General features: G+C 65.1%; 73 protein-coding genes, 3 tRNA genes and 2 pseudogenes. 40 read left to right on the top strand and 38 right to left on the bottom strand.

The window, feature by feature from the left end; translation table 11 throughout:
• The 3 genes from B7Y49_RS02000 to B7Y49_RS02010 all read right to left on the bottom strand — a co-directional run.
• Positions 1–815, bottom strand: an 815-nt coding sequence (locus tag B7Y49_RS02000; RefSeq protein WP_374125892.1) for a TolC family protein, incomplete at its 3' end; no start/stop codon positions are given.
• Positions 816–869: 54 nt separating this feature from the next.
• Complete coding sequence (locus tag B7Y49_RS02005; protein ID WP_374125893.1) at positions 870–1,163, bottom strand: hypothetical protein; 294 nt, start codon at positions 1,161–1,163, stop codon at positions 870–872.
• 95 nt (positions 1,164–1,258) lie between these two features.
• Positions 1,259–2,584: an MFS transporter gene (locus B7Y49_RS02010; protein ID WP_374125894.1), complete on the bottom strand. Its 1,326-nt coding sequence runs from the start codon at positions 2,582–2,584 to the stop codon at positions 1,259–1,261.
• 90 nt (positions 2,585–2,674) lie between these two features.
• On the opposite strand from B7Y49_RS02010, the gene B7Y49_RS02015 reads away from it, so the two are divergent.
• From B7Y49_RS02015 to B7Y49_RS02045, 7 genes are all read left to right on the top strand, one after another.
• Positions 2,675–2,944 carry a metal-sensing transcriptional repressor gene (locus B7Y49_RS02015; protein ID WP_374125895.1) on the top strand — a complete coding sequence of 90 codons (270 nt, stop codon included), beginning with the start codon at positions 2,675–2,677 and terminating at the stop codon, positions 2,942–2,944.
• A gap of 641 nt (positions 2,945–3,585) precedes the next feature.
• A complete protein-coding gene (locus B7Y49_RS02020) occupies positions 3,586–5,286 on the top strand; it encodes a recombinase family protein (RefSeq protein WP_374125896.1) in 1,701 nt (566 codons plus the stop codon).
• A gap of 155 nt (positions 5,287–5,441) precedes the next feature.
• Positions 5,442–6,626 (top strand): cysteine desulfurase family protein, encoded by a 1,185-nt coding sequence (locus B7Y49_RS02025; RefSeq protein ID WP_374125897.1) that lies wholly within the window; start codon positions 5,442–5,444, stop codon positions 6,624–6,626.
• A gap of 45 nt (positions 6,627–6,671) precedes the next feature.
• The gene (locus B7Y49_RS02030) at positions 6,672–7,589 is read left to right on the top strand and encodes a DUF4007 family protein (protein WP_374125898.1); all 918 of its coding nucleotides are present in this window, start codon (positions 6,672–6,674) and stop codon (positions 7,587–7,589) included.
• Positions 7,586–10,879 (top strand): hypothetical protein, encoded by a 3,294-nt coding sequence (locus B7Y49_RS02035; protein WP_374125899.1) that lies wholly within the window; start codon positions 7,586–7,588, stop codon positions 10,877–10,879. Before B7Y49_RS02030 ends, B7Y49_RS02035 begins: the two co-directional genes overlap by 4 nt.
• Entirely contained in the window at positions 10,876–11,718 is an 843-nt protein-coding gene (locus B7Y49_RS02040; protein ID WP_374125900.1) for a phosphoadenosine phosphosulfate reductase family protein, read from the top strand. The genes B7Y49_RS02035 and B7Y49_RS02040 overlap by 4 nt, the downstream gene beginning before the upstream one ends.
• Positions 11,715–11,909: a hypothetical protein gene (locus B7Y49_RS02045; RefSeq protein WP_374125964.1), complete on the top strand. Its 195-nt coding sequence runs from the start codon at positions 11,715–11,717 to the stop codon at positions 11,907–11,909. The genes B7Y49_RS02040 and B7Y49_RS02045 overlap by 4 nt, the downstream gene beginning before the upstream one ends.
• On the opposite strand, the gene B7Y49_RS02050 is transcribed toward B7Y49_RS02045, so the two are convergent.
• Positions 11,823–12,107 carry a DUF1810 family protein gene (locus B7Y49_RS02050; protein WP_374125901.1) on the bottom strand — a complete coding sequence of 95 codons (285 nt, stop codon included), beginning with the start codon at positions 12,105–12,107 and terminating at the stop codon, positions 11,823–11,825. The two genes, B7Y49_RS02045 and B7Y49_RS02050, sit on opposite strands and share 87 nt — an antisense overlap.
• A gap of 391 nt (positions 12,108–12,498) precedes the next feature.
• Between B7Y49_RS02050 and B7Y49_RS02055 the strand changes: the two genes are divergently transcribed.
• The 5 genes from B7Y49_RS02055 (at position 12,499) to B7Y49_RS02075 (ending at position 18,652) form a co-directional block, all read left to right on the top strand.
• Positions 12,499–12,669, top strand: a complete 171-nt coding sequence (locus B7Y49_RS02055; protein WP_374125902.1) for a hypothetical protein — start codon at positions 12,499–12,501, stop codon at positions 12,667–12,669.
• A gap of 4 nt (positions 12,670–12,673) precedes the next feature.
• Positions 12,674–14,692: an AAA family ATPase gene (locus B7Y49_RS02060; protein ID WP_374125903.1), complete on the top strand. Its 2,019-nt coding sequence runs from the start codon at positions 12,674–12,676 to the stop codon at positions 14,690–14,692.
• Position 14,693: 1 nt separating this feature from the next.
• Complete coding sequence (locus B7Y49_RS02065; RefSeq protein ID WP_374125904.1) at positions 14,694–15,179, top strand: DNA phosphorothioation-associated protein 4; 486 nt, start codon at positions 14,694–14,696, stop codon at positions 15,177–15,179.
• A 1-nt stretch (position 15,180) separates the two neighbouring features.
• A complete protein-coding gene (locus B7Y49_RS02070; RefSeq protein WP_374125905.1) occupies positions 15,181–17,331 on the top strand; it encodes a DEAD/DEAH box helicase family protein in 2,151 nt (716 codons plus the stop codon).
• Positions 17,332–17,620: 289 nt separating this feature from the next.
• A complete protein-coding gene (locus B7Y49_RS02075) occupies positions 17,621–18,652 on the top strand; it encodes a hypothetical protein (RefSeq protein ID WP_374125906.1) in 1,032 nt (343 codons plus the stop codon).
• A gap of 15 nt (positions 18,653–18,667) precedes the next feature.
• Here the strand turns inward: B7Y49_RS02075 and B7Y49_RS02080 are convergent, their stop codons facing one another.
• The 3 genes from B7Y49_RS02080 to B7Y49_RS02090 all read right to left on the bottom strand — a co-directional run bounded on the left by B7Y49_RS02080 (position 18,668) and on the right by B7Y49_RS02090 (position 20,537).
• Positions 18,668–19,840, bottom strand: coding sequence for a PD-(D/E)XK nuclease family protein (locus B7Y49_RS02080; protein ID WP_374125907.1), 1,173 nt, complete (start codon positions 19,838–19,840; stop codon positions 18,668–18,670).
• Positions 19,837–20,124: a helix-turn-helix domain-containing protein gene (locus B7Y49_RS02085; protein WP_374125908.1), complete on the bottom strand. Its 288-nt coding sequence runs from the start codon at positions 20,122–20,124 to the stop codon at positions 19,837–19,839. The genes B7Y49_RS02080 and B7Y49_RS02085 overlap by 4 nt, the downstream gene beginning before the upstream one ends.
• 83 nt (positions 20,125–20,207) lie before the next feature.
• Positions 20,208–20,537 carry a DUF6471 domain-containing protein gene (locus tag B7Y49_RS02090; protein ID WP_374125909.1) on the bottom strand — a complete coding sequence of 110 codons (330 nt, stop codon included), beginning with the start codon at positions 20,535–20,537 and terminating at the stop codon, positions 20,208–20,210.
• A 254-nt stretch (positions 20,538–20,791) separates the two neighbouring features.
• Between B7Y49_RS02090 and B7Y49_RS02095 the strand changes: the two genes are divergently transcribed.
• On the top strand, positions 20,792–25,066 hold the full coding sequence (locus B7Y49_RS02095) for a hypothetical protein (RefSeq protein ID WP_374125910.1): 4,275 nt from the start codon (positions 20,792–20,794) through the stop codon (positions 25,064–25,066).
• Positions 25,067–25,619: 553 nt separating this feature from the next.
• On the opposite strand, the gene B7Y49_RS02100 is transcribed toward B7Y49_RS02095, so the two are convergent.
• The 4 genes from B7Y49_RS02100 to B7Y49_RS02115 form a co-directional block, all read right to left on the bottom strand.
• Positions 25,620–27,341 (bottom strand): hypothetical protein, encoded by a 1,722-nt coding sequence (locus B7Y49_RS02100; RefSeq protein ID WP_374125911.1) that lies wholly within the window; start codon positions 27,339–27,341, stop codon positions 25,620–25,622.
• Between the two features lie 250 nt (positions 27,342–27,591).
• Positions 27,592–29,286 (bottom strand): hypothetical protein, encoded by a 1,695-nt coding sequence (locus B7Y49_RS02105; protein ID WP_374125912.1) that lies wholly within the window; start codon positions 29,284–29,286, stop codon positions 27,592–27,594.
• On the bottom strand, positions 29,271–29,681 hold the full coding sequence (locus B7Y49_RS02110) for an antitoxin Xre/MbcA/ParS toxin-binding domain-containing protein (RefSeq protein WP_374125913.1): 411 nt from the start codon (positions 29,679–29,681) through the stop codon (positions 29,271–29,273). The genes B7Y49_RS02105 and B7Y49_RS02110 overlap by 16 nt, the downstream gene beginning before the upstream one ends.
• Complete coding sequence (locus B7Y49_RS02115; RefSeq protein ID WP_374125914.1) at positions 29,678–30,208, bottom strand: hypothetical protein; 531 nt, start codon at positions 30,206–30,208, stop codon at positions 29,678–29,680. The genes B7Y49_RS02110 and B7Y49_RS02115 overlap by 4 nt, the downstream gene beginning before the upstream one ends.
• Before the next feature lie 373 nt (positions 30,209–30,581).
• Between B7Y49_RS02115 and B7Y49_RS02120 the strand changes: the two genes are divergently transcribed.
• Together B7Y49_RS02120 and B7Y49_RS02125 are read left to right on the top strand one after the other, a co-directional pair.
• Positions 30,582–31,634: a DUF262 domain-containing protein gene (locus tag B7Y49_RS02120; protein WP_374125915.1), complete on the top strand. Its 1,053-nt coding sequence runs from the start codon at positions 30,582–30,584 to the stop codon at positions 31,632–31,634.
• Positions 31,634–32,497: an SIR2 family protein gene (locus B7Y49_RS02125; protein WP_374125916.1), complete on the top strand. Its 864-nt coding sequence runs from the start codon at positions 31,634–31,636 to the stop codon at positions 32,495–32,497. Before B7Y49_RS02120 ends, B7Y49_RS02125 begins: the two co-directional genes overlap by 1 nt.
• 12 nt (positions 32,498–32,509) lie before the next feature.
• Here B7Y49_RS02125 and B7Y49_RS02130 read toward each other — a convergent pair whose 3' ends face one another.
• From B7Y49_RS02130 to B7Y49_RS02150, 5 genes are read right to left on the bottom strand one after another with little or no spacing between them, the layout of a single operon-like run.
• Entirely contained in the window at positions 32,510–32,707 is a 198-nt protein-coding gene (locus tag B7Y49_RS02130) for a hypothetical protein (RefSeq protein WP_374125917.1), read from the bottom strand.
• 10 nt (positions 32,708–32,717) lie between these two features.
• Positions 32,718–32,915, bottom strand: coding sequence for a hypothetical protein (locus B7Y49_RS02135; RefSeq protein WP_374125918.1), 198 nt, complete (start codon positions 32,913–32,915; stop codon positions 32,718–32,720).
• 14 nt (positions 32,916–32,929) lie between these two features.
• Positions 32,930–33,199, bottom strand: a complete 270-nt coding sequence (locus B7Y49_RS02140; protein ID WP_374125919.1) for a DUF1883 domain-containing protein — start codon at positions 33,197–33,199, stop codon at positions 32,930–32,932.
• 11 nt (positions 33,200–33,210) lie between these two features.
• Positions 33,211–33,465: a hypothetical protein gene (locus B7Y49_RS02145; RefSeq protein WP_374125920.1), complete on the bottom strand. Its 255-nt coding sequence runs from the start codon at positions 33,463–33,465 to the stop codon at positions 33,211–33,213.
• Between the two features lie 49 nt (positions 33,466–33,514).
• Entirely contained in the window at positions 33,515–36,850 is a 3,336-nt protein-coding gene (locus B7Y49_RS02150; RefSeq protein ID WP_374125921.1) for a TM0106 family RecB-like putative nuclease, read from the bottom strand.
• A 61-nt stretch (positions 36,851–36,911) separates the two neighbouring features.
• On the opposite strand from B7Y49_RS02150, the gene B7Y49_RS02155 reads away from it, so the two are divergent.
• Positions 36,912–37,901 carry a YafY family protein gene (locus B7Y49_RS02155; RefSeq protein ID WP_374125922.1) on the top strand — a complete coding sequence of 330 codons (990 nt, stop codon included), beginning with the start codon at positions 36,912–36,914 and terminating at the stop codon, positions 37,899–37,901.
• A gap of 311 nt (positions 37,902–38,212) precedes the next feature.
• Here the strand turns inward: B7Y49_RS02155 and B7Y49_RS02160 are convergent, their stop codons facing one another.
• The gene (locus B7Y49_RS02160; protein WP_374125923.1) at positions 38,213–38,737 is read right to left on the bottom strand and encodes a hypothetical protein; all 525 of its coding nucleotides are present in this window, start codon (positions 38,735–38,737) and stop codon (positions 38,213–38,215) included.
• 127 nt (positions 38,738–38,864) lie between these two features.
• Complete coding sequence (locus B7Y49_RS02165) at positions 38,865–39,668, bottom strand: SAM-dependent methyltransferase (RefSeq protein ID WP_374125924.1); 804 nt, start codon at positions 39,666–39,668, stop codon at positions 38,865–38,867.
• A 217-nt stretch (positions 39,669–39,885) separates the two neighbouring features.
• On the opposite strand from B7Y49_RS02165, the pseudogene B7Y49_RS02170 reads away from it, so the two are divergent.
• Positions 39,886–40,764 (top strand): annotated as a pseudogene (locus B7Y49_RS02170) (YifB family Mg chelatase-like AAA ATPase); the annotation flags it as partial.
• A gap of 44 nt (positions 40,765–40,808) precedes the next feature.
• Here B7Y49_RS02170 and B7Y49_RS02175 read toward each other — a convergent pair.
• Positions 40,809–41,270 (bottom strand): GreA/GreB family elongation factor, encoded by a 462-nt coding sequence (locus B7Y49_RS02175; RefSeq protein ID WP_374125925.1) that lies wholly within the window; start codon positions 41,268–41,270, stop codon positions 40,809–40,811.
• A gap of 103 nt (positions 41,271–41,373) precedes the next feature.
• Here B7Y49_RS02175 and B7Y49_RS02180 point away from each other — a divergent pair.
• A tRNA-Leu gene (locus tag B7Y49_RS02180) sits at positions 41,374–41,458 on the top strand.
• 21 nt (positions 41,459–41,479) lie between these two features.
• On the opposite strand, the gene B7Y49_RS02185 is transcribed toward B7Y49_RS02180, so the two are convergent.
• From B7Y49_RS02185 to B7Y49_RS02205, 5 genes and pseudogenes are all read right to left on the bottom strand, one after another.
• Positions 41,480–42,832, bottom strand: a complete 1,353-nt coding sequence (locus B7Y49_RS02185) for a HAMP domain-containing sensor histidine kinase (protein WP_374125926.1) — start codon at positions 42,830–42,832, stop codon at positions 41,480–41,482.
• Between the two features lie 16 nt (positions 42,833–42,848).
• Positions 42,849–43,568 (bottom strand): response regulator, encoded by a 720-nt coding sequence (locus B7Y49_RS02190; RefSeq protein ID WP_374125927.1) that lies wholly within the window; start codon positions 43,566–43,568, stop codon positions 42,849–42,851.
• 128 nt (positions 43,569–43,696) lie between these two features.
• On the bottom strand, positions 43,697–44,359 hold the full coding sequence (locus B7Y49_RS02195) for an EF-hand domain-containing protein (protein WP_374125928.1): 663 nt from the start codon (positions 44,357–44,359) through the stop codon (positions 43,697–43,699).
• A gap of 126 nt (positions 44,360–44,485) precedes the next feature.
• Positions 44,486–45,259: pseudogene (locus tag B7Y49_RS02200) on the bottom strand (acyl-CoA thioesterase).
• On the bottom strand, positions 45,256–46,785 hold the full coding sequence (locus tag B7Y49_RS02205; RefSeq protein WP_374125929.1) for a class I adenylate-forming enzyme family protein: 1,530 nt from the start codon (positions 46,783–46,785) through the stop codon (positions 45,256–45,258). Before B7Y49_RS02205 ends, B7Y49_RS02200 begins: the two are co-directional and overlap by 4 nt.
• Before the next feature lie 104 nt (positions 46,786–46,889).
• On the opposite strand from B7Y49_RS02205, the gene B7Y49_RS02210 reads away from it, so the two are divergent.
• Both B7Y49_RS02210 and B7Y49_RS02215 read left to right on the top strand, forming a co-directional pair.
• Complete coding sequence (locus B7Y49_RS02210; RefSeq protein ID WP_374125930.1) at positions 46,890–47,504, top strand: glutathione S-transferase family protein; 615 nt, start codon at positions 46,890–46,892, stop codon at positions 47,502–47,504.
• A 4-nt stretch (positions 47,505–47,508) separates the two neighbouring features.
• Positions 47,509–48,306: an SDR family NAD(P)-dependent oxidoreductase gene (locus B7Y49_RS02215; RefSeq protein WP_374125931.1), complete on the top strand. Its 798-nt coding sequence runs from the start codon at positions 47,509–47,511 to the stop codon at positions 48,304–48,306.
• Between the two features lie 109 nt (positions 48,307–48,415).
• Here the strand turns inward: B7Y49_RS02215 and B7Y49_RS02220 are convergent, their stop codons facing one another.
• Both B7Y49_RS02220 and B7Y49_RS02225 read right to left on the bottom strand, forming a co-directional pair.
• Positions 48,416–49,621: a TCR/Tet family MFS transporter gene (locus B7Y49_RS02220; RefSeq protein ID WP_374125932.1), complete on the bottom strand. Its 1,206-nt coding sequence runs from the start codon at positions 49,619–49,621 to the stop codon at positions 48,416–48,418.
• A gap of 102 nt (positions 49,622–49,723) precedes the next feature.
• Complete coding sequence (locus B7Y49_RS02225; protein WP_374125933.1) at positions 49,724–50,389, bottom strand: peroxiredoxin-like family protein; 666 nt, start codon at positions 50,387–50,389, stop codon at positions 49,724–49,726.
• A gap of 108 nt (positions 50,390–50,497) precedes the next feature.
• On the opposite strand from B7Y49_RS02225, the gene B7Y49_RS02230 reads away from it, so the two are divergent.
• The 5 genes from B7Y49_RS02230 to B7Y49_RS02250 all read left to right on the top strand — a co-directional run bounded on the left by B7Y49_RS02230 (position 50,498) and on the right by B7Y49_RS02250 (position 58,579).
• Positions 50,498–51,397 (top strand): LysR family transcriptional regulator, encoded by a 900-nt coding sequence (locus B7Y49_RS02230; RefSeq protein ID WP_374125934.1) that lies wholly within the window; start codon positions 50,498–50,500, stop codon positions 51,395–51,397.
• A gap of 79 nt (positions 51,398–51,476) precedes the next feature.
• Positions 51,477–52,694, top strand: a complete 1,218-nt coding sequence (locus B7Y49_RS02235) for an acyl-CoA dehydrogenase family protein (protein ID WP_374125935.1) — start codon at positions 51,477–51,479, stop codon at positions 52,692–52,694.
• Positions 52,695–52,822: 128 nt separating this feature from the next.
• On the top strand, positions 52,823–53,890 hold the full coding sequence (locus tag B7Y49_RS02240; RefSeq protein WP_374125936.1) for an acyl-CoA dehydrogenase family protein: 1,068 nt from the start codon (positions 52,823–52,825) through the stop codon (positions 53,888–53,890).
• Positions 53,891–54,162: 272 nt separating this feature from the next.
• The gene (locus B7Y49_RS02245; RefSeq protein WP_374125937.1) at positions 54,163–57,183 is read left to right on the top strand and encodes a TonB-dependent receptor domain-containing protein; all 3,021 of its coding nucleotides are present in this window, start codon (positions 54,163–54,165) and stop codon (positions 57,181–57,183) included.
• 88 nt (positions 57,184–57,271) lie between these two features.
• Positions 57,272–58,579 carry an MFS transporter gene (locus B7Y49_RS02250; protein WP_374125938.1) on the top strand — a complete coding sequence of 436 codons (1,308 nt, stop codon included), beginning with the start codon at positions 57,272–57,274 and terminating at the stop codon, positions 58,577–58,579.
• Here the strand turns inward: B7Y49_RS02250 and B7Y49_RS02255 are convergent.
• Together B7Y49_RS02255 and yaaA are read right to left on the bottom strand one after the other, a co-directional pair.
• On the bottom strand, positions 58,576–59,271 hold the full coding sequence (locus B7Y49_RS02255) for an SDR family NAD(P)-dependent oxidoreductase (RefSeq protein WP_374125939.1): 696 nt from the start codon (positions 59,269–59,271) through the stop codon (positions 58,576–58,578). The genes B7Y49_RS02250 and B7Y49_RS02255 overlap by 4 nt on opposite strands.
• Positions 59,268–60,023: a YaaA family protein gene (gene yaaA, locus B7Y49_RS02260; protein ID WP_374125940.1), complete on the bottom strand. Its 756-nt coding sequence runs from the start codon at positions 60,021–60,023 to the stop codon at positions 59,268–59,270. Before yaaA ends, B7Y49_RS02255 begins: the two co-directional genes overlap by 4 nt.
• Positions 60,024–60,228: 205 nt before the next feature.
• Between yaaA and B7Y49_RS02265 the strand changes: the two genes are divergently transcribed.
• Positions 60,229–61,545 (top strand): hypothetical protein, encoded by a 1,317-nt coding sequence (locus tag B7Y49_RS02265; RefSeq protein ID WP_374125941.1) that lies wholly within the window; start codon positions 60,229–60,231, stop codon positions 61,543–61,545.
• Between the two features lie 104 nt (positions 61,546–61,649).
• Here the strand turns inward: B7Y49_RS02265 and B7Y49_RS02270 are convergent, their stop codons facing one another.
• On the bottom strand, positions 61,650–62,120 hold the full coding sequence (locus tag B7Y49_RS02270; protein ID WP_374125942.1) for an Lrp/AsnC family transcriptional regulator: 471 nt from the start codon (positions 62,118–62,120) through the stop codon (positions 61,650–61,652).
• A 229-nt stretch (positions 62,121–62,349) separates the two neighbouring features.
• Between B7Y49_RS02270 and B7Y49_RS02275 the strand changes: the two genes are divergently transcribed.
• The 5 genes from B7Y49_RS02275 (at position 62,350) to B7Y49_RS02295 (ending at position 67,316) form a co-directional block, all read left to right on the top strand.
• On the top strand, positions 62,350–64,998 hold the full coding sequence (locus B7Y49_RS02275; RefSeq protein WP_374125943.1) for a sensor histidine kinase: 2,649 nt from the start codon (positions 62,350–62,352) through the stop codon (positions 64,996–64,998).
• A gap of 35 nt (positions 64,999–65,033) precedes the next feature.
• Complete coding sequence (locus B7Y49_RS02280) at positions 65,034–66,029, top strand: polysaccharide deacetylase family protein (RefSeq protein ID WP_374125944.1); 996 nt, start codon at positions 65,034–65,036, stop codon at positions 66,027–66,029.
• Positions 66,030–66,072: 43 nt separating this feature from the next.
• Positions 66,073–66,148: transfer RNA gene (locus tag B7Y49_RS02285), tRNA-Ile, on the top strand.
• A gap of 80 nt (positions 66,149–66,228) precedes the next feature.
• A tRNA-Pro gene (locus tag B7Y49_RS02290) sits at positions 66,229–66,305 on the top strand.
• A 54-nt stretch (positions 66,306–66,359) separates the two neighbouring features.
• Positions 66,360–67,316 carry a tartrate-resistant acid phosphatase type 5 family protein gene (locus tag B7Y49_RS02295; protein ID WP_374125945.1) on the top strand — a complete coding sequence of 319 codons (957 nt, stop codon included), beginning with the start codon at positions 66,360–66,362 and terminating at the stop codon, positions 67,314–67,316.
• Between the two features lie 6 nt (positions 67,317–67,322).
• On the opposite strand, the gene B7Y49_RS02300 is transcribed toward B7Y49_RS02295, so the two are convergent.
• A complete protein-coding gene (locus tag B7Y49_RS02300; protein WP_374125946.1) occupies positions 67,323–67,652 on the bottom strand; it encodes a DUF6481 family protein in 330 nt (109 codons plus the stop codon).
• Positions 67,653–67,735: 83 nt separating this feature from the next.
• Here B7Y49_RS02300 and B7Y49_RS02305 point away from each other — a divergent pair, with 83 nt between their 5' ends.
• Positions 67,736–68,155 (top strand): thioesterase family protein, encoded by a 420-nt coding sequence (locus B7Y49_RS02305; protein WP_374125947.1) that lies wholly within the window; start codon positions 67,736–67,738, stop codon positions 68,153–68,155.
• 74 nt (positions 68,156–68,229) lie between these two features.
• On the opposite strand, the gene B7Y49_RS02310 is transcribed toward B7Y49_RS02305, so the two are convergent.
• Positions 68,230–68,520, bottom strand: coding sequence for a hypothetical protein (locus B7Y49_RS02310; protein WP_374125948.1), 291 nt, complete (start codon positions 68,518–68,520; stop codon positions 68,230–68,232).
• A 158-nt stretch (positions 68,521–68,678) separates the two neighbouring features.
• Positions 68,679–70,079 carry a M20/M25/M40 family metallo-hydrolase gene (locus B7Y49_RS02315; protein WP_374125949.1) on the bottom strand — a complete coding sequence of 467 codons (1,401 nt, stop codon included), beginning with the start codon at positions 70,077–70,079 and terminating at the stop codon, positions 68,679–68,681.
• Positions 70,080–70,193: 114 nt separating this feature from the next.
• Here B7Y49_RS02315 and ettA point away from each other — a divergent pair, with 114 nt between their 5' ends.
• A complete protein-coding gene (gene ettA, locus B7Y49_RS02320) occupies positions 70,194–71,873 on the top strand; it encodes an ABC transporter ATP-binding protein (RefSeq protein WP_374125950.1) in 1,680 nt (559 codons plus the stop codon).
• Between the two features lie 17 nt (positions 71,874–71,890).
• Here the strand turns inward: ettA and B7Y49_RS02325 are convergent, their stop codons facing one another.
• Complete coding sequence (locus B7Y49_RS02325; RefSeq protein WP_374125951.1) at positions 71,891–72,277, bottom strand: hypothetical protein; 387 nt, start codon at positions 72,275–72,277, stop codon at positions 71,891–71,893.
• 120 nt (positions 72,278–72,397) lie between these two features.
• Positions 72,398–72,961 carry a Uma2 family endonuclease gene (locus B7Y49_RS02330; protein ID WP_374125952.1) on the bottom strand — a complete coding sequence of 188 codons (564 nt, stop codon included), beginning with the start codon at positions 72,959–72,961 and terminating at the stop codon, positions 72,398–72,400.
• Positions 72,962–73,050: 89 nt separating this feature from the next.
• Between B7Y49_RS02330 and B7Y49_RS02335 the strand changes: the two genes are divergently transcribed.
• The gene (locus B7Y49_RS02335) at positions 73,051–74,076 is read left to right on the top strand and encodes a hypothetical protein (protein WP_374125953.1); all 1,026 of its coding nucleotides are present in this window, start codon (positions 73,051–73,053) and stop codon (positions 74,074–74,076) included.
• Here B7Y49_RS02335 and B7Y49_RS02340 read toward each other — a convergent pair.
• The 3 genes from B7Y49_RS02340 to B7Y49_RS02350 all read right to left on the bottom strand — a co-directional run bounded on the left by B7Y49_RS02340 (position 74,066) and on the right by B7Y49_RS02350 (position 75,604).
• Complete coding sequence (locus B7Y49_RS02340) at positions 74,066–74,335, bottom strand: acylphosphatase (protein ID WP_374125954.1); 270 nt, start codon at positions 74,333–74,335, stop codon at positions 74,066–74,068. The two genes, B7Y49_RS02335 and B7Y49_RS02340, sit on opposite strands and share 11 nt — an antisense overlap.
• A 131-nt stretch (positions 74,336–74,466) precedes the next feature.
• Positions 74,467–74,952: a transcription elongation factor GreB gene (gene greB, locus B7Y49_RS02345; RefSeq protein WP_374125955.1), complete on the bottom strand. Its 486-nt coding sequence runs from the start codon at positions 74,950–74,952 to the stop codon at positions 74,467–74,469.
• Positions 74,953–74,956: 4 nt separating this feature from the next.
• A complete protein-coding gene (locus tag B7Y49_RS02350) occupies positions 74,957–75,604 on the bottom strand; it encodes a TetR/AcrR family transcriptional regulator (RefSeq protein ID WP_374125956.1) in 648 nt (215 codons plus the stop codon).
• Positions 75,605–75,718: 114 nt separating this feature from the next.
• Between B7Y49_RS02350 and B7Y49_RS02355 the strand changes: the two genes are divergently transcribed.
• Complete coding sequence (locus B7Y49_RS02355; RefSeq protein ID WP_374125957.1) at positions 75,719–76,282, top strand: nuclear transport factor 2 family protein; 564 nt, start codon at positions 75,719–75,721, stop codon at positions 76,280–76,282.
• A 1-nt stretch (position 76,283) separates the two neighbouring features.
• The gene (locus tag B7Y49_RS02360) at positions 76,284–76,550 is read left to right on the top strand and encodes a hypothetical protein (protein WP_374125958.1); all 267 of its coding nucleotides are present in this window, start codon (positions 76,284–76,286) and stop codon (positions 76,548–76,550) included.
• A gap of 17 nt (positions 76,551–76,567) precedes the next feature.
• Here the strand turns inward: B7Y49_RS02360 and B7Y49_RS02365 are convergent, their stop codons facing one another.
• Positions 76,568–78,562 (bottom strand): lytic transglycosylase domain-containing protein, encoded by a 1,995-nt coding sequence (locus B7Y49_RS02365; protein WP_374125959.1) that lies wholly within the window; start codon positions 78,560–78,562, stop codon positions 76,568–76,570.
• Positions 78,563–78,656: 94 nt separating this feature from the next.
• On the opposite strand from B7Y49_RS02365, the gene dapA reads away from it, so the two are divergent.
• The 4 genes from dapA to B7Y49_RS02385 all read left to right on the top strand — a co-directional run bounded on the left by dapA (position 78,657) and on the right by B7Y49_RS02385 (position 83,534).
• Positions 78,657–79,538, top strand: a complete 882-nt coding sequence (gene dapA, locus B7Y49_RS02370) for a 4-hydroxy-tetrahydrodipicolinate synthase (protein WP_374125960.1) — start codon at positions 78,657–78,659, stop codon at positions 79,536–79,538.
• Positions 79,539–80,148: 610 nt separating this feature from the next.
• Positions 80,149–80,757: a glyoxalase superfamily protein gene (locus tag B7Y49_RS02375; RefSeq protein WP_374125961.1), complete on the top strand. Its 609-nt coding sequence runs from the start codon at positions 80,149–80,151 to the stop codon at positions 80,755–80,757.
• Between the two features lie 146 nt (positions 80,758–80,903).
• Entirely contained in the window at positions 80,904–81,386 is a 483-nt protein-coding gene (gene smpB / locus B7Y49_RS02380) for an SsrA-binding protein (protein ID WP_374125962.1), read from the top strand.
• A 90-nt stretch (positions 81,387–81,476) separates the two neighbouring features.
• Positions 81,477–83,534, top strand: a complete 2,058-nt coding sequence (locus B7Y49_RS02385) for a M13 family metallopeptidase (RefSeq protein WP_374125963.1) — start codon at positions 81,477–81,479, stop codon at positions 83,532–83,534.
• The last annotated feature ends 88 nt before the right edge of the window (positions 83,535–83,622 follow it).

Here is an 83,622-nt window from a genome sequence, read left to right on the forward strand (position 1 = left end):
ATGTCCGGCATGGCACGCTTGCGCTCCGACGCTGCACGTTTTGCAGCAGCCTCCCGATCGGCCAGCGCGGCGAGATAGCCGGTGGTTCGGAGCGGATCGGCCGGGCCGTAAGCGACGCGTGACGGCGGCGGATCTAGCAACGAGTCCGAAACACTGGTGAAGGGGGTCTCCACCCCGGCCAGCGCGGATAATCGGGCGAGTGCCGCCGTGCGCGCCGCCCGCGTGCTTTCCAGCACGGCGCGCGCGGCATTGAGTTCGGTTTCCGCTTGCAGCGCGCGGAGGCGGGCTTCCTTGCCTGCCTCGACCAGAGCCCTAGCAAGTTTAAGGTCGGCTTGGCCCTCTTCGACTTCGTCCTCGGCAATCGTGATGCGCCGATCGGCGAGTTCGACGGCGGCATAGGCCCGCGCAAGATCATAGGCAAAAGCGACGCGACCTTGCAGTCCTCGCGCCCGCGCCGCCGTCACCCCGGCTTCGCCAGCGGCAATGCGCGCAGATCGTTTGCCGCCCAGCTCGAACGGCTGGCTATATTGCAGCGTCGTCTCGGTCCGGTCGAACCCTGCATAGGGCGACGACCCCGCAAAGTTCTCAGCATAGACGCTCACCGACGGATTGGGGCGTGCGTGCGCCTGGTCCGACAGGCCCGTCGCACGATCGACGTCGGCGCTCAGTTCTTGGATGCGAGGCGACTGCTCGGCTTGCTTGAGCAACAGAGCGAAAGGTGGCGCGGGGTCTGCCCACGCCGGACCCGCCAGCGTCATGCTCGCGAGTCCGCCGAGCAGCGCCGCAAGGCGCCGTCGGCTGATAAAGCCGGTCATAGAGATGTGATCCTTGCACGAGTTGGACTCGGGCGCGCCTCGCGCGCGGCAGGATCAGACCTTTGGTGGTCTTAGTAACGAGGTCGGGTCGATACCCGCTTTCAGAGATGAGTGCGGCACAGACCAGTTCTTCGCGAATGACGCCTCATAGATCGGCGCGACCGCCGCATTAGGTACTGCCAAGGTCTGCCCGACCATGTGCGCTGCAAGGTGGACGGCACTGTCGGGGTCGCTCGAATCCTGTTCCCCATGATCGTGTGCGATCGAAACGGCGTGGATCGCATCGTCGTCGTGAATGCTGGCATTGTGCCATGTCGATACGGCACTCATCGTCATCAGCGCGATCAAGGCGAGAAGGAACCCCCAAGGGGCGGATCGAGGTCGGACGATTGCCACTCCAAGCATTGTATGCGGAGTGCTGAGCTGCGGCAAGGTAAGCGCGCTCATGCCTTGGGCCAATCCGGGTGCCGCTTGTCGATCACAAAGGCATGATCGCCGCGTTCATGCTCTTTCAGGTGGGGGTCGTCAGCCGACAGGTCACCATGATCGTGCGCGACGACGTCGGGATCGTTCGCAGGCCACAGCCGGACCGCAGCCAGCGTGCCCACAGCAGCGATGGCCGCCATTGCGCCAAACGCTGCCGCCATGCCGACCCGCGCGCCGAGCTGCCCGACCAAGGGGTAAGCGATGAGCCAGCAGACGTGACTGAGCGCGAACTGCGCCGCGAACAGAGCAGGGCGATCGTCGGCATTGGCCGATCGGCGCAATAGCCGCCCCGCGGGCGTAACGCTTGCCGAATAAGCGAGGCCCATAACGATCCACCCGGCGATCAGCATGTACCAATAGCTGTCGGCTCTTCCCATGGTCACAGTGAGCAGCGCCATCGTGGCAAGTGTTAGCGTCAGAAGAGCAGCAGCGATCAGCATCACGGTGCGGTCCGCGACCCGATCTAGGATGCGCGGCAATGTTAGCGCCGCCGTGATCGAGCCCGCGCCGAACGCCGCCATCGTCAGCGCGACGTCGCGTTGGCTTAGGCCGAGCCCGCGCACGATCACCACCGTGTTGACAATCACCATCGCGCTCGCCGCTGCCGCCGCAAGCGTGAGTGCGAGCAGGCCGCGCAGGCGTGGTGTCTTCAGATAGATGCGCGTCCCTCGCGTTGTCTTGTCGTAGATGCCGCCCGCGTCCTCGACCGGTTTGGCGCGCGGCAAGGTGGTCGACACTACCAATAGTGCCGAAGCGACGAAGCCGATCGCGGTCCCGGCGAACAGCCAGTGGAAGCTGATGACCGTGAGCAACGCCGCCGCGAGGATCGGGCTGGTCAGGCTTTCCATGTCATAGGCGAGCCGCGACAGCGACAGCGCCCGCGTATAGTCGCGCTCTTCGGGCAGCACGTCAGGGATGGTCGCCTGAAATGTCGGCGTAAAAGCCGCCGACGCCGACTGCAGCACGAAGATCAGGACATAGACCTCCCAGACCTGCGTAACGAACGGCAGGCAAAGCGCAACGGCGGCACGGATCACGTCCATCGCGACGAGCAGTGCGCGCCGGGGCACCTTGTTGACGAAGGCTCCAGCGATCGGCGCGACACCGACATAGGCGATCATCTTGATCGCGAGCGCGGTGCCCAGCACAGCGCCCGCGTCGCCGCCCGCGATGTCATAGGCCAGCAGGCCAAGCGCGACCGTCGCCAGCCCCGTCCCGATGAGCGCAATGATCTGCGCAAGGAATAGGTGGCGATAAGTGCGATTGGCGAGGACTGCGAGCATGGGCGCCCCTATCCCCTGATTCTGGTCGCCTGTCTATCCCCCATGGGGGATATGATGGACACGCCCGTCATGACGTGTCAGGAACTCAAAATGGCCCATACAGCGCACACCAGCCACCCCGCGATCGTCAAGCGCCTTAACCGGGCGACCGGCCACCTACGAAGCATCGTAACGATGATCGAGGAGCAGCGACCGTGCGTGGACATCGCCCAGCAGCTTCAGGCGGTCGAGAACGCGATCGCCAGCGCGAAGCGCGCGCTGATTAACGATCATATCGACCATTGCCTCGTCCACGCCGAGGATGGCGAAGGCCCGCAGCAGGCGATCGAGCAATTCCGCGCGATCTCGAAATATTGGTAGCGATAAGGGTCCGCATTCAACGCCTTTATGCTCAAAACTGGCTCCGACCGACGGCTGGGCTCGCCCGGCCGACGATGTGATGCGAGAAACTGCCGGACCCCTAGTTTCGGCGCAAACTGTCGTTCAACGATCGCGTACGGAATGGCGATTTTGTCCCAGGTGCGGACCTTGAACGAATTGTGGCCGCGTTCATGAATGAATGGCAAGTTTCAGGATCACCGATCGGCGCGTCGAATGGCGATAAGTGGGTCTTTCTGCGCAGAGAGTAAGGTCAGGGCAGGGGGCGAGGTCAGGCCATGCGTCTGAACAATTCAAAATAGGGTGTAGCTATATCGGACCTGCTGATGCGCGAACCGCCCTCGAGAAGAACAAGCGTGGTACATTCCTGCGCTTACCCGGCTAGCGCGGAAGAGCGAGCGGCGCATACGGGGCGGGGCACTGGCACGCAGGGTGGAAAACGGACCGGCCGCCTTTGGCGGCGCCGGACCGATAGCGAGCAGGCGTCTCGGAAGCGTGCGCGTCGGCTGCGCTCCGCTTGGACGGTTGCGACTGGCGGAAATGAACGTTTCGCAACGTAATGGGTACGTGCCAGGGCGCTGATGAGCTAAGGTAGTATCAAGCTACACTTGATAAGGTCGCGCGTGGACGTCGTCATTTACATCCGCTGGTCGAGCGCCGAGCAGGGCAAGGGCAGCAGCCTAGAGCGCCAGCGGGACGACTGCCGGCGCCACGCCGCGCTGAAGCGCTGGAACGTCGTCGCCGAGGTGGTCGACGATGGCGTCTCCGCCTTCAAGGGGCGGCACTCCGCCGTCGGGCAGCTGGGCCGGTTCGTCGCCGAAGTGGAAGCCGGCGCCTACCCCGACGGCATCGTTCTCCTGACGGAGAAGCTCGACCGCCTGTCGCGCGAGCACGCCAAGAAGGTTTTCCTGTGGATGTGCCACGTCACCGAGCTGGGCGTTGTCGTGGCGACCGTCGACGGGGACCGGCGCTACGAGCGATCCAACTTCGACATGGCGGCGATCATCGAGGTCATCGTCAAGGCGCAGTTGGCCAATGAGGAGTCTGAGAAGAAAGCCTCCCGGCTGTCCGCAGCATGGGCGGCGAAGCGCGGCCGTCTGGCGCGGGGCGAGAGTGTTGTCCTGACGCGCCGGGCACCCGCCTGGCTGGCAGTCGAGGGGACGCCGTCCAGGTTCGTGGTTATCCCTGAGCGGGGCGCCATCGTGCGGCGCATATTCGAGGAGACCGTCGCCGGCCTCGGTAAGCACCACATCGCGAGGAACCTAAACCGCGACGGGATCGCCCCCTTCGGTCGCGCCGATGGCTGGCACTCCTCCTACATCCAGAAGATCCTCACCAGCCCCGCGGTGCTGGGCGAGTTCCAGCCGGGCACGAAGCCGCGCGGCGAGGCCCGGCGCAAGGTCGGCGACGCGATCCCCGACTACTACCCGCGGATCGTCGACGCCGACGTCCACGCGAACGCGATGCGCAGCATGGCGGGACGGCAGCGGCGCGTCGCGGGGCGCGGCAGGCGGCTCGTGAACCTGTTTTCCGGCCTCGCGGTCTGCGGATCCTGCGGCGCCCGCATGACCTTCAGGGGAAAGGGCGCGAAGGTCCGGGCCGACGGCTCCGTCGTCAACGAGGACTACCTGATCTGCGACAGCTACCAGCGCGGGCTCGGCTGCCAGAGCGGCCACCACTACAACTACCCCCTCTGGGAGGGCGGCATCCTCGACGCGATCCTGTTCGACGCGATGGAGGACCGGCACTTCGCCTCGCCCGACGCGCTCCGGCCGCTTGAGATCGAGCTCGCCGACCGGGTCCGGAAGCGCACGGCCGACCGCGAGCGGGCCGAGACGGCGCTCAGACTGTTCGTCGAGACCAGTCGGCCTGAGGTCAAGGAGATGTGGAAGGCGCTAACCGAGGCGGTCGACGAGCACGACGCGGTCGTCGCCGACCTCCGCAAGCGGGTCAGGGAGGCGCGCGGCGCGGTGTCCGTCGAGGAGCACCGCCGCCGCATCTACGCACTGCGCGCCACCCTCGACGACGCAGACGAGGCGGTGAGATTCGAGACCCGGTCGCTGATCATGGAGGCCGCCCACGAGCTCGTCGAGCGCATCGAGTTCAAGGGGCCCCTCGGCGCCGAGCTCACCACGAGGTCCGGCGTCGTCATGGACCTCGCCCACGAGGACTGGGGAGGCACGCAGCGGGGCATCACCTGCGCGAAGTGGCCGGCCGAATACATCGCCGAGCTCACTGCCAGGGAGGAAGCGAGGCGGCCGGCTGACCCCGGCGACGCCGCACGGCTCCCACCCGCGCCGGCCCGCCGACCCAAGCCCCGGTGAGGACGCATCGCGAGAAGCCTGGCAGGAGCGACGACGGCTGGCAAAGCGGCGCGACGGGCGACGCCACCGGGCGGTCCTCGTCCGAGCCGCTAGGGAACGCCGGTGTCGACCCGCCACGCCTTCCCATCGGCGCGGCGCGCCACTACCCTGCGGCGATGTCTAGGACACCGACAGCAGGCGGGGCGCGACACGCGCCGTCCGCACACGCGCACGCGGGCGTCTACCTCGACGGATTCGCTACCACGGCGATCGCGCCGGAGGCGCGCACCGCGATGCTCGACGCGCTCGATCTTCCCGCCAACCCCTCCTCGGCTCATGCCCTCGGCGAGCGCGCCGCGAGGATCGTCGAGGCCGCCAAGGCCAACATCGCCGTGCTCGCAGGGTGCTCGCCGTCCGAACTCGTGATGACGTCGGGCGCGACCGAGGCGAACAACCTCGCTATCACCGGGTTGTCCGTGTACGCGCCCGCCGGTCGCCGGCGCGTCGTTGTGTCGGCGGTCGAGCACCGCGCGGTCCTCGAGCCGGCGGCGGCCCTCGCGGCAGCTGGGTTCGAGGTCGTCCACGCGGCGGTCGACGGGCGCGGGCTCATTGACCTGGACCGGCTGCCGGAGGCGATCGGCGACGACTGCTGGCTAGTGTCCGTCATGGCCGTCAACAACGAGACCGGCGTCGTGCAGCCGGTGGCGGACGTGGCACGGATCGCCCACGCGCGCGGCGCCCTCGTGCACACTGACGCGGCGCAGGCCCTCGGCAAGATGCCCGTCGACCTCGCGGGGTGGGACGTCGACTACGCGAGCCTGACGGGGCACAAGATGCACGGGCCGCCCGGCGTCGGCGCCCTATACGTCGCGGCGGGGGCGCCCCGGCCGCGGCCGCTCCTGCTCGGCGGTGGACAGCAGTCGGGGCTACGCGCCGGGACCGAGCCGACCGCCCTCATCGCCGGGTTCGGCGCCGCGGCCGCCGCCGCGCTGGACCGCGGTCCACGCGACGCCGCCTCGCGCGAGGCTACGCTCGACACGATCCTGGAAATATTGTCGGAACATCAGGTTAGATGGGAGCGCCTAACGGGCGACGCTCCGACAGTCAGCGGTGGCTGCGCGGTAGTCGTCGATGGCATCGACGCGGACGAACTGTGCCAAAGAGTGCAGAACGACGTCTATCTCTCGACTTCGTCCGCCTGCTCGTCCGGGCAGATAACACTGTCGCACGTCCTGCGCGCGATGGGCGTCTCGCCGGATCGGGGGCGTTCCACGATCCGGCTCATGACGGCGTCGTCGACGACGATGGCCGACGCCGAACGCGCAGGCGCGGCCTTGGTGCGGGCGATCCGGTTCGTATGAATTCCGGACTGGACGGATCGTCCAGCGCGCTGCTAGGCTGCCGCGATGAGGCAGGGACTCTTCGAGGATGGCGTCCGGCCGCAGTTCGCTGGGCATGAGACGTTCCCATTGCGCCTGCTGTGGCTGAAGAAGGCCCACGACGCCGTTGCAGCCGGCGCGCCCGCCGGAACATTCGCGGAACAGGAGGCGATAGCGACGTTCGGTGTGGGCCGCAACATGGCCGCCTCGATCCGGCACTGGGCGGTCGCCACGGGCTTTGTCGCGGAGAGCGACCGCGCGCTGCGACCGACACACCTCGGGCGCATGATCCTCGCCGATGGCGGCCTCGACCCCTACCTCGAGGCGCCGGCGACGACCTGGCTCGCGCACTGGAACGTGGCGTCCACGCCTGAGCTCACGACGACCGCCTACTTCGCCTTCAACGGACTGACCGCGATCGAGTTCGATCCCGATGGGCTGGTGACGGAGCTCGAATCGATCGCAGCGACGCGCGGCTGGCGCGCGACGCGGGGGACGCTCAAGCGCGACGTGGAGACCTTCCTGCGCAGCTACGTGCGGCGCCGCGGGCAGCACGGTGAGGACGCGGCGGAGCCGCTGCTCGCCGAACTCGGGCTCGTCCGCGAGGCCCGGCTGGGGGGCTGGTACGAGTTCGTTCGCGGACCCAAGCCGGGCCTGCCTGACGCCGTCTTCGCCTACGCGCTCGACGCGTTCTGGCGGCGCCACGGCGGCGCGTCACTGACGGCGGAGCAGGTGAGCTACGCGCCGGGGTCGCCGGGCCGCGTGTTCAAGCTCGACGAGGACAGCGTCGTGACGAGGCTCATGGCCCTGCCGCGGCTCACCGCCGGCGCCTGGGGCTGGACCGACACGGCCGGGCTCCGGCAGGTGCAGCGGATCTCCGAAATCGACGCTCTCGCGCTGGTACCGAAGGCCTACGGCCACGCCTCCGAGACGGCCGCGGCATGACGACGCTCGCCGACCGCGTCGCGATCGACCGCCGGTTCGCGCGGTCCGCCCGGATCGACACCGACCTGGGGGGCACGCCGCCCCTCGCGGGCTACGTCCTGCAGGCCAGCGTCGCCAAGGCGCTATCGACACTCGCGACCGCGCAGGCCGAAAGCCGGCAAGGCGCTTTTACCTGGACCGGTCCCTACGGCGGCGGCAAGTCCAGCGCCGCGCTTCTCGTCGCGAGCCTCGTCGGCGGCGCCGACGAGCAGCGCGGCGTCGCGCGCGAAATCGTCGGCGAGCCGCTGGACGCACTGTTCGCCGACGCCTTTCCGGCGGAACCCGAAAGATGGGGCATCGTGGCGGTCACCGGACACCGCACGGGGCTGCGCGATGCGATCGCCGAGGCCGCGACCGCCTCCTTCGGCTGGTCCGCGAAGGCCGCCGCCACCGCGGCCGGTAGCGACAAGGCGCTGATCGACGCAATCGCGGCCGAGGGCGCAAGCGACCGTGGCGGCGTCCTTGTGGTCCTCGACGAGCTCGGCAAGCTGCTCGAGCACGAGGCGGCGACCGGCGGGGACGCTCATCTCCTGCAGGACATCGCGGAGCGCGCCTCGCGAAGCGACGGCAGGCTCGTCGTCGTCGGCATCCTGCACCAGTCGTTCGAGCAGTATGCGGAGCGAGCCGACCGCGAGGCCCGCCGCGAGTGGGCCAAGGTGCAAGGCCGGTTCCACGACATCGCGTTCCTCGCGGGCGCCGACGAGACGGTCGCGCTGCTGGGGCGCGCGATCGCGTCCGAACCCCCGGCTTCGGCGGTCGAGCGCGCCGCGACCGCCGCCGAGGCCGTCGCGAAGCGGCGCCCTGCGGACGCGGCGGCGCTGGCGGCACTGCTGGCAGAGACGTGGCCGCTCAACCCCGTCACCGCGCTGCTGCTCGGCCCGGTGTCGCGGCAGCGTTTCGCCCAGAACGAGCGCAGCGTGTTCGGCTTCCTCGCGTCGGCCGAGCCCGCGGGTTTCCAGGAGTTCCTGTCGGGCGCGGCCGACGACGCGACCTACGACCCGGCACTGCTGTGGGACTACCTCGCCGCGAACTTCGGGATGGCGCTGGCGAGCGGGCCAGATGGGGCGCGGTTCAGCCTCGCGTTCGAGGCGGTCGAGCGGGCCGGCGCCCGGGGCGGCGCGATACACGTCGCGCTAACCAAGGCGGCCGCCGTCATCGAGTTCTTCCGGAACGGGTCCGGCGTCGCGCTCGCCGACGACTTCCTGGCGCTCTCGCTCCCTGCCGCCAGCGCGCGCGACCTCGCAGCTGCGGTTGCCGACCTGCTCGACTGGGCGGTGCTCATCCGCCAGCCACGCCTCGGCGGCTACGCGCTGTTCGCCGGCAGCGACTTCGACCTCGACGAGGCGATCGGGCGCGCGACCGCGCCGCTCTCCGCCGAGGAGCTCGCCGCCCTTCCGGATCGCGTCGGGCTGGGCACGGTCTCCGCCAAGAGGCACTACTTCGAGACGGGCACGCTGCGCAGCTTCCACGTCGCCATCGCGGTGGCGGGCGCCGACGCGGCGGACGACGCGATCGTGGAGCGTGTCGCCAGCTGCCCGGCCCGGGGCGGGGGCACGCTGCTGCTGCTGCTCGGCGATGGCGGGCTCAGCGAGTCGCAGCTCGACGGGCGCGCGCGCCGCATCGCCGCCGCGCTCGACGCGCGCGGCGCCATCGCCGCGGTCGGCACCACGCGCCGATCGTTCCACCTCCGGTCCGGCGCCGAGGAAATGCTCGCCATCGAGCGCGTGGTCCGCGACCACCCGCAGCTCGAGGGCGACCGCATCGCGCGGCGCGAGATCTCGGCCCGGATGTCGGCGGCGACCGAGGAGCTCCACCAGCTGCTCGACGAGGCGCTCGGCGACGCGAAGTGGCGGCTGTCGACCAGTCCGGGGACGTCGATGCGTGACCGGACCGCGGTCGTAGCCTCCGCGCTCGCCGCGGCGGGATACCCCGACGCGCCCGTCATCCGCAGCGAGCTGTTGCAGCGCGACCGGCCATCGTCGAGCGCCATGGCCGCGCTGCGCGAACTTTGCCGCGCGATGGTCGCCCACGGCGACTTGCCCGACCTAGGGATCGACGGGTTCCCGGCCGAGCGCGGCCTTTACCTCACGCTCCTCAAGCCCCTCGGCCTCCACACCGGGCTGGCCGACGGTACGTTCGCGTTCCGCGCTCCCCCGTCGGTCGGCGACGGCGCGTCGCTCAGGGCCGCCTGGAATGTGCTCCAGGAGCGCGATGGCACGCTGGCGGACGCTTTCGAGACGTGGCGCAAGCCGCCGTTCGGCATGAAGGCGGGCATCATGCCGGCGATGGCGCTCGCCTACCTGCTCGCGAACCGGTCGGACGTCGCCCTCTACGTCGACGACGTCTTCCAGTCCGAGATCGACGACCTGGTGGTGGACCGCCTGCTGCAGAAACCGGGAGCGCTGAGGATCAGGCGGCTCGACCGCTCGGTGCAGCAGACCGCCTTCCTCGCGGGCCTCGCCGACCAGCTGGGCCTTCCGGGCACCACGCCGGCGCTGCCCGTGGCGCAAGCGCTGTTCCGGCGCGTCGCCAAGCTCCCGCAATACGCCAAACGCACGTCCTCGCTCGAGGCAGGCGCCACGGCCATCCGCGACGCGGTCATGCGCTCGAACGATCCCGAGGCGCTGCTCTTCGACGCGCTGCCGGCGGCGATGGACGGGACCGCCAGCGGCGGCCCGCGAGTGCTGGCAGCCTTGGAGGCCTGCGAGGGCGCATACCCGCGCCTGCTCGATGCCGTACGCACCGCGCTGGCGCGCGCGCTCGGCACCGACTCCGGCGACTTCCACGGCGTCGCCGCCCGCGCGGAGACCATCCGCAACCTGACCAACGACTTCGCGTTCGAGGCCTTCTGCACCCGGGCCGCGGCGTTCGATGGCGGCGGCGGCGACGTCGAGGGGCTCGCGAGCCTACTCGTCCACAAGCCGGCGCACTCCTGGTCGGACCGCGACCGCGAGCAGGCGCTGCTCGAGCTCGCCCGGCTCGGACGCCGGTTCCGCGAGGCCGAGGCGCTGGCGACGGTGCGCGACCGGCGCTCGAGCACGGAGGCGCTGGCGCTCGTCGTAGGGGTCGATCCCCTCATGCCGCCCCTGCTCAGCACGTTCGAGCTCACCGAGAACGAGAAGACCGAGGCGACCGCGCTCGCCGAGGACCTGCTGGCGCGCCTGGCGGTGACCGGCCCGACCGCCCACATGCGGCTCGCGGCGCTCGCGCGGGCGGTCGCCAGCGTGGCCGGCGAGATGGAGGCGGCATGACGCGCGAGCGGCACATCCTGGGGGTGTCCGGCGGCCGCGACAGCGCGGCGCTCGCCGTACATATGCGCAACGCGCGGCCCGACCTTGAGCTCGAATACTTCTTCACCGACACGGGCAAGGAGCTGCCCGAGGTCTACGCCTTCCTCGACCGGCTCGAGGGCTTCCTCGGCCGGCCGATCCAGCGCCTCAACCCCGACCGCGGTTTCGACTTCTGGCTCGAGGAATATGGCAACTTCCTGCCGTCGCCGCGGACGCGCTGGTGCACGCGCCAGCTGAAGCTGAAGCCGCTGGAGCAGTGGCTCCGGGCGGACCTCGACGACGGCGTGACGGTCCACTCCTATGTGGCGATCCGGGCGGACGAGCCGACGCGCGAGGGCTACCAGTCGACGCACCCGAACATGCGGGTGCACCTGCCGCTGAGGGACGCCGGCATCGACAAGCGCGGCGTGGTCGAGCTGCTCGAGCAGGCCGACGTCGGCGAGCCGTCCTACTACGACTGGCGGTCACGGTCGGGCTGCACCTTCTGCTTCTTCCAGCAGAAGATCGAGTGGGTGCGGCTGTCGGAACGGCACCCGGACGCGTTCGCCGAGGCGGTCGGCTACGAGAAGACCGCGCTGCGCGATGGCTCGCCATTCACCTGGAGCCACGGGGAGAGCCTGCTGGAGCTGGTCGAGCCAGAGCGAGTCGAGCAAATCAAGGCCGACTACGAGCGGCGCCGCGAGCGGCTGATCCACAGGCGCCCCGCGAACCCGCTCGCCGACCCGGACGCGCCGGTCGACGTCGACGACGTCTACGGCATCGATGAGGCGAGCGGGAGCTGCGTCACTTGCCACAAATGACCGCAGACGGTGACCCGGTTACCGCAGGCGCGGCGGATCGCGCTCCTGCTCCTGCGCCGGCCGCGCCGCACCGCGCCTTGGTCCGGGTCGCGGCGATGCCCGTCTCACTGACATCGGCCTTCGCAGACTGGCGCAAGTCCGCCATGGACAAGCCCAGCCGCCTCGAGGAACCGGGTCGGCGACGACCGTAGCTTCATCGCATCCACCGGCCCGAACACGGCGCCAGGATCGGAGCTGGCAAGGTGCTGGAGGGCGCCGACGCATTTGCGGAGGCGCGCGCCGACGACCGGGTGCCCTAGACAGGAGTGCGCCTCGTCGAGCGATCCGATGGCGTAGCGCCGCGCCACCCCGCTACCACACAACCGGCGAGTTGCGGGAAGACGAACCACATTCAGTGCGTCCGCTTCGCCCGCGCCTGATCTCGGCCAGCGCCGTCCCGTATGCGCCCGACCGTGCTTCCACGAATCGGTGGAGGTCGAACCGTTCGGACATCCGGACAGGATAGGCTGCCAAAAGCCGCGCGGGCGATGCGTTCACGACTTGCAGCGCGCCCCAGCGGCGTCCACCTCCGATCCCGACCGCCCCGACGACGCTTCTCCTCAGCCCTTGGTACGTCGCGCGACGCGGACCGCGCCGCCTGCAACGCGCCATCGGATCGATCGCCTCCGGCAGCCGCATATGCATTCACAATGGATCAAAGAAGCTGGCGAAGTTGCACTTCCCGCATAGCCGCGGCTATGCTCGGCGGAGAGGCCGGCGGGACCGGCGGGCGGGGGCAAGATGGCGGAACTGGGGGATGGACTGCCCGACGAGCAGAAGCAGAACCGCGTGATCGCGGAGATCGTCGAGCTGCAGCGGGAATACTACTTCGAGAACCGCAGCAAGGAGACCGAGCGGCGGCGCCGGCTGCGCGACATCATCGAGCGGGCCACGCCCCTCTCGGGGCGCTGAGGCCGTGCTTCTCGAGGAGATCACGCTCAAGGACTTCCGCTGCTTCAACGGCGAGCACAACCTGGTGTTCTCGACGGACGAGGAGCGCAACGTCACGCTCATCCACGCGGAGAACGGCGTCGGCAAGACCACGCTGCTGAACGCGATGCTGTGGTGCTTCTACGGCACGACCACCGCGAAGTTCGAGCGCAAGTTCGACCTAGTCAACCATGACGCCGCCGCCGCGGGCCGCGACGTGTGCTTCGTCGAGGTCGTGTTCGAGCACGACGGGAACCGCTACCGCGCGCGACGCTACGGCGGGCGCGGCGTGCACGGCGACCGCATCTTCTCCGTAATGCGCATCGACGAAGGCCACAGCGGCTCGATCGACGCTCCCGACACTTTCATCAACACCGTCATCCCGAAGACGATGGCCGGCCACTTCCTGTTCGACGGCGAGCACGCCGAGGTCTTCCTCGGCGAGGAGAACCGGGCCGGCATCCGCCGCGCCGTCCAAGACATCCTCGGATGCAACCTCATCGACACGGCGATCGAGGACCTCGAGGAGGCGTCCGCGCACTACCGGCGGCAGATGCCGAAGGCGAAGGCGACCGCTACCACCGAGGCGCTGTCGAGGGCGATCGACGACCTGGGAACGCAGATCGTTGCCGCGAAGGCAGCACACGCGCAACTCAAGGACCAGACCGCGACGGTCGAACAGCAGATCGCCGACATCGACGGGAAGCTCCGCGACTCCTCCGCCGCAAAGGCGCTCCAGGAGAGCCGCGAGCGCGTCGAGCGCGAACGCGGCAAGGCGCTGAAGCGGGCGAACGATGCCCAGGACGAGGTCGTGCGGTGGCTCGGCGACAACGGCCGCTTCATCGTCTCGACCAGGATCACCGAGACGGTGATCGACGAGCTCGCGCTGCAAGACACCAAGGGCCGGCTACCGTCGCCGATCAACGAGGAGTTCGTGCAGGACCTCCTCGAGATGAAGATGTGCATCTGCGGAACCGAGCTCTGCGACGGCAGCGCCGAGCGCGAAAAGGTCGCGGGCCTCATGACGAAGGCTGCGAACCACGTGCTCCGGAGCAGGCTCAGCGGCGTGCGGTCGGTCCTCAGCCAGCTCAAGTCGAAGAGGCTCGAGGCGCCCGGCAAGCTGGACGCCGCCAACAAGCGTCTCGCCGAGGCGCGCGCCGAGGTGAGCACCGCCGAGGTCGAGCTGGGCGAGATCTCGGCGCGTCTGACCGGCATCGACTTCGGCGAGATCGCCGAGCGCGAGCGTCGGCGCAACGAGCTCAAGACCCAGCTCACTGGCATGAACCAGAAGATCGGCGCGATGGGGAACGGCATCTCCACGTCCGAGGCCTCGAAGGTTCAGAAGGAGCGCGATCTCCGGAAGCTGGTCGAGACCGACGACGAGGCGCGGATCTTCGTGCTGCGGCACGAGCTGTGCGAGGCGCTCAGAACACGGCTCGAGCAGGAGCTGCGCGAGGAGGAGGACGAGGCCCGCAACATGCTGCGGATGCAGATCGGCAAGGTGCTCGGCTCTACGACGCGCAAGCACTTCCGGCTCAGAATGACGGACGAATACGCCGTCTCGCTGGTGAACGAGGAGGGCACGCAGCTGCCCAAGTCGAGCGGCGAGAACCAGCTCCTCGGCCTCGCGTTCACGGCCGCCCTCGTCGAGTTCGCGCGGCTGCGCGAAAAGGCGGGCGACCACCGCCTGCTTCGCGGCACCGTCGCGCCGCTCGTGCTCGACTCGCCGTTCGGGCAGCTCGACGACAGCTACCGCCGCACCACGGGCGAGCACGTCCCGCGTATGGCGCGCCAGGTGGTGCTAATGGTCTCGGGCTCGCAAGCGACAGGCGGCGCGGTCGACGCGCTGATGGACCGGGTCGAGAAGGAGTACGTCCTAGTGAGGACCAACAAGGGCGCGGGACACACCGGCGCGGGGGAGACGCGGCAGTTCCGGGGCCGCGACTACGAGACCGCACTCTTCGACCAGCCTGCCGACGGCACGTTGATCGTGGAGGTATCCTGACATGGCGACCCGCCTCCCGAGCCTGCCGAACATCTTCCGTAGTCGCGTCTACGAGGACGTCGTGCAGAAACTAGCGTCGCTGCCGCTGCCCGATTCCGAGCGCAGGCTGTTTCCCACGATCCGCGAGGTGCTCTGCTTCGCCGCGCTGCTAGGCTTCTCCGAGGAAAGGCGCGTGCCGCTCGACCGGTCGCAGGGCGTCGAGGACATCTCCTACCAGCAGTTCGAGCGCGAGCCGGACGCCGAGTTCCTGGTCTACCTCATCGCGCTCGCCGCCGGGGACGGGCCGGACATGCTGCGCGAGGGCCGCGAGGCGGAGTGCGCCGCGATCTTCGAGGAGTACGCGAACGGCGGACTCGCGATCATCAAGGACCACCTGCTGCGCGCCGGCGGCGAATACCCCGATCGCGCGCTGATGGGCCTGCTGCGCGAGCGCGGCTACCTCGTCCCCGCCCAGGCCGAGCCCGACCTCGGCGCGATCAGCTTCTGACATGTTGCGGTCGGTGCCCGCCAAGGGCGTATACAAGTCCGACCGGGACAACATCCTCGAGGACTTCTACCTCCCGGCGCTGTCGGTCGCGACCTCATACGACCGCGCCGTGGGGTTCTTCTCGGGATCGACGCTGAGCTACGCCGCGCAGGCGCTCTCGGCCTTCGTCGCCAACGGCGGGACGATGCGCCTGATCGTCGGCGCGTTCGCCGACGCTCGCGACATCGAGGCTGTTCGCCGCGGCGAGGAGAGCCGCGCCCTGTGCGAACGGCTGGGCGAGGAGTTCCTTGCTAGCATCGACGAGGCGGGCGGCGAGCTGTTCGAGGAGCGTTTCCGGACGCTTGCGTGGCTCGTCGCGGAGCGGCGCCTCGACATCCGCGTCGCGCTCCGGCCGCGGGGGATGTACCACGACAAGATCGGCATCATCACCGACGCCACCGGCGACGCGTTCGTGTTCGCGGGCTCCGCCAACGAGAGCGCTCAGGCGCTGCTGCCGACGCACAACTACGAGTCGATCGACGTCTTCCCGACCTGGCGCCCCGAGCTTGAGGAATACTTCGCCGAGCACATCGACAGCTTCGCGCGGCTCTGGGAGAACCGGAGCCGCGGCACCGCGGTGATGGACGTCCCCACCGCGCTGAGCGAGCGGCTGCTCGAGGTGGCGGCGCGCACGGAGGCGCCCCCGGACCCCGCGCGAGAGGCCGCCATCGCCCGCCGGCTGGCCGCGCAGGAGGACGTTGAGGAGGAGCTGCGGCCGTCAGGCCCCCGACTGCCGACATCGATCGGTGGGTCGCCGTTCTCTATCCGACAGCACCAGCGCGACGCGCTCAACGCCTGGCGCGAGAAGGGCGGCTTCAACGGGATCCTCGACCTCGCCACGGGCGCGGGCAAGACCATCACCGCCTGCTACGCCATCGTGCAGATGGCGGGCGGGATCCCCGGCCTGACGGTGGTGATCGCCGTCCCGTACCAGAACCTCGCCGACCAGTGGTGCGACATCCTCGAGCTGTTCGGCATCGACCCCCTACGCTGCTACGTGTCGAAGGCGGACTGGGCCGAACGCCTCGACCGCACCATCCACGAGATCGAAATGGCTGCGCGCCCGTTCGCGGCGATCGTCGTGGTCAACCGGACGCTGAAGTCGCCCGAGTTCCAGGCCGCGATCGCGCGCGTGCCGGGCGACCGCCTGCTGTGGATCGGCGACGAGTGCCATCACCACGCATCCGAGAGCTTCAGAGGCTTCCTGCCCGAGCAGGCCCGCTACCGCATCGGCCTGTCGGCGACGCCCGAGCACTACCTCGACGCCGAGCGCAACGCTCGCCTCGCAGCCTATTACGGCGAGACCGTCTTCACCTACACGCTCGCGCAGGCGATCGATGACGGAGTCCTCACGCCCTACGACTACTTTCCGCACATCGTCGAGCTGACGGCCGACGAAGCCGACGAGTTCGTCGACCTCTCGAACGACATTGCCCGCGCGTTCGCCCGCGAGGCGTCGGCTGGCTCGAAGCCGAGCCTGGGACTGACCGCGCTGCTCATGAAGCGGGCGCGTGTCATCGCGTCGGCCGCCAACAAGATCCCAGCGCTCGCCGGGGCGCTCGATGGCGCGCGGCCACATCCGCACACGCTGTTCTACTGCGGCGACGGTACCGTTGAGGGCGACGCCGACGACGGCGACGGTCAGTTCTCCGGGCGGCAGATCGAGGTGGTCAGCCGACAGCTCGACTGCCTAGGCTGGCGGATATCGAGGTTCACGTCGCGCGAACCCCGGCGCGAGCGGGACGAGATACTCGCGAACTTCCGGATCGGGCTGATCGACGCGATGGTCGCGATCAAGTGCCTGGACGAGGGAATCGACGTGCCGGCGTGCGGCACGGCCTACATCCTCGCCAGCTCGCGCGACCCGCGCCAGTTCATACAGCGCCGCGGACGCATCCTGCGGCGGTCGCCAGGCAAGGACCACGCCACGATACACGACTTCGTGACCGTGCTTCCAGCCGGCCACGATGACGGCGAGGGCCACGCGCGCAAGCTCATCCAGTCGGAACTCCGGCGGGTCGCCGAGTTCAACGCCCTCGCGCGCAACGCCTCGCACGCCTATGATACGCTGCGGCCAGTGCTGACCGCCTACGACCTTGAGCACATCCTCTAGCACACGGCGACCTAAGCCCCGCCCGCGGCGGTGGCTCCGTCCGTATGGCGGATCGACGGGATGGGCGCACCGCGGCGGGCCCGCGCGCCGCGACCATCCCAGTCACTAATGCGCGATCGCGCGGAGACGCCCCAGGAACGGTCCAATCGTCGTGCACGGCAACGGTTTCTAAACTCTCGGCGTGTTCTCTGCTCCGACGGTGGCGTCGCATGATGGGAACGCAAGGGGGTGGATGATGAAGGAAGGGGAAAATTCCTTTTCGACATCCAGAAGCAAGGAGCTTGAGGAAATGGACAAGGCATTCGACACCGTGGCGGCCGGCGACTGGATGATCGCAGCGGTCCGCGCGGCCCTCGACGCATCGGGACGCAGCGACATAAACCTGGAGCGCGGCTGGCTCACGGTCACCGAGGGCGAAGACGACTACGTCGAGGCGGTGGTGCTGGTGCCGATCGGGCGCAACCTGTCGCTCCCGCTGAAGTCCCTGCACCGCAACGAGGCCCCGGCGGTGGTGTTCCAGCGGTTCGCCGAGGACCTGCTCAAGGCGCTGCCGAACGTGGAGAGGGCCCGCTGGAGCCTCCGCCGCTACGCCGCCGACACGCGCCGCGCGGCCGAGGCCGCGATCGCCGACGCGCGAGCCGAGGGTCTCGACGTCTCGCTCGAACGCATCGAGCTCCGGCCCACCTACGCGTGGCACATGACCGACCGCTCCTGGAAGGAGGCGGCGGACCATGTGCTCGCGCGCGTCCTGGTCAACGGCCTGAACCGCGACCTCAACCCGGACGTGATCGGGTTCGACGTCGGGCAACCGGGGGACGTGGCGGACGAGTTGGCCGGCGCGCTGAACCAACAGAAGGAAATTCAGGACAAGCGCGACGCGCTCGGGCGGCAGGGCGCCTCGGTCGCCGTAGACGTCGTCACGCTCAGCATCCTGTTCGAGTACGACCTCGGCTTCGAGACGATTAGCGAGGTCGTCCGCGTCGGGCACAAGACCGTCGAGGTGGCGATGCGCGATGGCTCGACCGGACACCTCCACATCGTGAGCAGCGAAGGCAAGGTCATCTGCAACTTCCACAGCCGTGCAGAGGGGGCATGGCGGTGGTGCATGGACCGTCTCGAGATCGCCGCCGATCCCGCGTGGGGCGTGGATGAGACGCTTGTCGGGCGCGACGTCGCCGAGCTCAGCGGCGACAAGCTGTTCGAGGGGCTGACGGTCGCTTCGACCCGCCGCGGCGTCGGCGGGGTGATCGCGCTAGAGATCGACGCGCCGACGCGGCTCTTCAACGCCGAGACCGGGCAGTTCCTGCGGCGGGCGGCATAGCGAAGCGCCCGGCGGCTAGGCGTGGACCGCGTCCCTGACCTCAGCGGCGCGTCGGACGAAACGCGCGGCGAGACCGTCCTCGGAGGCGTCGGCCGCCCACGCCCACAGGCCCGGCGCGTCGGCGGGCGCACGTCCGGTGGGATGCAGCGCGCCCACCCAGTCCCACCAGGCATACCACTCCACCAGCGGCTCGCCCGCGCCTACGCCGAACACCTCGACCATCCGCGCGACCAGCGCCGCGTGCGTCCGCTCGATCCTCGGCGTCTTGCGGCGCGCGCACAGCGACACCGAGACGTCGCGGAGGTAGGTGCCCTCCGCCTCCAGCACCATGTCGAAGTCCGCAAGGCCGATATCGAGACGGAGCATTCCGTGGCGGCTTCCCGTGAAGAGCGAGGCCTCGTCCTCGAGGGGCCTCAAGCCGCTGAGACCGCTCGCCCCGGCCAGCGACGAGACGCGTGCCCGGAAGTCGCGGCCGACGCGCTCAGCGAACTTATCGCGGGCCTCGATAATGGCAACCGCAGCCGCGACCTCCCCGGGAGTCACGGTCATCGCGTCCACTATATCCATCATCGCCTCCTCCCACATGCCGCCGTGGCGGATGTCCAGATCCTCCCGCATCGCCGCAAGCAACTCGCGGACTCGCCCCGCCGGCAGCGACGCCGCGCAGGCTCCCACCCAGTCCCTTACCTCGACGCCGAGCCGCACCGCGGTCGCGCCGCTCGCGCGCGTCACACCCTTCAGCGCGGCGTCGCTCCAGCCGCGCCCGACTAGGGCGACGACCCGTCCGGCACGACCATCGGCCGGTAGCGAACTCACGTACCGCTCGAGCTGCTCCTCGCCGAAGTCTGCGAACGGCTTGTTCTCGACGAGCAGGACGAACGAGGAATGGGTGACCTCAACGTCGATCCGGCCGATGATGGCGCCACCGACCCGGCGCGTCGCCTCGAGCTCGACGCGCGACCGCTCGAGCCGCACCGCATCCTCCATTCCGGCAAGCTGGAGGAAGGGTCGCAGGAAGCCTGGACCCTGTCCATGGTCCGCGCGCGGGTCGAGCATCCACGCGATCAGGCGGGACAAGTCCATCTCGTTGCGCACGAGCAGGCTCACCGGGTTGAACGGGGGCGCGACGGCTGCCTCGCCGGCGCGCGCCAGGAGCCGACGCACCTCGAAGTCCAGACCGGCGTTCAATCCTTTATGGCGGGCTTAGCCCGGGCGTTCGAGCGAGGCTTCGCCTCGAGCAGCTCCGGCTCCGCGGCGACGCCCTCGAACAGCGCGGACGGCGGGACGCCGAGGGCCAGCGCTAGGCGGCCGATCGTCTGGAGCGAGAGGTTCTGCCTCCCCGCCTCGGTCCTGACGATGTAGAAGGGATTGAGGCTCGCGCGCTCCGCGAGCTCCTCCTGGGACAGCCCCGCCGCCCTGCGCAACGTCCTTATGCGCTCCGCCACGCCGGCATAGAGTGTCAGCTCTCCCACGATTCGTATCGTGGGGGAGGCTGCCTGGCGAGTCCAGCTTCGCCTGTCCCTCCCGCCCGATCAGGCGAGGACGCCGCCGCCCATCAGTGCCGGCCACCGCCGCGGGCGTTCCGCGCGTGCCTGTCACCCCTCGCCAACCGCTGCGCACCGTGCTCGCCGGCCGCCTCGTCGCCCTCCGGAGTCCCGGGTGCTGGCGGCAGCTGGATCCAGTCGACGCCGAGCGCGGCCATCACCTGGAGGAAGAAGACGGCGCTGAACCGTCCGCGGCTGAGCTTCTTCCGGAAATTGGCCAGGGTCTCGATGACGCCGTGGTGGGCAAGCTCGGCGAGAAGGCTCTCCTGGCTCATCCCGCGCCGCATCAGCTCGGCCCGTATCAGGTTCTTTGCCTGCCGCTCCCACGCATCGTCGCCCAACCAAGCACTCCCCGACCGACGCGGCGTCACGCCGCACGGATGACTCGACAAACTTGAAATATACCCTTATATGGGTATTTCAGAGGATCAATATGACCTAGCGAACTATCTATAGCCGATCTTAGGGACAATCGCCAGCATTTCGTCGAACCGGCGGATTGCCATCGGCACGAACGACATCAACGAGCGCCGCGCGCACCATCCCGACCGCCATCGGGGTGAACGACGGCGCGCGCCCAGAGGATGAGCAGCGCATGCCGACGACGACTTCAGAACCGACCACCGGATCCAGCGCTATGAAGGCACCGAGGTCCGTCGGCGTCGACGATCGGATCCAACCGGATCTCTTCCCGAACAGCTCCGAACAGGAACCGCCCGGCATGATCGAAGATGGCTCGGAGGAAGGGATCGCGACCCTGGTCACCGGCGAACAGGGCGCGCTCCCGGACAGCGGAACGACCGGGTGCACGGGCGACCGCACCGGTCAGGTCCGCAAGGGGCAGGCGAAGGCGATGGCGCTTGCGCGGATCGCAACGCTGCGCGGACGGCTCGACGGGGGGGAGCTGAAGCTCCGACGCGGCATCCGTGGCGAGTTCGACCGGCAGCACGCCTGCAGGCTCGCCGGCATCTCGAGGACGACCCTAGCGAAGCACCTCGAGGTCAAGAACGCTCTGGAAGGCGCGGCCGAGGGCCGGACGCTCGACGATCCGCCTCCACGCGCCCCGTGCACCCGCAAGAGCGCCTCGCGGATGATGCAACGGCTCGCCAACCTCGATCGCCGCCTGCGCCTGGACATGCGGGCGCATGCCGGTCCCGATGGCCAGATCGCGCGGAAGACGCTCGCCCGCATGGCCGGGCTTCCCGATGGGTGGCAGGACGTTCGATCCGTGACGGCCGCGCTCGACCGGATGGCGGCGGAGCACGCGCCGCCCCCTGCCGCAGAGGTCGGCGAGGAGGCCGCGCTCGCGGCGCTCGACGCCTACGACATCCGCCTGCTCGTCGACCGCGGACGTGTGCCGTCGCTGTTCGGCCAGCCTTCCGCGGCGCTCGCCGAACCTGGGACCGGCGTGTCCGCGCACGAGATCTCCAGGTCGGACGCGCTCCAGGCGCGGTTCGTCGCCATCGCCCGCCGGCACGGCCTGCGCCAGCCGGCGTCGACGTGGAAGCGGGACACGGTCGTGACCGCCGCGATGCGCGAGCTTAGGGACGCGTTCGACACGCACGCGCTGCGCGGAACGGCCTTCCCGACGCTCCCGTCCGGCATGCTCGACCACCAGGCGCTGCTGGAGCAACTCGGGCTGAGCGGCGAGCTAGTGGTGCAGAACGCCGTCCGGACGCGCGCCTCCAGCCTCCACCGCGAGCTCCACGTCGCCAACGGCGGGACGAAGCTCGACGCGAACGAGTGCCTGCTGAACGACGTGACCGCCGTGGTCGACCGCTACGAGCTGCACGTGCTCGCCGGCGTGCAGGGCGTGCCCCGGGGCGCGTCCGGCGAGGTCGACCTGCCGTGCGTCGAGCACCTCTACCAGCTCACCGCAGGGACCATGAAGCGCTTCCCCGACCTCGCCCGACGGGTCCTGGCGATCGGGCCGCGCGGCGACGCCGTCCGCGTCGCGGACGCGCGCGCGCGCTTGCTCGAGACCATCGTCTCCGCTCTGGCGGGGCACGCTTCAAGCCTGGCGGCCGCCCGCCGGGGCGTCAGGGTCGACCACGGGAACCACGCGAGCCACGCCGCGCTCGAACGCGCGCTGTGCCTGCGCGCGGGCAGCATCGCCGCCTTCGAGGAGGCTCGGCGCGCGGTGGAGGACATGACGGCCGAACTCGGAAAGCAGCCCACGCGGCGCGAGCGGCACAACGACGAGCTCGATCCGCTGGTCGACGCCTACGTCCGGCACATCAACGAGCGCGGGTTCGGCTGGCCACGCCTGAGCGAGACGTCAGGCCACATGAGCGCGGCCGGCGTCGCCGCGGAGATCACGCAGTTGACGGGCAGACACGTCTCACCCGGCCGGATCGACAAGTACTGGATGGACCGGATCAGGGACCGCTGCCGCCCGATACCGCAGCTCGGCCCGGTCCATGTCCCCGCCACCGCCAAGGGCAGCCGAGACGGCAACGAGCGGTCGCTTGCCGTGCTCGGACGCTACCTCGCCTCCTGCAAGGAGGGTCTGCCGGGCGACCCGCTGCAGGAGGGGCACGTCGACCTGTCGGTCGTCGCCGAACGCACGCTCATCGACGTGCTGACCCTGACCAAGACGCCCGCCTACCTGGCCTGCATCGATGAGTGGCGGATCAGGCTCGGCATCAAGCCGTACGCGTCCGGCGCCATTGGCGTGTCGATCGAGGACCTGATCGCCGAGGGCCGGGAGCGACGGGCCAAGGACACCCGGAGCGCCCAACCCGGCCAGGCGGTCGCGAGGAGCGTGAGGGCGCTGCTCGACGCGATGGCGGCGGCCGGCCTGTCGCTCGCTGACGACGCGGGCGCGATCCCCGAACTGGCCGTCGGCGCACCCGTCGCCACGGTCGTCGGCTCCGAGCTCGGTCGCTGGCGCGAATACCTCGGCGAGATGCGGCGCGAACGCATGCTTGCGGATGGCTTGGCGCGGTCGCTCAAGATCATGCTGCGCGCAAGCGGGATGACGTGGAACGAACTCCAACACAGGATCGAGGAGCGCTCAAACCGGAAGCTCGGCACCGAGACCGTGAAGTCGTGGACGCTCGGCCTCCGGGAGCCGACATTCGCCCAGCAATTCGCGATCGACATCGCCGAGGAGGTCTTCGAGCTGACGCCGGGTTCGCTCACCCGCAAGATGTGCGCCGACTCGCGCGTTAGGGGGGTCTACGAGCTGGCGCCGGACGGCATCCCGATCCCGCGGGGCTACGACGCCCACCTGCCGATAGGATACGAGCGGCTGACCCGCGAGCAGCAGCGTTCGCTGCTGAACAACGTCGCCGACCGGGTCATCTCGCAGGACACTGTCTACGCGCGCCGGCAGCGCGTGCTGGTGCTCGACGAATACCGGCTCCGGCGAGAGGACTGGCCGAAGCACCTTAAGGAGGAATGGCGCGCCTACCGGCTCACGCGCCTGCCGAAGGACGTGATGGAGATAGGCGCCGACCTGGGCGACACGGACCAGGACGACAAAACGAAGCCTCTCGGCAGTGGAGGCGAGGACCGGCTGCTGAACGTGCTAGAGAGCTTCTTCGGCTTCCTGACACGGCCGCCGAAGATCAAGACGCCGCCGCCGAGCGTCAGCGAACTGACTCCGGAATGGCGCCGGGAGCATGCCGAGGCCGCAGCGCGCTCGGTCGGCTACACTCCCGAACCGGGCCTAGGAATCCTACCGAAGCATCTCAGCCTCGGATTGATCGCGGTCCGCGACCTGTATCGCGGCTGGGTGAAGTTCCGCGCCAACCGCTCCGGCGACGAGAGTTCCGAGACCCTGTTGGCGGTCAACCTGTTCCACAACTTCGTCAAGGAGGGCGGCTACGTCCGCAACCAAGGCGACATGCCGGCGCGGGTCAGGGCGATGCTGGCCTGGTGGGACAAGGAGCAGGACGGCGACGTCCGACGGACTTACAAATTGCGTGGCGTGGCCAGCGGGGCAAAGGGCTGGACCGCGCTCTGCGACCACGCCGGCGAGCTGTATGCGCTGCACTACGGCAAGCTGCTGGACCGGCGCGCCGCGCGCAACAACCAGCCGCGCCTCACCAAGCGGCGCGACCCGTTCGCGTCGGTTCGCAAGCTCCTCAAGTCCAAGCACCCGCTGCGATACTACCGCAAGGCCATCCAGAGGATGGTCAACGCGAAACCGACGCAGATCAGGCTCCGCCACACGTGGCTTCGCAACTGCGTCCTCGCCCTGATCCTGTTCCAGACGCTCCTGCGCGTGAAGAACCTCGCGAGGCTGACCTACCGGGCCGACGGCACTGGGCAGTTGCGCCGCGAGAACGGCAAGTGGGTCGTCCAGATCCACAAGGACAACTTCAAGAACAAGCACGGGAAGTACTTCATCGGCGGCGACTACTTCAGGATGACGCTACGCAACGAGGACGGGCTGTACGACCTCCTCGACCAGTATCTCGGTACCACGCGGGAGCACTTCCTGGGCGAGGCCGATGGCGCGTCCGGCGAAGACGCGGCGCTCGAGGCCGTGCCGGAGGAGGCGGTCTACTTCGACGACCTCGACGACTTCGACGATGGCGCCGCCGACGAGGACCGCTTCTTCCTTACGGAGGGCGGCACGCCCTTCACCGCGAGCCTCCTCGCGCACTGCTACTACAAAATGACGAAGCGCCACTTCGTCCACAACCGGCACCGCCGTCGCGGCATCCGCGGCTTCATGCCGCACGGACCGCACAGCGTGCGGCACGTCGGCGCCACGGCGGTGCTGAAGAAGGGAGGCAGCTACGCAGACGCCGGCCGCGTTATCCAGGATTCCGAGGAGACCGCACGGCGCGACTACGTCGAGTTCGGTCCCCAGGACAACGGCCAGCGTGCCGGACAGCTCCTGGCCGACTGCAGCTGACGCCGCATCACCGGACAATGGCTTCTGCAAACCGGCACTCCGTGCCGGTGGCCCGCCCCCGGGGCTGGCTCATGCCCTTGAAATCGAACACCGCATCCCGCGCGCTGCACGTTGGCGGACCCGCGTTTTCGCACGGATCTCGCGTCCGCAAAGTCCGAAATCCGGCGTTTTGTGCGTCAGAGACGGTAAGCTACTGTTATTTTGGCATTCGTGGTCAAAATATGCCGGTCTGCGCGCATAGCGGCGACGCGGTGCCTTGATAGAGCGAGACGGCCAGAATAATGCTGATCTGTAAAAAATACAGAAACTTACCAACACTAACCCCGCAAGCGACCTCTCGAAAATCTTGCGGAGGGCTTGCGGACGGCGTCACGCCTGGGCGCCGGCGCTGGGCCGCACCTAGGCGCCCGCCAATCGGATCGCACAGAGACCATCTGCATTGATGCAACGGGCGCCGTCGCCGGGCCACGGCTCATGGTCGTCTACGACCGTCGGTCAGTCCGGAAACGACGTTGGGCAGATCGCGCAAGCATCGGCTAGAGCGGTCTTGCGCTCACACGCGGCGGTCGCGTGCGCGCCCCATCGCCGCCAGCGCGGCGTCCGAACCCAGCGTCTGCGCAATGGAGAGGAGCGGCGTCCAGATCTCGCCATCGCGATCGACCGTGGCGGCCATCATCGTCGCATAGACGCCCTCGATGTCGGCGGCGCGCGACATCGCCAGCGCGTGAAGTTCATCACGAACGGCGAGCGCATCGACGTCGGCGTCCTCGGCCGCTGGGACGCCGATCGCGGACGTGATGCGCACGCATCTTGAGCCCAGGACGGGATCGACCCCGCGCGTGCAGGTGATCATGCGGGGACCGAAGAAATCGAACGTCTCGACCCTTCCTCCGGGAAGCGTGATCGGCTTGCGGGCGGTGGACGCGCGGTAGCCCACCTTGAGGCATTGGGCGAGCTCGCCGAACCCCGTGCCGCCCGCGCTAAGCCCCTCCGCGTCGTCGAGCACGACCAGGCCGCCGCACTCACGCGTCAGGCGGACCAGCGCCGCCGCCGAACCTTGGCCCATCGTGACAGCGTTGAAGGCGAGCGACGCGATAGCCGCCGCCAGCTCCGACTTGCCCGTGCCCCGCTCGCCCTCGATCAGCAGGATCGGCAGCGCTCCGAAGATGCGGAACATGTGGCTCATGACGACGAACGTTGCCGAGACCCAGACGTCGTCGGGGTCTGGCAGGGACACCCGCGACGCGATCAGGCGATGTACGTCCTCCATCACATCGCATGCCGGTCGCGCGCACGGGTCGCGGCCCTCTGTCCGCGCGGCGACGAACGACTGGATGCCCTCGAGGGACCAGGTCGGGTTCCGGCTCGGCTCCGGCAGCGAAGCGATGCGCGTGCCGTCGCTCAACGCATGGACGCGATAGGCGCTGGGTGTCCCTGCCGGCGCGGGGAGCGTCCTGGCATCCAGAACCGCCCCGTCGCTCCGGACGACCAGCGTCTGGTATGAATGCAGCAGGCGGGCGGCGCGATCACCCGCCACGCCAGCCTGACGACGCTCGACCCGGAAGGGGTAGAAGAGATGGCCTGCGGCGAAGCCCCCGTGAAGGGCCAGTGGATCGGCCGCGAAGTCGCCGGGTCGGTCCGACGTCGGGTACCGCGACGCGGCCAAGGCCGCACCGACCGGCCGCGACGTGTCGAGCATGGCGTCCACCCACCGGTCCAGCCGCGTCTCAGCATCGTCGTCCTGAGATTCCGCGATGGGCCGATCTACCGACTGCAGGACGGGGCGCCGGGCAATCGCGGCGATGCGGGTGCGCACCGCGGCCGCCACGTCCTCGGCGATGACGACCCGCGTCCACCGCCCCCAAAAGGCCGGGTCGTCCCAGTCCGCCGGCGTCACGTCGGGCTGGGACGAGGCCACCGCCGCAAGACCCAGTCCGCGCCGCTCGGCCGATGAGCGCACGCGAAAGACGTCGAGCGGCGACGCGAGCACTAGCAGGTCGCCCCGCTCGCCGTGGAGCACGGTGCGTGCGTGCCCAGGGCCCCAGGCCACCGGATGGTCAGGCGATGCCGTCAGACCGGGCAGGTTGAGGTACCCGTAGCGCCGGCGGCCGTCCGCCGCTCCTAAGGGATACGCGAGAACACCGTCCGACACGGTGCCGTCCGCGCGCATGTAGGGCTCCTTGATCCCCAGCTCGAGCGCCGCAACGAGCGAGGGGCTGATGCCGAGGTCGCCAAGCATCTCCAGCGCGGCGGCGTTGCGCGACAGGTTCGACATGAGGCGCCGTAAATTGGACCCGGCGTTCGACCTGGCCGCTTTCATGGCCCCACCTTCACAGCGAGGTCATTCGCGCATCGGTTTTCGCAATCAGACGCGGAGAGTAAAGATCCTGTAAAGTCATTGATATACAGCAAATATTCCCAGTCCACGGTCCGGTTTTGCGAAAACACACGTCTGAGCGCGCTCCGGGAGGGCACGCGACCGGACGCGAAGCAGCGGCGCGGCGCCGCGATGGCGGAGGAGGCGCTCATGCGTGGAACCTGCCGCCATCGTAGATCAGGTGCTGCCGCGCGCCATCGTGGTGCACGGCGACGTGCCCGATGGCCCAGGCCGTCACCGGTCCGCGCGCGTAGGCGAGATCCGGCTGGCACACGCCTGCGCTGCAGATGCCGCCGCGCGTGGTGGGGCGGTGGCTGTGGCCCAGCACCGCCCTAATCCCCAGGCCCTCGAAGAACTGCATGCTGCCCCGCTTGCCGTCCGCGGCCGCGTGGCCGTGGATGCCGCACTCGACGCCGGCGACCTCGAGTCCCTCGCCGGTGGCGAGGAAGCGCACGTCTGCGAGGCCGTCCGGCGACAGGGCGCGGAGCGTCCGCTCGAACACGCCATCGGTGCCGTGCCCCAGCGCCATGTGGCGATAGAGCGCGAGCGAGCACTCGAGGAAGAACTCGGCGTTGGCCGGATCAAGGCGGAAGTCGGCCTCGCGCAGCCAACGGGCCAGCGCCGCGTCGTGGTTGGACGGCACGACGACGCTTGCGCAACCATCGCGGCGCGTGAGGGCCAGGAAATCCGCCGTGGCGCGCAGTTCGTCCCTCACGTCGTCACGACCCTGAGTCATGAGCGCGAATCTCCGGTGCGGGTCGCGGGCGTCGTGATGGCTCCGGGCCGAGAAGTCGCAGACGTCGTGGAAGATCATGGTGGCTGGCCTGAGGCGGTCGACAAGCGATCGCCCGACGACCCGACCATCGGACCGGATCCCCCACGTCGCCATCGCCACGCCGGGGTCGAGATGGGCGTGGTGGACGTCGCCGAACACTATCGCGGCCACGCGATGGTCGGCCGCCACCACGCCCGCCGCCACATACACGTCGAGATCGTGGAAGGCGCCATCGCCCTCGGCGGTGGCGAGTACGTGCCTGCAGTGGGCGACGCCATCGCGCACCTCGACGACGACGGCTCCGAGACCATCGGCCTGATCGGCGCGCGACCGCGTCGCGGGGATGGTCGCCGCGCCCGTCGTCATCCGGATGCGGAGACCCTCCGACCGGAGCCGCGGCAGCGTCTCGAGCTGGATCGCGGCGTGCGGAACGATCGTCCACGCGGCGGAACGCGGCAGGGCCAGCGAGTCGAGCGGCCTCATGGATCGCGACGGAACCCTCACGTCCGCGGCGACGTCGACCAGGCCGCCGATGTCCACCCGTTCCGTCTCCGCCAGGGCGCGCAGCCGCGCATCGGCACCGCCGACGAGCCCGACGGCGCCCCTGCGGATGACGAGCAGCTCAGCGCCGCGCCAGTCGGCGAAGGCCTTGAGGTTGCCCCAGAACCCATTGTGGACCTCGGCGCCGGCGACGACCGTCGTCACGACGAAGCGGCGGCAGCTCGCCGTCGCTGGCAGCACGCGCCCGCGCGGAGCGGCGGACGGACCGCGTGGCGCGCCCCCGGCTGCGGCGCGCGCGTGTTTGGCCGGCCTCCCGCCGATCCCGGTCCTGAGGGTGCCGAACCTGGTCGCGACATCGCCCAGCATCATCTCGCGCAACGTCGGCGGGACGACGCCCTGGTCGCGCAGCCGGTTGCGCTCGTACTGCACCAGCGCCTCGCGGACGCGGATGGCCGAAACGCCGACCTCGCGCGCCACCACCGACATCGAGCCATGCCGCACGAACAGCTCATGGATCCGCGCCTGCTGCGCGGTGACGCAGCTCCCCCGCCTCAAGTCCGGGTCCACGCCACATCCGCGCCGGCCTGCGCGACCTCCTCACGCAGGGCGTCGCGCAGCTGCCGCAGGCCCGTGTCGACGCCGAGGATCACGGCGAGCGGGGCCCGGCGTCCAATCAGGCCGGGGTTCGGTCGGCGGAGCCACAGCGCGCATTCTGCGATTTCGCCGAGGAGCGCACGGAGGAGCCCGGCGACCTCGACGACGCGCCGCATGCGCGTCTCGACGTCGATCGAGGCGCCGCCGGTCCGCCGAAGGCGTGCGAAGGAATGGATTGGCAGCGCCAGCAGCGCCGCCGTCTCACAGGGCTTGAGTTCCCAGTCCAGGACGACCGCCTCGAAGCGTTCGAGCATTCCACGAAACTCGACGAGGTCGGCCGGCGCCGGGGCGATCCCGCGCGCGCTCACCGCGCCACCCCCCGAGCGAAGACCCGGCAAGGGATGGCGACGTCGATCGCGCGGACGCCGTCCACCATGGTCTCGCGAAACCGGCCGCCCATCGCCAAGACGAGGCGACGCGCCCCGTCGAGATGCAGCGACGGGCCGTCCCCCGACGCTCCGGCTGCGGCGATGACCACGACGTCCTCCTCGATGGACAGGCCGAGCGCGACCCCCGTGCAGCCGACGGGACCGGGGTCCACCGCGAAGCTGCCGATGATCTCGCTGGCGACGACCACCAGCCATCTCGCCGAGCGGCCCGAGACGGCGATGCGCTGGACGTGGGTGGTGACCTCCTCGAGATGCGGATGGACGTCGACGAGACCCCGAGCCAGCGACTCCAGCCTGTGGTCGATCTTGACCACACCCGGACCGCATCCCGCCAGCAGGTCCTGGACTGCGGCGTGCTGCATGAGGATCTCGGAAAGTCGTCCCAGCTCCGCCCCGGGCCGGGGCGCACGCGACGCGGCGAGCACGAGGTCCGCCGCGTCGGCCATTACCCTGGTCGAGCGCTCACCGAGGATCTCCGCCGCAACGGAGTCGATCCGCCACCCCCGACCGCGCGACCATCCGGTCTCGCCTCTTCCCTGCCTTGCCGTCATCGTTCCTTCCCTTCGGCGACACACATAAGGCAATAGAAACTTACTTACAAGTAAGTTTTTGTCACAGTTGATGACGATGAGTCGCCTCTGGCCAATGCGTGGTGCCGCCGCGCCCGCGGGGCGACCCGCAAAGGTATGACCGAAACGGGGAAATTCGGGCCCGAGGGGTGACTCCCGGCCGCGTATCGGCCAGACAGGGAGGTGCCGCGAAAGGCGGGGTGGCAGGCCGATCCGCCCGCCGGGTGGCCTGGAGGGGCGTCAGCGACGGATGAAGATCGAACAACGCAAGTGGCCCGTCAGCAGGCTGATCCAGCAAAAGGACGCCATCAACCTCAATCCGCGGTTCCAGCGCGGGGCGGCCTGGCAGCCGCCCAGGCAGGTGCTCCTGATAGATTCGGTCCTGCGCGGCATGGACATCCCGAAGATCTACCTCCGTCGGAACGCGGCCGGCTCCCCATATGACCATGACGCCGTTGACGGGCAGCAGCGGCTGCGCGCGATGTTCGAATTCAGGGCGGGCGACCTCGCGCTCGCCTTTACGGACCCGCTGCCGCCGATCGACGGGCACAACGTGCACGGCCTGACCTATGGTCAGCTCCACAAGGACCTCAGGGAACGCTTCGACGCCTTCGAAGTGGTCGTGTCGGAGATCATAGCCTCCACGCAGGACGAGATATCGAGCCTCTTCTCGCGGCTTCAAATGGGCGTCTCGCTAAATCCCGCGGAGCTCCGCAACGCGATGGGCGGCCCTCTCCAGCACACCATAAACGTGATCTCCGAGACGCACGAGTTCTTCGTCGATTCACGCATCTCCGGGTCGCGATACAAGAAGGCGGACTACGCGACGCTGCTGTTCGGGCTCGCAGCTAACGGCGACCGCGGCGACCTCAAGGCGCCGAACCTCAAGGCGCTGATCGCGTCCTATGGCCCTGACCGGGCACACGACATCCTCGAGATGGCGGCGGAGGTCGGCGACGCCCTCAACGTCCTCGCCGAGGTCAACGCCGCGATCGGCCGCAAGCTCACGCAGAAGTGGATCGTTGTCGACCTCGGCTGGCTCCTCATGGAGAGGCAGCGAGCCGGGCAGTCGACCGACGCGACCAAGCTCGCGGCAGCGTTTAATGCCTTCAGCGCGCGCCGGCTGGAATTCACCAGCAAGCCCGAGGTCCTCATCCGCGGCAGCCGGCGCGACGCGGCCCTCGACCGCCACCTCTACAACTACATCAACGCCTTCAGGCTGCAGCCCGCGCTCGCGCAGAACATCCGGGTGCGCGCCACGGCGCTGCGGGCGTTCCTCGTAGACATCTCCGGGAGGGCCTGATGGCATTCGACAGATCAGACATCCCCGAGCCGCTCGTCTCGGCCTACCGCGAAGGGCGCTGCGCGATGCTCGTCGGCGCGGGAGCCTCGGTCGGGGCCGGCCTGCCGACCTGGAAGGGCCTGCTCAAGCTGATGATCGCCGAAGGCGAGCGACTGCGGCTGGTGAAGGGCGAGCGGCTCGCCGAATACCAAGCGCTCATCGACGACAGCGGCAAGTTCCTGATGGTGGCGGGCGGCCTGAAGGAGGACTTGGGAAGCAACTTCGACGCGTTCATCGAGAAGACGTTCGTGAATCCCGCGATCGAGCCGACCGGCCTGCACGAGGCGATCGTTCGCGCCGGCCTGCTCAAGTTCGTCATCACGACGAACTACGACATCCTGCTCGAGCTCGCCTACCGGAAGGCAGGGACCTACTGGGTCAACGCCTGCACCTTCAATGACGCCGGCGAGATCCAGCGAAGGCTCTACAAGCGCGAGTTCTTCATCCTGAAGGCGCACGGCGACGCGTCGAAGGCGGGCAACGGCATCATCCTGACGGAGATCGACTACCGCGAGCTGCTCTACCGGCAGCGTGCATACCAGAGCCTGCTCGCGGCGATGTTCTCGATGTTCACAATCGTGTTTGTCGGCGCGTCGCTCGTCGACCCGGAGATCAAGCTGCTGCTCGGCTACCTCGCCGACGAGTTCGCGCCGACCACGGGGCCCAACCACTTTGCGCTCATGGCGCAGGAGGACATGACGAGCATCGAGGAAACCCGGTGGTTCAAGGACAGCAAGGTGCAGATCATCCCCATCAGCAAGGGCGACGACTATGCCGAGCTGACCGAATTCGTGACGGCGCTGCACGACCTCGGCACCGCCTAACGGCGGGGCGCGTCAGCCGATGCGTCGTACCCTGACCGCCTTCGACATGCCCTCGACGTGCATGTAGTGTCCATCGATTATCACGCGCGGCCGGTACTTGTACCGGTAGCGGTAATAATACTGCTGCTGACGCCAGACGGTGCCGTTCGCTAGCTTGACCACGGTGTCGCCTGTCCAACCGGTCCAGGCACCGTCCACTCGGGACTGCATGGCGCCCCTCCTAGTCCAGGCGCCGCACGCGGACCGCGCGGCTCATCCCGTCGATGTGCATCAGGTTGCCGGAGATCGTGACCTGCGGCCGGTATGAGTAGCGGTATTCATACACATACTCTTCCTGCCGCCACACCGAGCCATCGGTCAGCTTCACGATCGTGTCGCCGTCCCAGCCAGTCCATTCGTCCTCGACCTGCTTGCGCATTCATCCCTCCGGGCTCAGTTTCGGATCACGCGGACGCCGGAGCGGACGGTGCCGCTCAGCCCGTCCATGTCGATGGTCACGTGCCAGGGGCCCGACCGCGGCACCTCAAGCCGCACGGGCGACCGCTTCGCGAGGCCGCCGACGTAGCGGTGCCCGCGTCCCGCGCTGAAACCGTCGAGATTGGAACGGTCCATCAGGCGGACGTTGGCCGCGCTGCCGCTCAGCGTCACCTCCACGACGCTGCCGCCGGCGACGGTCCCGAGGTCGTAGTGCTTGAAATCCATCGCCCGCCTCCTCAGGCCGCGAGGCGCAGCGCCGGCGCGGACGCGGACGACGTCTCGAAGAACAGCACCTCGTCCTGCGTCAGGCGGAGCGGCTGGTCCGGCCGGACCGCCAGGCGCTCGCCCGCTCGCACCAGCCAGAGTTGCCGGTCGGCGGGCCGTTTCGCCCGGGAAAGCAGGGCCGCGGGGTCGACGATGTCGGCGTCGAACGCGAGCAGTTGCCCGTCGACGTCGACGATGTTGCGGATTCCGATATCCCAGCAGGCCATTTGCGAATCTCCGTCAGTTGCGATGACGGTACATTCGCACGCGTGCGTGTCAGAAGCTGTCACCCCCGTACTCCCGCAGCGTGCAAAGCGTATTGACCAGCGCCATCTCCTCCACGGTGCGGCACGGGGTCTCGAGCAGCAGGGGGCTGGCGAACACCATCGCCGCCGCCTGCGCGCGCGACACCGCCACGTTGATGCGGTTGAGCGAGAACAGAAACGCGATGTCGCGCGGCAGCTCCTCGCCGCTCGACGTCGTCATCGACACGAGGCAGATTGGCGCCTCCTGCCCCTGGAAGCGGTCGACCGTGCCGACGCGCACCGCCGGGGGCAGCGCGTCCCGCAGCGCGTTCACCTGCGCGTTGTAGGGCGCGACGACCAGCACGTCGGCGAGGCCGATCCGACGTTCGCGCCCATCGCGGTCGCGGTAGCTGGCGCCGACCAGCTCCGCCACACGCGCTGCCACCGCCGCGATCTCCTCGGGGCAGACCTGCGACCGGCCGACGTGCGCGACGGAACGCATACCGACGCCTATCAGGTCGACGCCGGCGGGCGACACCAGGGTCTGGCCGCCCGCCGCGTCGTCACTGCTTAGCCGGTCCTCGTAGACCGCTGTCGAGATGAAGCCGCAGACACGCGGGTGCATGCGGCGGCTGACCGGCATGAAGATCCCTCGGTCGGCCGGCACGACGCGGTGGCCATCGATGAGGTATTCGAGGCATGACCGGCCGCTGTCGCCCGGATGGCTGCCCTGGAGGGGCTGCGGCAGTTGCATCGGATCGCCGACGAGCACGATGTTGCGGGCGGATCGCGCTATGGCGAGGATGTTGGCGATAGACACCTGCCCGGCCTCATCGACGACGAGATAGTCGTAGGCCGCGTCGGCGTAGCGTGCGAAGTGCCACGCGGTCGCCCCGACGACGTCCGCCGACGCGATCTCGGGCGCGTCGTTGTCGGCCACGAAGACAATGCCGGGATGCGGCTCGTCGTCGCCATCGTCGGACGCCTTCTGCACCACGCGGCACCGGACACCCTCGGCACGCGCCCGGTCTGCCACCGCCCCGAGCAGGTTCCCGATCGCCTTGTGGCTGTTCGACGAGACCGCGACGCGCTTGCCGGCGCGGACGAGGTCCACGATCGACAGCGCGCTGACGTAGGTCTTGCCGGTGCCGGGCGGACCCTGGATTGCGAGCGTCGTGCCCGCCATCGCCGCGACCGCGAGGCTGGTCTCGGCCGGCAGGTCGCCCTCGCCCGGAACGACGCCGGCGGGGCGCGGACCGTCGACGAACACCGGCGGCGACCGCGTCAGCAGGTGCTCGACGGCGGGCAGGCGGCCCGAGCCTGCGATGATCTCGTTGGTCACGGCCGTAACCGCGTCCTTGAGCACGCTGTTGCGCAATGGCTGCGGCGGGAGGAGGTCGAGCCGGTCGGGCAGTTCGCCCTTCGCAGCCGACCGCCTCAACACCAGGGTGCCGGCGTCATGGTCGACCGACCGCAGGTTCACGTCCTCCGGCATCGCGGCTGGCTTGACGCACGGCGCCTTGCCGGCGCGCAGCTTGGTCTCCTGCGGTGGGAAGCGGTAGGTCCGCTCGAACGACTTCGCGGTCACCTTCACCGGCGCGCCCAACGCCTCCAGGCCCTGGATGCACTCGAGGTCGTCGAGCAGCTCCTCGCTCTCCTGCGCCAGGCGGTCGAAGATCGCCCACCACGCCGGCTTGTCCTCGCGCTTGTGGAACTGGCTGAGATCGAGAAGCAGGTCGGCGACCCGCCCGCCCAGACGATCGCCGACCGGCTGCAGGCGAGCGCGGAGCGCCGCCACCTCGCCGTCCTCGGCGTCGATGTTGGACATCGTACCGCTCTCCGGCACCGTGCCGAGCACGGGCCACGGCATCGCCGAGGGGCGGACGTCGCGCACGAGCCAGTCGCGCAGCAGCTGGGTCGAGACGCAGTCGGTGCGGTTGTAGGCATGGATCTCGTCTAGCAGGCGCTGCTCGCCGGTCGCACGCCACTCCTCGTAGAACACGACGCTGGTGGCGGCGGTCGCCACGTCCGCCGCGCGCTTTTCCATGTAGAAGGCTTCAAGGTCCTTGATCGAGTAGCCGCGCTCGGACGCGACCAGCCCGCCCGACACGACCTTGAACAGGTCGACAAACCGGCGCTCGCGCTGAAGCTGGTCCATCGCCGCCTCGCCGGTCCGATGCTGCGCCGTCAGGCGCCGTAGCGCCGCGATCTCGTAATTGGAGTAGTGGTAGACGTGGGCGCTGGGATAGCGGCGCATGCGGTCGACGAGGAACGCCAGCAGATCGGCGGCGGCGCGGCCCTCGCCGTCGCGCGTGTGCGCCCAGAAGGCACGGAACTCCCATACGCCGTTCTCGCGGAACCAGACGCCGTGCAGGTATTCGAGGCCGCCCGGGAAGTAGGGGTCGCCCTCGATGTCGTAGAAGACGTCACCATCGTCGGGCGCCGGCAGCAGCCCGAAGCCCTTGCCGGCCTCGGGATCGCGAAGCTCGAACGATGGCGCGCCGCCGGCCCGGCGCGCCGACTGCAGCCGCGCCTGAGCGACCAGCCTGCGCTGGGTCTCGGCCGCCATATTCGGCACGCGGTCGGCCCGCGCCGCGAGGCCTGCCACCGTGTCGACGCCAGCCGCCTCCAGCTTATGGCGCTGCGACCGGCTGATGCCGGCGACGAGCGCGAGGCTGTCCTCGGCCTCCCATCGCTCCCCGCACCGGTCGCCCCAGCGGCAGAGCGCGCACGCCGACACCGGTTCGGGACGCGTCCGGGGCCGCTCGACCAGGAAGGCCTCAAGTGTGCGGCGCGCGTGGCGCGCGTAGGACGACACGTCCGACAGGCGCACGGTGAAGCGGCTGCCGTCGCCGAGCTCCAGGTGCGCCGCCTCGGGCGCCGCGCCCTGAACCTTAGCGAGCAGGTCGCTGTAGAGGCAGAGCTGGAGGACGTGCTTCGGGTCGGGCTTGCGCTTCAGCTTGGTGTCGACGACCTCGTACGACCAGGCGCCGAGGCCGGAGGGCCGCTCGACCCGCTCGAGGAAGTCGCTGTATCCGCCCCACGCGCCATCGAGCAGCGCGCCCTGGAAGATGACGTTGGGGCCGTCCCGCATCGCCTCCAACGTGAGACGCACGGACTCTTCGAGTGGCAGACCGTCCTTCGGGATCTCGATGACGCGCCTGCCATCGGCCTTCAGCCTGCCGAGGAAGGCCAGCTCGTGCTCGTCGCCCTGACGCTGCAGCAGCTCGGCCTCGGCGCCGTCCTCACCCGGCTTCAGGTCGCCGACCTCGATCAGTCGCAGGTCGAGCGCGGTCGCGTGGCGGCACCCCTTGAACCGCATGAGGTCGCTGGCGGACAGCCTCAGGACATCGTCAATCTTGCGCAAACGCATTCCCCTTTCGTCCGACATAACACATAAGGGTGACAAAAGCTGTCGGGGTGATGCCATGTCGTTCGCCAAAGGTCAGGAACTGCTCAAGCTCGCGATGATGGCGACGGGCCGGACCGGAGTGTCGCTCGAAGACATTGTCGAGGAGTGGGGCTGCTCGCACCGCACCGCGCAGCGGATGACGGACGCGCTGCAGGCGGCGTTCCCGCAGACGGAGGCCGATGACGGCGAGGACCGCAAGCGCCGCTGGCGAATCCACGCGAAGGCGATCGCGCCGCTGCTGACGCCATCGGCGGAGGAACTCGCCGCGCTGGCGACGGCGATCGCCGAGCTCGAGGCTCAGCAGATGACCGCCGAGGCCGCGACGCTGCGCCAACTCCAGTCGAAGGTACGCGCGCTGCTGCCGCCGGGCGTCGGCACGCGGCTCGCGGTCGACGAGGAGGCGCTGCTCGAGGCGCTCGGGCACGCGGCCCGGCCCGGGCCCAAGCCCGCGATCGACAAGGGGGTCAACGCCGCCATCTCGGAGGCGCTCAAGGGGCCGTTCCTGCTCCGGATCACCTACCGCCGCAGGACACAGGACAAGCCCACGGAACGGGTGGTCGCGCCGTATGGCCTCCTGCTGGGTGTGCGCCGCTACCTCGTCGCGCGCGACACGTCCAAGAAGGCTGCCCGGCTCCAGCACTACCGCGTCGAGGAGATCCACTCGGCCGAGGTGTTGGAGGAGAGCTTCGAGATCGAGCCCGGCTTCAGCATCGTCGCGCACGCGGAGAAGGGCTTCGGCTCGTTCGAGAGCGCGGCCGAGCACGGCGACGTGGTCTGGCGGTTCACGCCCGACGCAGCGCCGCACGCGCGCCGGTTCGTATTCCACCCGACCCAGATCGTCGAGGACGAGCCGGACGGCTCGCTGCTCGTACGCTTCCGAGCGTCTGGCCACCTCGAGATGTGCTGGCACCTCTACTCTTGGGGTAGGGCGGTCGAGGTGCTCCAGCCCGCCGCGCTTCGGGAGATGGTGCACGGCCACCGGCGGCCCTTTGGCGTGCTGCCATGACGCCGGTCCCGAACGGCGGCCGAAGACCTTACCGACGCATCCCGGCGACGTTCAAGTCCGATCACCGCGTCGCGGTGCAGGTCTACTGACTGCCGGTCGTCGCCCGAGGACACGCGCATGTAGCCGACGAGCATACGGGAAACCTCTTATGAGTGGTTGTCGTGCGGTCCGCCGATCCGACAGGGTTCGCAGCACAGAATTGGGTTTAGCCGGACGGACCGGTCGAGCGGCGAGAGTGGGTCGGCGGAAAACAGGTGTTACCCGTCATGACCACCGTCACGCCGGTTGCGGTCGGACGGTGGCCGACAACGCTATTCGCGCCATATCTCGCCGCCATCGCTATAGCCCCAATGCTCCTCCGCCCAGGTCGGCAGGAGCGTGAGGATGAGCGCCGTACGGCCGTGGCGCTCGGCATTGCGCATGCGCCGGACGAGGGGATCCGACTTCAGGTAGAACGGGTCGTATTCATGCTCCACGAGGTGGGTGAGGCGGTAACGGTCGCGATCGAGCCCCAGGCAGACAACCTCGGGCAGCTGCCGGCCGAAAACGATCAGATCCGCCAAACCGTTGCCGTGCTCGCGATACCAGTAGCGCCGCCGCTTCACCTTCAGGAGCGTGTTGCCGGAGCCGGGGTGGAACTCGAGATAGGCGTCGTTGAGCTCGTCGCCGTGGTCTATCGGGTAATCTAGGGACTGACCCTGCAGCTGGAGTCGGCGGCCGCGGTCGTTATGATCTCGCTTGCGCGCGTTAAAGAGCGCGCGTGACACGTGCCCCGGATAGAGGCGGTGACGCGAGAGAAACACGCGGCATGCATGAGTGATCGGACCGACGCTCACGACAGGCTCCCGAACGCGGTCGGACCATGGCTACGGTGCGCCACAGTGCCAGCGCGGACGCGGTAGCGACCCGACGCTTGCCGGCATCGAGCATGCACGCCGGCGCAAGCCACTAAGCAGCTCCCAGTCATTCGACCAAAGCGTCCGACGACGGATAGCCGAACCGCTCGATCCATTCGGAATACAGCGAAACCAGCTCAGTCTTCGCTAGGCTGGGCTTGCCCGCGACGTTGTTCACGACGCTCTTGAAATCTAGACCCTTGATGATTTCCTCGACACCGGGACGGATGGCGTGGACGAAATAGTGCGCCTCGCTGCTCCGCCAGAGCTCCCGATGCACGCGACCGGCGCGCGCGCCGATCCGCTGCATCGCGAAATCTGCGCCCTCACGTGTCTTGAGCAAGATGAAGTCGGGATGGGTCTTCGGCTCGACTACACGGTCGCGCCTGACGGCGCGACGTACCCAGATCTGGATGACCGCCGGCACGTGAACCGGCTTGCCCCCGAAGACAAACGCGTCGTCCTCCACGTCCTCCTCGTGCAGGAGGTGGAAGTCGCCGTCGAGCTTATTCCGGACGGAAGCCTTCTTGAAGGAGCGCGGCAGGATGAAGGCTATGACCTGCGCCTGCGGCGCCGCGCGGTTGAAGAACGTGGACGCGAGTCCTCCGGAGAAGGGTGGGTTTCCGATGAACGCGACAGCCCGGTCGCCGCCGGCCCGGAACGTCAGGAAGTCCTTCTTCTCTATGCCCGAACCCCTCGGGAGGATGTCGATCCCACGGGTGCCAGGCGGCAGTTCTCTCAGGATGGAGCCCGATCCGGCGCTCGGTTCCACGATGCGCAGGCCGGAGAGGTCGACGTGCTCCCGTACCACCCGCACAAACCGTCGTGCGACGGGTTCGCTCGTGTCATACTGGTCGAAGCGCTTCGCCATCGCCCGGTCGAAGGCGGGCTTGGACGGTGTTCGGACGCGACCTTCTATGTAAGCGGGGCCGAGGGACGTGGAGGGTGCGACGATCATCGAAGGCACCACGAATGTTGAGGCATTGGGTGTTCCCGGCGTCCGACGGCGTCGCTGGATCAGGCGATGCGAACGTCACCGGCAGACCCCGGATCGACGACGATTCCGCCGATCGGGTGTAGCCATATCGGACCTGCTGATGGTCGGCCCGCCGGGATCGGGCAAATCGCTGATGGCATCGTGCCTGCCGGGGATTTTGCCTCCCTTGGATTCGGGAGAGGCGCTGGAGGTTTCCATGGTCGCCTCCGTTGCCGGCACGCTCCAGGGCGGGCGGCTGACGCGGCAACGGCCATACCGCGCGCCGCACCATTCGGCATCGATGGCGGCGCTCGTCGGCGGCGGGCTGAAAGTGAAGCCGGGCGAGGTGAGCCTCGCGCATCTCGGCGTGTTGTTTCTCGATGAGCTGCCCGAATTCCAGCGCGCCGTGCTCGATTCACTCCGCCAGCCGCTCGAGACGGGCACCGTCAGCGTCGCGCGGGCCAATGCGCACGTCACTTTTCCGGCGCGGGTCCAGCTGATCGCGGCGATGAACCCGTGCCGTTGCGGGCATCTCGGCGACGCAGCGCTGGCCTGTTCGCGCGCGCCGCGCTGCGCCGCCGATTATCAAGCCAAGGTATCGGGTCCTTTGCTCGACCGGATCGACCTGCACGTCGATGTCGCCGCCGTCAGCGCCGCCGATCTCGTCCTGCCGCCCCCCGCCGAGGGCTCAGCCGAAGTCGCCGCCCGTGTGGCCGCCGCCCGTGCGATCCAGTCCGCCCGCTATGCCGACAGCACCGCGCGCACTAATGCGGAGGCCGACGGTCCGATCCTCGATGCCGTCGCCACCCCCGACGAACCCGGTCGCAAGCTCCTCGCCCAGGCCGCCGAGGCAATGCGCCTATCCGCGCGGGGTTATACGCGGATTTTGCGGGTGGCGAGGACGATCGCCGATCTGGCCGGGAGCGAGGGGGTAGGGCGTATCCACGTGGCGGAAGCGCTCAGCTACCGACGGCAGGCACCGCGGAGTTAGGCCCGGGTAACGTGTCGCTGTACGGCGCGACGCTCTAGTGGTTATTAAGCCCCCTCAATCGCCATTATCTCGATTGCATCCGCCACCCCGCCAAAATCGAGCATCTCGCCCACTTCACCGCCGATCAGCGCGCGGGCGAGGGGGGCGGTGAACGGGATTTTGTCTGTCACTCCTTCGGCTTCGTCGCTGCCGACCAGCGTCACAACGCGTTCCGCACCGTTTAGCGTGAACCGCACCCGTGATCCGAACGCGACACGATCCTCTGGCGGTGGGGGGGCAAGTTGCGCGCTGGTTTTTCGCGTGATCCAGTACCGCCATTGCCGCTTGACATCCGCCAGCGCCGCCTCGTCAGTTTCGCTCGCGATCAGGGCTTCCACCGCCGCTAGCTTCGCCTCGATCAGCGTCAGGCCAGCCGCTGTCACCATATTGGGGCCGGGCGGGATTGGCAGCTCGAACTTGGGCTCGAGATGTTCCTCATCGCTCTCCCGGCGAAACGCGACGCTCATACTGGTTTGCTCATCTTGGTGGTATGGTCCCGAATGTCTGGGGGATGCAACGCCTGAGCAAAGTGTTGCGATCCCGTGCGGCTTGGGTTAGCGAACGCGGGTTGCGGGCGTGGTGGAACTGGTAGACGCGCCGGACTCAAAATCCGGTTCCGAAAGGAGTGTCGGTTCGATTCCGACCGCCCGCACCATCTTTTGCCAGCGTAGCGCGATTATCCCCTCTGCCGTGGCAGCGTGATCGTTGCGTCGAGCCCGCCGCCGGGGCGGTTGGTGAGCGTCACCTCTCCACCAGCCTCCCGCACAATCGCCCGCGCCAGCGCGAGCCCGAGCCCCGCGCCGCCAGTGTCGCGATTGCGCGATGTTTCCAGCCGGGTGAAGGCGTCGAACACGTCCTCGAGCTTTTCGACGGGAATGCCGGGCCCTTGATCGGCGACGGTGATCGCCACCTGATCCTTTCCGGGCACCACACGGACCTCCGCCGAGACGCCGTATTTCACCGCATTTTCGATCAGATTGCGGATCGCGCGGCGCATCAGCGAGGGGCGCAAGGGGAGGGTGACGCGATCGGCCTCGACAAAGCTCACCGGGCTGCCGATCGCGATGAAATCCTCGACGACCGCGTCGACCAGCGCGGTTAGGTCAACTTCGGTTCGCGCTTCGCTGGGGCGCCCGAGGCGTGCGAGCGAGAGGATGTCGTCGAGCGTGCGGTTCATCTCGTCGATCGTGTCGGCCATGCGCGCACGGTCGTCATCATCCTCGACCGATTCGATACGGACGCGGAGTGCCGCCAGCGGCGTGCGCAGATCATGCCCGATCGCGCCGAGCATCCGATCCTTCTCATCAAGCATCGCCGTCACGCGAAGGCGCAGCGCGTTGAAGGCCGCTATCACTGATCGCACGTCCTGGGGGCCTTGCTCGGCGAGCGGCGATTGCGCCTCGCCGGGTTTGAAGCGCCGGGTCGCGTTGGTGAGTGACTGGAGCGGCTGCGAAATCCGCCGCGCCCCCCACAGGACGGGCAGCAGCACTACGGCATAGAGAATAAGCGTCTGAGCGATCAGTTGCCACAGCAGTGGCCAGTCTGATCGCGGCCAGGGCGAACTCATCACCAGCCAGCCCCGCCCGGGTTGTTCGACCGCGATGATCAGCTCGGCGCCAAAGCGGGTATAGCGCTCGGCCCGCCTGCGGCCATAGCGTTCGATATGGTGACCGGAGGGCCTGAACGGACGGACATGCGATGCGATGCGGCCTACCGGTACTCCCGCATCGATCAGCGCAAGCCGCAAGGCCGCTTCGATGTCGGGCCGACCGTGGCGGCCGGGCGGAATCGGGTTCGCTGCAACAATCCGCACGCGTCCGCGGCGGATATCATCCGGCAGACTCATGCCTGGGCGCTGCTCGTTCATGTCGATGATGCGCGTCACCGCCGGGCCGACGATTTGCTGCAGCAAAATCTGCTGTCGCCCTTGATAGAGCATCGCAAAATTGATCGCCTGCGCCACGAACAGCGCAATCGCGACCAGCACCGCCAGCTGGCTCGACAGGCTCCGGGGCCAGAACCGGCTCATGCGGCGGGGGTCATGATCACAGCCGGGTCACTTCTGCTGCGAGCGTATATCCGCCGCCCCACACCGTCTTGATCAATTCCGGGTTTTTCGGATCGGCCTCGATCTTGCGGCGCAGGCGGCTCACCTGATTGTCGATCGCGCGATCGAACGCGGCGGCTTCGCGGCCCTGCGTCAAGTCGAGCAGCTGATCGCGGGTCAGCACCTGGCGAGGTCGGAGCACCAAAGCGAGCAGGAGGTTATACTCGCCGGTCGACAGCGCGACCGATACGCCGCTGCGATCGACCAGCGCTCGCTCGCCCGATTTGAGCACCCAGTCGGCAAAGGCGAACGATCCCGAATCAGGTGCATGCTGCCGGGCCCCGCCATTCGCGGCACGGCGCAGCACCACCTTGACGCGCGTGGCCAGCTCGCGCGGGGAAAAGGGCTTCACGACATAATCGTCCGCCCCCATTTCGAGCCCGACGATCCGGTCGGTCTCCTCGCTGCGTGCGGTCAGCAGGATCACCGGCGTGTCGCTGGTCTCGCGAATATGGCGGGTCAGGCTCAGGCCGTCTTCACCCGGCATCATGATATCCAGGATCACCAGATCGATCGCATAGGCCGCCAGCCGCGTGCGTGCCGCCGCAGCGACGCCCGCTTGCGTCACGCGAAAGCCTTGCTTCTGCAGGAATTGCGCGAGCGGCTCGCGGATCGAGCGCTCGTCGTCGACCAGCAGCAGATGGGGCGTTTCGGACATTGTCTCGGTGCTTAGCATAGCTTTGGTGATCGCAAAGCCGCTGCTCCAATCCCGCCGATGCGGGCATTGGAAGCAGCGGCAAGTTTTGCCGGGCGAGCGAGGAGGGGCAAACCCACCCGGCGACCGGGTTACTTCCCGGTAGGCGAGGGCTTTGGCGCAGGTGGGGGCGGGGGCATGGCGCCCGGGGCGGGTGCCCCCCGACGCTCCATCATCCGCTCCATCATGCGCTCCCGCATGGCATCGCGCATCGCCTGTTGCTCGGTCTGGTCGACCACGCCGTCCTTGTTGCGATCCATGCCGTCGAACGGACGATCGAATTCGGCGCGGGTGACCTTGCCGTCACCATCCGTATCGAGCCGGGCAATCATGCCACGAGGGCCGCCGGGACCGCCTGGACCACCCATTCGTTCAGGACCGCCAGGACCGTGATCCCAGCCGGGGCCGCCGGGGCCGCCCATGCCTTCGGGGTGTCCCGGACCGTGAGGGCCGCGACCCATGCCGGGGCCGCCCCATCGAGCCATGCGCTCACTATGGCGTTTGGCGCGGGCTGCCTGCATCTCTTCGCGGGTAATCTTGCCGTCCTTGTTTGCATCTACGCTGGCGAAACGCTTCGTCGCGGCGGCAATCGCTTCGGCCTGCGAAATGGCGCCATCATTATTCGTGTCGGCCGCCTTCATCATGCCACCGTGATGCCCCGGCATCTCCGGCGCCTGTCCGTTGACTGCCTGCGCCACCGCAACGCCGCCGATTGCGAACGCGATTGCGGCTGAACCAATGAGGAGTTTCTTCATTGCCAAATCCTTTGCCTGCCAGCGGCGGGATAACCGCTAGGCTTGGACTGGGTATCGTCACGATCTGTCGCGTGGTTATGTCAGCCCGACGGAAAACTGTCGCGAATTGTCGCAAACACGCGCTGGTTAGGCAAAGATCGCGACGCTCTGCATGCCTTCGGCCATCAATACGCCATCGGCATTCCATATCCGCATTGTCTGGCTGCTGCAGCCACCGCGTGCGTAATCGGATTTAGCGGAGAGCAGCCATCAGTCATCGGTGGTCGACGGCGTGGCGGTGAGCAAATTGACAATCCAGGTCAGCGAACTCACCGGCGGAAATCCACCCCCGAGCAAGCGCATGACGGCTGGCGGCAACGCGTCGGCCACCGCCATGATCTGCACCATTGGATCGAGCCCTTCAGTCACGCGCAGCCGCGCCCAGCGCAGCAGCTCGCCCTCGGCCAGCCCGTCCTTCAGATCGAGGAAGTTGAAATTGTGGATGAAAAATTCTTCCGGCCCGGTGAAAATCTTCGCGTCGGGCGCGGGCGGTGCACGCGTGACGGGCGCGCGTTGGTCGAAATCGAGCTTCGATACCTGATCGGCCATGAACACGAACGTCGCCCGAAATCCCAGACCGGCTTCCGATATGATGTCCGATTGGATGAAGGCCGCATTCCGCCCGCGCCGCAGCTTGGTTGCGGTGACGGTGATGTCACCTGCCAGCGGACCGATGAACGATACCTGTGCCGATCGCAGCGGCGGCAGATCTGGCTCGCAGGCTTGTGCCGCATGCAATGCGATCGCGCTCGACAGCCCGCCATAAGCGGTGCGCCCCTGCAGCCAGCCCTGCGGGATCGTCGCGGTAAAGCCCGTGTCGGTCGGCTTGGCAGCGGCTAGGATGTCGGCGAGCGGAGTCATACAGTTTCTTTCATCAACTGATCGCGCAATTCGCGCTTCAATACCTTGCCGATCGCGCTGCGCGGCAATTCACTGGCAATGTGGAGCGCGGCAAGACGCTGCGTTTTGCCCAGCCGTTCGTTGGTCCAGGCCATGATCGCGGCAGGATCGCTATCCTCACTGCGCGGTACGAAAAAGCCGACCGGGGTTTCGCCCCAGGCTTCGGACGGCATGCCGACTACCGTGCAGTCGGCGACACCTGGATGCTGCGCCAGCACGGCTTCCAGATCGCTTGGATAGATGTTGAACCCGCCCGAGATGATCAGGTCTTTTTTGCGGTCCATCAGGATCAGAAAGCCATCTTCATCGAAGCGCCCGACATCGCCGTGGCGGATATAGCGACGGCCCTGCGCATCGAACCATTCGGCGGCGCGCGTCGCTTCCGTGCGGCCATGATAGCCGGTCATCATGGCCGGGCTGCGGCCGACGACTTCGCCCATCTCGCCTCGCGGCACTTCGTTGCCGTCATCGTCGATCAGCCGAATGTCATGCCCGTCGACCGGCAAGCCGACGCTGTGGAGCTTCGTCGGGTGGGCATTGGCGACCAACATCGTCGTCCCGCCGCCTTCGGTCATCCCGTAATACTCTACCAGCAGCCCGGGCCAGCGCGCGAGCACATCGGCCTTCAGCGCGGCAGAAAAAGGTGCGCTGGTGCAGGTTTTCAAGCGGAAGGCCGACAGATCGAAACTGTCGAAATCGGGCACTGCCATGATCCGCTGATATTGCACGGGGACGAGCATCGCATGTGTGGCGCGGTGGCGTGCGGCAAGCTCCAGAAACCCGCGCGCGTCGAATTTCTTCATGATCACCGCGGTCCCGCCCCAGCCCAATGTCGGCAGGAAGGTGACAAGCGTGGTGTTGGAATAAAGCGGCGTCGCCAGCATCGTCACCGCATCGCCAAAGCCGGCACCCGAATTGCGGTGGATATGCGCCCAACGCATCGCATGGCTTTGCACGATGCCCTTGGGGGTGCCGGTGGTGCCCGATGAATAGATAACGTTGAACGGGTCTTCGGGAGTGATTGCGACAGGAACAGGCACGCTGCCCTCGGGTGCCAGCCACGCGGCGAAGCTGCCATCGTCGAAATCCACGATCTGCGCGGTGATCGCCTGCCCGCGCAGCAAGTCACGGGTCGATGCATCGACGAACACGATCAGCGCGGCGCTGTCGTTGATCATCGCCGCAATCGATTCTCCGGTGGCGGACGGGGAGAGTGGCGTCGCTGCGCACCCCGCGCGCAAAATGCCCAAGAAGGTCGCACCATAATCGATCGACGGTGTGGCGCAGATCGCCACGCATGTACGCTGCGGCACGCCGTCACGCTGCAGGGCGGCGGCGATCCGGTCCATCAGGCGATCGAGCGTCGCATAATCCATCGCTCCGTCGCCGGAAACCAGCGCATGTTTTGCCTCCCGTTCGCCGGCATGCGCGCGAATAAGCGCGGGCAAGGTGGCAAATTCGCTTGCAAGCATGGCTTCGGCGGTCACGCGTTTTTCCCCCTCCGCTGGCGCAGCGGATTTCCGGATGGCTAGGCGACGTCCACGCGAAATGCCATACGCGATCTTCGAAAAACAAAATCAAAGGGTCTTGCATGCTGTTTTATGATGCCGCCAATCCCGCTCCCAACCCCCGGCGCGTGCGCATTTTCCTGGCGGAAAAAGGCCTGAAAGTGCCGACCGAGCAATTGTCAATCGTGGCTGGCGATCACAAAAAGCCGGAATTTCTGGCGGTCAATCCGCTCGGGCAAATCCCTGCGCTGAAGCTTGATGATGGTGAGGTGATTACCGAAAGCCTGTCGATCTGCCGCTTTTTTGAAGCGCTCAACCCTGACCCGCCGATGTTCGGCAAAGGGCCCAAGGGAGTCGCTGAAGTCGATATGTGGGTGCGCCGCGTTGAGCTTCGGTTGATGGTGCCGGTCGGTATGGTCTGGATGCATACGCACCCCTTCACTGCGCGTGTGGTGGTGCCGCAGTATAAGGATTTCGGAGAGAGTAACCGCCCACGTGCGATCGCGGCGATGCGCTATTTCGATGAATCGCTTGCTGGACGCACTTGGATTGCGGGCAAGGATTATTCGATTGCCGACATCGCGCTGCTGACAACGATCGATTTTGCGATCTTCATTGGCATAGGTTTGTCTGATGATATGCCCAACCTGAAGGCATGGCACGAGCGCGCGAGCGCCCGCCCCAGCGCGCAGGCCTAACCCGATGGCTGACAGGATGCAGGGCGGCGTCGCGATCGTCACTGGCGGCGGCACGGGCATCGGCGCGGCGGTGGTCCGGCAACTTGCTGATCGCGGCGTCAAATGCGTCATCAACTACGCTACAAGCCGTGACGATGCCGAAGCGTTGGCAGCCGAGATTGGCAACGGATCGATCGCTGTCCAGGCCGATATCGTTGACGATGCCGCGTGCCGTTCGCTCGCCAAGGCCGCGGTGGATAACTTCGGTCGGATCGATTTCCTCGTCAATAATTCGGGGCGCACCAAATTTGCCAATCATGAGGATCTGGACGCGCTTGATGCCGAGGATTTCGTCGACATTTACCGGCTGAACACCGTCGCTGCGTTCCAGATGATCCGCGCCTGCGCGCCTGCGATGCGCGATGGGCCGATGAGCGCGGTCGTTAGCGTCGCCTCGGTCGCCGGGGTGTTCGGCATGGGATCATCGGTTGCCTATGCCTGTTCAAAGGGCGCGCTGATCACGATGACCAAGAGCCTCGCGCGCGTGCTGGCGCCTGCGATCCGGGTGAATGCCGTTGCACCCGGCTATGTCGGGACGGGCTGGTTCGAAAAGCGGCTCGGTGAGGAAGGCTTTACCAAACTCAACGCGCGCATCGCCGCCAGCGTGCCTATGGCAATGGCGACGATGGCCCCCGATGTCGCCGCGCCGATCGTGGCTCTGCTCGATCCGGCGATGCGCGCGGTGACGGGGGAATTGACGATGGTCGACGCGGGCGGGCATCTCGACGTCGCGCTGACCCGGCGGCCGGGGAAAGAAGGCTAGGGAATTTTTATTGGAGCGAGCAAACTGCCTCCGTTCACCCTGAGCGAAGTCGAAGGGCACGGGTGGCGCATGGGCTTCGACTTCGCTCAGCCCGAACGGGTGTGGGGACTTAATCAGGCTGAACCCGCCCCAGCACCTTCCACACCACAATCAGCAGCGCGAGCGCCGCGAGTATCCCCGCCAGCAGGAATGCCGCGCCTGGAAAACCCGCCTCAACGCCGTTGGCAAGCGCCTGCGTCAGCAGCAACGGCGCGATGATCGCGGCAACGCTGCCCATGCTGCCAATCCCGCCCTGTAGCGCGCCCTGGTGCGAGGCATCCGCCAGCCGCGAGAGCAGCCCGTTCATCGCCGGAAACACCAATGCCGAAAGCCCGCTGATCAGGAAGATCGCATAGGCCTGCCACCCCGCGGTGATCACGGTGTACGCAAGAAACGCTCCCATGCCGCTTGCCAGCCCGACCACGGCGCTGCGCCTTTCGCCCAGCCGAGTGATGATCGGCCCGGTCAGGAACATCTGCACGCTCGCCATCACCAGCCCGACAAAGGCGAGCGACCAGCCGATCGCCGCCGGATCCCAGCCGAAGCGGGCTGCAGACCAGAAGGACCAAGTCGCCGGATAGACATTGCTGGCGAGCAGCCAGAAGAACCAGGCGAGCAGCAACGGCCCGGCCTCACCGCTTTTGAACAGCGGGCGGAACGCGCCCACCACGTTGGCGGAGCGCCAATCGAATGGACGGCGGTTCTCGGCGCTCAGCGATTCGGGCATCAGGAAAATCATCGTCACGCCATTGACCAGACCCAGCGCGGCGGCAGCCATGAATGGCGCGCGAGGGCCGAGCCCCGAGAGCACGCCGCCAATCGCCGGACCGATGATGAAGCCGAGGCCGAACGCTGCACCGATATAGCCGAATACCTTGGCGCGTCCCTCCGGCGGGGTCACATCCGCCAGCACGGCGCTCGCCGGGCCATAAATCGCGCCCGCCACCCCGGCGATCGCGCGGCCAAGGAACAGCCATGCCAGCGTCGGCGCAAACGCCATCAGCGCGTAATCCGCGGCAAATGTCAGCATCGACGCGATTAGCACCGGCCGCCTGCCATAACGATCGCTCAAATTCCCGATGATCGGCCCGGCGAAGAACTGCGTCAGCGCGTAAACGCCCAGCAGATAGCCCGAAATGCGTGTCGCCTGATCGAGATCGACCTTGCCGAGATCGGTGATTAACTGCGGCAAGATGGGAATGACGATGCCGAATCCGATCGTGTCGATCAGTACGGCGGCCAGCACGATCGGGACGGCGCGATTGGCAAAATTCATTGATGGCTTTCCCAGGTAATGCCACCTCCATGCCCTTAAAACGCCGCCGGAGTCACGAATTGTGTTCCCGGCGGCGCGCTGGTCTTGGGTTGCGATTTCGTGTCAGGCTAGAGTGCGGAGGCGCAACCCTTCAAGGATAGCCAACATGTCCGCGGGATCTGGACGCCGGGTATAATCTGGATTGACCTCGGCATAAGCGATCACGCCGTCAGTGCCGATGACGTAGCGCGCGGGCATCGGCAGTGTGTAGCTGTCGTCGCCATTGGTGTCCGGCAGGTCGATCCCGAAGCCGGTGTAGAGCGCGATCAGATCATCCTGCAGGCGAAAGCGCAGGCCGAACGCGTCGGCGAGCGTGTTGCCGGCATCGCTCAGCACCGGGAAGCTCAGATGGTTGTCGCGCTGTGCCTTGCGGCTGCTCGGCGCGGCCTGCGGCGTTACCGCGATCAGGCTCGCGCCAGTGGCGCGCACCGCTTCGGCTGCTTCTTCAAGCGCTTGTAGCTCGATGTTGCAATAGGGGCACCAGACGCCGCGATAAAAGCTGAGCGCGATCGGGCCGGAGGCGAGCAGATCGGCCGAGCGGACGATCGTGCCGTCGGTGTCGGTCAGCGCGAAAGCGGGGGCGCGGTCGCCTGCCTTCAGCGCGCGATCGGCTTGGCCGGTGGCGATCAATTCGTCGGTGGTGCGGTGGATGATCGCGACCGCTTCCGCAGGGGCGATGTTGGTTTCGAAATTCTGCCGAAAAGCGTCGAGTTTGTCTTGCAGCGTCATGGCTTCAGTCCTTCGAGTGGATGCGCCCGATTGCGCATGCCACTTTTTCGGACATCCAGAGATTGAGCAGTAGTTATCCATTTGAACTATGATATATTCGCAATTCAAATGAATGATCGGCTCCAGGCACTCCGGCTTTTTCAGCGCGCCGCTCGGCTCGGCAGCTTTTCGCGCGCCGGGCGTGAACGTGGACTCTCTCAGCCATCGGCATCGCGGATCATCGCCGAACTGGAGCGGGCTATCGGTGCGACGCTGTTCATTCGTACCACGCGTGCCGTGACATTGACCGAGGCAGGCGCTGATTATCTTGCCCGGATCGAGCCGCTGATCGCGTCGCTCGACGAGGCCGATTATATCGTGCGGGGTACCGGAGAGTTGCGCGGGACGTTGCAGGTTGCGTTGTCGTCGAGCTTCGGCGTGCGAGAGGTTATTCCCCGTCTACCCGAGTTCATGGCGCGGCACCCGCTGCTTCGCATCAACCTGCAGATCAGCGACGAGCGGCAGAATTTGGTGATCGAAGGCGTCGACATCGCGCTTCGGCTTGGCGTGCTGAGCGATTCGAGTGCGATTGCGCGCAAGCTGGCAACGGCGCCTCGGCTGCTGGTCGCGGCCCCCATATATCTGGCGCGCGCTGGTATCCCGCAAACGCCGGCGGAACTCGCGAACCACGCGGTCATCATTGGCCCCGTTGCCAACCCGGAACAACGTTGGTCGTTCGTGCGCGACACCCGGCGATTGTCGGTGCGCGTCGACGGAAGGCTGTCGATAGCGGTTAATGAAGGCGCAATGGCAGCAGCGGTGGCGGGGCTGGGTATCGCGCGTACATCATCATGGGGGTGTCGCGCCGAACTGGCTGACGGTCGGTTGCGGCAAGTACTGGCGGATTGGCCGATGGATGCGGTCGATCTGCATGCTGTGTTTCCGGGCGGTCGCGCGGCTTCACCAGCTGCCCGGGCCTTGGCTAACTATCTTTCAGCAGCACTGGCGGGCTCAGGGATCCAACACTAGGCCCTTTGCACCCGGGGCCGATTTGTGCGATGGCCGCTCCATACCCGATATTCAGATTCGGTTTGCAAGGAGTGCATTCATGGCCACCGCCCCCGAACTCGACAATCCAGCGACCGCGTTGGACACCTTTCGCGCGGAAGTCCGCGCCTGGCTTGCGGAGAATTTTCCGGCCTCGTTAAAGGGCAAGGACAACAGCATGTCCGCGCTCGAAGGGCCGAGCAACCCGAGCGCCGATGAAACCGCCTGGGTAAAGGCGATGGGCGAAAAGGGTTGGGGCGTGCCGACCTGGCCAGCAGCCTATGGCGGCGGCGGGCTCGACAAGCATCAGGCGCGCGTACTCGCCGAGGAAATGGGCCGGGTCGGCGCATGGAACCCGATTGGCGGCATGGGCGTGATGATGTTCGGCCCGACCCTGCTAGAATATGGCAGCGAAGCGCAAAAGCTCGAGCATATTCCCGCGATCGCCAGGAACCAGGTCCGCTGGTGTCAGGGCTATTCGGAACCGGGCGCCGGGTCCGATCTGGCGAGCCTGCAGACCTTCGCCGAAGACAAGGGCGATCATTACCTCGTCAACGGCCAGAAGACCTGGACCTCGGGCGGGCAATGGGCCGACAAATGTTTCGCACTGGTGCGTACCGACAAGACCAAGAAGCATGAAGGCATCAGCTTCCTGCTGATCGACATGACCGCACCCGGCGTCGAGGTTCGCCCGATCCGGATGATTTCGGGTCAGTCGCCGTTCTGCGAAACCTTCTTCACCGATGTGAAGGTACCCAAGGAAAATCTGGTCGGTCGTGAGGGCGAGGGCTGGACGATCGGCAAGCGCTTGCTCCAGCATGAGCGCAGCAATCTCTCGGGCGGCGGTGCCAGTGCCCGGCTGTTCGCGGGCAAGCCGATGGGCGCACTCGCCAAGGAATATCGCGGCGCCAATGACGATGGCAGCATGGCCGACAGCGATCTGCGGATGCGCATCGTCCGGCACGAAATGGATCAGCGCGCTTTCATGCTGACATTGCGCCGCGCGGCGCTTGAGGCGAAGTCGAACCAGGGTCCCTCGGCCGCATCGTCGATCATGAAGAATGTCGGCGCCCGGCTGACGCAGGACCGCGCCGAACTCGCGGTCGAGATCATGGGCATGAACGGGTTGGGCTGGGAAGGCGAGGGCTTTAGCGACGCCGAACTCACGCAGACCCGCACTTGGTTATGGGGCAAGGCCGTGTCGATCTATGGCGGCTCGACCGAAATCCAGAACAATGTGATCGCCAAGCGCATCCTTGGGATGCTCGATCACCAATAAGCATTTCGCCTCAACCATTATCTTCACCCCGGCAAAAGCCGGGGTCTCGGGCGGGGAGGCGAAGCGCCAGCCCCATATAGACCCCGGCTTTTGCCGGGGTGACGATTGAACAGGTAAGAGAACCGATCATGGCTGCACTGAACGACGAACAAACGATGATCCGCGACATGGTGCGCGAATGGGCCGACAATGAATCGCCTGTTTCGGCGTTCCGCAAGATGCGCAATGCCGCGCCCGCCGAGGGGTATGATAAAGCCGCCTGGTCGACGATGGCCGAAATGGGGCTGGCCGGTATCGTCATTCCCGAGGAGTTCGGTGGCACGGCGTTCGGTTATCTGTCGCTTGGTCTGGTGCTCGAACAGCTTGGCCGCAACCTTGCCGCGTCGCCGCTTGCGTCGACCGCTGCGGCGGCGACCGCGATCGTGATGGGCGGATCGGACACGCAAAAGGCAAGCTGGCTGTCGCGGATCGCAAGCGGTGAGGTCGTCGCGACCCTCGCGATCGACGAAGGCCCGGTCCATGACCTCAAGAAGATCAAGACCGTGGTTGACGCTGGCAAGCTGACCGGTACGAAGGAATTCGTGGCCGAGGGCGATAGCGCCGGGCTGTTCGTCGTCGCCGCGACTGACGGGCTGTATCTGGTGGCGGGCGACGCCGCTGGCGTCACCCGCGCGCACCGCAAAATGGCCGATTCACGTAGCCATGCACAGATTCGGTTTGACGGCGCACCAGCCGAAAAGATCGACGGCGTTACCGTGCAGGCGATTGTCGACCGGGCAACCGCTGCCGTGTGCGCTGAAATGCTCGGGCTGGCGGTACAAGCCTTCGAGACGACCAATGATTATCTGAAAACGCGCGTCCAGTTTGGCCAGCTGCTTTCAACGTTTCAGGCGCTGCAACACCGCATGGCCAAGCTGTTCACCGAGATCGAGCTGATGCGGTCGGCCGTCGAAGCTGCGCTTGAGGCGATCGATGCCGGTCGTAGCGATGTCGACCAGGCGGTGACGCTTGCCAAGGCTGTTGCGAGCGATACGTTGAAGCTCGTCAGCCGGGAAATGATCCAGCTGCACGGCGGCATCGGCATGACCGACGACTATGACGCCGGTTTCTACATCAAGCGCGCCGCGGTGCTCGAGGCGATGTGGGGCAATGCCGCCTATCACCGCGAACGATTTGCACGGCTCAACGGCTATTGATCCGCCGCTGCACGCCGCTTGATGCGCGTGCATCCGCCAAAAAGGGGGATTGCTGCGGAATCGCGGTTGCGGTCCCGTTTGTCGTCATGGCTGCTTTTTGAAACCCGATCCTGCCAATGGCAGGATGTTTCAAAACTATGTCTTTTTAGCAACAGACCCATGAAGGATAGCGTTTAGCAACCTTTGTTTCGCTTGACGACCCGCTGTTCGATCTGTTTATTCGAGTTTACGGTACGGAATCCAGAAGTGATCCGGCCAAGTGGGAGAGAGAAATGCTGAAGACGAAGCTGTTGGCTGCCTGCGCCTTCTCGGCCTTGGCCCTTGGAACCGCGATGCCGGCATCGGCCCAGGCCGTATTGCCACAGGATGACCAGGCTGAAGCGTCGTCACCCGATATCGTCGTTACCGGATCGCTGATCCGCGGCGCCCGCGAGGATGGCGCGATCCCGATCGATGTGATTGGTGCTGACGAACTGTCACGCCAGGGCTCGCCCTCCGGCCTCGATCTTCTGAAGAACCTACCTACTTCGAACGGCATCATCGGTGATGCGAACCAGTTTGACGCCCGCGCACAGGGTTCTGAAGGTGTCGCTAGCGTCAACTTGCGTGGTCTTGGGCCGCAGCGCACGCTGGTGCTGCTCAACGGCAAGCGCATCGTCAGCGCCGGCACCGGCGTTCCGGTGGTCGATATCAACCTGATCCCGCAAGGCTCGATCGGCCGTATCGAAATTCTGAAGGACGGCGCCGCCGCAACGTACGGTTCGGACGCGATCGCTGGTGTGGTTAACTTCATTACCCGCAGCGACCAGGAAGGTTTCCAGGCGCAGGGCGATTATCGTTATGTTCGGGGATCAAGCGGCGATTACACCGGCACTGTGAGCTATGGCCACACGCAGGACGGTTTCCAGATGTTCGCGTCGTTCGGCTACCAGCATCGTTCGGAACTGCGTACGACTGACCGCGATTTCACGGTGCAGCCCTACCAGAACAATCCGCAAGGTGGCTTTTCCGGCGGCGGCAGCCCCGGTAACTTTGGCTTTGGCGGCACACCCAATTTCGTTCGCGATCTCGGCTGCGAAGCGCTGGGCGGCTTCCGCAGCTTGCCAGGGTCAACCACGGATCGTTGTTTCACCAATTTCGGCCAGTTCGACAATCTGGTCGAACCCGAAGATCGGTATCAGGCTTATATCGAGACCAAGATCGATCTGGCGAGCAATGTGAGCTTTAAGGCAACCGCGCTATACGGTTCGTCGTCGACCCGCATCACAACCTCACCGAGCTATTTGCCGACGTTGCCGCCATCGGCAAACGCCGCCAGCGGTGGCGCGGGTCTCTTCATTATCCCAACTTATGCTCCCGCACTTCGCGATTATTGCTCGCTCTTTGGCGCGGCATCGGGTTGCGTAACTGTGGCTGGCCAGCCCGTCGCTCCTGCGATTGCTTTCCCCGTGTTGTTCCGTCCCTTCATGCTTGGCGGCAACCCATTGTTCACCCAGCCCGGGAATGACCGCAATTCGGCATTCAGCCAGCGTCAGTCGCAGTCGGTGCGGTTCACGGCAGAATTCGATTGGGAAATCAGCAGCGACCTGAACCTCGATACCGGCTTCACCTATTCCGAATATGAGCGCGGCATTGAGGGGACCGACACCTTTGGTGATCTGTTCCAGAACGCGTTGGCTGGCTTTGGTGGTCCAAACTGCGCCTTTGCTACACCGGCATCGCGTGCTGGTCTAAATGCGACGCAGATCGCCGCTCTTGCTGGCACCGGCGGGTGCAACTTCTTTAACCCGTTTTCGACGGCAGTGTTGCGCAACCCGGTAACTGGGCAAACCAATTCAAATTTTGCTGGTACGCGCAATCCGACAGGGTTCAACCTCGCGCCCGGCGCTGGTCTGATCAACGATCTTGCCACGATCGACAATTTCTTCCGCGATACGCGTAGCGATACAACGACCCGGCTGTTCGTGGGTGATATCGTGCTGAGCGGGCAGAGCGGCATTGAATTGCCCGGTGGTCCATTGTCGTTCGCAATCGGTGGCCAGTATCGCAGCAACAGCTTCCGCGTGCGTCAAGCAGCCGACAATAATCTCGCGATCAATCCGTGCCCCGGCTCACCACTGAATCCCGCCGCAACGTGCAGTCCGCAAACCGGCGCGCTCGGCTTTTTGGGCACCAACTTCAACCGCAGCGCGAACTCTGGTGTTTATGCCGTATTCGGTGAGTTGCAGGCACCGGTTACCGATACGTTGAACCTGCAATTCTCTGCCCGGTTCGAAAATTACGGCGGTCAGATCGGTTCGACCTTCAACCCGCAGGGTCGCGCCCGCTGGCAGGTAACGCCGTGGCTCGCCATTCGCGGCGGTGCAGGCACCACCTTCCGTGGTCCGCCAGCTGAAAGCCAGCTTGGTCAGGTGACATCGCTTCAGGTCATTGGCACGTCGTTCCGGGCGATCGATATTCGCGGTAACCCGAACCTGGAACCAGAAACGGCGCTTACCTATGGCGGTGGTATCGTTCTGAATGCCGGGCCGTTCAGCGGTAGTATCGATTATTTTCGTTATGACTTGAACGGTCCGGCGGAAGCTGAGCCTGTGTCCGGCATCGTCAATGCGCTGTTCGGCGCATCGGGCACGGCCAATTGCGCTAATCCGGCCTTCGCCGCGCTTCGTTCGCGGTTCACTTTTACGGGGGCAGGTTGTGGCATCGGCAACGTTCAGCGCCTGACGACTAACATCGTCAACAGCGCCGACGTCAGCACCTCAGGCATTGATTTCCAGGGCCAGGTGAAATTCGATGTCAGCACGATCAAGATGCTGCTGGGCGTGAATGGCACCTACATCATCAACTACAAGACGCAGGACATCACGGTTGAAGGCGTTGTTGTTCAGCCGGCGTTCGATGGTGTTGGCCAGCTCAACTTCCAAACTAGCGCCTATCCGCTGCCACAGATCAAGGGCAACGTGTTCCTGCAGGCCGATGTCGGACGCCACAATGTGCGTCTGCAGTACAACTATATTGATGGGTACACCGATCAGCGTGGCGCTGCGATCTTCGGTCCGAACCCGGGCGCATTGGCTGGCGCATCGGTAACGGGCGGCAAGAATATCGGTGCTTTCGACACGCTCGATTTCACCTATCGCGTCAACCTGCCCACCAACACCGTCATCACGCTGTCGGCACAGAACATCCTGAACAAGCAGCCGCCATTTGCTCGGCTGGACTTCAACTATGATCCGTTCACGGCTTCGCCGCTCGGGTTCAACGCAAGGTTCGGCATCACCCAGCGTTTCTGAGGATGATGCAGCAATCCTGATACTGCCCGCCGTCCGGACCATTCCGGGCGGCGGGTTTTTTGTTCCTCCAGCGTAAGAACGGTTCAGCATGGCAAGTTCCAGCCTTCCCGGCATTCCCCATGAATCGGCGGACGCACGGGCGCTCAGGATGCGGGGATGGACGCTGTTTCTGCTGACGGTCGTCTATTTTTTCAGTTTCATGGATCGATACATCCTATCGATCTTGCTTGAACTGATTAAGGCCGACCTCAAGCTGAGTGATACTCAACTGGGACTGCTTTCAGGTTTCGCTTTTGCACTGTTTTACGCGACGCTCGGGATCCCGGTCGCGTGGCTGGCCGATCGCAAAAGCCGCCGCGATATCATTGCGATATCGCTCACTTTGTGGAGCGCGATGACGGCGCTGTGCGGTACTGCGCAGAATTTCATCCAGCTGCTGATTTACCGGATTGGTGTTGGGGTGGGTGAGGCGGGATCGAGCCCACCGAGCCATTCTATCATCGCTGATCTCTACCCGCCCGAAAAGCGGGCCGGGGCAATGGGCATCTATGCAACGGGCGTTGTGCTTGGCGGCGGCTTCGGCACGATTATCGGCGGCGTGATTGCCAGCGCCTATGGCTGGCGCTGGGCAATGGCGGCGGTGGGGCTGCCGGGCATCCTGTTGGCGATCATCGTGCGCGTGATGATGGTTGAGCCCCGCCGTGGTTTGTCCGATCCAGCGGGCAAGGGGCACCAGCCGGCGGCAATGCCGTCGCTGTTCGACGGACTGAAAAGCCTGATCGCCTGCCCCCCGGCAATCCATTTGATCACGGCGGTGACGATCACGTCGCTAGTGGGGTATGCGACGGCGAATTTCGGGCCGTCTTTTCTACAACGATCATTCGGAATGACGGTGCTCCAGGTATCGTTGATCTATGCCCCCGCTGTGGCGCTGACAGGTGCATTGGGCGGCGTGGTCGGGGGCAAGATTGCGGATTTCTATGGCCGTCGCCATGGCCTGCACGTCCAGGCGTGGTTTGTGGCGATTTTGAAACTGGCTGCGTTGCCCTTCACCGTCATCTTCTACTTCAGTTATGATCTGCCGACTGGCTTCACGGCCGTGTTGATCTCATACCTGTTGGCGTCGAGCTATCTTGGTCCAAGTTTTGCGCTCATACAGGGGCTTGCGCCAACACGGATGCGCTCAGTGTGGGCGGCGATTACGCTGTTAGTCATTAACCTGATCGGGCTGGGGCTGGGGCCGAGCATAACCGGGCTGCTCAGTGATTTGTACAAGCCGACCTTTGGGGCCGAATCGCTGCGCTATGCTTTGATGAGTGCCAGCCTGCTCACTCCCTGGGCGATTTTCCATTATTGGCGCGCTGGCGTGCTGCTGAAGCGGATGGCAGCAGCTTAGGGCGATACCTCAACCCCGTCCCAGGCGAACAGCTTGCCGCTATCGGTGGGGCGAAGGCCATCGAGCACGTCAAGCAATTGCACCGCCGCGCGACCGGCATCAAATAAATGGCCAGGCGCGACATTGGCCTGAAACGGTTTCGAAAGCGCGGTATCAACCGTACCGGGGTGGAGCGCCACTACCACCGAACTCGAATTTCGGCGGCGCTCTTCGATCGCGATCGTGCGGATCAGCTGATTCAGCGCAGCCTTGGATGCCCGGTAGCCATGCCAGCCGCCGAGCCGATTGTCCGAAATGCTGCCGACCCGCGCCGATAAGGCGGCGAAAACGGTACGCCCGCTTTTGGGCATGATCGGCAGGAAATGCTTGGCAATCATCGCCGGGCCAATTGCGTTGATGGCGTAAACCCGGGCGAGCCAAGCGGGATCAAGCTCTTTGAGCGCCTTTTCAGGCCCGGCTGTGCTGTCGTGTAGGATGCCCGTTGCAACAAATATGAGTGTCGGGGCAGGGCCTTTTGCTACCAGCGCCGCCGCCGCTGTGATACTCGCTTCGTCAGTGATATCGATATGGGCTGTGCCTTCCATCGACCGACCGAAACGATGGATGGTGGCAAAAGCACCCTCTTCCTGAAGCGCATCGGCAATCGCGCTGCCAATCCCGCCCGAAGCGCCGATGATGACGGCGGCACTCATGAGCGGCTGAAGCGCCAGCGATTGCCGTCGCTCGCTTCGGCGTCGAATCGATAGCCGTCGCTGTCAAAACCCTTCATCCCCTCGATCGAATCGATTCGATGCTCGCACAGCCAACGGGCCATCATCCCGCGGGCGCGCTTCGCGTTGAAACTGATGAAGCGCGGCCCATCGGGACCGGGTTCGCGAAAATCGACCTCGATCACGCGCACCTCAGACGGCAGTTTCCCCGTCACCGCTGCCCAATATTCCTGGCTCGCGAGGTTCAGAATCACGCCGGATCCGTCAGTGGCAACATCGGCGGCGAGCGCATCGGCAATACGTGTGCCCCAATAGCTGTACAGGTTCTTGCGTCGCGGCGCCCAGCGTGTGCCCATTTCCAGCCGATAGGGACGAATCGCATCGAGCGGGCGGAGCAGGCCGTACAGGCCGGAAAGCATTCGGACATGATCCCGGGCAAAATCGATAGCGGGGGCATCGAGCGTCTTGGCTTCGAAGCCGGTATACACATCGCCTGCAAATGCGAACAGCGCCGGGCGCGATGGCAAGGTGTCGAATGACTTGAATCGCTCGGCGTTCAGTGTCGCGAGTTTATCGGAAATATCCATCAACGCTGACAGGCGCTTCTTGCCCAGTCGCGCGGCGGCGACCGCCAGCACCGTCGCATCAGCTGCAAAACGGGGTTCGCTCGGCATGATATCGGGCAAAGGGCTGGTGTAATCGAGGGTCTTGGCGGGGGAAAGAACGGCGATCATTCGCGCTTGCTAGCGAGCGGCAGCACCGGGGTCAAAGCGGATTGCGCGGGAGCCAAACGGCAACAGCCACGTTCAATCCCCGTTCAGTGATGGAACACCACATATGGCGCCTGTCTTTAACGATACCCTTTGCTTGTACGCGGCGGGGACCACCGGTATGGCACTGCGCATCACAGGCTGAAATCGGCTTCAGGAGAGTTCTGAAATGACTATATTGTCGAAGGCGGCTCTTGCCGCTGCTCTGCTCATCGGCACCACCGGGGTGATCCTGCCCGCCACCGCTGACGCGCAGAAGAAGAAGGACGAGAAGGCACCCAAGGCCCCGGCGCTGAGCGCCGAGTTCCGCAAGGCCGCGCTCGAAGCGCAGACTCAGCTGAAGGCCAAGAATGTCACCGCCGCTGAACCGGCCGTGATCGCCTCCGAAGCCGCTGCCAAGAGTGAGGACGAAATCTACTATGCACGTCTTTTCCGCTTGCAGCTTGAAAGCGATCGGCTTGAACAGGCCGCAAAGGGCGACGCAGCTGTATATCGCCGTTTAGAAATCGCGCTGATCAAACCGCTCGACGATCTGATCGCCGATGCCAAGACCGATCCAAAGGATCGTTCGCGCTTCACTTATCGCCGTGGCCTGATCGAATATGGTCAAAAACGCTATGCGGCGGCGGTGACCTTCTTTGAAAAAGCTCGCGAGCTGGGTGAGGCCGATCCGGAGCTGCCGTTGTCGCTGACCAAGGCAAAGATCGAAAGCGGCGATATTGTTGGCGGGGCCGCGGGCATGAAGGTAGCGATCGATGCCGAACTGGCAGCGGGCCGCAAGCCCATCGAATCATGGTATGATTATATCATCCCGCGCCTCGCCAAGGCCGACAAGTTCGATGAGTATCTCGTCTGGTCGCAAGCCAAGCTGAAGCAGTATCCGACCGCGAAGAACTGGCGGACGCTGATCGTCTATTTCGGTTTTTCGGGGAAGCGCGTCGATCTCCTCGACAAGGGGCAGAAAATCGATCTGTTCCGCTTGATGCGCGCCAACAATGCGCTCGCCGACCTGGCCGATTTTGCGCAATACGCGCAGTATCTCAATTCGATCGGTCTGCCGGTAGAAGCCAAGGCCGTGTTCGATGAGGGCGTCAAATCAGGCAAGATGCAACTGACCCGTGAAGACGATAAGGGCATTTATGCTGCATCGGTGGCGGCCATCAAGCTCGACGGCCCAATCTCGGCGCGCGAAACCAAGGCCAAGGCGGCGGCAACCGGCGTTGCAGCAGCGGCGGCTGGTGATTCTTATCTCGGCGAAAGCAACTACGCAAAGGCGGTTGAACTCTACAAGATCGCACTTGAAAAAGGCGTAACCCCGGTCAAGGTCGAAGAGATCAACACGCGATTGGGCATCGCCTATGCGCTGATGCGTGACGATGCCAATGCGCGTGCGGCCTTTGCCAAGGTTAAATCATCGCCGCGCAATCAGATTGCGGCGTTCTGGATCGTCTGGCTCGATCTGGGCGCGACGACGCCAACCGCCTGATAGCCGACTGGATTTTACCGTTAACTGGTATTCGAAGAGGAGGGCGGCCAATGTGCCGCCCTTCTTTTTGTGCTCGAGCCGCAGGCGGGCAATGCCGCCCGTGATCAATCCTCCGCCAGCACTGGAATCCCGGGCAGCGACTTCGCTGTCCGTATCGTCAGCGATGTCTTGACGCTGGCGACATTAGGGGCCGGGGTGAGGTGCGTCGTCAGGATTTCCTGAAACGCTTTCAGGTCCGTCGCGACGATTTTCAGGATGAAATCGATCTCGCCGTTCAGCATGTGGCATTCACGGATTTCAGGGATCGTCGCGATATAGTCCTCGAACGCCGCGAGATCCTGCTCGGCCTGGCTGCGCAGGCTCACCAGCGCGAATACGGTGATCGGATAACCCAAGGTCGCCGCATCGAGGCTCGCATGATAGCCCTTGATCGCGCCTTGTTCCTCCAGCGCGCGTACCCGACGCAGACAGGGGGGAGCCGTCAGCCCGACCCGCTCGGCAAGGTCAACATTGGTCATGCGACCATCGTCCTGCAGCAGTTCGAGAATCTGCCGATCGATGCGATCGAATGCCATGGGATTTCCTTCTCTTGGTATGCGATGGATTCGGCCCGCGCATGCCCATTCTCACATAATATAATTGCTAGCAAACGCAATTGTCCCACATTGCGACGTGCCAAAAACAGCTGTTCCCACATGCCCTTAATTGCGGTTAAGAATTCCTTACCACGCATTTTCGTGCGTCGGCGGAAGGCCCCTGGATTTGCGGTTTGACGACAGCCTCGACACGGTTTTGACGGCAGATATGTCGACGCCTTTTGGCGCGCAGACCGCGTGGCGGCAGCTGGTCGACCTGATTGGCCGCGGGCGGGCACCAGCCAGCGACATCGCGATTACGCGGTTGCGATCGATTCGCCCGCAAGTTCCAGCGACGATTCGCGCGGCGAGCGCGCGCGCATTGGCCTTCGCCCGGCCACCGGCACCGCTAGTTCGGCTGTTTGCCGAGGAAGATCTGGCAATTTCGGCACCAGTACTACGCATGGCGGAACTGTCGACCGATGAATGGATCGCGATGCTGCCCGATATGTCGCCGGCCGGACGATCAGTGTTGCGCCATCGCCGCGATCTTTCAGCCGAAGTGGGACGGGCGCTCGAATCATTCGGGCCGATCGATTTCATTCTTCCGCCGTCGACGATTGTACCCCCGCCTGAAGTAATTGAGGCTGCAGGCGATTCGCATGGCGCGGTGCCGGAGACGGATGCGTCGACACGGCCCGATTCACCGGACCAGAGCCTCGACAACCATAGGCATGACGAAACTGATGTAACGCTTGCGCCAGTGCCCGCTCCAGTTCTCGCCGTGGTCGCACCGGAGCCCGACGCCAATATTCTGCGCCCAGGTGAGCCCAACCCCGAAGAACAAGCGCTGCCGGGGTCGTCACTATCCGCCATCATCGAGTCGATACGGCCAACCGAACCCATTTTGGCCGATCGCGTCCCCGCAAATGACCATGTACCGATCGATAGTCATGCAGCTGGTAATGCGCCGATACGGACCATGCAGACGGTCGATGCTGAAGAAGCAGCTGAAGCGATTGCACCGCCGCCTGAAGATCACCCAGAAGCTCCCCTTGACGCGGCCGCCCGCGAACACCCGGCTGAGCTCGAGCCTCAGCCTGAGCCCGTTTGGGAGCCGTTGTCGATTGACTGGACCGCCGTCATCGCCGCGCGCCCGTCAGTGCCTTCCAGTGTTCCGCCAAAGCCCGTTATTCTCAAGGTGCCGGCAAGGCCCCCAGCGTCTCCGCCACCGGTCGCGATCGAACGGGCGACTACTGCACTTGTTGAAGCGCCACCGGCTGCAGCATCTATCGCCACTGCCGCGGTTCTCTCTGCCCCGGTTTTTTCTGCGCCCGTCCTCTCCACCCTGGCCACAGCCGAGCCGGTTGTTGAGCCAGTGCCTCAGGCCAGGCCTGATCCCGCGCTGTCGCCTGAACAACCAGGGGCCTGGTCATTTGTATCGATTGCCAGCGTAGCATTCGGGCTGCCGGTGGTCGTCGAGGCACTGCGCAAGAAAGATGAAACTCAGGCGCTACCTGCTGAGGGTACTATTGACGACGGACCATCAACCGCACCGACCGCACCCGTCGCGGTCGACCAAGGCGAGGCGCCTGTCGTCGCTGACGGCACTGAAAATGAGGTGTTGCCTACTGCCGAACCGATGACCGCCGTTGTTGAATCGTTGGCGGATGCAGCGCCAATCGCGATCGAGCCCGCAGCTGATGCCGTAACCCCACGTGGCCCATTTCAGATTTCCGATCTGGTCGCGCGGATCGATGCGTTTCAGCGCCAACGCGAAGAAGAAGGTCGCGGCGATACCGATGTCTTGCTTGCGAATGATATTGGCGAGCCCGTCGCAGCGCCTCAGGGGTTTAGTTTCGAAACCGATGCCCGCGGCATCATCCGCTGGGTGTCCGGTGTGTCGCGGGCCGCGCTGATCGGCGTATCGCTCGATTTGGCGCCAGAAGGCGCGGCGGCACGGGTCGATGGCGTGGCGGCTGGTGCGTTCCGTCGCCGGTCGGCCTTTGCGCAGGCTCGGTTGCTGGTCGATGGCCAGTCCGATGCGGCCGGGCAGTGGCGCATTTCGGGCGTACCCGCCTTTGACAAGGCGACGGGACGGTTCACTGGCTATCGTGGCACCGCGCGCCGGCCGCGGGCCGATGAGCGCGCCGAGCCCGAGCAAAGCATGCGCACGCCGGCAACAGATTCGCTACGTCAGCTCGTCCATGAACTGCGCACGCCAACCACCGCGATCGCGGGTTTTGCCGAAATGATCGAGGGCGAATTGCTGGGCCCAGTGTCTGGTCCATACCGCGATTATGCCGGCACGATCAGAGACCAGGCGATGGGGCTGCTTGGTGCCATTGATGATCTTGATACTGCTGCGCGGATTGAGGCGCACGCGCTTGAACTGCGGCCTACGGACGTGCCGGTGGCGCTGCTGCTGCAACGGATCGCGCTTGATCTGGAGCCGCTTGCCACATTGCGAGGTGCGACGCTGGCGCTTGATATTTCGGCTGGCGATGTGGCGATTCGCGGCGACGATCGCGCGGTTGATCGGCTGTTTGCCCGCTTGCTTGCCGCGCTCGTGGCGGCGGGCAGTTCAGGCGAAACGATTGGCGTCCGCATGGGGCGTGAGGGCGAAGAAACGGTTGCCATTCATATCGACCGTCCGCGCGCGCTGGCCGCTTATGCTGGGGATGCGCTGTTGATGATTGATGCCGAAGCAGAGGCTGAGGCGCTGGGCGCTCCATTGCTCGGCACAGGGTTTGCGCTGCGCTTGGCGCGCAATTTGGCAGTCGAACTGGGCGGCAGCCTGACGATCGGCGTTGATCGCTTGACTTTGCGGCTCCCCGCCGCCTTCACTCACGGAGTGGGCCAAGCATCAACCATCTGATCGTGCCGGACCGTGATCTACCGGTAACAGCGGCCATGGGATATCGCCCCGCCGCGCCCGGCAATGATGCCCTGGTCCGGTGGCCCGCCGATTTCGGCACGCGATTCATCGTTTTCGTCGATACCGAAGAAGAGTTTAACTGGCGCGCGCCGCTATCGCGCGATGCTCGTGCCACCACGGCAGTAGCGGCGATACCGGCGGCGCATGCACGGTTTACCGCCTCCGGGGTGCCGCTTGCCTTCATGATCGATCACCCAATTGTCAGCGATCCTGCCGCCGTCGATATCCTGCGCCGCGCCATAGCGGACGGCCAGTCGAGCATCGGCACGCAGCTTCACCCCTGGGTCAACCCGCCCGCTGATGAGGTAGTGACCCCGTTCCACAGTTTTCCGGGTAACCTGCCGCCCGCGCTTGAGGCGGCCAAGCTCGATGTGCTCACAGCGGCGATCACGGCAGCGTTTGGCAAGGCACCGCTGGCCTATCGCGCCGGGCGCTACGGCATCGGGCCGCATACGATCGAACTGCTCGCGGCGCGAGGCTATCGGCTCGATAGCTCGATGCGGGCGCGCTATGATTATACGCAGGAGGGTGGCCCCGATTTTTCGGCCATCGGCAATCATGCATTCCGATTGGGGGCGCTGATCGAATTGCCGCTTACCACCGTCTATACGGGCCGTTTGCGGGGGCAGGGGGCGTCGCTCTATCCGGCGTTGGGGCGGATACCGCGAGCGCGTGGCGTGATGGCGCGAAGCGGCCTGCTGGCCCGGGTCGCGCTGACTCCAGAGCAGATGCCGCTGCGCGATGCGCTGGAGGCCGTGCGAATCGCGATGGGCGAGGGGGTGGCAGTGCTGAACTTCTCGTTCCATTCGCCCTCGCTGGTGCCTGGCCACACCCCCTATGTGCGCGATCGTGCCGATTTGGCGGCGTTCGATCGATGGTGGGATTCGGTGCTGGCATTGCTTGATCAACGCGGCGCAAAGCCGATCGGCCTCGATGCCCTGATCACCGCGGCTATTGCTGCGGGCAGCTAGACTTGCCCTGCCACCCGCGCCTCAGCTAGGCGTATCCCCGGTGGGGCCTGTAGCTCAATGGTTAGAGCTGGCCGCTCATAACGGCTAGGTTGCGGGTTCGAGTCCTGCCGGGCCCACCAAATTCCGGCACACACCGTGCTGCAAATAAAAGACATGTGGCTTGCGCTGGCGGAACATGCCGCCTACGGCACCCCAGCGTCGGGGAGTGGCGCAGTCTGGTAGCGCGCCTGCTTTGGGAGCAGGATGTCGCAGGTTCGAATCCTGTCTCCCCGACCACATTCTGTCATAAATGCGCTATAGCGGACTTTCTCTACCAAGGGCGATGTCGCCATGTCGTTCGAAACCGTCAATCGTCGTACCGTCGTTGCCGGTTTGGCCGCGGGTGCCGTTTTGAGCACCGCGATAGGCGCAAGAGCGGCCGCCAAACCGCTCGATTTCCTCATGATCGGTGATTGGGGCCGCGACGGTGCCGAGCATCAGCGCGATGTCGCGGTGCAGATGGGCAAGGCATCGGCCACGCGCAGCAGCCGGTTCGTGCTGGCGGTGGGCGACAATTTCTATGACGACGGCGTCGATTCGATCACTGATCCGCAGTGGAAAACGTCGTTCGAGGATGTCTACACCGATCCCGCGCTGCAAATCCCCTGGCAGGTCGCGCTTGGCAATCATGATTATCGCGGCAATCCGCAGGCGCAGATCGATTATGCCGCCACCAGCAGCCGCTGGCGGATGCCGGCGCGCTATTTCAAGGTGTCGGGGGCCGAACTGGGCAACCCGACAATGGACCTGTTCGTCATCGATACATCGCCGCTCGTTCACAAATATCGCGACAAGGTGCAGAGCGTGATCGCGCAGAATGTGATGAAGCAGGATGTGCGGGCGCAGCTCGCCTGGCTCGACAAGGCGTTGGGCGAATCGACTGCTGCATGGAAGATCGTCGCCGGGCATCATACGGTGCGTTCGGGCGGTAGCGGGCACGGCGACACGCCCGAATTGGTGGAGATGATCAAGCCGATCCTCGAGCGGCACCGCGTACAGGCCTATATCGCCGGCCATGATCATGACATGCAGCACATCGTCGATAATGGCGTCGATTACATATTGTGCGGCGCCGGATCGGAAGTGCGGCCCGTCGCATCGGTAAAAGGCACGCAATTCTGCCTGTCGCGATCGGGCTTTGGCGCAATCAGCCTTGATACCGATGCGATGGCGCTCGAGTTCCGTGATTTCACCGGGGCGACCGTCTATCAGCGGGTGATCACCCGCGAACGACGCGCAGTCGCCTAATCCCGGTTAGCGCTTGCGCTGCTTGCGCGCCGCGTATTTGGCGTCGCGGATAGCCTTCTTCTCCGCTTCGGTCAGCTCGGGCTTGACCTTGGCGGCCTCGGCTTCGGCTTCCAGGCGTTTGCGTTCGGCCTTTTCGGCGGCTTCCCGCTCGCGCTGGGCAATTTTGGCGGCGCGTTTTTCAGCGTCCGCCGCTTCCTTGGCGGCACGCGCGGCCAGGCGGGCGGCTACGGCTTCCTCGTCGACCGGCGGGCGCGCCTTCAGCTTGTCGAGCGCCGCCTGCTTGGCCTTGGCGGCGCTGGCGATGCGATCATTGAAGCCGGGGTCCTTGTACGACATGGGGTAAGCTGCTCCGAAAAAATATTTGGGTAACCCTGAGAATGTGGGGTCAACGCACGGTGGGCGTGCTATGCCCATTGATTATGTCACAGTCCATCCCGCACGCTATTCCACACGAATACACCATCGCCATCGATCCTGCTGATATCGATTTCATGGGCCATGTGAATAATGCCAGCTATCTCAAATGGGTACAGGCGGCCGTTATCAATCATTGGGAACGGCTGGCACCGGCAGAGGCGATCGCATCGCACCTGTGGGTCGCGCTGAAGCACGAAATTACCTATCGTAAGCCGGCCTTTCTGGCGGACGACGTGGTGGCGACAGTGCTGCTGGAAAAAGTGCACGGCGCGCGGGCGTTTTATCAGACGATCATCCGCCGCGGTGAAGAAGTGCTGGCCGAAGTGCAATCGAGCTGGTGCTGCATCAATGCCGATACGCACCGCCCCGCGCGGCTCGCGGACAGTGTCATCGAACGCTTTTTCGGCAAATCCTCCACCTGATCATTCGTCAGCGCCAATGAAAAAGGGCGCCCCAAACGGGACGCCCTTTTTTTCGGTGCAAAAAGCGCGACGGATCAGCGCTTGTTGGCAGCCATATCATCGGCCTTATCAGCGGCATCGTCAGCCGCTTCACGAACATTGGCGGCGCCAGCGTCCATCGCGTCAGCCGAGTTTTCCATCATGTCCGACGCCATGGCGTTCGACGTGTTGTCGGCCATCGCATCCATCGAATCGGCCTTCATTTCCATATTGTCGGCCATCATCTCGCCGGTGTTTTCGATCGCTGCGCCTTCAGGCGAACGACCACAGGCCGAAAGGGCGATAAGGCTGGCAGCGGCAGTGGCCGCGAGAACGATCTTCTTCATAATAAGGCTCCCCAAAAAGGACGATAAGACGCACCCCCCCTTGACGAATCTGGGAACGGACCGCGGCACTAAGGCAGCATTACAACCCGATGACCGTCAAACGGTTCCCTCGGTTTTCACTTAAACTTCATTGCGTTACCGTTATTGTTCTGAGCGGGTCAGCGCGGCTTTACCGGGCCGATATCCTCTGGCGCATTGGCGGTGATCGCCAGCATCGCCGTCCACGCTGCCACATTCTGGCGCAGCTGTTCGGGGTCAATCCGTTCAAGCGTATCCTCCGGCGTGTGATGATAATCGAAATAGCGCAGGCCGGACTGGTTCAGGTCGATCCCGGCAACGCCCGATCGGATCAGCGGGGCGATATCGGCGCCATCGCCACCAAGTGCGGTGCCGCGAACGATCCCCAGCGGCGCGAGTGCAGAGGCGACCCGGTCTCCGACCGGTTTGGCGCTCTCGGGCAGGTTGAACTCGACCCGCCAGACCCGGTCTGCACCGAAATCGGATTCGGCCGCGATGACATGGCGCTCGTCCTTGTGCGCGTCGAAATAGGCCAGGGCGCCGGTGCCGCCGGTTTCCTCATCGCCGAACCAGACCACGCGGACCGTGCGGCGCGGGGCGGGGCCATCGAGCAGTCGCTTGGCGGCGGCTGCCGTGATCGCGACGCCCGCCGCGTCATCGAGCGCACCGGTGCCGAGATCCCAGCTGTCGAGGTGCCCGCCAACCAGCACGATGCCCGCCGATGGATCGGTGCCGGGCACATCGGCGATTACGTTACCGGTATCATGCATGCCCGTTTGGCGGGGGGTTAGCAAAAGCCGCAAGGTCACCGGTTTGCCGCGCGCCATCATGCGCGACAGATTGTCGGCATCCGATGTCGACAAGGCTGCGGCGGGGATGGGGGCAACGCCCTTGGGGAAGTTGGTTTGCCCGGTATGCGGGCCGCGACCATGATCGCTGCCGATTGACCGAACGATAATCGCCGCCGCTCCTTTTTGCGCGGCGATGCCGGGCCCCACAAACCGGGCCGATCCGAACGCGCCATAGCTTGAGCCATCCTGCGTTGCGACCATCGCGTTGGAGACAAAGGCGATCTTGCCGGTCAGGCTGCCTTCCGGTGCGCGCTGCAAATCGGCGAAGGTAGGAAAATAGACGATCTCTGCCGTCAGTCCCTTTGCGGAGGTTGCCCCGGAGCCACCCAGCGCGGCCAGGCGCAGCTTTTGCGGGAACGGGCTGACCACCTCGGCGGTTTCCTCACCGCGCTGCCAGACCGACATGGACGTCGTTTCGATATGCACGTTCTTGAAGCCGAGCGCGGTCAGCTTGTTCACTGCCCAGTCGCGCGCCCGCGCCTCAGCCTCGGTGCCAGCCGGGCGGGGACCGACCTCGGTCGTCAGGCCTTCGATAATGTCATAGGCGACATCATCCTTCAACGCAGCATCGCGAAGTGCTGCAACACTGGCATCGACCGCAGGTGCCGTGGGCGGCGCGGCGCGTTGTGCCATGACGGGAAGGGGAAGGGCGGTGGCGGCCAATGCCGCGATCAACAGGGTTTTTCTCATATCGGCGAGCGTAGCCACCGTCCACACGTTTGCCAATCACTGGCGCGCCCGCTAAAGCCCCGCGACGAAATTTCCGATTTCCTTCCTTCATCCCAACGACGGAGACCGTCGGCCATGGCCGTGCAATATACCTATGTGATGAAGGGTCTGACCAAGACCTTCCCCGGCGCGGCCAAGCCCGTGCTCAACAATATCAGCCTGCAGTTCATCCCCGGCGCGAAGATCGCGATTATCGGCCCGAATGGATCGGGCAAATCGACGCTGATGAAGATCATGGGCGGGATCGACCCCGATTACACCGGCGAAGCCTGGGCCGCGGACGGCATCAAGGTCGGCTATCTGCCGCAGGAGCCGCAGCTCGATGCGACCAAGGACGTGATCGGCAATGTCCGAGACGGGGCGGGTCCAGTCGCGGCGATGGTCGAGCGGTTCAACGCCATCTCCGCCGAAATGGGCGATCCGCAGGAAGACACCGATTTCGACGCGCTGATGGAGGAAATGGGCGATCTCCAGACCAAGATCGACGCGGTCGATGGCTGGAGCCTCGACAACCAGCTCGAAATCGCGATGGAGGCACTGCGCTGCCCGCCGGGCGATGCCGATGTGACCAAGCTCTCCGGTGGTGAAAAGCGCCGCGTTGCGCTCTGCAAATTGCTGCTCGAAAAGCCCGATATCCTGCTGCTCGACGAACCGACCAACCATCTTGACGCCGAAAGCGTCGGTTGGCTGGAGAATTTCCTGAAGGAATACACCGGCAACGTTATCCTCGTCACCCATGATCGCTACTTCCTCGATAACGTCGTCAACTGGGTGCTCGAGCTCGATCGTGGGCGCTATTACATCTACGAAAGCAACTATTCGGGCTATCTGGAGAAGAAGTCGAAGCGGCTTGACCAGGAAGAGCGCGAGGAACAGGGCAAGCAAAAGGCGATTCAGGACGAACTCGCCTGGATCCGCCAGAGCCCCAAGGCCCGCCAGACCAAATCAAAAGCCCGCATCAAGGCGTTCGACGAACTGGTCGCCGCCCAGGAAAACCGCACCCCCGGCAAGGCGCAGATCCTCATCCAGATGCCCGAACGGCTCGGCAACAACGTGATTGAGGCCAAGGGCCTGACCAAGGCTTACGGCGACAAATTGCTGTTCGAGGATCTGAACTTCAACCTGCCGCCGGGCGGCATTGTCGGCGTGATCGGGCCGAACGGCGCGGGTAAATCGACGCTGTTCAAGCTCATCACCGGGCAGGAACAGCCCGATACTGGCGAGATCAATGTCGGCCAGACCGTGAAGCTAGGCTATGTCGACCAGAGCCGCGACGATCTCGCGCCGAACAAGACCGTGTGGGAGGAAGTCTCCGACGGGTCGGACGTGTTCCGCTTCGGCAAGCAGGAAGTCGGCACGCGAGCCTATGTCGGCGCGTTCAACTTCAAGGGGCAGGACCAGCAGAAAAAAGTCGGCCAGCTTTCAGGCGGTGAACGCAACCGCGTGCATCTGGCGAAGATGCTGAAAGAAGGCGGCAACGTGCTCCTGCTCGACGAACCGACCAACGACCTCGACGTCGAAACCCTGCGCGCGCTTGAAGAAGCGCTGGAGAGCTTCGCGGGTTGTGCGGTGGTGATCAGCCATGACCGCTTCTTCCTTGATCGGCTGGCGACGCACATACTCGCGTTCGAAGGGAACTCGCACGTTGAATGGTTCGAAGGGAACTTCGAGTCTTACGAAGAGGACAAGCGCCGCCGGATGGGCGATGCGGCGGATCGCCCTACGCGTTTGGCGTATAAGAAGCTAACGCGGTAATTTAATAGTCAATGACTTCATTTCGACGGCATTGTATTAGAAGCCATCTTGGTGACACAACCGTCAACGAATCGAAGATAAATTGACGCCGATTGTAGTTCTCCTCGAACTTTGACGTGAAGCAATGCAGAACTACTATCAGTTTCAAATTTTAAATAAATCAGATCTTTTGGGCGACCTTTGTTTAATCTGCTTGTAATAAAATGGGCCAATTTCAGCTCTTTGTAATCCGTATCGGGCGAGATGACAACTGCGCCGGGGGCAATAAGTCTGCTAGCGGCATTGGCGTCCCCATTGTTAATGGCGCCGATGAATTTCCTAGCCAAAACATCTTCTTTGGGATGATTCCAACGATCTGCAACGCACTGGGCGGTTACAGTGGCTGTAAATAAAAATAACAACATTCTTGGTTCTCCCGATTCCCCATAAAAACTACATTGCTTGTTTCAACAGATGTGACCGCTCCAAAATCGGCACTCCTGAGATTTGTAGCAGACGCTTTATAGTGATGCTTTTCATCTGCTCTATTGTTCGAGCAACAACCCAGCCACCGTCATCGCCTCAATCCGCTCGCCAAACGCCACTTCGCGCCGCTGCGCATAGGCATCGCCATCGGGTGCCCACATCTGGTGGATGACCTTCGCCTCGACATCCGCGACCCAGTATTCGGGGATGCCCGCCGTCGCATAGAGTGCCGCCTTGCGCCCTAGATCGGTGCTCAGTGTCGTATCGGCAACCTCGACCACTAGTGCGACGCTGGGCAAAGGGATCAGCCCTTCACCATCCGGTTCGCTTGTCAGCACGATATCGGGCTCGGGAACGCCAAAATCGGGAACTGAAATGCTCGCTTCGACAAACGCCGTCAGCGGTGATGCCATCTCACGCAGGGCGGCACTGATCGCGTCATAGAGTTTCATCTTTATGCGTGCGTGCGGGCGGTGCTGCGCGTTCATGTAGAAGATTTGCCCCTCGATCAGCTCCGTCTTTGCATAGCCGTCAAACGCACCGGAGCGATCGAGGAGCAGATAGTCCTCGATCCGAAGCTTTACCGGCAATGGCGCGGTGTTGAGCGGCAGCATTTCGGTCATGTCCCTGTTTAGCAGAAGCGCCGTTTGCGTCCAACCATCGACCTTTTCGACGGACCATACCGCAAGCGGCGTGCCCTGAAGTTGACCCGGTGCTGCCCGCGCTGCATTTCTCGCTTAACGCACTGGTGGTGACGGGGGGCGAAATGATCCGGCTGATGTTGTTTACTGCCTTGGCGGCATTGCCGGCGATAACGCATGCTGAAATACCGACCCCGCCACCTCCGCCACCTCCTTTCACCGTCCTCACCGATGAATTCGCGCGCTTTGCCGACGAAACCGTCGATCTGCCCGATGCCGAGCGGGTCGAGAAATTTCATGCGGTGTTCGATCCGCTGCTGCCCGGCTATTACAACAACAAGGGCAAGGGGCAGGCGCGGTTCGATACGATCATCGCGGCATCGCTGAAAAGCTTTCCGAAGGACCGGGCGGGCATTACCGCGACGACCGAGCGTTTTGCCGATGCCTACGCCACCGGTGAGGCGCGGTTCCGCAAATTCTTTCCCGATTATCGCCAGCAAATGCCCGTCTATCTTGTCCATTCGATCAACCAGATGGATGGCGGTACGCGGACCATTAAAGGCCGGGTCACATTGTTGTTCGGTGCGGATATGATCGCGCGGATTCATGATCAGTCGACGATCGGACCGCTGCTCGATCATGAGCTGTTCCATAGCTACCATACGCGCTTCTTTCGCGATTGCAGCCAGCTCTGGTGTTCGCTGTGGAGCGAGGGGTTGGCGGTCTATGTCACCCAGCGGATGAACCCTGGCGCGACTGACCGGCAATTGCTGCTGACGATTCCGGTGCCGATCCGGCCGGTCGTCGAGCCGCGCCTTGGCGAGGCGATGTGCGCGCTTCGTGGTAAGATGGAATCGACCGCGCAGCCCGATTATGCCGAATTCTTCAATTTCCGCATGGCCAAGAGCGAATTTCCGTCGCGTTTCGGCTATTATCTGGGGCTGTTGATTGCCGAAAAAATCGGCAGCGATGTGCCGATTGCAAAGCTCGTGAAGTTACCCAATGCCAAGGTGCGCCTGCTGATCGACAAGGCTGTTTCGAGCTATGGTCCGTGCCCCACGCCAACGCCAGCCGCGCCAGCCCCGGCTATACCGTAAAGCGCTTCGTAAATCCCTTCGGCATGCGATCGGTGGCCGCCTCGGCGATGACGGTATCGACGCGGGAGAATTCCGATCCGGTCCGGCAATCCTCGATCAGCGCGCTCACCGCGTCCTCCTCGCCCGCCGCGAGGATTTCGACGCGGCCATCCTTCAGATTGCGCACCCAGCCTGCCAGGCGAAGCTCGTTCGCGCGGCGGATCGCCCAGGCGCGGTAGCCGACATTATGCACTTTGCCGGTGATAAATATCCTGCGCATCATACTCATTGATTTACTCTTTTTGGAACAGGGGGAATCCCGGCGTCCCCGTAGCATGGTTGTGCGATAAGATGGGTGCTTTCCGCCGCAAATCGTGCAGCTTTGGTCGACTATGGCGAATGAGGTTCGGGCTAGTCGGGGTAGCGGATCGACAATATCTCATAATCACAAACGCCCCCGGGCAGTGTCACCCGACGCGTGTCGCCTACGCCAGCTCCGCGTAAGGCACGGGCGAGCGGGGCGCTCCAGCCGACCAGGCCAGCGCCAGCGTCGGCCTCATCATCACCGACCAGGGTCACTGTGCGTTCGCGGTCGGCATCGTCCACCACGGTCACCGTCGCGCCGAAAAACACGCGGCTGCGATCAATCTGCGCGGCGGGGTCAATCACCTTGGCTGCCTTCATCCTGCGCGATAGCCAGCCGAGCCGCCGGTCGATCTCGCGCAGGCGCTTGCGGCCGTAAATGTAATCGCCATTTTCTGATCGGTCGCCATTGCCCGCCGCCCAGGACACAACATCGACGATGCGCGGGCGTTCTTCGCCCAGCAGTTGATCATATTCGGCGCGCAACACGGCGTAGCCTGCGGGAGTGATGTAATTGGGCTGGTCGGGCGGCATAGGTTTAGGCGGCCGGTGTGACGAGGTAACGCATCGCCAGCCGGGTCATTTCGTCAACGATGCGAGGGTCGGTCGCCGACCAACCAAGCGCTTCGGCTTCGTCGTTGAGCATTAGGGCATTGAGCGTGGCGGTAACCGCAACCAGTGCGAACCGGATTTGATCGTTTGATACCGATGCTGGCGCCTTTGTGCGGATGACATCCTCCATCAATGCAATCGATTGACGCCGTGTTTCCTTGACCAGTGCCTGAAACGACGCATCGGCCTCATGTCGAGCGAAACGCTGCAGCGCGGCCGTAAACTTCCCCGAAGCCACGAGCGACGCGACAAAAGCACTTACAAGGCTGTGGAAGATTGCTTCCAGGCTAGGTTGATCGGCCAGATGGGCGCGCAACACCTCTCTCCCTTCCACCTGACAGGAAAAAGTGTGGCGAAAGGTGGCGGCGAGCAGCGCATTCTTATCATCGAACCGTCGATATACTGCGCCGACCGAGACGCCTGCCCGCCGCGCGACTTCCGGTATCTGGCAAGCCTCGAGCCCACCTTCCTTAAGAAGTGCCATGGTTGCTTCCATCAGCCGCAATTCGGTTTGGCGGCTACGCGTCTGTTGCGGTGCCTTGCTAACAGGATTGGGGTTGGGGCAATCGGTCATTGTCGAAGTTTCAAAAAGAGAATGAGAATCCACTTTCGCATATTAAATCGTCGTGATATATCAGGCTAACACAGCGTCGTTGGGGCGCTAGGTGGCATAGGAGTAGGGCTCAAGATGGTTAGGCTCAATCAAAAGCTGGTGGTTGTTTCGGCCGCCCTGATCGGCATGGGATCAGTAACGACGGCTGGAATGGCGCAAACACCGGCTGCAGCCCCCACGTCGCCTGCTGTCAATGCGGCTGATGTGGCTGCAATTGAGGCAGTAATCGAGCGGTTTAAGACAGCCATCAAGACCAAGGACAAGCCGGGCATGGCCGCATTGTTTTATGACAACAAGGTCGTCTGGCGCACCTCCGGCCATCCCGCGTCGCGTGACGCGCTGGCGCGGATGCAGGGCAAGCCCACTGCGGTGGTTGAGGACGAGGGTGCCTACCAGTTTCTAGACGATCCCCGGCTTGCGAAAATAGATATTGAGGAGCGCTTCTATCATCCGCAGATCATCACTGACGGGCAGATCGCCACGGTGGTATTCAACTATGATTTCCGCTTGCGGGGCGCGATCCAGAATTGGGGTCAGGAAAGCTGGCAAATGGTGAAGACGCCAAGCGGATGGCGCATCCTGCACCTGCTCTTTTCGGCCAATCTGCAGATGATCGCCGCAGCCCCGGCGGAACGCTGAGATGGCCGGGGAGGATTCCGTTGCGCCCGATGCTGGGCGTGGCTTTCGCCGACTGCTGCTGCGACTGGTGATCGTCGCAGTGATCATCGCCTGGGTTGGGGCGGGAGTCGTGGCCCTATCGGTCGATGCCAATCGCACCCGGATGATCGCAGTGGCGGTTGCTGCGCCAGTATCTGAAATCGGCCTGTACATCGGTGCGGCGCTGCTGGGTATGCGCGTGTTTGAGGCGCGCCGGGCGATCTGGCGGCGATTGACGGGGCGGGCGTAACGGCCCGCCGCGCTGCATCAGGCTGAAGGGTTCCGGCCCAGATACCAGCTGATCCGCGCATTGCCCTGTGACCGGGCACGTTGCGGATTGAGCAAGTCGTACACCACCGCGTTTTCAAGCACGCGCTGCACATAGTTGCGCGTTTCGGACAGCGGGATTGCCTCGATCCAGTCGATCATATCGGTGCCGCCCATCCGCGGATCACCATTGGATTTCAGCCATTTGTTCACATTGCCCGGGCCAGCATTGTACGCCGCGACGGCAAGCGGATAGCTGCCATAATTGTCGAGCATCCGCTGGAAATAGGTCGATCCCAGCTGGATATTGTAATCGGTATCGGTCGTCAGCGCGCTGCCATCATAGGACAGGCCAAGCTTCCCCGCCGTTTCACGGGCGGTGCCGGGCATCAGCTGCATCAACCCGCGCGCGCCGACCCGGCTGATCGCGGCGCGATCGAACTGGCTTTCCTGCCGCGCGATCGCGTGGATCATTGTCCAGGCGCTTTCCTGACCCATCGGTACCTTGACGCTGGGATAGCCCGAGGCGGCATAATCGGGCAGCGCGTTCACCAGTGCGCTGCGCCCTACCATCACCCCCAGATCGGGGCGGCCAAGTGTGCGCGACAGCTCGATGCCCAGCACGTGATCGCTATCGGTCTTCGCGGCGAGCGCGATCTGGCGGACGAACAGCGATTGATCTTCGTGCGCCCCGATCGTGCCGAGATAGCGCGCTGCCCGTACGGGTTCGCTGGCGTAAAAGGCATCGCGAGTCGCCTGATCGACCGCGCGCGGCGTGACGGGCGGCGGCGGCGTAAGCGGACGCCCGAGCTTTTCGGTCGCGAGCATGCCGTAAAACTGGCTGTCGAACGCGGCGGCCTTTTCGAAGTAACGGGTCGCAACATCGCGCTTGCCCGCCGCGAGCGCCGCGCGTGCGGCCCAATAAAAGCCCTTGGAACGCGTCTGCGGGGTCTGCGATCCATTGGCATAGCGATCGAACATCGCGACTGCATCCCCGGCGCGGCCGAGCTGCTTCATCGCGGTCTGCCCGGCGAGCCAGGCTAGGCTCGTATAGTCATCGCGCTCGCCATAAGGGCGCAGGCTCACATCGGTGCCGGCCGGATAGGCGTCGTCGATCTGGCGGGCGATATCGAAGGCAATCGAATATTGCCCGTCGGATTGCGCCCCGCGCGCGGCGCTCAGCAGCAGTTCATACCAGTCCTCGACCCGGCTCGGGCGGGACACGAGCGACCGCGGCTGGGCAAGCAGGGCGCGCGCCGTGCCCCAGCTATTCGTATTGGTCAGCCAGTTCGCGCGATCAGCGATATAGCCTGCGTCGTTGCCGAACACCGCTTGCGTGCTCGCTGCGAGCATCGCAGCGTCGGGTGCGCGGGTGCGAAAGGCGAGGCGGGCGGTGAACATATCACGCTTGGCCGCGCTGACGAACGACAGCTGGCGCTGCGCCGACTGAGTTGCTCCCGCCCAGAGCAGCGCATCCATCCGCGCGTCATGATCCTCCGGCGTCAGCGCGCCGCTGAAATTGCCGAGCAGCCGCGCCTCATCAGCGGCGGGCAAGGTGCCCTGCCGCCATGCGATTTTCGCCGCGGCATTGGCATCCTCGCGCGATCCGATCGCAGCGAGTGCCTCGGCATTGCGCAAATGCCCTGTGCCCGTCAGCGGCGGGAAGCGGCGGAAATAGCTGACCGCAGCGCCCGGCGACCAGCCACCGACATCCATCGATCGTTCGGCGGTGCGGCGTAGCGCGTCTTCACCGGGCCAGCCGGGATGCGCAAGCAGGAAGCGCGAATAGGTGTCGAACGACAGGCTGTCGGTCTGGCGCAGCGATTTCCACTCAGCGATGGCCGAGGCGAGCGCCGCGGTGCTTTCCGTCGAGGCGGGTACGCGTTCCAACTGGGCGCGATACGCGTCCAGCTGATCCTGCGGCACGCCCAGGGCGGCTGCGATTGCGGAAACGCCTGCCAGAAGCAGACCCGATTTGGAGAGAAGCGCCAGCATGTGGACATGCTACGTGATTCGCCCCTATCTGTCGCGCTTGAAAAATACCTAATGCGGCACTTTTTGAGAACGTGCCAGAATAGAGCAGATTTCCATGTTTTCCGGTTCGATTCCTGCACTTGTCACGCCTTTTCACGCCGATGGCAGCGTTGATGAGGACGCGTTTTTGTCTTTCGTTGACTGGCAGATCGAACAGGGATCGGGTGCGCTGGTGCCGTGCGGCACGACGGGCGAGGCGGCGACATTATCTGCCGAGGAGCATTTTCACGTCGTGCGGCTGTGTGTCGATCGCACGGCGGGCCGCGTGCCGGTGATCGCGGGTGCCGGATCGAATGACACGCGGGTGGCCATCCACAACATCGCTGCCGCCAAGGCCGCCGGGGCCGATGCCGCGCTGATGGTGCCACCTTATTACAACCGCCCCAATCAGGAGGGCATCTTCCGGCATTTCGAGGCGGTCGCCCAGTCGTGCGACTTGCCGATCGTCCTGTACAACGTCCCCGGCCGCACGGTGACGGACATTGCGGTGGAGACAATGGCGCGGATCACGGCTGCCTTCCCCAGCGTGGTGGGCGTGAAGGATGCGACCGGCGTGCTCCAGCGCGTCTCGGCGCAGCGCGCGGCGTGCGGGGCGGGGTTCACCCAGCTCTCGGGCAATGATGAGACGTCGCTGGCGTTTAACGCGATGGGCGGGGTGGGGTGCATCTCGGTCGCCGCCAATGTCGCGCCGCGCCTGTGCGCCGATTTCCAGGCGGCATGCGCGGCGGGGGATTATGCGGCAGCGCGTGAGTATCAGGACCGGCTCTTCCCGCTTTATGTCGCGCTGTTCAGCGATGCCTCGCCGGGGCCGACGAAATACGCGCTCACCCGCGTCCGCCCCGATTTCCCGCCAGCGCTCCGCCTGCCGATGACCTGGCCAAGCGACGCGAGCCAGCGCGCGGTGGATGCGGCGCTGGCGCATGCTGGGTTGGTGTAGGTTTGAGCCAATAGGCGGTGGCGGCATCCGACGCCTCGGTATCGCCCTTAATCGCTGCGATCGCCCGGCGATGCGCAGCGCAATGGATCTCAGAAAGGCGTTGTTTCCGGAGGTGAAGTTGCGGAAGTTGCGGGTCTCGCGCACTTTGTTGCGGGTGTGGCCAGAGGCATGGAATTTCGCGGAAGATCGACGATGTCAAAGAGCGTTGATCAATATATCCGATGGCAGTGATGTAGGAAAGTTTCGGCTGGGTTCAGCAGAGGGGGGATCGATTGCCCTTAACTACAGCCGTCACCCCGGACTTGTTCCGGGGTCCACTTCTCCAAAATCACTTTCGAGCGTAGGTTTGCGGTGGACCCCGGAACAGGTCCGGGGTGACGAAGGGGAAGGGCAGGAACCGCCCCAGTAGTGGACCATTCGAACCTTCATGTGCGCAATCTTGACATGCAATGCTGACGGGCGCAATTTTAACGGAGGTTGATGCGACCTGCCGCTTGCACCTTACGGGAATGGTGAATGCATCGGACATCTTTAGCCCTTTGCCCGAACGAACGGGTCAGCAACGCAAGCATCTGACATTCCAGAGTTCGTTCACGCAAAGGAGCAACTCATGCGCGACTTCCGCGACGCCAAACAGATGGCACAGACACTACGCGAAGCTCTGGCTTCCAAGCATCACAGGATCTCAGTAGGCGAAAGCCTAGAGCTGATTGCCCACCTATTTGGGATAGCGGACTGGAACACACTGTCGGCCCGCATTAAAGTGGACGAGCATGCACTCGAAACGCCTTCGACGCAGCGCAAAGCCGCAACCATACAGTTTACACGCACGACTGAGGAGGCGCTGATTCGAGCCCTTCGAGAAGCCGCGGAAAGAGGCCAGGGCGAGGCGACACTGGATCATCTCCTGCTCTCGCTGACACGAGATCCTGATGCAGTGGCCATGATAAAGGCTTGCGGCATCAATCTAACTGCTTTCAGGAACTTAGTTGCAGGCTCACTCGAAGGCGACGTCGGTGACAAGGGAAATCACCCGGTTCACGATGCAATCCCGTCGCCGAGTTTCCAACGGACGGTGCAAAGAGCAATTCTAGATCTTCAAGCTGGCGGAGGGGAAAGTCTGACAGGTGCGAATTTGCTTATCGCCATTCTCTCGGAGGAAGAAAGTGCCGCAGCACGGTTATTGCGTGAAAACGGGATAGATCGGCACGATGATTAGAAGGCGGGCCGGACGCTTTCATTTCTTCTCGCAGCCTAGACCGAATGTCGGCTTCCCACCACCTCCGGCCACTCGCAAGCTTATGAACCGCTCTCCAACCCAACCGCTTCCCTTATCGCCCGCCCGCGCCTACATGCCGCTCCCTTATGGCGCGCCCGAAACCCCCTGCGTTTGAAAAAACCAAGATCGTCGCCGAGAACCGGCGCGCGAAATTCGATTATGCGATTGAGACGGTGTTCGAGGCCGGCATCGCGCTGACCGGTACCGAGGTGAAGGCGCTGCGGGCGGGCACCGGCTCGATTGCCGAGAGCTATGCCGAGGTGAAGGACAATCAGGTCTGGCTGATCAATTCGAACGTGCCCGAGTTCAGCCATGGCAACCGCTTCAACCATGAGCCCAAGCGCGCGCGCAAATTGCTGCTGCATGAGCGCGAGATCAACAAGATGCACGGTGCCGTCGCGCGCGAGGGGATGACCCTGGTGCCGCTGATGATCTATTTCAATTCAAAGGGCCGGGCGAAGGTGGAGCTTGCGCTCGCCAAGGGCAAAAAGGCGCATGACAAGCGCGAAACGATCAAAGAGCGCGACTGGAAGCGCGAACAAGGCAGAATCATGCGCGATCGGGGCTGAAAAAGTAAGATAGTTTCGTATGTTACCGATTTGACTACACGTGTCGTTCCCGTAAAACATAAGGCATCCACCCTCGATCAAGGATGCTCCATGCGGAAGTCGATTCTCGTTTCTTCGCTCCTCGCCACCGTCGCGCTGACCGGCATCGCTATCGCCCGTGAAGCGGCCGCGCCCGCTGCGCCCGCCACCGAAGCGTCGCCAAAGGCCGGTCCCGAACTCGGCACGTTCGGTTTCGACACCGCCGGAATGGACCCCAGCGTAAAGCCGGGCGATGATTTCGCCGCTTATGCCGGTGGCACCTGGTACAACAAGACCGAGATTCCAGCCGATCGCGCCGCGTATGGCATGTTCAACAAATTGCAGGACCGCTCGCTCGAACAGACCCGCGTGATCCTGGAAGCCGCCGCGGCCAAGCCCGGCAGCAAGATCGGCGATTTCTACGCCAGCTTCATGGATCAGGCCGCAATCGAAGCGCGCGGCATCGCGCCGATCAAGCCGTGGCTCGCCGCGATCAAAGGCGCGACCGACAAGACTGCCCTCGCCGTGGAAATGGCCAAGCTGCAGCGTTACGGCGTTGGCGGCATCTTCGGCGTTGGCGTCGGGCAGGATGACAAGGCGCCCGAGAATTACATCGTCAACGTCGGCCAGAGTGGCATCAGTCTGCCCGACCGCGATTATTATCTGAAGGACGATGCCAAGCTCGCGGGCATCCGCACCGAATATCAGGCCTATCTCGTGAAGATGCTGACGATGCTCGGCGAGAGCAACGCAGAGGCGCGTGCCGCCGCCGTGTTCGCGTTCGAAAAGAACCTGGCGACGGTCCACTGGACGCGCATCGAATCGCGCGATGCCGACAAGACCTACAATAAATGGTCGGCCGGTGATTTCACCGCCAAGGCCCCCGGCTTTCCGTGGAACGAAGTACGCGAGACGCTTGGCGTCGGCGACCAGAAGACTTTCCTTGTCGCCCAGCCAAGCGCGGTGACGGGCGAGGCCAAGGTGTTCGCCGAAACCCCGGTATCGGTGCTGCAGGATTATGCGATGCTCCGGCTGGTGCGCAGCTATGCCGGCTATCTGCCCAAAAGCTTCGATGATGCCGTGTTCGCCTTTTACGGCAAGGTGCTGTCGGGCCAGCCGCAGCAGCGCGATCGCTGGAAGCGCGGCGTGGCCGTGGTCAGCGGCGGACTGGGTGAGGAAATCGGCAAGGAATATGTCGCGCGCTATTTCCCGGCGGACTCAAAGGCGAAGGCCGATGAGCTGGTGAAGAATGTCGTGGCGGCGATGGGCGAGCGGATCGACAAGCTCGAATGGATGGCCCCCGAAACCAAGGTGAAGGCGCGCACCAAGCTCGCCTCGTTCACCGCCAAAATCGGCTATCCCAGCCAATGGCGTGATTATTCGGCGCTGAAGATCGTGCCCGGCGATCTGGTAGCCAATGTCGCGGCATCGAACTCGTTCGAATATAGCCGGGATCTGGCGAAGCTCGGTAAGCCGATCGACCGGACCGAATGGTTCATGACGCCGATGACGATCAATGCCTATGCCAACCCGCCGATGAACGAAATCGTGTTCCCCGCGGCGATCCTGCAGCCGCCTTTCTTCGATGCCAAGGCCGATCCGGCGGTCAATTATGGCGGCATCGGCGCGGTGATCGGGCATGAGATCAGCCATCATTTCGATGATCAGGGCCGCAAATATGATCCGACTGGCAAGCTCGCTGATTGGTGGACCGATGAGGATGTGAAGCGCTTCGCCAGCTTCACTGACAAACTCGTGAAGCAATATGACGCCTATGAGCCGATCCCCGGCCAGCACGTGCAGGGCGGGCTGACCCTGGGTGAGAATATCGCCGATCTGGCGGGACTGACGGTCGCGCTCGATGCCTATCACCGTTCGCTGAAGGGCAAGCCTGCCCCGGTGATCGGCGGGCTGACGGGTGACCAGCGCTTCTATCTCGGCTGGGCGCAAGTGTGGCGCATCAAGTTCCGCGAACCCGCGCTGCGCTCGCAATTGCTGTCCGATCCGCACTCGCCGGGCCCGCTGCGCACCGCCACGGTCCGCAACCTCGATGCCTGGTACGCGGCATTCGGGGCCAAGCCGGGGGACAAGACCTATCTGGCACCGGCTGATCGCATTCGGATCTGGTGACCACGCTGACCGTTCGTCCTGAGTAGCCATTGAGCGAAGTCGAAGGCGCGCATCAGGCGAACGGTATCAATCATCTGGAACTGAAGTT

Source organism: Sphingomonas sp. 28-62-11, from assembly GCF_002278865.1.
Classification (GTDB): domain Bacteria; phylum Pseudomonadota; class Alphaproteobacteria; order Sphingomonadales; family Sphingomonadaceae; genus Sphingomonas.

What these genes read in the sequence shown, in the direction of transcription:
- B7Y49_RS02010 (WP_374125894.1), bottom strand. Translation starts at nt 2,584, where the DNA reads ATGCTCGCAGTCCTCGCCAATCGCACTTATCGCCACCTATTCCTTGCG.
- B7Y49_RS02015 (WP_374125895.1), top strand. Translation starts at nt 2,675, where the DNA reads ATGGCCCATACAGCGCACACCAGCCACCCCGCGATCGTCAAGCGCCTT.
- B7Y49_RS02025 (WP_374125897.1), top strand. Translation starts at nt 5,442, where the DNA reads ATGTCTAGGACACCGACAGCAGGCGGGGCGCGACACGCGCCGTCCGCA.
- B7Y49_RS02030 (WP_374125898.1), top strand. Translation starts at nt 6,672, where the DNA reads ATGAGGCAGGGACTCTTCGAGGATGGCGTCCGGCCGCAGTTCGCTGGG.
- B7Y49_RS02035 (WP_374125899.1), top strand. Translation starts at nt 7,586, where the DNA reads ATGACGACGCTCGCCGACCGCGTCGCGATCGACCGCCGGTTCGCGCGG.
- B7Y49_RS02040 (WP_374125900.1), top strand. Translation starts at nt 10,876, where the DNA reads ATGACGCGCGAGCGGCACATCCTGGGGGTGTCCGGCGGCCGCGACAGC.
- B7Y49_RS02045 (WP_374125964.1), top strand. Translation starts at nt 11,715, where the DNA reads ATGACCGCAGACGGTGACCCGGTTACCGCAGGCGCGGCGGATCGCGCT.
- B7Y49_RS02055 (WP_374125902.1), top strand. Translation starts at nt 12,499, where the DNA reads ATGGCGGAACTGGGGGATGGACTGCCCGACGAGCAGAAGCAGAACCGC.
- B7Y49_RS02065 (WP_374125904.1), top strand. Translation starts at nt 14,694, where the DNA reads ATGGCGACCCGCCTCCCGAGCCTGCCGAACATCTTCCGTAGTCGCGTC.
- B7Y49_RS02070 (WP_374125905.1), top strand. Translation starts at nt 15,181, where the DNA reads ATGTTGCGGTCGGTGCCCGCCAAGGGCGTATACAAGTCCGACCGGGAC.
- B7Y49_RS02075 (WP_374125906.1), top strand. Translation starts at nt 17,621, where the DNA reads ATGGACAAGGCATTCGACACCGTGGCGGCCGGCGACTGGATGATCGCA.
- B7Y49_RS02095 (WP_374125910.1), top strand. Translation starts at nt 20,792, where the DNA reads ATGCCGACGACGACTTCAGAACCGACCACCGGATCCAGCGCTATGAAG.
- B7Y49_RS02100 (WP_374125911.1), bottom strand. Translation starts at nt 27,341, where the DNA reads ATGTCGAACCTGTCGCGCAACGCCGCCGCGCTGGAGATGCTTGGCGAC.
- B7Y49_RS02115 (WP_374125914.1), bottom strand. Translation starts at nt 30,208, where the DNA reads ATGGCCGACGCGGCGGACCTCGTGCTCGCCGCGTCGCGTGCGCCCCGG.
- B7Y49_RS02120 (WP_374125915.1), top strand. Translation starts at nt 30,582, where the DNA reads ATGAAGATCGAACAACGCAAGTGGCCCGTCAGCAGGCTGATCCAGCAA.
- B7Y49_RS02125 (WP_374125916.1), top strand. Translation starts at nt 31,634, where the DNA reads ATGGCATTCGACAGATCAGACATCCCCGAGCCGCTCGTCTCGGCCTAC.
- B7Y49_RS02130 (WP_374125917.1), bottom strand. Translation starts at nt 32,707, where the DNA reads ATGCAGTCCCGAGTGGACGGTGCCTGGACCGGTTGGACAGGCGACACC.
- B7Y49_RS02135 (WP_374125918.1), bottom strand. Translation starts at nt 32,915, where the DNA reads ATGCGCAAGCAGGTCGAGGACGAATGGACTGGCTGGGACGGCGACACG.
- B7Y49_RS02140 (WP_374125919.1), bottom strand. Translation starts at nt 33,199, where the DNA reads ATGGATTTCAAGCACTACGACCTCGGGACCGTCGCCGGCGGCAGCGTC.
- B7Y49_RS02145 (WP_374125920.1), bottom strand. Translation starts at nt 33,465, where the DNA reads ATGGCCTGCTGGGATATCGGAATCCGCAACATCGTCGACGTCGACGGG.
- B7Y49_RS02155 (WP_374125922.1), top strand. Translation starts at nt 36,912, where the DNA reads ATGTCGTTCGCCAAAGGTCAGGAACTGCTCAAGCTCGCGATGATGGCG.
- B7Y49_RS02165 (WP_374125924.1), bottom strand. Translation starts at nt 39,668, where the DNA reads ATGGCGAAGCGCTTCGACCAGTATGACACGAGCGAACCCGTCGCACGA.
- B7Y49_RS02175 (WP_374125925.1), bottom strand. Translation starts at nt 41,270, where the DNA reads ATGAGCGTCGCGTTTCGCCGGGAGAGCGATGAGGAACATCTCGAGCCC.
- B7Y49_RS02185 (WP_374125926.1), bottom strand. Translation starts at nt 42,832, where the DNA reads ATGAGCCGGTTCTGGCCCCGGAGCCTGTCGAGCCAGCTGGCGGTGCTG.
- B7Y49_RS02190 (WP_374125927.1), bottom strand. Translation starts at nt 43,568, where the DNA reads ATGTCCGAAACGCCCCATCTGCTGCTGGTCGACGACGAGCGCTCGATC.
- B7Y49_RS02195 (WP_374125928.1), bottom strand. Translation starts at nt 44,359, where the DNA reads ATGAAGAAACTCCTCATTGGTTCAGCCGCAATCGCGTTCGCAATCGGC.
- B7Y49_RS02210 (WP_374125930.1), top strand. Translation starts at nt 46,890, where the DNA reads ATGCTGTTTTATGATGCCGCCAATCCCGCTCCCAACCCCCGGCGCGTG.
- B7Y49_RS02215 (WP_374125931.1), top strand. Translation starts at nt 47,509, where the DNA reads ATGGCTGACAGGATGCAGGGCGGCGTCGCGATCGTCACTGGCGGCGGC.
- B7Y49_RS02220 (WP_374125932.1), bottom strand. Translation starts at nt 49,621, where the DNA reads ATGAATTTTGCCAATCGCGCCGTCCCGATCGTGCTGGCCGCCGTACTG.
- B7Y49_RS02225 (WP_374125933.1), bottom strand. Translation starts at nt 50,389, where the DNA reads ATGACGCTGCAAGACAAACTCGACGCTTTTCGGCAGAATTTCGAAACC.
- B7Y49_RS02230 (WP_374125934.1), top strand. Translation starts at nt 50,498, where the DNA reads ATGAATGATCGGCTCCAGGCACTCCGGCTTTTTCAGCGCGCCGCTCGG.
- B7Y49_RS02235 (WP_374125935.1), top strand. Translation starts at nt 51,477, where the DNA reads ATGGCCACCGCCCCCGAACTCGACAATCCAGCGACCGCGTTGGACACC.
- B7Y49_RS02240 (WP_374125936.1), top strand. Translation starts at nt 52,823, where the DNA reads ATGGCTGCACTGAACGACGAACAAACGATGATCCGCGACATGGTGCGC.
- B7Y49_RS02245 (WP_374125937.1), top strand. Translation starts at nt 54,163, where the DNA reads ATGCTGAAGACGAAGCTGTTGGCTGCCTGCGCCTTCTCGGCCTTGGCC.
- B7Y49_RS02250 (WP_374125938.1), top strand. Translation starts at nt 57,272, where the DNA reads ATGGCAAGTTCCAGCCTTCCCGGCATTCCCCATGAATCGGCGGACGCA.
- B7Y49_RS02255 (WP_374125939.1), bottom strand. Translation starts at nt 59,271, where the DNA reads ATGAGTGCCGCCGTCATCATCGGCGCTTCGGGCGGGATTGGCAGCGCG.
- yaaA (WP_374125940.1), bottom strand. Translation starts at nt 60,023, where the DNA reads ATGATCGCCGTTCTTTCCCCCGCCAAGACCCTCGATTACACCAGCCCT.
- B7Y49_RS02265 (WP_374125941.1), top strand. Translation starts at nt 60,229, where the DNA reads ATGACTATATTGTCGAAGGCGGCTCTTGCCGCTGCTCTGCTCATCGGC.
- B7Y49_RS02270 (WP_374125942.1), bottom strand. Translation starts at nt 62,120, where the DNA reads ATGGCATTCGATCGCATCGATCGGCAGATTCTCGAACTGCTGCAGGAC.
- B7Y49_RS02275 (WP_374125943.1), top strand. Translation starts at nt 62,350, where the DNA reads ATGTCGACGCCTTTTGGCGCGCAGACCGCGTGGCGGCAGCTGGTCGAC.
- B7Y49_RS02280 (WP_374125944.1), top strand. Translation starts at nt 65,034, where the DNA reads ATGGGATATCGCCCCGCCGCGCCCGGCAATGATGCCCTGGTCCGGTGG.
- B7Y49_RS02295 (WP_374125945.1), top strand. Translation starts at nt 66,360, where the DNA reads ATGTCGTTCGAAACCGTCAATCGTCGTACCGTCGTTGCCGGTTTGGCC.
- B7Y49_RS02300 (WP_374125946.1), bottom strand. Translation starts at nt 67,652, where the DNA reads ATGTCGTACAAGGACCCCGGCTTCAATGATCGCATCGCCAGCGCCGCC.
- B7Y49_RS02305 (WP_374125947.1), top strand. Translation starts at nt 67,736, where the DNA reads ATGTCACAGTCCATCCCGCACGCTATTCCACACGAATACACCATCGCC.
- B7Y49_RS02310 (WP_374125948.1), bottom strand. Translation starts at nt 68,520, where the DNA reads ATGAAGAAGATCGTTCTCGCGGCCACTGCCGCTGCCAGCCTTATCGCC.
- B7Y49_RS02315 (WP_374125949.1), bottom strand. Translation starts at nt 70,079, where the DNA reads ATGAGAAAAACCCTGTTGATCGCGGCATTGGCCGCCACCGCCCTTCCC.
- ettA (WP_374125950.1), top strand. Translation starts at nt 70,194, where the DNA reads ATGGCCGTGCAATATACCTATGTGATGAAGGGTCTGACCAAGACCTTC.
- B7Y49_RS02325 (WP_374125951.1), bottom strand. Translation starts at nt 72,277, where the DNA reads ATGTTGTTATTTTTATTTACAGCCACTGTAACCGCCCAGTGCGTTGCA.
- B7Y49_RS02330 (WP_374125952.1), bottom strand. Translation starts at nt 72,961, where the DNA reads ATGACCGAAATGCTGCCGCTCAACACCGCGCCATTGCCGGTAAAGCTT.
- B7Y49_RS02340 (WP_374125954.1), bottom strand. Translation starts at nt 74,335, where the DNA reads ATGCGCAGGATATTTATCACCGGCAAAGTGCATAATGTCGGCTACCGC.
- greB (WP_374125955.1), bottom strand. Translation starts at nt 74,952, where the DNA reads ATGCCGCCCGACCAGCCCAATTACATCACTCCCGCAGGCTACGCCGTG.
- B7Y49_RS02350 (WP_374125956.1), bottom strand. Translation starts at nt 75,604, where the DNA reads ATGACCGATTGCCCCAACCCCAATCCTGTTAGCAAGGCACCGCAACAG.
- B7Y49_RS02355 (WP_374125957.1), top strand. Translation starts at nt 75,719, where the DNA reads ATGGTTAGGCTCAATCAAAAGCTGGTGGTTGTTTCGGCCGCCCTGATC.
- B7Y49_RS02360 (WP_374125958.1), top strand. Translation starts at nt 76,284, where the DNA reads ATGGCCGGGGAGGATTCCGTTGCGCCCGATGCTGGGCGTGGCTTTCGC.
- B7Y49_RS02365 (WP_374125959.1), bottom strand. Translation starts at nt 78,562, where the DNA reads ATGCTGGCGCTTCTCTCCAAATCGGGTCTGCTTCTGGCAGGCGTTTCC.
- dapA (WP_374125960.1), top strand. Translation starts at nt 78,657, where the DNA reads ATGTTTTCCGGTTCGATTCCTGCACTTGTCACGCCTTTTCACGCCGAT.
- B7Y49_RS02375 (WP_374125961.1), top strand. Translation starts at nt 80,149, where the DNA reads ATGCGCGACTTCCGCGACGCCAAACAGATGGCACAGACACTACGCGAA.
- smpB (WP_374125962.1), top strand. Translation starts at nt 80,904, where the DNA reads ATGGCGCGCCCGAAACCCCCTGCGTTTGAAAAAACCAAGATCGTCGCC.
- B7Y49_RS02385 (WP_374125963.1), top strand. Translation starts at nt 81,477, where the DNA reads ATGCGGAAGTCGATTCTCGTTTCTTCGCTCCTCGCCACCGTCGCGCTG.